This window comes from Kitasatospora sp. GAS1066B (genome assembly GCF_041262605.1).
Classification (GTDB): Bacteria; Actinomycetota; Actinomycetes; order Streptomycetales; family Streptomycetaceae; genus Kitasatospora.
Window position 1 is genome coordinate 57,672 of record NZ_JBGCCO010000022.1, and the last position, 106,422, is coordinate 164,093.

The 106,422-nt window shown below is 72.6% G+C and carries 93 protein-coding genes, 2 tRNA genes, 1 other RNA gene and 2 pseudogenes (1 of these 98 cut by a window edge); 29 read left to right on the forward strand and 69 right to left on the reverse strand.

Translation table 11 applies throughout. The features are described from left to right. On the forward strand, nt 1-345 hold the 3' portion of the coding sequence (locus tag ABH937_RS24090) for a hypothetical protein (RefSeq protein ID WP_370219437.1). 111 nt of this gene lie to the left of the window's left edge; only the last 345 of its 456 coding nucleotides appear in the window; its start codon lies off the left edge, out of view; it ends in the stop codon at nt 343-345. Between the two features lie 91 nt (nt 346-436). Here ABH937_RS24090 and ABH937_RS24095 read toward each other — a convergent pair whose 3' ends face one another. Beyond that, nucleotides 437-739, reverse strand: a complete 303-nt coding sequence (locus ABH937_RS24095) for a co-chaperone GroES (RefSeq protein ID WP_280693577.1) — start codon at nt 737-739, stop codon at nt 437-439. Between the two features lie 352 nt (nt 740-1,091). Beyond that, on the reverse strand, nt 1,092-1,463 hold the full coding sequence (locus ABH937_RS24100) for a DUF3618 domain-containing protein (RefSeq protein ID WP_370146816.1): 372 nt from the start codon (nt 1,461-1,463) through the stop codon (nt 1,092-1,094). Between the two features lie 123 nt (nt 1,464-1,586). On the opposite strand from ABH937_RS24100, the gene bcp reads away from it, so the two are divergent. Next, a complete protein-coding gene (bcp, locus tag ABH937_RS24105; protein WP_280693554.1) occupies nt 1,587-2,060 on the forward strand; it encodes a thioredoxin-dependent thiol peroxidase in 474 nt (157 codons plus the stop codon). Nucleotides 2,061-2,130: 70 nt separating this feature from the next. Here bcp and ABH937_RS24110 read toward each other — a convergent pair whose 3' ends face one another. The 3 genes from ABH937_RS24110 to ABH937_RS24120 are packed head-to-tail and all read right to left on the reverse strand — an operon-like array spanning nt 2,131 to nt 5,819. After that, on the reverse strand, nt 2,131-3,168 hold the full coding sequence (locus tag ABH937_RS24110) for an ABC transporter permease (protein ID WP_280693553.1): 1,038 nt from the start codon (nt 3,166-3,168) through the stop codon (nt 2,131-2,133). Continuing rightward, nucleotides 3,165-4,724: a sugar ABC transporter ATP-binding protein gene (locus ABH937_RS24115; RefSeq protein ID WP_370219438.1), complete on the reverse strand. Its 1,560-nt coding sequence runs from the start codon at nt 4,722-4,724 to the stop codon at nt 3,165-3,167. Before ABH937_RS24115 ends, ABH937_RS24110 begins: the two co-directional genes overlap by 4 nt. Nucleotides 4,725-4,766: 42 nt before the next feature. Continuing rightward, nucleotides 4,767-5,819, reverse strand: coding sequence for a substrate-binding domain-containing protein (locus ABH937_RS24120; RefSeq protein ID WP_280693551.1), 1,053 nt, complete (start codon nt 5,817-5,819; stop codon nt 4,767-4,769). A gap of 364 nt (nt 5,820-6,183) precedes the next feature. On the opposite strand from ABH937_RS24120, the gene ABH937_RS24125 reads away from it, so the two are divergent. After that, a tRNA-Leu gene (locus ABH937_RS24125) sits at nt 6,184-6,267 on the forward strand. Between the two features lie 54 nt (nt 6,268-6,321). Here ABH937_RS24125 and rdgB read toward each other — a convergent pair. The 4 genes from rdgB to ABH937_RS24145 form a co-directional block, all read right to left on the reverse strand. After that, the gene (rdgB, locus tag ABH937_RS24130) at nt 6,322-6,933 is read right to left on the reverse strand and encodes an RdgB/HAM1 family non-canonical purine NTP pyrophosphatase (protein ID WP_280693550.1); all 612 of its coding nucleotides are present in this window, start codon (nt 6,931-6,933) and stop codon (nt 6,322-6,324) included. Nucleotides 6,934-6,965: 32 nt separating this feature from the next. Beyond that, the gene (locus ABH937_RS24135) at nt 6,966-7,355 is read right to left on the reverse strand and encodes a hypothetical protein (RefSeq protein WP_280693549.1); all 390 of its coding nucleotides are present in this window, start codon (nt 7,353-7,355) and stop codon (nt 6,966-6,968) included. 83 nt (nt 7,356-7,438) lie between these two features. After that, nucleotides 7,439-8,164 carry a ribonuclease PH gene (gene rph, locus ABH937_RS24140; RefSeq protein ID WP_280693548.1) on the reverse strand — a complete coding sequence of 242 codons (726 nt, stop codon included), beginning with the start codon at nt 8,162-8,164 and terminating at the stop codon, nt 7,439-7,441. Nucleotides 8,165-8,296: 132 nt separating this feature from the next. Continuing rightward, nucleotides 8,297-9,022: a glucose PTS transporter subunit EIIB gene (locus ABH937_RS24145; protein ID WP_370219439.1), complete on the reverse strand. Its 726-nt coding sequence runs from the start codon at nt 9,020-9,022 to the stop codon at nt 8,297-8,299. Between the two features lie 12 nt (nt 9,023-9,034). Between ABH937_RS24145 and ABH937_RS24150 the strand changes: the two genes are divergently transcribed. Both ABH937_RS24150 and ABH937_RS24155 read left to right on the forward strand, forming a co-directional pair. After that, nucleotides 9,035-10,285 carry a PTS transporter subunit EIIC gene (locus ABH937_RS24150; protein ID WP_370219440.1) on the forward strand — a complete coding sequence of 417 codons (1,251 nt, stop codon included), beginning with the start codon at nt 9,035-9,037 and terminating at the stop codon, nt 10,283-10,285. A 204-nt stretch (nt 10,286-10,489) separates the two neighbouring features. After that, nucleotides 10,490-11,747, forward strand: a pseudogene (locus ABH937_RS24155) (PTS transporter subunit EIIC). A 66-nt stretch (nt 11,748-11,813) separates the two neighbouring features. On the opposite strand, the gene ABH937_RS24160 reads toward ABH937_RS24155, so the two are convergent. After that, on the reverse strand, nt 11,814-12,560 hold the full coding sequence (locus ABH937_RS24160; RefSeq protein WP_280693544.1) for an MBL fold metallo-hydrolase: 747 nt from the start codon (nt 12,558-12,560) through the stop codon (nt 11,814-11,816). A gap of 253 nt (nt 12,561-12,813) precedes the next feature. After that, nucleotides 12,814-13,014 (reverse strand): MerR family transcriptional regulator, encoded by a 201-nt coding sequence (locus ABH937_RS24165; protein ID WP_280693543.1) that lies wholly within the window; start codon nt 13,012-13,014, stop codon nt 12,814-12,816. A gap of 168 nt (nt 13,015-13,182) precedes the next feature. Between ABH937_RS24165 and ABH937_RS24170 the strand changes: the two genes are divergently transcribed. Then, complete coding sequence (locus ABH937_RS24170) at nt 13,183-13,665, forward strand: type II toxin-antitoxin system PemK/MazF family toxin (protein WP_370219441.1); 483 nt, start codon at nt 13,183-13,185, stop codon at nt 13,663-13,665. A 58-nt stretch (nt 13,666-13,723) separates the two neighbouring features. Here the strand turns inward: ABH937_RS24170 and ABH937_RS24175 are convergent, their stop codons facing one another. The 6 genes from ABH937_RS24175 to clpS form a co-directional block, all read right to left on the reverse strand. Continuing rightward, nucleotides 13,724-14,692 carry a cysteine synthase gene (locus tag ABH937_RS24175; protein WP_280693541.1) on the reverse strand — a complete coding sequence of 323 codons (969 nt, stop codon included), beginning with the start codon at nt 14,690-14,692 and terminating at the stop codon, nt 13,724-13,726. After that, the gene (locus ABH937_RS24180) at nt 14,692-14,970 is read right to left on the reverse strand and encodes a MoaD/ThiS family protein (RefSeq protein ID WP_280693540.1); all 279 of its coding nucleotides are present in this window, start codon (nt 14,968-14,970) and stop codon (nt 14,692-14,694) included. Before ABH937_RS24180 ends, ABH937_RS24175 begins: the two co-directional genes overlap by 1 nt. Nucleotides 14,971-15,101: 131 nt before the next feature. Continuing rightward, nucleotides 15,102-15,206 carry a putative leader peptide gene (locus ABH937_RS24185; RefSeq protein WP_348533704.1) on the reverse strand — a complete coding sequence of 35 codons (105 nt, stop codon included), beginning with the start codon at nt 15,204-15,206 and terminating at the stop codon, nt 15,102-15,104. Between the two features lie 127 nt (nt 15,207-15,333). Beyond that, on the reverse strand, nt 15,334-15,765 hold the full coding sequence (locus tag ABH937_RS24190) for a Mov34/MPN/PAD-1 family protein (protein ID WP_370219442.1): 432 nt from the start codon (nt 15,763-15,765) through the stop codon (nt 15,334-15,336). 108 nt (nt 15,766-15,873) lie between these two features. After that, entirely contained in the window at nt 15,874-16,458 is a 585-nt protein-coding gene (locus ABH937_RS24195; protein ID WP_280693538.1) for a DUF2017 domain-containing protein, read from the reverse strand. 78 nt (nt 16,459-16,536) lie between these two features. Then, nucleotides 16,537-16,830, reverse strand: a complete 294-nt coding sequence (gene clpS, locus ABH937_RS24200; protein WP_280693537.1) for an ATP-dependent Clp protease adapter ClpS — start codon at nt 16,828-16,830, stop codon at nt 16,537-16,539. Between the two features lie 220 nt (nt 16,831-17,050). Between clpS and ABH937_RS24205 the strand changes: the two genes are divergently transcribed. Both ABH937_RS24205 and ABH937_RS24210 read left to right on the forward strand, forming a co-directional pair. Then, entirely contained in the window at nt 17,051-18,406 is a 1,356-nt protein-coding gene (locus ABH937_RS24205; protein ID WP_370219443.1) for a nicotinate phosphoribosyltransferase, read from the forward strand. A gap of 198 nt (nt 18,407-18,604) precedes the next feature. Beyond that, nucleotides 18,605-19,192 carry an isochorismatase family protein gene (locus ABH937_RS24210; RefSeq protein ID WP_370219444.1) on the forward strand — a complete coding sequence of 196 codons (588 nt, stop codon included), beginning with the start codon at nt 18,605-18,607 and terminating at the stop codon, nt 19,190-19,192. A gap of 55 nt (nt 19,193-19,247) precedes the next feature. Here the strand turns inward: ABH937_RS24210 and ABH937_RS24215 are convergent, their stop codons facing one another. Then, the gene (locus ABH937_RS24215; RefSeq protein WP_370219445.1) at nt 19,248-20,372 is read right to left on the reverse strand and encodes a hypothetical protein; all 1,125 of its coding nucleotides are present in this window, start codon (nt 20,370-20,372) and stop codon (nt 19,248-19,250) included. A 320-nt stretch (nt 20,373-20,692) separates the two neighbouring features. Between ABH937_RS24215 and ABH937_RS24220 the strand changes: the two genes are divergently transcribed. Both ABH937_RS24220 and ABH937_RS24225 read left to right on the forward strand, forming a co-directional pair. Further along, a complete protein-coding gene (locus ABH937_RS24220) occupies nt 20,693-21,232 on the forward strand; it encodes a hypothetical protein (protein ID WP_370219446.1) in 540 nt (179 codons plus the stop codon). Between the two features lie 81 nt (nt 21,233-21,313). Continuing rightward, nucleotides 21,314-21,616, forward strand: a complete 303-nt coding sequence (locus ABH937_RS24225; RefSeq protein ID WP_280693532.1) for a hypothetical protein — start codon at nt 21,314-21,316, stop codon at nt 21,614-21,616. Here the strand turns inward: ABH937_RS24225 and ABH937_RS24230 are convergent. From ABH937_RS24230 to ABH937_RS24265, 8 genes are all read right to left on the reverse strand, one after another. Further along, nucleotides 21,586-21,864 carry a helix-turn-helix domain-containing protein gene (locus tag ABH937_RS24230; RefSeq protein ID WP_280693531.1) on the reverse strand — a complete coding sequence of 93 codons (279 nt, stop codon included), beginning with the start codon at nt 21,862-21,864 and terminating at the stop codon, nt 21,586-21,588. The genes ABH937_RS24225 and ABH937_RS24230 overlap by 31 nt on opposite strands. A gap of 37 nt (nt 21,865-21,901) precedes the next feature. After that, nucleotides 21,902-22,315 (reverse strand): glyoxalase, encoded by a 414-nt coding sequence (locus ABH937_RS24235; RefSeq protein WP_280693530.1) that lies wholly within the window; start codon nt 22,313-22,315, stop codon nt 21,902-21,904. 61 nt (nt 22,316-22,376) lie between these two features. Further along, nucleotides 22,377-23,615, reverse strand: a complete 1,239-nt coding sequence (gene mycP, locus ABH937_RS24240; RefSeq protein WP_370219447.1) for a type VII secretion-associated serine protease mycosin — start codon at nt 23,613-23,615, stop codon at nt 22,377-22,379. Between the two features lie 71 nt (nt 23,616-23,686). Then, entirely contained in the window at nt 23,687-25,213 is a 1,527-nt protein-coding gene (locus tag ABH937_RS24245) for a PPE domain-containing protein (protein WP_370219449.1), read from the reverse strand. 34 nt (nt 25,214-25,247) lie between these two features. Continuing rightward, nucleotides 25,248-25,916, reverse strand: a complete 669-nt coding sequence (locus ABH937_RS24250) for a hypothetical protein (RefSeq protein ID WP_370219450.1) — start codon at nt 25,914-25,916, stop codon at nt 25,248-25,250. A gap of 134 nt (nt 25,917-26,050) precedes the next feature. Further along, nucleotides 26,051-26,755, reverse strand: coding sequence for an endonuclease V (locus ABH937_RS24255; protein WP_370219451.1), 705 nt, complete (start codon nt 26,753-26,755; stop codon nt 26,051-26,053). Between the two features lie 95 nt (nt 26,756-26,850). Further along, entirely contained in the window at nt 26,851-27,531 is a 681-nt protein-coding gene (locus ABH937_RS24260; protein WP_370219452.1) for an RDD family protein, read from the reverse strand. A gap of 94 nt (nt 27,532-27,625) precedes the next feature. Further along, complete coding sequence (locus tag ABH937_RS24265) at nt 27,626-28,120, reverse strand: RDD family protein (protein WP_280693524.1); 495 nt, start codon at nt 28,118-28,120, stop codon at nt 27,626-27,628. Between the two features lie 364 nt (nt 28,121-28,484). Between ABH937_RS24265 and ABH937_RS24270 the strand changes: the two genes are divergently transcribed. Next, entirely contained in the window at nt 28,485-28,769 is a 285-nt protein-coding gene (locus ABH937_RS24270; protein WP_280693523.1) for a hypothetical protein, read from the forward strand. Here the strand turns inward: ABH937_RS24270 and ABH937_RS24275 are convergent. Continuing rightward, nucleotides 28,760-28,861, reverse strand: a pseudogene (locus ABH937_RS24275) (DUF2510 domain-containing protein); the annotation flags it as partial. The gene ABH937_RS24270 and the pseudogene ABH937_RS24275 overlap by 10 nt on opposite strands. A gap of 339 nt (nt 28,862-29,200) precedes the next feature. On the opposite strand from ABH937_RS24275, the gene ABH937_RS24280 reads away from it, so the two are divergent. Beyond that, nucleotides 29,201-29,617, forward strand: a complete 417-nt coding sequence (locus tag ABH937_RS24280) for an SsgA family sporulation/cell division regulator (protein ID WP_280693522.1) — start codon at nt 29,201-29,203, stop codon at nt 29,615-29,617. A 39-nt stretch (nt 29,618-29,656) separates the two neighbouring features. Here ABH937_RS24280 and ABH937_RS24285 read toward each other — a convergent pair whose 3' ends face one another. The 4 genes from ABH937_RS24285 to ABH937_RS24300 form a co-directional block, all read right to left on the reverse strand. Next, entirely contained in the window at nt 29,657-31,066 is a 1,410-nt protein-coding gene (locus tag ABH937_RS24285; protein WP_280693521.1) for a glycosyltransferase 87 family protein, read from the reverse strand. A 174-nt stretch (nt 31,067-31,240) separates the two neighbouring features. Continuing rightward, nucleotides 31,241-32,845, reverse strand: a complete 1,605-nt coding sequence (locus tag ABH937_RS24290) for a cellulose binding domain-containing protein (RefSeq protein WP_370219453.1) — start codon at nt 32,843-32,845, stop codon at nt 31,241-31,243. 161 nt (nt 32,846-33,006) lie between these two features. Continuing rightward, nucleotides 33,007-34,449, reverse strand: a complete 1,443-nt coding sequence (locus tag ABH937_RS24295; RefSeq protein ID WP_370219476.1) for a sensor histidine kinase — start codon at nt 34,447-34,449, stop codon at nt 33,007-33,009. Between the two features lie 59 nt (nt 34,450-34,508). After that, nucleotides 34,509-35,231, reverse strand: coding sequence for a response regulator transcription factor (locus tag ABH937_RS24300; RefSeq protein ID WP_280693519.1), 723 nt, complete (start codon nt 35,229-35,231; stop codon nt 34,509-34,511). Between the two features lie 138 nt (nt 35,232-35,369). Here ABH937_RS24300 and ABH937_RS24305 point away from each other — a divergent pair, with 138 nt between their 5' ends. Beyond that, nucleotides 35,370-35,924: a hypothetical protein gene (locus ABH937_RS24305; RefSeq protein WP_280693518.1), complete on the forward strand. Its 555-nt coding sequence runs from the start codon at nt 35,370-35,372 to the stop codon at nt 35,922-35,924. Between the two features lie 81 nt (nt 35,925-36,005). Here the strand turns inward: ABH937_RS24305 and hppD are convergent, their stop codons facing one another. Beyond that, entirely contained in the window at nt 36,006-37,154 is a 1,149-nt protein-coding gene (gene hppD / locus ABH937_RS24310; protein ID WP_280693517.1) for a 4-hydroxyphenylpyruvate dioxygenase, read from the reverse strand. Nucleotides 37,155-37,391: 237 nt separating this feature from the next. On the opposite strand from hppD, the gene ABH937_RS24315 reads away from it, so the two are divergent. Then, nucleotides 37,392-37,886, forward strand: coding sequence for an Lrp/AsnC family transcriptional regulator (locus tag ABH937_RS24315; RefSeq protein WP_280693516.1), 495 nt, complete (start codon nt 37,392-37,394; stop codon nt 37,884-37,886). Nucleotides 37,887-37,919: 33 nt separating this feature from the next. Here the strand turns inward: ABH937_RS24315 and ABH937_RS24320 are convergent, their stop codons facing one another. The 5 genes from ABH937_RS24320 to ABH937_RS24340 all read right to left on the reverse strand — a co-directional run bounded on the left by ABH937_RS24320 (nt 37,920) and on the right by ABH937_RS24340 (nt 42,463). Then, on the reverse strand, nt 37,920-38,741 hold the full coding sequence (locus ABH937_RS24320; RefSeq protein ID WP_370219454.1) for a S16 family serine protease: 822 nt from the start codon (nt 38,739-38,741) through the stop codon (nt 37,920-37,922). A gap of 73 nt (nt 38,742-38,814) precedes the next feature. Then, the gene (locus ABH937_RS24325) at nt 38,815-39,465 is read right to left on the reverse strand and encodes an IclR family transcriptional regulator (protein ID WP_035848807.1); all 651 of its coding nucleotides are present in this window, start codon (nt 39,463-39,465) and stop codon (nt 38,815-38,817) included. Nucleotides 39,466-39,897: 432 nt separating this feature from the next. Further along, a complete protein-coding gene (locus ABH937_RS24330) occupies nt 39,898-41,727 on the reverse strand; it encodes a DEAD/DEAH box helicase (RefSeq protein ID WP_370219455.1) in 1,830 nt (609 codons plus the stop codon). Nucleotides 41,728-41,876: 149 nt separating this feature from the next. Beyond that, entirely contained in the window at nt 41,877-42,266 is a 390-nt protein-coding gene (locus ABH937_RS24335; protein WP_280693514.1) for a type II toxin-antitoxin system death-on-curing family toxin, read from the reverse strand. Next, nucleotides 42,263-42,463, reverse strand: coding sequence for a CopG family transcriptional regulator (locus ABH937_RS24340; protein WP_280693513.1), 201 nt, complete (start codon nt 42,461-42,463; stop codon nt 42,263-42,265). The genes ABH937_RS24335 and ABH937_RS24340 overlap by 4 nt, the downstream gene beginning before the upstream one ends. A gap of 157 nt (nt 42,464-42,620) precedes the next feature. Here ABH937_RS24340 and ABH937_RS24345 point away from each other — a divergent pair, with 157 nt between their 5' ends. Continuing rightward, on the forward strand, nt 42,621-43,052 hold the full coding sequence (locus tag ABH937_RS24345) for an SsgA family sporulation/cell division regulator (protein ID WP_280693512.1): 432 nt from the start codon (nt 42,621-42,623) through the stop codon (nt 43,050-43,052). A gap of 13 nt (nt 43,053-43,065) precedes the next feature. On the opposite strand, the gene ABH937_RS24350 is transcribed toward ABH937_RS24345, so the two are convergent. Continuing rightward, the gene (locus tag ABH937_RS24350; RefSeq protein ID WP_370219456.1) at nt 43,066-43,704 is read right to left on the reverse strand and encodes a class F sortase; all 639 of its coding nucleotides are present in this window, start codon (nt 43,702-43,704) and stop codon (nt 43,066-43,068) included. A gap of 26 nt (nt 43,705-43,730) precedes the next feature. Further along, entirely contained in the window at nt 43,731-46,346 is a 2,616-nt protein-coding gene (locus ABH937_RS24355; protein ID WP_370219457.1) for a phosphatidylglycerol lysyltransferase domain-containing protein, read from the reverse strand. Between the two features lie 314 nt (nt 46,347-46,660). Here ABH937_RS24355 and ABH937_RS24360 point away from each other — a divergent pair, with 314 nt between their 5' ends. Next, the gene (locus ABH937_RS24360; RefSeq protein ID WP_370219458.1) at nt 46,661-47,923 is read left to right on the forward strand and encodes a hypothetical protein; all 1,263 of its coding nucleotides are present in this window, start codon (nt 46,661-46,663) and stop codon (nt 47,921-47,923) included. Between the two features lie 184 nt (nt 47,924-48,107). After that, nucleotides 48,108-48,737, forward strand: coding sequence for a hypothetical protein (locus ABH937_RS24365; protein WP_280693508.1), 630 nt, complete (start codon nt 48,108-48,110; stop codon nt 48,735-48,737). 117 nt (nt 48,738-48,854) lie between these two features. Here the strand turns inward: ABH937_RS24365 and ABH937_RS24370 are convergent, their stop codons facing one another. Further along, on the reverse strand, nt 48,855-50,288 hold the full coding sequence (locus ABH937_RS24370; protein ID WP_370219459.1) for an MFS transporter: 1,434 nt from the start codon (nt 50,286-50,288) through the stop codon (nt 48,855-48,857). Nucleotides 50,289-50,568: 280 nt separating this feature from the next. On the opposite strand from ABH937_RS24370, the gene ABH937_RS24375 reads away from it, so the two are divergent. Continuing rightward, nucleotides 50,569-50,640 (forward strand) — tRNA-Cys (locus ABH937_RS24375). Between the two features lie 133 nt (nt 50,641-50,773). On the opposite strand, the gene ABH937_RS24380 is transcribed toward ABH937_RS24375, so the two are convergent. The 6 genes from ABH937_RS24380 to ABH937_RS24405 all read right to left on the reverse strand — a co-directional run bounded on the left by ABH937_RS24380 (nt 50,774) and on the right by ABH937_RS24405 (nt 58,276). Beyond that, entirely contained in the window at nt 50,774-53,092 is a 2,319-nt protein-coding gene (locus ABH937_RS24380; RefSeq protein WP_370219460.1) for a xanthine dehydrogenase family protein molybdopterin-binding subunit, read from the reverse strand. Next, nucleotides 53,089-54,327 (reverse strand): 2Fe-2S iron-sulfur cluster-binding protein, encoded by a 1,239-nt coding sequence (locus tag ABH937_RS24385; RefSeq protein ID WP_370146821.1) that lies wholly within the window; start codon nt 54,325-54,327, stop codon nt 53,089-53,091. The genes ABH937_RS24380 and ABH937_RS24385 overlap by 4 nt, the downstream gene beginning before the upstream one ends. Nucleotides 54,328-54,347: 20 nt before the next feature. Next, on the reverse strand, nt 54,348-55,244 hold the full coding sequence (locus tag ABH937_RS24390) for an FAD binding domain-containing protein (RefSeq protein WP_280693573.1): 897 nt from the start codon (nt 55,242-55,244) through the stop codon (nt 54,348-54,350). Nucleotides 55,245-55,608: 364 nt separating this feature from the next. Next, nucleotides 55,609-57,225 carry a beta-N-acetylhexosaminidase gene (locus ABH937_RS24395; RefSeq protein WP_280693505.1) on the reverse strand — a complete coding sequence of 539 codons (1,617 nt, stop codon included), beginning with the start codon at nt 57,223-57,225 and terminating at the stop codon, nt 55,609-55,611. 68 nt (nt 57,226-57,293) lie between these two features. Further along, nucleotides 57,294-57,575, reverse strand: coding sequence for a DUF3039 domain-containing protein (locus tag ABH937_RS24400; RefSeq protein ID WP_280693504.1), 282 nt, complete (start codon nt 57,573-57,575; stop codon nt 57,294-57,296). Between the two features lie 122 nt (nt 57,576-57,697). Then, the gene (locus tag ABH937_RS24405; RefSeq protein WP_280693503.1) at nt 57,698-58,276 is read right to left on the reverse strand and encodes a YqgE/AlgH family protein; all 579 of its coding nucleotides are present in this window, start codon (nt 58,274-58,276) and stop codon (nt 57,698-57,700) included. Between the two features lie 249 nt (nt 58,277-58,525). Between ABH937_RS24405 and murA the strand changes: the two genes are divergently transcribed. Then, a complete protein-coding gene (gene murA / locus ABH937_RS24410) occupies nt 58,526-59,872 on the forward strand; it encodes a UDP-N-acetylglucosamine 1-carboxyvinyltransferase (RefSeq protein WP_280693502.1) in 1,347 nt (448 codons plus the stop codon). 164 nt (nt 59,873-60,036) lie between these two features. Here murA and ABH937_RS24415 read toward each other — a convergent pair whose 3' ends face one another. From ABH937_RS24415 to ftsE, 9 genes are all read right to left on the reverse strand, one after another. Beyond that, on the reverse strand, nt 60,037-60,318 hold the full coding sequence (locus ABH937_RS24415; protein ID WP_035848732.1) for an HU family DNA-binding protein: 282 nt from the start codon (nt 60,316-60,318) through the stop codon (nt 60,037-60,039). Nucleotides 60,319-60,832: 514 nt separating this feature from the next. Beyond that, complete coding sequence (locus ABH937_RS24420) at nt 60,833-62,308, reverse strand: NAD-dependent malic enzyme (protein WP_280693501.1); 1,476 nt, start codon at nt 62,306-62,308, stop codon at nt 60,833-60,835. A 405-nt stretch (nt 62,309-62,713) separates the two neighbouring features. Further along, entirely contained in the window at nt 62,714-65,056 is a 2,343-nt protein-coding gene (locus ABH937_RS24425; protein ID WP_370146823.1) for a UvrD-helicase domain-containing protein, read from the reverse strand. Nucleotides 65,057-65,269: 213 nt separating this feature from the next. Continuing rightward, nucleotides 65,270-65,639: a transfer-messenger RNA gene (gene ssrA / locus ABH937_RS24430) on the reverse strand. A gap of 105 nt (nt 65,640-65,744) precedes the next feature. Continuing rightward, nucleotides 65,745-67,094, reverse strand: coding sequence for an alpha/beta hydrolase (locus tag ABH937_RS24435; RefSeq protein ID WP_370219461.1), 1,350 nt, complete (start codon nt 67,092-67,094; stop codon nt 65,745-65,747). 91 nt (nt 67,095-67,185) lie between these two features. Then, the gene (smpB, locus tag ABH937_RS24440; protein ID WP_280693499.1) at nt 67,186-67,662 is read right to left on the reverse strand and encodes an SsrA-binding protein SmpB; all 477 of its coding nucleotides are present in this window, start codon (nt 67,660-67,662) and stop codon (nt 67,186-67,188) included. Between the two features lie 45 nt (nt 67,663-67,707). After that, nucleotides 67,708-68,868, reverse strand: coding sequence for a S41 family peptidase (locus ABH937_RS24445; RefSeq protein ID WP_280693498.1), 1,161 nt, complete (start codon nt 68,866-68,868; stop codon nt 67,708-67,710). A 98-nt stretch (nt 68,869-68,966) separates the two neighbouring features. Beyond that, complete coding sequence (gene ftsX / locus ABH937_RS24450) at nt 68,967-69,878, reverse strand: permease-like cell division protein FtsX (RefSeq protein WP_280693497.1); 912 nt, start codon at nt 69,876-69,878, stop codon at nt 68,967-68,969. A gap of 59 nt (nt 69,879-69,937) precedes the next feature. Further along, nucleotides 69,938-70,627, reverse strand: coding sequence for a cell division ATP-binding protein FtsE (gene ftsE / locus ABH937_RS24455; protein ID WP_145905956.1), 690 nt, complete (start codon nt 70,625-70,627; stop codon nt 69,938-69,940). A gap of 503 nt (nt 70,628-71,130) precedes the next feature. Here ftsE and ABH937_RS24460 point away from each other — a divergent pair. Further along, nucleotides 71,131-71,325 (forward strand): hypothetical protein, encoded by a 195-nt coding sequence (locus tag ABH937_RS24460; RefSeq protein WP_280693496.1) that lies wholly within the window; start codon nt 71,131-71,133, stop codon nt 71,323-71,325. Nucleotides 71,326-71,394: 69 nt separating this feature from the next. On the opposite strand, the gene prfB is transcribed toward ABH937_RS24460, so the two are convergent. The 3 genes from prfB to ABH937_RS24475 form a co-directional block, all read right to left on the reverse strand. Beyond that, a complete protein-coding gene (prfB, locus tag ABH937_RS24465) occupies nt 71,395-72,507 on the reverse strand; it encodes a peptide chain release factor 2 (protein ID WP_370219462.1) in 1,113 nt (370 codons plus the stop codon). A 9-nt stretch (nt 72,508-72,516) separates the two neighbouring features. Beyond that, nucleotides 72,517-73,821 (reverse strand): serine/threonine-protein kinase, encoded by a 1,305-nt coding sequence (locus tag ABH937_RS24470; protein ID WP_370219463.1) that lies wholly within the window; start codon nt 73,819-73,821, stop codon nt 72,517-72,519. 169 nt (nt 73,822-73,990) lie between these two features. Then, a complete protein-coding gene (locus ABH937_RS24475; RefSeq protein WP_370219464.1) occupies nt 73,991-75,868 on the reverse strand; it encodes a serine/threonine-protein kinase in 1,878 nt (625 codons plus the stop codon). A 328-nt stretch (nt 75,869-76,196) separates the two neighbouring features. On the opposite strand from ABH937_RS24475, the gene ABH937_RS24480 reads away from it, so the two are divergent. Next, a complete protein-coding gene (locus ABH937_RS24480; RefSeq protein ID WP_370219466.1) occupies nt 76,197-78,953 on the forward strand; it encodes an FtsK/SpoIIIE domain-containing protein in 2,757 nt (918 codons plus the stop codon). A 100-nt stretch (nt 78,954-79,053) separates the two neighbouring features. Here the strand turns inward: ABH937_RS24480 and ABH937_RS24485 are convergent, their stop codons facing one another. The 4 genes from ABH937_RS24485 to ABH937_RS24500 form a co-directional block, all read right to left on the reverse strand. After that, nucleotides 79,054-84,000: an NAD-glutamate dehydrogenase gene (locus ABH937_RS24485; RefSeq protein WP_280693491.1), complete on the reverse strand. Its 4,947-nt coding sequence runs from the start codon at nt 83,998-84,000 to the stop codon at nt 79,054-79,056. Between the two features lie 299 nt (nt 84,001-84,299). Beyond that, nucleotides 84,300-85,925, reverse strand: coding sequence for an L-glutamate gamma-semialdehyde dehydrogenase (gene pruA, locus ABH937_RS24490; protein WP_370219477.1), 1,626 nt, complete (start codon nt 85,923-85,925; stop codon nt 84,300-84,302). 89 nt (nt 85,926-86,014) lie between these two features. Beyond that, nucleotides 86,015-86,671, reverse strand: coding sequence for an HAD family hydrolase (locus tag ABH937_RS24495; RefSeq protein ID WP_280693490.1), 657 nt, complete (start codon nt 86,669-86,671; stop codon nt 86,015-86,017). Nucleotides 86,672-86,739: 68 nt separating this feature from the next. After that, complete coding sequence (locus ABH937_RS24500; RefSeq protein WP_280693489.1) at nt 86,740-87,249, reverse strand: hypothetical protein; 510 nt, start codon at nt 87,247-87,249, stop codon at nt 86,740-86,742. 268 nt (nt 87,250-87,517) lie between these two features. Here ABH937_RS24500 and ABH937_RS24505 point away from each other — a divergent pair, with 268 nt between their 5' ends. Continuing rightward, nucleotides 87,518-88,048, forward strand: a complete 531-nt coding sequence (locus ABH937_RS24505) for an Rv3235 family protein (RefSeq protein ID WP_370219467.1) — start codon at nt 87,518-87,520, stop codon at nt 88,046-88,048. Between the two features lie 84 nt (nt 88,049-88,132). On the opposite strand, the gene secA is transcribed toward ABH937_RS24505, so the two are convergent. Further along, nucleotides 88,133-90,895 carry a preprotein translocase subunit SecA gene (secA, locus tag ABH937_RS24510; RefSeq protein WP_280693487.1) on the reverse strand — a complete coding sequence of 921 codons (2,763 nt, stop codon included), beginning with the start codon at nt 90,893-90,895 and terminating at the stop codon, nt 88,133-88,135. Between the two features lie 255 nt (nt 90,896-91,150). Between secA and ABH937_RS24515 the strand changes: the two genes are divergently transcribed. Next, nucleotides 91,151-92,353, forward strand: coding sequence for a winged helix-turn-helix domain-containing protein (locus tag ABH937_RS24515; RefSeq protein ID WP_370219468.1), 1,203 nt, complete (start codon nt 91,151-91,153; stop codon nt 92,351-92,353). A 19-nt stretch (nt 92,354-92,372) separates the two neighbouring features. Here the strand turns inward: ABH937_RS24515 and ABH937_RS24520 are convergent, their stop codons facing one another. After that, nucleotides 92,373-93,050: a response regulator transcription factor gene (locus ABH937_RS24520; protein WP_280693570.1), complete on the reverse strand. Its 678-nt coding sequence runs from the start codon at nt 93,048-93,050 to the stop codon at nt 92,373-92,375. A 218-nt stretch (nt 93,051-93,268) separates the two neighbouring features. Beyond that, nucleotides 93,269-93,961, reverse strand: a complete 693-nt coding sequence (gene hpf, locus ABH937_RS24525) for a ribosome hibernation-promoting factor, HPF/YfiA family (RefSeq protein ID WP_280693485.1) — start codon at nt 93,959-93,961, stop codon at nt 93,269-93,271. A 356-nt stretch (nt 93,962-94,317) separates the two neighbouring features. On the opposite strand from hpf, the gene ABH937_RS24530 reads away from it, so the two are divergent. Next, nucleotides 94,318-95,118: a ComF family protein gene (locus tag ABH937_RS24530; protein WP_370219469.1), complete on the forward strand. Its 801-nt coding sequence runs from the start codon at nt 94,318-94,320 to the stop codon at nt 95,116-95,118. Nucleotides 95,119-95,130: 12 nt separating this feature from the next. Here ABH937_RS24530 and ABH937_RS24535 read toward each other — a convergent pair whose 3' ends face one another. From ABH937_RS24535 to mtrA, 3 genes are all read right to left on the reverse strand, one after another. Beyond that, entirely contained in the window at nt 95,131-97,053 is a 1,923-nt protein-coding gene (locus ABH937_RS24535) for an LpqB family beta-propeller domain-containing protein (protein ID WP_370219470.1), read from the reverse strand. Then, nucleotides 97,034-99,025, reverse strand: a complete 1,992-nt coding sequence (gene mtrB, locus ABH937_RS24540) for an MtrAB system histidine kinase MtrB (protein ID WP_280693569.1) — start codon at nt 99,023-99,025, stop codon at nt 97,034-97,036. The genes ABH937_RS24535 and mtrB overlap by 20 nt, the downstream gene beginning before the upstream one ends. A 97-nt stretch (nt 99,026-99,122) precedes the next feature. After that, complete coding sequence (gene mtrA, locus ABH937_RS24545) at nt 99,123-99,800, reverse strand: MtrAB system response regulator MtrA (RefSeq protein WP_280693482.1); 678 nt, start codon at nt 99,798-99,800, stop codon at nt 99,123-99,125. A gap of 239 nt (nt 99,801-100,039) precedes the next feature. On the opposite strand from mtrA, the gene ABH937_RS24550 reads away from it, so the two are divergent. From ABH937_RS24550 to ABH937_RS24570, 5 genes are read left to right on the forward strand one after another with little or no spacing between them, the layout of a single operon-like run. Continuing rightward, complete coding sequence (locus ABH937_RS24550; RefSeq protein WP_370219471.1) at nt 100,040-101,353, forward strand: hypothetical protein; 1,314 nt, start codon at nt 100,040-100,042, stop codon at nt 101,351-101,353. Nucleotides 101,354-101,357: 4 nt separating this feature from the next. Further along, nucleotides 101,358-102,029, forward strand: coding sequence for a DUF4129 domain-containing protein (locus ABH937_RS24555; RefSeq protein WP_370219472.1), 672 nt, complete (start codon nt 101,358-101,360; stop codon nt 102,027-102,029). Further along, entirely contained in the window at nt 102,026-103,249 is a 1,224-nt protein-coding gene (locus tag ABH937_RS24560) for a DUF4350 domain-containing protein (protein WP_370219473.1), read from the forward strand. Before ABH937_RS24555 ends, ABH937_RS24560 begins: the two co-directional genes overlap by 4 nt. Beyond that, nucleotides 103,246-104,244: an AAA family ATPase gene (locus tag ABH937_RS24565; RefSeq protein ID WP_370219474.1), complete on the forward strand. Its 999-nt coding sequence runs from the start codon at nt 103,246-103,248 to the stop codon at nt 104,242-104,244. Before ABH937_RS24560 ends, ABH937_RS24565 begins: the two co-directional genes overlap by 4 nt. 29 nt (nt 104,245-104,273) lie before the next feature. Further along, nucleotides 104,274-105,584 carry a DUF58 domain-containing protein gene (locus tag ABH937_RS24570; RefSeq protein WP_370219475.1) on the forward strand — a complete coding sequence of 437 codons (1,311 nt, stop codon included), beginning with the start codon at nt 104,274-104,276 and terminating at the stop codon, nt 105,582-105,584. 13 nt (nt 105,585-105,597) lie between these two features. Here the strand turns inward: ABH937_RS24570 and ABH937_RS24575 are convergent, their stop codons facing one another. Then, nucleotides 105,598-106,293 (reverse strand): transposase, encoded by a 696-nt coding sequence (locus tag ABH937_RS24575; RefSeq protein ID WP_280693477.1) that lies wholly within the window; start codon nt 106,291-106,293, stop codon nt 105,598-105,600. Nucleotides 106,294-106,422 lie beyond the last annotated feature (129 nt).

Sequence of the window (106,422 nt, forward strand, 5' to 3'; positions counted from 1 at the left end):
CTCGGCAGCGACGGCGTCGTCGGCAGACTTGGCGTCGTCGGCAACGACGGCGTGGTCGGCAGGCTCGGCGTCGTCGGCAGAGTCGGCGACGTCGGCAGAGTCGGCGTCGTCGGCAAGGTCGGTGACGGCGCGGTCACCGCCGGCCGCAGCGGCAACGCCGACACCGGCATCACCCGCGACGCGTCCGGGTCACGGAGCGGGACGGCCGCGGCCGCCGCGGTCACCGAGGTGAGGCTGATCGCCGCGGTCAACGCGGCAGCCGTCCATATGGCACGCATGAGGGTCTCTTCCTGTTCGATGGTTAACGGGCGAAACGTTCCGTCATCGCCTCGCTCCAAACAGTGAGCCGACCGTGCCGCCCCGGCCACCGCACCTACGCCGAACGACTGAGGGCCCGCCTCCACCGGAGACGGGCCCTCACACAACGTCAGAAAACCTACAGATAGAGCCCGGTCGACCCATCCGAATCGGTCAGCCGCTCGGCGGCCACCGCGTGCAGGTCGCGCTCGCGCAGCAGCACGTACGTCGCACCACGCACCTCGACCTCGAGCTTGTCCTCCGGGTCGTACAGCACCCGGTCCCCCGGCTCCACCGACCGCACGCTCTGCCCCACCGCGACCGCCTCGGCCCAGGTGCACCTTCTGCTCAGCTCGGCGGTCGCGGGGATCAGGATTCCGCCGGTCGAGCGGCGCTCACCCTCACCGCCCTCGGGACGCACCAGCACCCGGTCGTGCAGCATCCGGATGGGCAGCTTCTCGCCCAGCCGGTCGTGTCGGCCGTGTTCGGGCAGCCCGGCGGGCGCCGGCTGCTCGGGCTGCTTGCTCTGCTCGTCGTTCACACTCACGCCCAGACCGTACCTGTCGCGGGCCCGCGCCGTGGCGCCAGCCCGCGATCCATCCGATCTCCGCCCGGCCCGATCAGTGGGCCCGATCAGTCCTTCTTGCGCTTAGAGGGTCCGCCGGTAGGGGGCCGGATCAAGGAGCGGCGTCCGGGCCGAGTCTGGGCGGTGCCGACGAAGGAGTCCATGCGGAGCATCGGCGACTGAGGAGAAGCCGTCCAGGCGACAGCCCGGGCGTCGCGACGCCGGCCCCCTACTGGCGGACCCTCTTACGAGCCGAGGCGAGCAGCAGCACCACCCCGCCGCCGACCAGCACCGCGGGCACGATCCGCTCCTTGCGCGGCTGACCCTTCTCGTCCACGAACTGCGCCTTCAGCTGCTCCACGCCACGGCTGGCGCCGACGTAGAGCCGGCCCAGTCGCTGCTCCACCGAAGCCAGCGCCTTCGCCCGCACCTGCGCGGCCACCGTGGACGGGTGCACCCGCATCGCCAGCTCGTCCAGCGTGTCGGCCAGCTGGTCACGGGTCCGCGCGATGTTCGCCTCGATCTCGGCGGTGGTCCGCCCGGCGTCATCCCGCGCGGCGTCCTTCGTCTTCCCCTTGCCCACCCGGGCCACCTCACTCACCTCGCGTCACGGTCTGCTGCCGTTCAGTCTGTCAGTTCGGCTGCCGAGCCGCGCAGTCCCACCCACCATCAGAGGTAGGTTTGCGATGGCACGACCGCCAGTCCAGCACGAGGAGCTCCCACCGTGACCGAGCGTCTCCAGGCCGGGGACACCGCCCCCGCCTTCTCCCTGCCCGACGCCGACGGCAAGCAGGTGTCCCTGGCGGACCACCTGGGCCGCAAGGTGATCGTCTACTTCTACCCGGCCGCGATGACCCCCGGCTGCACCACCCAGGCCTGCGACTTCACCGACAACCTGGAGGTCTTCGCGGGCGCCGGGTACGACGTGATCGGCATCTCGCCGGACAAGCCGGAGAAGCTCGGCAAGTTCCGCGAGACCGAGGACCTCAGGGTCACCCTGCTCTCCGACGAGGACCGGGCCGTGCTGGAGGCCTACGGCGCCTACGGCGAGAAGAGCCTGTACGGCAAGACCGTGGTCGGCGTGATCCGCTCCACCGTGATCGTCGACGAGCAGGGCAAGGTCGAGCGGGCCCTGTACAACGTCAAGGCCACCGGCCACGTCGCCAAGCTGCTGCGCGACCTCAAGGTCGAGGCGTAGACCCCGAGCACGGCGGCCCCGGCTCCCCCCACACAGGGGGCCGGGGCCGCCGCCTTTTCGCGACGCCGGGTCAGGCGGGCAGCCCCACTGCCCGTTCGCCGCTGCGCCGCTGCTGGATCACCACAGCGACGACCAGCAGCGCACCCTGCGCCACGTTCTGCCAGAACGAGTTGATCCCCTGGACGGTCAACCCGTTCTCCAGCGCACCGAGCAGCGCCACCGCGAGCAGCGTGCCGCCGATGCCGCCCTTGCCGCCGCGCAGGGCGCAGCCGCCCAGGGCCGCGGCGGTGATCGACTGCAGCTCCAGGCCCTCGCTGCCGGAGACCGGCTGGCCGGAGCCGGTGCGCGCGGTCAGCAGGATGCCGGCCACCGCCGCGACCACGCCCAGCAGGCCGTACACCGCGATCAGGTACTTGTTGATGTTGATACCGGCCAGCCGGGCGGCGGTGTCGTTGCCGCCGATGGCGTAGATGTTGCGGCCGATGTCGGTGTACTTGAGCATCACGTGCACTGCCAGCGCCACCACGATCAGCAGCCAGACCATCACCGGCAGCCCGGCGATCTTGCCCCGGCTGAGGAAGATGAAGATGCTGTCGTTGAGCACGTAGCCCTGCGCCGAGCCGTTGGAGATCAGCTGCGCGACACCCTTGTAGGCCGCCAGGCCCGCCAGGGTGGCGATGGTGGCGTTGACCCGGCCGTAGACGATGATCAGGCCGTTCAGCCCGCCGATCACCACGCCCACGCCGATCGCCGCCGCCATGCCCAGCAGCGCGTTCGAGCCGGTGGAGGTGAAGGCCATCGCGCTGACCACCGAGGCCAGGCCGGCCTGCGAGCCGACCGAGATGTCCAGGCCGCCGCAGATGATCACGACGGTCTGCACCACGGCCAGCAGACCGCTGATGGTCACCGCCTCGGCGATCACCTGGATGTTGTCCCAGCTCAGGTAGTTGCCGTTGAGCGAGCCGAACAGCACCAGCAGGAACACCAGGCCACCGGCCAGGCTCAGGTTCTGCCCGCCGATCGAGGCCAGCAGGCCGACGACCCCGCCGCGCTTGGCCGGCGGCACGCTCCCGGTCGGCGTGCTCTCGGAAACGGTCGTGGTGGTCATGCGGTCCTTCCTTCGTCGCTCGCAGCAGCCGCCAGGTCAGGGCCTGACGCCAGGTCATCGGCCATCGCCAGGGCGAGAATCCGCTCCTCGGTGGCCTCGGCCCGGTCCAACTCGCCGGTGATCCGGCCGTTCTGCATCACCACCACCCGGTCCGCCAGCCCGAGCACCTCGGGCAGCTCGGAGGAGATCACCAGCAGCGCGACCCCCTCCTTGGCCAGGTCGGCGATGATCTGGTAGATCTCCGCCTTCGCACCCACGTCGATGCCGCGGGTCGGCTCGTCCAGGATCAGCACCTTGGGCTTGCGGGCCAGCCAGCGGGCCAGCACCACCTTCTGCTGGTTGCCGCCGGACAGCTTGCGCACCTCGTGCTCGATCGAAGGAGCCCGCACCCGCAGCCGGTCCGCGTACTGCTGGGCCAGCTCGCGCTCGGCCGTGCGCCTGACGAACCGCCAGCGCCGCAACCGCTCCAGCACCACCAACGAGGTGTTGTCCCGGATCGTGCGCTGCAGGAACAGCGCCTGGGCCTTGCGCTCCTCCGGTGCCAGGCCGAGCCCGGCCCGGATCACCGCACCCGGGTGGCCCGAGCGCAGTTCCTGACCGTCCAGGTGGACCGTGCCCGAGCGCACCGGCAGGTCGCCGGCCAGCGCCAGCGCCAGCTCGGAGCGGCCCGCGCCGATCAGCCCGGCCAGGCCCACCACCTCGCCCGCCCGCACGGTCAGGCTGATGTCCGTCACGTCGTCGGTGGTCAAGTGCTGGACGTCCAGCACCACCTGGTCGGTCGCGACGTTCTGCCGGACGAACATCGCCGAGAGGTCGCGGCCCACCATCAGCCGCACCAGCTCGCCCTCGGAAGCCTGCGCCGCGTCCAGCACGCCGGCCAGCGTGCCGTCGCGCAGCACCGCGATCCGGTCGGCCAGCTGGAAGATCTCCTTCATCCGGTGCGAGACGTAGATCACCGCCACGCCCGCGTCGCGCAGCCGGCGGATCAGCCCGAAGAGCGCCTCCACCTCCTGCTCGGAGAGCGAGCTGGTCGGCTCGTCGAAGGCGATCACCTTCGCCTCACCGGTCAGCGCCCGCAGGATCTCCACCAGCTGACGCTGCGCCGGGGTCAGTTCGGACCCCAGCAGGTCGGGGTCGAGCACCCGGGAGAAGCCCAGCCGGTCCAGATCGGCTTCGATCCGGCGGCGCAGCTCGGCCCGGTCCAGCCGGCGCCCCGCCTTGCGGGGCAGCGCGCCGGCGTAGACGTTCTCGGCGACCGAGACGTGCGGGATGATCTCCGGCTCCTGCGGGATGATCCGGATGCCGACCGCCCGGGCTCTGGCCGGCGAGTGCAGCTCCACCTCGGCGCCGTCCAGCAGCACCGAACCCTCGGTGGGCTGGTGATCGCCGGTCAGGATCTTCAGCAGGGTGGACTTGCCGGCCCCGTTCTCCCCCATCAGGGCGGTGACCTGGCCGGCCGGGAAGTCCAGGGTCACCCCGCCCAGCGCCCGGACCTCGCCGAAGCGCTTGCCGAGCTCGCGGACACCGGCGCCCGCGTTCGTCGTCTTGGTCGTCAAGGTGCTACCTCAGGTTCCTCACAGTGCCGGGGTGCGTGGTGCTCAGCTGCACTGGACGCCGGAGGACTGCCAGTTGGAGGCGTCCACCATGGCGGTCGGCGCGAAGGCCTCCTGCGGGAAGTCCTTGCCGTTCTTGAGCTTGTCGTACATGGTCTGCACCGCGAGCGCGCCCACGTCGGAGCCGTTGATGAAGAGCGCGGCCTTCATCCCGCTCGGCTTGCCGCTGCCCCAGTCCTTGCAGGCCAGGTAGGCACCGAGACCGACGCCGATCACGTTGTCGGGCGTGATGTTGGCGTTCTGCATGGCGGTGATGCCACCCTGCACGTTCTCGTCGTTGCAGCCCCAGATGATCCAGTGCTTGACGCCGGGGTTGGCGGTCAGCGTCGCGGCCACCTTGTCCTGCGCACCGGTGGGCGTGTTGTCGGTGGAGACCTCGATGTCCTGGATGCTCGCACCGGCGCCCGTGTCGAAGGCGGCCTTGGCAGCCTTGACCCGGTCACCGCAGACCGTCACGTCCTGCTGCCAGGCGGAGATGATCCGGGTGTCGGCCGGCGCCCAGCCGGTCTTCTTGAACTCCTCGGCCGCGCGCTGGCCGACCTGCTGGCCCATCTGCTGGCCGCTGAAGCCGATCCGCGGCAGCAGGTCCTTCGGGTTGCAGTTGGCCGGCGCCGGGCCGGTGGCGCAGACCTGGTCGTCCGAGGTCAGCAGCGCCACCTTGGCATCCTTGGCCGTCTGCACGACCTGCGGCCCGACCGCCGGGTCCGGCGGCACGATGATGATGCCGTTGCTCTTCTGCGCGATGGCCGACTGCACGTCACTGACCGTCTGGTTGGCGTCGTTGCCCAGGTTGACCACGTTCAGCTTCACACCCAGCTGCGCGGCCTTCGCCTTGGCACCGGCCGCCTCACCGATGAAGTACTGCTGATCGCCCTGCTTCTGCAGGTACGTGATCGAGATCTGCCCGCTGACCGGAGCGGCGTTGCCGCCGGCGGAGCTGGAACTCGACTGGCCGGTCGAACAGGCCGTCAGGCCCAGGGTGACGATCAAGCCGACGGTGGCGGCGGCTGCGCGACGGCGGTGGCGCACGGTGGTCATGGGTGGAGGGCTCCTTTGGATCACAATCGATCAGAACCGAACAGGTTCCAACGTGACGTGCCATATGACATCCCCTCTGACCACGTGCGTCAAGGGGTTTCGCACAGATACGCACAGGTCGCAACGGAACTGTTGTCAGATCGTGTGAAGAGTGGCAGAGCGTGACGGTAGCCCGTGCGGCTCGGCGGAGGAAGAGGGCCGATGATGAGGGGGGTTCGCTGACAGCCCGTAACCCCAGGGCGTCCAGCAGTCGGACAACCGGCCCGACGATCCGCGGCCGCAACGGGAGTGGTGGATCAACGTACGCCGCACCAAGCGAATTGACGGTGCCCCCGCCATCGCAAAGGCTCTAGACTGAGTGCATGCGGCCGTGGCGGAACAGGCAGTCGCGCTGGCTTTAGGTGCCAGTGAGGGAAACCTCGTGAGGGTTCGATTCCCTCCGGCCGCACTAGCCTTGCAATCGAAGGCCCGTCAGAGAACTGACGGGCCTTCAGCTTTTCCGCTACCCCACCAACTCCCGCACCAGCGGCACCAGCGCGCGGAACGCCTCGCCGCGGTGGCTGATCGCATTCTTCTCCTCGGCCGTCAACTCAGCGCAGGTCCGGGTCTCGCCCAGGGGCTGCAGGATCGGGTCGTAGCCGAACCCGCCATCCCCCGCGGGCTCGTGGCGCAGGGTGCCGAGCAGGCGGCCCTCGACCACGCGCTCGGTGCCGTCCGGCAGGGCCAGGGCGGCCGCGCAGGCGAAGTGGGCGGTGCGGTGAGGGGCGGCGATGTCGGAGAGTTGGGCCAGCAGGAGTTCGAGGTTGGCCCGGTCGTCGCCGTGCTTGCCGGCCCAGCGGGCGGAGAAGATGCCGGGGGCGCCGCCCAGCACGTCGACGCAGAGGCCCGAGTCGTCGGCGACGGCCGGCAGGCCGGTGGCCTGGGCCAGGGCATGTGCCTTCAGCAGGGCGTTCTCGGCGAAGGTGACGCCGGTCTCGCGGACGTCGGGGATCTCGGGGTAGGCGTCGGCGCCGACCAGGTCGACGTCGAGGCCGGCGGCGCCGAGGATGGCGTGCAGTTCACCGACCTTGTGCTGGTTGCGGGTGGCGAGGACGAGGCGTCGAGGGGTGCTCATGACGCCTCAGTATTCCCTCTCGAGCACCTCCGTCAGCCGGTGCACACCTTGGTCAGGTTGCCGGCCGCGTCGCCCAGCGGGCCGAGGTCCGGGACCTGCTTGGCGTCCATCGCCTGTTGGGCCTTGTCGGCCTGCGTCCGCATGTCGGTGACGGCCTTGGAGACATCGGTGTTGCCGGCGTTCTTGCCGAGCTTGTCGAGGTCGGTCTTGAGCTTGGACATCGCCCGCCCGGCGGCGGCCGGGTCGTTGGTGGAGTTGTTGTAGGCGCTGCCGAGCTGGCTGAGGTCGGTGCCGACCGAGACCGCCGTGTTGCCGCAGTCGATCGCCTTCTGGGTGGCCGAGCAACTGACCGCGCTGAGCGGGAGGACGGCGATCAGCGCGGCCACGGCCAGGCCGGCGGGGCGGGTGAGGCTGGGCGGCATCGCGGTCCTCCGATGCGGTGAGCTGTTGCGGGAACGGTACGGTCTGCACCGCTTCGCTGTACAGCCCACCGCGGCCCGGCGGTTCAGCCTTCCAGTGCCTTGCGCTGGATCTCGTCCAGCTCGGCGCAGCCCAGGGTGCCCAGGTCCAGCAGCTGGTTGAGCAGGTCGCGGTCGAACGGGGCGCCCTCGGCGGTGCCCTGGACCTCGACGAAGCGCCCGTCGGAGGTGCAGACGATGTTCATGTCGGTCTCGGCGCGGACGTCCTCCTCGTACCGGAGGTCGAGCATCGGGACGCCGTCGATGATGCCGACGCTCACCGCGCTGACGCCGCCGGTGATCGGCTGGCCCTTGGCGCGCAGCAGCTTCTTCTCGCGGGCCCAGGAGACGGCGTCGACCAGCGCGACGTAGGCGCCGGTGATGGCCGCGGTGCGGGTGCCGCCGTCGGCCTGCAGGACGTCGCAGTCGAGCACGATGGTGTTCTCGGCCAGCGCGCGGTGGTCGATCACGGCGCGCAGCGAGCGGCCGATCAGGCGGCTGATCTCGTGGGTGCGGCCGCCGATCTTGCCGCGGACGGACTCGCGGTCGCCGCGGGTGTTGGTGGCGCGCGGCAGCATGGCGTACTCGGCGGTGACCCAGCCCTCGCCGCTGCCCTTGCGCCAGCGCGGGACGCCCTCGGTGACACTGGCGGTGCAGAGCACCTTGGTGTCGCCGTAGGAGACGAGGACGGAGCCTTCGGCGTGCTTGCTCCAGCCGCGTTCGATGGTGATCGGGCGGAGCTGGTCTGGGGTGCGGCCGTCGATGCGTGACATAGCGCCTGAGCGTAGTCGGTTCCGGCATACCGGACGTACCCGTCGCGGGACGCCGGTGGGCACGCCGACGGCCCGCCACCGTTCGCCGGTGACAGGCCGTCGGGCGGGCCTCGGGCGGGCCTCAGGTGAGACTCACATCATGTCTTCGATCTCGGCGGCGATCGGGTCGGCGTCGGTGCCGATCACGACCTGGATCGCGGTGCCCATCTTGACGACGCCGTGGGCGCCGGCGGCCTTCAGGGCGGCTTCGTCGATGAGGGAGGGGTCGATGACCTCGGTCCGCAGGCGGGTGATGCAGCCTTCGACCTCTTCGATGTTGGCGATACCGCCCAGACCGGCGACGATCTTCTCAGCCTTGGTGGCCATTGTCTTTCTCCCTCTGTCTCGGCGTTCCGGCTGCCTTGCCGGAGGCCGTCCTGCGGTGTGCCGTGCGAAGTGGCCGGGGTGACGGGGGCTCAGGCCCGCCGTGTGCTCCGGCGCGACCAGGATCACCCGGTTCAGGGTGTTCCGCCACGCTGGCGCACGTTCGGCCCAGCACCGCGCGCGTACCGTGGATCTTCCTCCAGGACGACCAGGATGACGACGGGCGGGGCTCGGGTCCACAGTGGTGGCGCCACACCGCAACTGGTCTACACCAATGTGGGTGTACTTCCCAAACGCGCGGGGCCAGGTCTGCGTTCCCCGACCGACCCCGCCGGGCGCCGAGGCTTCTTCCTGTCCGGAAGATGACCAAATACCCTGGTTCGGCGACGCCTTTCCGGCCCCCGTCCGCGTCGTGTCAGGCTGGGCTGATCCCCGAACTGGCGTAGACCAATAGCGTCTGCTCTGGCCGTCCGGGCAACGCCGCCCGCCGTCCACCGAAGGAAGCCCATGAGTACGACGACCGCTCCCGCGGCCGCCCCGCCTGCCAGGAAGCCCGGCGCCGGACTGCTGCAGGGTCTGCAGAAGATCGGCCGCAGCCTGCAGCTTCCGGTGGCCGTGCTGCCCGCCGCCGGCATCCTGCTGCGGCTCGGTCAGGACGACGTCTTCGGCAAGGACGGCCTGGGCTGGAACAAGGTGGCCGCCGTCTTCGCCACGGCGGGCGATGCGGTCTTCGGCAACCTGGCGCTGCTCTTCTGCGTCGGCGTGGCGATCGGCTTCGCCAAGAAGGCGGACGGCTCGACCGCGCTGGCGGCGCTGGTCGGCTACCTGGTCTTCCACAACGTGCTGACCGTCTTCCCGGTGGCCGGCAGCGTCACCGCCGCCCTGCCGGCCGGCAAGCCGCAGGACCCGGGGGTCTTCGGCGGCATCGTGGTGGGCCTGCTGAGCGCGCTGATCTGGCAGAAGTACCACCGCACCAAGCTGGTCGACTGGCTCGGCTTCTTCAACGGCCGGCGGCTGGTGCCGATCATCATGGCCTTCGTCGGCACCCTGCTCGGCATCGCCTTCGGCCTGGCCTGGGCGCCGATCGGCAGCGGGCTGACCCACGCGAGCGACTGGCTGACGGGCCTCGGCTCGGCCGGTGCGGGCATCTACGGCGTGGCCAACCGGCTGCTGATCCCGATCGGCATGCACCAGTTCCTGAACACCTTCTTCCAGCAGCAGGTCGGCAGCTTCACCGACGCGACCGGCAAGGTGTGGAGCGGTGACATCCCGCGCTTCTTCCACGGCGACCCGACGGCCGGCCAGTTCATGTCCGGCTTCTTCCCGATCATGATGTTCGGCCTGCCCGCCGCCGCCATCGCGATCGCGCACTGCGCCCGGCCCGAGCGGCGCAAGGCCGTCCTGGGGATGATGATCTCGGTCGCGCTGACCAGCTTCATCACCGGGGTGACCGAGCCGATCGAGTTCTCCTTCATGTTCATCGCCCCGGTGCTGTACGGGATCCACGCACTGCTCACCGGCCTGTCGATGGCGGTCACCTGGGGGCTGGGGGTGCACGACGGCTTCGGCTTCTCGGCCGGCCTGATCGACTACCTGCTGAACTGGCACCTGGCCACCAAGCCGTGGCTGATCGTTCCGATCGGGCTGGTCTTCGCGGCGCTGTACTACTCGCTCTTCCGCTTCGCGATCATCCGGTTCGACCTGCCGACCCCGGGGCGCGAACCGGAGGACGAGATCGAGGATGTCACCAAGGCGTGACCGCGGGTGAGCACAGCAGAAGATCGTTAATCCTCAACAAGGTTTCGATTTCATAGCGCTTCCCACCTGCGAGGCTGCCGGACCTTCCGGCTCTCCTCGTGGCGTGCTAGAAAACTGGTCTACACCACTAGTGGTGTAGACCAGTTCGCGTATCGGCCCCGGCCGCACCCCGCCCGGTACGCCCTGCCGTGAGGAACCACCCCCATGAGTACGACTGCGCAGGCACCGGCGCCCGCCGCACCCTCGCCCCTCAAGCAGTTCGGGCAGAACGCTCTGCAGAGCCTGCAGAAGATCGGCCGCAGCCTCCAGCTGCCGATCGCGGTCCTGCCGGCCGCCGGAATCCTGCTGCGGGCTGGGGCAGCCGGACGTCCAGGAGAAGCTGCACCTGCCGGCCAAGCTGGTCGCCACCTTCGCCGCGGCCGGGAACGCGGTGTTCAGCAACATGCCGCTGCTCTTCTGCGTCGGCATCGCCATCGGCCTGGCCAAGAAGGCGGACGGCTCCACCGCACTGGCCGCGCTGGTCGGCTACCTGGTCTTCCACAACGTGCTGACCGTCTTCCCGATGGCCGGCACAGTCACCGCCGCCAACCCGGCCGGCACCCCGCAGAACCCCGGTGTGCTCGGCGGTGTGGTCATCGGTCTGCTCAGTGCGACCCTGTGGCAGCGCTACCACCGCACCAAGCTGCCCGACTGGCTCGGCTTCTTCAACGGCCGCCGCCTGGTGCCGCTCATCATGGCCTTCGTCGGCACCTTCCTCGGCATCGCCTTCGGCCTGGCCTGGGGCCCGGTCGGCGACGCCTTGAACAGCTTCAGCAACTGGGCGATCGGCCTGGGCGCGGTCGGCTCCGGCGTCTTCGGCCTGATCAACCGCGCGCTGCTCCCGGTCGGCATGCACCAGTTCGCCAACACCTTCTTCTGGCAGCAGGCGGGCACCTTCCACGACGCCACCGGCAAGCTGGTCCAGGGTGACCTCAACCGCTTCTTCGCCGGCGACCCGACCGCCGGGCAGTTCATGTCCGGCTTCTTCCCGGTGATGATGTTCGGCCTGCCGGCCGCCGCGCTGGCGATCGCGCACTGCGCCCGCCCGGAGCGCCGCAAGGCCGTCCTCGGAATGATGATGTCGCTGGCCCTGACCTCCTTCATGACCGGCATCACCGAGCCGATCGAGTTCTCCTTCCTCTTCATCGCCCCGGTCCTCTACGGCATCCACGCGGTGCTCACCGCGCTGTCGATGATGATCACTTGGGCGCTGGGCGTGCACGACGGCTTCACCTTCTCGGCCGGTGCGATCGACTACGTCTTCAACTGGCACTTCGCCACCAAGCCCTGGCTGATCATCCCGATCGGCCTGGTCTTCGCGGTGATCTACTACGTGGTCTTCCGCTTCGCGATCACGAAGTTCGACCTCAAGACTCCCGGTCGCGAGACCGACGAGGAGCTCGAGGACGTCACCAAGGCGTGACCGCCGCCTGACGCAGCGAAGAGGGGGCACCGGCCGCAGCCGGTGCCCCCTCTTCGTGATGTCAGGTCAGATCTCGTACACCGCACCGGCCTTGGCCAGCTCCACCGGCCCCTGGTAGGCCTTCTCGGCGTCCCGCAGGTTGCGCTGCGGGTCGGTCCACGGCGGGATGTGGGTGAGCACCAGGCGGCGGGCTCCGGCAGCGGTGGCGTGCTCGCCGGCCTCGCGGCCGTTGAGGTGGATCGAACGGTAGGTCTCCCGGCCGTCGGTGTAGGCGGCCTCGCAGAGGAAGAGGTCGGCGTCCCTGGCCAGTTCGACCAGTGCCGGGCTCTCGCCGGTGTCGCCGGAGTAGACCAGCGAGCGGCCGTCGTGCTCGATCCGGAAGGCGTAGGCCTCGACCGGGTGGTTGACCTGGACGGCGGTGACGGTCAGCGGGCCGAGCTCGAATCGGCCGGGGGTGAGGGTGTGGAAGTCGAAGACCTCGGTCATCCCCGGGCGCTCGGGCATGTCGTAGGCGCGGGCCAGCCTGCCCGGCGTGTCCAGCGGGCCGTAGACCGGCAGCGGGTCGGGGCAGCCCTCCTGGCGGTAGTTGCGGGCCACCCAGTAGGCGCACAGGTCGATGCAGTGGTCGGCGTGCAGGTGGCTGAGCGCGACCGCGTCCACGTCGTAGAGGCCGACGTGGTTCTGCAGCGCGCCGAGCGCGCCGTTGCCGAGGTCGACCACCAGGTGGTAGCCGTCGGCCTCGACCAGGTAGCTGGAGCAGGGCGAGTCGGGCGACGGGAAGCTCCCCGAGCACCCCACCACAGTCAGTTTCATCCCGAGCCCCTCCGCCGGATCCAGGTCCCCCCGCACGCCGATGACCGCCGGGTCACACCGGCGGGTAACTGCAGCGGTCGCGTGTCGAGGGTAAGGGCGGAGCGGCACTTTGCCCCCGTCCCCGTGCCGGGCTGTGGCTGGAATCACCAGAACGGGGCGGCGCGGGGACGCCGGCGCGCGCTCGGTTCACGCGCGGGCCGGCGGGGGTGCGCGCGAGCGACTGGGCTGCCCACCAAGAGGCCCTGTGACCGGGTCAGCGGTGGCCGGGGCGGCGGCGCGCCCAGGCGCGGATGGTGTCGGCGTACCAGCGGGGGTGGCCGCTCTGATCGACGAAGTCGGGATCGGGGAGCAGGCCGTGGCGGCGATAGTTGCGGACGGTGTCGGTCTGCACTCCGATGTGGTGGGCGATCTCGGCGTAGGACCACACTTCGCCGCGACTGTGCTGACTGCTCATCTGGCGCCACCTCCGGGTGTGCCGTGGGCTGATCTCGGGCTTGCGTGGATCAGCCTTTCGGCCACGGTGCGGCACAGGGCCGCACGGCTGGCTCCGTAGTCATTCCGTGACAGAGCGGAAGCAGTGAACGGATAAATCCTCAACTGTCACAGCCGGTACGGTCAGCACATGAATCGCTCGCTTGCCGTACTGGCCGTAGTGGCTGCCCTGGTACTGCTGGCCCTGATCGCCTTCGCCATCACCCGGCTGCGCGATCGGCGCCCGACCGACCCCGCCACCCCCGCCCCGCGCACCACGCCGGCGCCGCGCCGGACGGCCGCCGGCCGCCCGGCGCCCCGGGAGATCTGGTGGGCCGAGGTCCCCTTCGAGGACGGCCCCGGCGCCAAGGACCGCCCCTGCCTGGTCCTGCGGGTGCACGGCGGCACCGCCACCGTCGCGAAGATCACCAGCAAGCACCACGTCGAGCTGTCCGGTCTGGTCGAGCTGCCGGCCGTCGCAGTCGGCGACCGGCAGGGGCGGACCAGTTGGCTGGAGACCGGGGAGCGGCGAGAGGTGGCACTGAGCGCCTTCCGTCGCCGGGTCGGTCCGCTGGACGCGCCGACCTGGGGGCGGGTGCTGCGGGCCATGGAACAGCACGACGGCCGGCGCTGACCCCCGCGATCGGGGGCCGGCGCCAACCGTCGGTGTCGGTGTCGGTGCCGGTCTGGCCCTAGGCCCAGAGCTGGCCGTGCAGCAGCTCGACCGCTTCCTCGGTGCTGGCGGCGGTGTAGATGCCGGTGGAGAGGTACTTCCAGCCGCCGTCCGGCACCACGAAGACGATGTCCGCGCGCTCGCCGGCCTCGGCCGCGCGGCGGCCGACGCCGAGGGCCGCGTGCAGGATCGCGCCGGTCGAGACACCGGCGAAGATGCCCTCCTCGGCGAGGAGTTCACGGGTGCGGCGGACCGAGTCGGCCGAACCGACGCTGAACCGGGTGCTGAGCACGGTGGCGTCGTACAGCTCGGGCACGAAGCCCTCGTCCAGGTTGCGCAGCCCGTAGACCACGTCGTCGTAGCGCGGCTCGGCGGCGACGATCTGCACGCCGGGCACCTTCTCGCGCAGGTAGCGGCCGACGCCCATCAGGGTGCCGGTGGTGCCCAGGCCCGCGACGAAGTGGGTGACGGTGGGCAGGTCGGCCAGGATCTCCGGGCCGGTGGTGGCGTAGTGCGCGCCCGCGTTGTCGGGGTTGCCGTACTGATAGAGCATCACCCAGTCGGGGTGCTCGGCGGCCAGCTCCTTGGCCACCCGGACCGCCGTGTTGGAGCCGCCTGCGGCGGGTGAGGAGATGATCTCCGCGCCCCACATCCGGAGCAGCTCGCGCCGCTCCTCGCTGGTGTTCTCCGGCATCACGCAGACGATCCGGTAGCCCTTGAGCTTGGCCGCCATCGCCAGCGAGATGCCGGTGTTCCCGCTGGTCGGCTCCAGCACGGTGCACCCGGGGGTGAGCCGACCGTCCGCCTCGGCCCGCTCGATCATGTGCAACGCCGGGCGGTCCTTGATCGACCCGGTCGGGTTGCGGTCCTCCAGCTTCGCCCAGAGCGTGACCAGGCCCTGCCCGTTGCCGGGCACGGCCGCGGAGAGCCGGGGCAACCGCACCAGCGGGGTGTTGCCGACGGCTTCGAGCGGGCTGTCGTAACGCATTAGTTGGAGCCGCCAGCGACGGCCGGGAGGATGGTGACGCTGTCGCCGTCCTTGACGTCGGTGGTGATGCCGGCCAGGAAGCGGACGTCCTCGTCGTTCAGGTAGACGTTGACGAAGCGGCGCAGCTCGCCCTTGTCCAGCAGTCGGTCGGCGATGCCCGGGTGACGGACGTCGAGGTCGGCGATGAGCTCCTGGAGGTTGTCCCCGGCGCCCTCGACGGCCTTGGCGCCGTCGGTGTAGGTACGGAGGATGGTCGGGATGCGGACCTCGATGGCCATGGCTGCGCTCCTGGCAGGTGGTGGTGGGGCCGCGGGCGCGCGGCTGGGGCGGTACTTGCTTCGTGGCTTGCTTCGTCAGGTACGAAGGGGCGTGGTGCGCGACTCGCCGACCGGGGCCGGGCGAGCAGGGCTCAGGCGTCGGGACAGATCGCCGCGGCGTGCCGGCACAGGTCGATGTGCAGGCGCGCCACGAGGCGGGTGCCCGGGGCCTGGATGCTCACATCGACGGAACGCATGGACTCATCGTATAGATTCCCGTCCCGGTTCCTCCATGCCCGTCTCGCAGGTCGGATGCTTTCGTGTCGCCCTGTGAGACCGGCCAGGAAGCCGGCCCGACCCGGCGCCCGCCCGGCGGCCGGCCGGTCAGCCGGCGGGGACGTCGACGACCTCGACGTCTTCCTCCGTGATCACGCCATCCACGATGCGGAACGAGCGGAACTGGAACGGGTCCTCGGCGCCGGCGCCCTCGGCGGTGGAGACCAGCACGTAGTGGGCGTTCGGCTCGGAGGCGTAGCTGACGTCGGTGCGCGAGGGGTAGGCCTCGGTGGCGGTGTGCGAGTGGTAGACGATCACCGGCTCCTCGTCCCGGTCGTCCATCTCGCGGTAGAGCTTGAACAGGTCCGCCGAGTCGAACTCGTAGAAGGTGGGCGAGCGGGCCGCGTTGAGCATCGGGATGAAGCGCTCCGGGCGGCCGCTGCCGGCCGGGCCGGCGACGACGCCGCAGGCCTCGTCCGGATGGTCGGCGCGGGCGTGGGCGACGATCGCGTCGTGCAGCTCTCGGGTGATGGTCAGCATGCGGCCAGGATAGGGCCCGTCCCGGCGCCGCCCGGGTCACTGTCCGAGCTCTGGGCGCCGCGCTGGACAGGCACCCCGGCCGTGCCGAGCGCGGCCCGCGGCCCGGGCTCAGCCCGTCATCGCCTCCAGCAGCGACTCCTGCATCGCACCCAGCCAGAGGTAGGCCATCACCAGCGGCTTGCGCTCGTCGGTGTCCGGCAGGTCGTACAGGCCCTGCTCGTCCTCCTCGGACACCTCCAGCCGCACGCCCAGGGTCAGCCGCAGGTCGTTGAGCGCGCCCAGCCAGCGCGGGCACTCGTCGGCACCGGGGCGCACCACCCCGCCGCCACCGCCCAGGGTGTCCAGCGAGCGGATCACCAGCAGCGCGTCCTCGCGCTTGCGGGTGCGCATGTCCGGCTCGGTGTACCGGCGGAACTCACCGGCGGCCGCCTTGGTCTGCGGGTCCGCCGCCTGCCCGGGCTCGCCGTAGGCGTCGGGGAAGAGCCGGGCGACCGCGGGGTCGCTGGGCGCCTCGGTGGGCCCCTCGGCGAAGAGCGCGGCGAACGGGTCGGTCTCCGCGCCCGGTGCGGCGCCCGGGCCGGGGCCGATCAGCTCCAGCATCTGCACTTCGAGGGAGCGGAGGATGGCGGCCTCCACGTCCTCCAGTGCGATCGCCACGCTGCCGTCGCCGGTCCGCTCGAACAACCCAGCCATCGTCAGGTAACCGTCCGGTTCTCGTAGGTGTCGAATGGTCAGCCGGACTCTGCCGCCGGCTGACGGATGATCAGTGGATCAGTCGTGCTGGAGGGTGGCCCAGAGGCCGTACCCGTGCATCGCCTGGACGTCGCGCTCCATCTCCTCGCGGGTGCCGCTGGAGACGACCGCGCGGCCGCGGGTGTGCACGTCCATCATCAGCTTGCGCGCCTTCTCCTTCGGGTAGCCGAAGTAGGCCTGGAAGACATAGAGGACATAGCTCATCAGGTTGACCGGATCGTTGTGCACGATGGTCACCCAGGGAGTGTCCGGCTCCGCCACCGGGAGGCTTTCGGCCTCGGTGCGTTCGATCTCGGCCGGCGCGACACTCACGACTGGCTCTCCTCACAGCGATGGCTCGACGAGGGCCGGGAGCGGCCCACGGGGGAACACCGGCCGCAGGCCGGCAAGGCTCCCCTGACCTCCCATGCTGCCATCCGGGGGACCTCGGAGCGATTCCGACCCGGCCGCCACGCGACAGCTCCGGTCCGGCACGAGACCCGCTGCGGCGGAAATCGTCAAACTGACGCTAAGTGGTAGTAGCATCATCTTCATGGACGCCCAGGCAATCGTGGCGGCGCAGCCCGCCATGCTCACCTCGCCGGCAGCCGGCTCGACCGCGCTGCTCACCGACCGCTACGAGCTGACCATGCTGCAGGCCGCGCTGCGCAGCGGCGCCGCGCACCGCCGCTCGGTCTTCGAGGTCTTCACCCGCCGGCTGCCCGACGGCCGCCGCTACGGCGTGCTGGCCGGCACCGGCCGGGTGCTGGACGCGGTGGAGAACTTCCGCTTCAGCACGGCCCAGTTGGACTGGCTGGCCGACCAGCGGGTGGTTGACGAGCCGACCCTGCGGTGGCTGGCCGACTACCGCTTCCAGGGCGACATCCACGGCTACCCGGAGGGCGAGGTCTACTTCCCGGGCTCGCCGCTGCTCACCGTGGAGGGCAGCTTCGCCGAGGGCGTGATCCTGGAGACGGTGATCCTCTCCATCCTCAACCACGACTCGGCGATCGCCGCCGCAGCCTCCCGGATGACGGCCGCCGCAGGGGAGCGGCCGTGCATCGAGATGGGGGCCCGGCGGGCCCACGAGAGCGCCGCCGTCGCGGCCGCCCGCGCCGCCTACATCGCGGGCTTCGCCGCCACCTCCGACCTGGAGGCCGGCTTCACCCACGGCATCCCGACCACCGGCACCGCCGCGCACGCCTTCACCCTGCTGCACGACAGCGAACGGGACGCCTTCACCGCCCAGCTCGCCTCGATGGGCACCGGCACCACACTGCTGGTGGACACCTTCGACCTGGCCGAGGCGGTGCGCACCGCCATCGAGGTGGCCGGGCCCGAACTCGGCGCGGTGCGGATCGACTCCGGCGACCTGACCCTGCTCGCCCACCGGGTCCGCCGCCAGCTGGACGAGCTGGGCGCCCGGAAGACCCGGATCATCGTCACCTCCGATCTCGACGAGTACGCGATCGCCGCGCTCGCCGCCGCCCCGGTGGACGGCTACGGGGTCGGCACCAGCCTGGTCACCGGCAGCGGGCAGCCGACCTGCGCGATGGTCTACAAGCTGGTCGCCCGGGCCGGCTCGGCCGATCCCGACGCGCCGCTGGTCCCGGTGGCCAAGCGCTCGGCGGGCGCCAAGTCGAGCGTGGGCGGGCGCAAGTGGGCGGCTCGGCGGCCCGACGCGGACGGCGTGGCCGAGGCCGAGGTGGTGGGCACCGGGCCGCTGCCGGAGCAGCTCGCGCCGTACGCGCTGCACGTCCCGCTGGTGCGCGGGGGCGAGGTGGTCGGGCGCGAGCCGCTGACCGCCGCGCGGGAGCGGCACCTGCGGGCGCGGGCCGCGCTGCCGCTGTCGGCCACCCAGCTGTCCAAGGGCGAGCCGGTGCTGGGCACCGAGCTGCAGCTGGTCTGAGCTGCTGCCGGGCCAGCAGCTGGTCTGAGCTGCTGCCGGGCCGTGGACCTGTCTGCCGCGCCCGCGCGCGTTCGGGGGCACGGATCCCCGGCGGCAACCCTTCCGCCCTTCACCGCCACTCCCTAGAGTGGCCACACTCCACTCCCCCACCCCCACCGACCCCAAACCCCCCACCGACCGCCAGCGAGGAAGCCAGCCATGCAACGGGCCCTGATCGTCATCGATGTGCAGAACGACTTCTGCGAGGGCGGCAGCCTCCCGGTCGCCGGCGGCGCTGAGGTGGCGGCCGCGATCACCGAACTGATCGCCACCGCCCGGGACGAGTACAGCCACATCCTGGCCACCCGTGACCACCACCACGACCCGGGGGCGCACTTCTCCGCCGACCCCGACTTCGTGGACAGCTGGCCGCCGCACTGCGTGGCCGGGACCGAAGGGGTCGGCTTCCACCCCAACTTCGCGCCCTCGGTGACCTCGGGCGCGATCGAGGCGGTCTTCGACAAGGGCGCGTACGCGGCCGCGTACAGCGGCTTCGAGGGATTCGACGAGAACGGCAGCACGCTCGCGCAGTGGCTGCGCGCGTGGTCCGTCGAGGCGGTGGACCTGGTCGGCATCGCCACCGACCACTGTGTCCGGGCCACGGCGCTGGACGCCGTGCGGGAGGGGTTCGCCACCCGGGTGCTGCTCGACCTGACGGCGGGGGTGGCGCCGGCGACCACGGCCGCCGCGCTCGACCAGTTGCGCGAGGCCGGGGTGGAGCTGATCGGGGCACCGGTCCTGGACTGAGCACCGGCCGCGACCTGGCTGGGCTGGCTGGGCTGGCTGGGCTGGCTGGGCTGCCCTAGCCTTCCGTCAGCATCAGCTCCACCACGTCCGCGCCGCCGGCCAGGAAGGCCTGCCGCAGCTCCTCGGCCACCGCCGCGGGCTCGGCGGCCAGCCGGCCGCCGGTCAGGTAGACCACCCGCACCCCCAGGTACTCCATCCGGTGCTGGCCGGACCGCATCCAGGCCTGCTCGCCCTCGCTGACGCAGCGCAGCTCGGAGTCCACCTCGACCGCCACCCCGGCCTGCGGCCAGTAGAGGTCGGGCACCGCGACGAACGTGCCGCCGCGCATCCGCAGTTCGGGCCCGACCAGCGGCGCCGGCAGCAGCTCGGCGGCGGCCAGCTCGATGACCCCGCCGATCGCCGACTCCCGCTCGGCTGCGAGCAGTTCGTCCAGCGCGGCGCGGATCCGCGGCAGCTCGAGGAGCTTCGCCTCGCGCAGTTCGGCGATCAACTCGGCGGTGGTGCAGGCCGGGTGCCCGCCCGGGGCGACAGCGACCGCCTCGCGCAACAGCGAGCGCAGCGTGCGCGGGCCGATCAACGCCCGCTCCGCGGCCGGCTCGAGCTCCGCGTCGTCGTCCGAGGCCGCACCGTTCTCCGTGTCGCCGTTCGCGCTGGCGCCGTTCACGCTGTCGCCGTTCGCGGTGTCACCGAGCCACTCGCGCAGCGCGTCCGCCACCGCCCTGGCCACCGGTGCGCAGGCCAGTCCGTGCACCTCGCTGGCCACCAACTCGCGGGCCGTGCGCTGGATCCGCACCTCGCCCACGTCCCGCAACCGGCGCTGCCTGGGCACCAGCACCTGCACCCCGGTGACGGCCGGCAGCCGGGGCACCGCGCTGAAGCCGTAGAGCGCGAGCGCGGCCGCACCGGTGATCAGCGCGCCTTCTCGACTGCCCGCCTCACGGCCGTTCTGCGCCGCGTACAGCAACGCCGCCCACATCCGCTGTTCGGGCGTCGGGGTCCCGGTCTGCAGCAGGTAGACCCGGGGCAGCAGGCGCTGCCAGGGACCGCCGCGCCGGCAGTGCTCGCTGACCACACGGGACGGAACTCCCCGGGCGCGCAGCTGACTTGCGGTGATCACGTTCTGCTGACGCCGGGCCAGCTCTTCCAGCGAAGGGACCGAGGAGGGGATCTGGTAGCTCATGCGACAACCCTCCCCTGTCACCCGGTCGCCGCATTCCTAACCTGACGCACCGTTACATAACCGTCGTCAAATCGGGACAGCCCCGCACTAAAGTCGCCATACCCTCACTCAAACGGAGTAATTGGACGCAAAGCGCTTGCGGAATATGTCGGCTGCTGATTGGTCGCAGCCCGGCGGTGGTTCGCGCGGTGGTTCGCCATGACATCCGTCATGCGGAAGGGATGACCGGATCCGCTGGTCCGGGCCCTGGTCCGACCGGCAGAATCGTGATCACCGGCGGGCGAACCACGCGAGGCCGGACGACTCCGGGGGATCAGACCATGTTCAAGACCGCGTTCAGGACCACGTTCAGGACCGCCACCGAGCCTGATGTCACCGATGCGTCTGCTGTCGAGGCGGCCGCCGCCGGGAAGCCGAAGGGGCTCGCCGCCGTCACGGAGCCGGTCGGCGAGCTGCGGTTGCCGGTCTGGTTCTTCGGCTTCGAGGCCGTCTTCGCCAGCGCCTTCGACCTGTTCAAGGCCTTCCCCGTGGTGCTGCCGCTGCTCGGCGTGCTGGTGGTCGCCAACATCGCCCTCTCGCTGACGCTGATGCGCAAGCGCCTGCGGCTGGCCAGGGCCCTGTGGCGCGGCAAGGAGACCCGCAAGGTGGCCATCGGCCTGGTGGCCCTGCGGATCGGCAGCCACTTCGCGCTCAACGCCATCGGCGTCACGGTCACCTCGACCGCCGCGCACGTGGCCTACGCCGTCGTGCTGGGCGCCATCACCGTCGGCCTGCTCGCCTTCACCCAGGAGACCGCCCTGCGCGCCCTGGAGCGGTCCCGGGCCGCCGACGCGGTGTCCGTTCCCGCAGCGGCGGTGTGAGCCGCGCGGTGTGACCCGGGCCACGCGCCCCGGATGCTCCCTCGGAACAAGTGCTCCGGAGGCATTGCCTACCATCAGGGCATGCCATATGACGAGACATCAGGTCTGAGCGCGGCACAGCTGCGCCTGGGCCGGCTACCCGGATACGTCCGGCAGCCCGACCCCGCCCGCCGGGCCGGCGAGCGGGGTTCGACGTACAAGAAGGGCTGGGAGGTACGTTTCACGGCCCGCAGCGAGGCGGAGATAGCGGAGATCCGCGAGCTGCTCATCGCAGCCGGGTTCGCGCCCGCCCGTCCGTTCTTCAAAGGCCAACAGCTGATCCAGCCGGTGTACGGCATGGCGGTGGTGCGGACCTACCTGGAGGCCCGCGAACTGGTCGCCTGAGCGAGCCCCTCCCCGTCGCACCGCGCCGCCGCACTCTCCGGGCGCTGGTCGGCACCCGTGGCACGAGCCCGGGCGGCGTCCAGCTGGTCCAGATCCTCCCCGGCCCACGCGCAGGCGGCATCCATCGGACCGAACAGCGAGTGGCCCAGCGGGGTCGACTCGTACTCCACGCGGGGCGGGTTCTCCTCGAACTCGGTCCGGGTCAGCAGCCCGTCCCGCTCCAGCGCGCGCAGTGTCTGCGCCAGCACCTCGGCAACCCGCGAACACACCCACCGCCGCTGGCCGCTACTCCGACTCCCGCTGCCGGTCCGGCTGAGCTTCAGGGTGCGGCTCCATGAACTCGAGCCGGTTGCCGAACTTGTCGAAGGCGTAGAACCGGTCGTGACCGGGGAACTCCCCGTCCCACTGCACCGGATGGCCGTGCGCCTCCAGCCGCGCCGCCAGCGCGGGCAGCCCGTTCACCAGGATCCCCGGGTGCGCCTTGCGGGCCGGCGCGAAGTCCTGCTCCACCCCCAGGTGAACCTCCAACCCGCCACCCCGGAACCAGCAGCCGCCCCGGGCCGCCAGCGCCGCCGGCTTGGCCAACTCGGTCATCCCGAGCACCTCGCCCCAGAACTCCCGGCAGAGCGCCTCACTGCCTGCGGGGATGGCGAGTTGGACGTGGTGCAGGCCGGCGAAGAAACCATCAGATACGGTCATGCGCCGACCCTATCTGCGGGTATACGGATTGTCAGGAGTCCGGCCCGCCTCGGTACCGCCGTCAGTTCCGGGGGTCTTGGGGGTACTGAGGGGGCTGGTACTGCTGCTGGGGCGGGTGCGGGTAGGCGGCGGGGCCCGCAGGGGCTGCGGCGGGCCGACGACTGCCGCGGCGCACCAGGAAGGTGACGCCGAGCACGATCAGCACGAGCACCCCGCCGCCGGCCCCATAGAGCCAGACCGGCGTCCCGCTGCCACCGCTGCCCGTACCGGCCGCCGGCGGTGCCGGCACCGGAGAGGAGGTGTCCGGTGCGCCCCGGGACTCGACGCGGGTGAGCAGCGGATTGTCCTTCGGCCCGTTGTCCACGGCCGGGTTGGCGGCGAGGGACTTGGAGGGCGAGGCGATGCCGTAGCCGTAGTGGTCGTTGGGCACCTTGCTGTGATCGGGGGGCGCGGCGGCGCTGGTGATCATGCGTCGGATCACCTGGCCGGCGGTGAGGGAGGGGTACTTGGAGCGGACCAGGGCGGCGATGGCGGAGACGTAGGCGGTGGCGTCGGAGGTGCCGGTCGCAAAACGGTAGTCGGTGCTCGACTTGTTGCCCGAGCTGTAGATGCCGACACCGGGTGCTGCAAGGGTCACCTCGGGGCCGTAGTTGGAGTGGTCCCACACGTTGCCCTGGCGATCGATCGCACCGACCGCGACCACACCGGGGAAAGCTGCGGGATAGGACACCACTGAACCCAAGTTGCCGGTTCCGGCGACCAGGACGACATCGTGCGCGACCGCGTAGGCTACAGCGGCTCGATCATCTGGGCTGGTGCGCATCGCCGCGGCGAACGACATGTTGACAACCTTCGCCCCATGATCGACTGCATAGCGGAGCGCATCTGAGAACTTGAAGTCCGGGCCCCCTTGCATGTCCCCAGAATCTTGAAGACCTACCCGTACTGGCAAGATCTTCGCCTTCGGTGCCAGGCCCATGACCCCGGCCTGGTCTCCATGGCCATGACCAGCAATGATGCTGGCCATCCCGGTGCCGTGCCCATCGTTGTCAACCCGGCCGTCGGTTTGAGCACCCGAGAAGTCCGCGCCTGGCAAGACCTGGCCCGTCAGATCCTGTTGATCGGAATACACCCCTGTGTCGATCACAGCGACCGTCACACCATCACCCTGGCTGATCGGCCACACATCCGTCGCAGCCTTGTACGCCTGCAACGCCCACTGCTGATCACGGATGTTGTCCGCGAGGGCCGGCCCAGCAGCCAACCCCCACACCAGCGCCCCCGCGGCGAGGACGGCCATCCCCCGCACCGGCCGACGACTCGCCACTGTCGGTCACCCCATTCCTCAGAACCGTCACTCCGGACAGTGACTCATTCCACCACGTCGGGATTGGCGGCCTCATCCGCCATCCAGGTCTCCTCGTCCTCCACGAGATACTCGGCCCGCTTGCCCTCACGACGCTTCTTGCGGCGGGCCTGCTGCGTCCCGCCCGGCAGGAGCCCGGTACCGCGCTCCGTCTCCTCCGCACCAGGCTCAGCGGGCACCCGCCCCCGCGCACCGAGCCCGGTACCACCCTCGGTGAAGGACTCGCGGGGACCACTCGCGGCCCGACCACCGACCATCTCGTCCTCACCGATCACACCGCCACTGCCCTCGCGGGCCGCGCGACCACGCGCGAAGCCGCCCGCACGAGCGCCTGACGGCCTCTCACCCACGGCCCCGCCCACCATGCCGCCGCGGGCGAAACCACCCGCCCGGCCAGCGGCAGACTCTCCCGCCCCCTCACCAGCGGAGACGGATTCGCTCGCTCCCGCGCTCGCCCGCTGTCCCATCTCAGCTTCACCAGGCGCGATGCCGGCAGACGCCGGTGGACCCATCGCGAAGGACCGCCCAGGCGTACCGCCGAATCCCATCGACAGAGAGCTGCTGTTGGCGGCGCCGCCACCGACAGGACTGCCCGGGATCCCTGTCGAGCCGGCCAGCGGTGCCTTGCCTCCGATCACGCCAGTACTGTCCAGCCCCGTGCCACCGCCCACGGTTTGCGGCTGCGCGGGAGGAGTTGACGGCCCAGCGGTCGGGCTCACGCTCTGCGAACTCGCCGGCGCATCCGCACCGACGGCAACCGACTTCAGAGGCTTGGGCGCCGGGTTCGCAAGGCCGCCCTTGATTCCCGAGTCGCTGGGAGCAACTGCCTCAACCGTCCGGGCGCGAGGCGCTGCGACCGCTGGAGCCGTACGGCCGTCCGTTACCCGAGAGACCACCTGTGTGTTCTCAGGCGCGGTGACATAGCCACCGACCGCACCGAGGCCAGCGCCCATGACGAAGGCGGTCAGGGCCGCTGATGGAGTGGGATCAGGCGGCGGCACGTCCTGCTCATCGATTGCCATGGCTGGCGGCTTCAACACCGGCGTCGCCGTCCGGTACTTGTTGGCCAGCGTCTGCATCACCGCGACCGCTTCGGCCTTCTTCTGGTCCTTGATCGGCGTCTGCGTGCTGTCGTCCTGGATCCCCACCGCGTTCTGCGCCGTGTCGGAGATCGCGTTGCCGACCTGCGACCAGAACCCGGGCTCCTCGGGCATGTCGTGCTTGGCCTGGTCGATCGCCTCGGACATCATCTGCAGCGTGTTGGCCGCGTCGTTCGCGTACGAGGCGGTGTTGTTGACGCTGTTGGCCAGCTTGGTCATCTTGTCGTAGAAGGCGTTGCTGCTGGTGCCCTGCCAGCTGTCGGTGGCGCTGTTCGAAGCGGTGTCCAGCGCGGTGCGGATCTGCTTGAGGGTCTCCGACGCCCGGCGCCAGGGGTCGCTGGCGGCCATCACGTCGCCGGAGTTCAGCCCTTGGACCATCTTCCGCAGGGCGGAGTGGCTGTACGTGTTGAAGTCGGTGATGTCCGAGCTCATGACCTCAAGCCTCCAGTCCCCTGAACGATCGTCCTCACCATGTGGGCTGCTCCACCGTTCCGTCGGTCCCGTCGTCCTGCTGCGTGGTCGCCGTCCCGGGCCGCGAGGGGCTTCCGGGGACGTCCGCGCCCGGCACCACCGGCATCCCGCCGGCCGGGAGCACCACGGACTGGTCCACCGGCTGATCGGGCTGACCCGCTGTCCTGCTCTTCGGCGCCCCCGGGCCACCGGGCCCGGCGGCCGCCTTGCGCCCCGTCACGGCGCCGGCGGTGACACCGGCGGCCGCAGCACCGTAGGTGGCGACCGACGAGGAGGACGCCGGTGTGCCGATCGACCAGCCGTCCGAGGAGACCTGGAGGCTGCGAGCGGTCTCGTGCTCCTGGTTCTCGTAGTTGCTGGCGGTCAGGTCGGCCTTGTGCTGGGCGTCGTCGATCGCCCCGTGGAGCATGCTGAGCACGTCACGCAGGCCGTCGCGCATCAGGTCGTACTGGTTGTGCAGGGCCGTCGCCTCGGCGAAGTCGCCGAACGAGGTGCCGCCCACGCCGGTTCTGGCGTGCGTGGTGGGCCCGTCGGCGCTCTGCTGGAACTCGGCCAGCAGGCCGCGCACCTGGCCGGCGAACGCCCGCAGGCTGTCCACCTCGACCTGGTAGCCCGACCCCGCTCCGCTCGATGTCCCGGCCCCGCTGCTCCCGTTGTCGGCCACGGTTCGCGCCTCCCCGTCGTGTTCCCGTCAGCCCTGACCGGGCCCAGCTTCCCAAGTATTGAACTCAACTCCAACCCCCCTGTCCAACCCCGGGCTCGCCATCAGTCGCCCACCCACCATCCCCGGACGGCCCGTCAGGAGGCCGCCAGCGTCCGGCGGCAGAGCGAATCGGCGTGCCGGGTGGTCTCCGGCAGCCGGTAACGGGGTGTCAGTGCGAGGACACAGGAGACCGCTTCGGTCAGCCCGATCCGGTGACCCACCGACACGAAGACCGGCTTCACCCCCGCGCGGGTGCGCAGCGCGCGGCCGACCTCCTCGCCGGTCTCCTGGTCGAGCAGCGGGGCCCAGGAACCGCGCTCGGGGGCCGGGTCCCGGTGGGTGAAGCTGAACGGGGTCTTGGCGACGCCCAGGGTGCGCAGGCCGGTCAGCACGCCGAGGTGGCTGGCCAGGCCGAGGCGGCGCGGATGGGCCAGACCGTAGCCGTCGCAGACCACCAGGTCGGGCCGGCGTCGAAGGCCGGCCAGGGCGTCGATCACGGCGGGGAGTTCGCGGAAGGCGAGCAGGCCGGGCAGGTAGGGGAAGGCGACCGGGCCGACGGCGGTGGACTCCTCGACCACCTCCAGGGTGGCCAGGTCGAGCAGCACGGCCGCGGCGGCGACGGTGTTCCGCTCGTCGTCGTACGCGACGTCCACGCCGGCGACCAGTGCGCCCGGGGCGGGGGCCGGGCCGTGCGGCTGGACCAGCGGGCGCAGGCGTTGCTGTTCGGCGAGCGCCGCCGCCTCGGTACGCGGCCAACTCGCCAGCTCGACGGGCACGATCGCGCTCTGCGGCACGCTCACACATTCCCCCTGGGTCGGTACGGTCGTCGCGGCCCACGCTATCGAGCCACCCGGCCCGCGCGCCGAGCCCCCCGCCCCGCGCCCCGCGGCGCCGCTCAGTTCGTCGAGACCACCACGGTCTTCGCCGCCTTGTCGTGCACGCACTGGCGGTACGGCTTGTCGAAGACTCCGAACATGCCGTCGACAATCCACCAGAGCCCGCAGCAGATCACCGCGGGCAGGGTGTAGACAGCCGCGCGGGTCCAGGCGGCCGAACTGGTGGGGCTGCTGCCGTCGGACAGCATCGCGGCCCGGACCTTCATCGCCTTCTTGCCGAGGGTCTGGCCGTCGCGCGAGATCATCACGCCGTCGTAGACGAAGTAGAGGACGTAGTACACCCAGACGCCGTCGGTCCAGCCGTTCCGGTTGGTGAAGCCGGTGAACGGCAGGACCACCACGAACGCGAGCACCTGGATCAGCAGATAGTCGATCAGCCGGGCCAGGATCCGGTGCGGCCAGGTGCCGAGCGGTGGCATACCGGCGATCGGGGCGGGCCCGCCGACCGGGGCGCCGGACGGCGAACCGCCGTACGGACCGCCGCCCCCGTAGGGACCATCACCCCCGTACGGGCCACCGCCGCCGTACCCACCGCCGCCCCCGTACGGGCTGCCGTCGTACGGGGAGCCGTTGGCGGGTGGCGGGCTGTCCTGGGGCGGGTCCGACTTCGGCGGCTGCTTGTCGAAGGAGGGCTTGCCGCCCCCTTCCGGCTCAGGGCTCGAAGGGTCGTAGCTGCTCATACGGAGAGTAGAACACCGCAAATCGTGGCTTCTATGGATATTGGACCCGTTTTGCCGCCCTTCTGACGGACCGTACGGCCCCTGGGGAGCGGTCTCAGGCCTTGACCACCCGGGTGCGCGCCGCCCGGTCCGCCCAGCCGCGCCGCCGCTGACGGTCGGTCAGCGGCGCCAGTGGGCCCAGCACCGTCAGCACGGTCAGCTGCCCGACCAGGCAGCGGACCAGCGCGCGGCCGAACCCGGGCGGCCGACCGGCGCGCCCCGCCCCCGTGCTGCCCACCACCCGCACGCCGGCCAGCCGCTTGCCCAGGGTGCGGCCGGTCCGGGCGGTGGGCAGCACCTCGTAGAGCAGGCCGACCAGCAGCAGGACGCCGAGCAGCAGCGCCACCCTCCCGAGGACGGTGCCGTCGAGCAGCCAGACCTGCACCTCGCGGCCCGTCAGGTGACTGGCCGTCCGGGCCTGGTCGAGCTTCTGCTGCAGGTACGCCGTGGTGTCGACGGCCAGCGGGACGCCGACCGCGGCCACCACCGCGCCGACCACCGCGAGATCCACCAGCCGGGCCACCAGCCGCCGCCCGAGGCCGGCGGTCACCAGCGCGGGAACCGGCCTGGACGCACGGGGCACCCGCGCCGGCACGGGAGCGGAAGGCCTGGAAGGCCCGGAAGGCCCAGAAGACGTGGCAGAGGCTGCGGATCTGGAAGTCGACGGAGCCGACTTCCGCGTCCGCACGGGTACGGGCGCAGGCGGCGCGACAGCACGCACCGGAAGCACCTCTGCCGCAGGCACGGGAGCAGGCGGAGGCAGAGGCGCAGGAACGGGCGCGGGAACAGGAACGAGAGGCGCAGCGGCCGCCACCGGCTCCTCCTCCGCCACCCCCCACGACACCCAGCGCGGCGCTGTCCCGGTCTCCATCAGCCCTCGCTGCTCCTGCGGGTTCGCCTGCCAGCCGTTCCCCGTGACCGCCGCATCGGCAGGCTCCTCCCCCACCGCCGGCGCCGTGCTGAAGACGGCACCCGCCAGGGTCTCGTCCAGGAACACCGGCCCGGTCTCGACCAGCGGCTCCAACTCCGGTTCCGGGCAGGCCGCCTGCCGCACCGGCTCCGGCATCGCCGGTGGCGGGATGTACCGCGCGTTGGGGCGCACGGCGGGGCGGGCCGCGAACGCCGGGGCGGCCAGCACCTCGCCGTCGGCGGGGGCTGGGCGGCTGGTCCCGGGCACCCAGGCACCGCCGTTCCAGTAGCGGACGAAGCCCGGCACCGAGGGGTCCGGGTAGTAACCGGGCGCGGGGACCACGGCGGTGTCCACGCTGACGCCCAACGGCTGGTCCGACATGCAGATCTACTCTCCTGTGGGCCTCCGGCGGGGCGCACGCCACGTCGCCGGACAGTCACCAAGGGTAGTACTTCCGCAATCGCTCCGACGGAAGTTGCCGATTCCCGGGACAGCCGGAACCCGGACCCGGTTGGCTGATCCCTGTGCTCTGCCCGCACGACCTCCCGCACGACCCTGGCGTGCGCTCGCGCCCTCGCGCCCCGTCTCGCCGCCGCGCTCCGTGACGCCGCCCACACCCGCGAAAGTGTGCGAGGAACCCGTGTAAGAACCGTGCGGCCACCCGCTCTCTCCAGGTGTCCGGACCCACCGGGGCCCGGCACGACCGAGAGGATCAGCGGCATGGACAGCAGCCCGAGCGTGGTGGAGCACGAACTGGAGCTCAACCTGGTGCTCTCCCCCGAGCGCAGCGTCCCCGTCCCGGCCCGCCTGTCGTACGGCAGCCACGACCCGTACGCGGTGCACATCACCTTCCACCTGGACACCGGCACGCCGGTGACCTGGGTGTTCGCCCGTGAACTGCTGGTGGAGGGGACCTTCCGCCCGTGCGGCCACGGCGACGTGCGGATCTGGCCCACCCGGGCCGGGCGGCAGAGCGTGCTCTGTCTCGCGCTCACCTCGCCGGGCGGCGACGCGCTGCTGGAGGCCCCGCTGGCGGCGGTGGCCGCCTGGCTGGAGCGGGCGCACCGGCTGGTGCCGCCGGGCAGCGAGCTGAGCGTGCTCGACCTGGACAGCTCGCTCGCCGAGTTGCTGGCCTGAGCGCGTGCGGACCGCGCGGAGCGGGGCCGTCGGGTGCTGTCAGCGCACCGCGGGGGTGCGCTGCTGCCCGGCGGTGACGACGTCGTCCGCACCGGCGGGACGCTGTTCGGGCACGCGCAGCGGCACCAGCGGCTGGCCGGCCGCCTGCCGCCGCGAGCGCACCCGCAGCGCGGCGACCACCAGGAAGCAGAGCCCGATCCACGGGTACATCCCGGCCGGCACCTGCTTGAACAGGTTCATCTGCAGGTTGGTGATGCCCTTGTGCGGCACCAGCCACATCGAGAAGGAGCAGAAGCCGGCCACCGTCAGCCAGAAGATCACCCGCCAGCGCCGGCGGCGCACCGCCGCGGGACGCGACCGCTCATGGTCCGCCTCGGCGGCAAGCAGCACCAGCATCGGCAGGCACCAGATCCAGTGGTGGGTCCAGCTGATCGGCGAGATCAGCAGTGCGGTGACGGCGGCGCAGCAGACACCCCAGGCCTCGGCGCGCGGCAGCCAGCGGTCACTGCGGTAGGCCCAGACGGCGATGGCCAGACCCACGACGGCGATCAGCGCGGCGGCCGCGGTGGCGGGCAGGCCCGGATTGGCGTGGTGCAGGAAGCGGGCGGCGACGCCGCGCAGCGACTGGTTGTCGACGATCTCGGTCTTGCCGACCCGGGAGGAGTCGTAGAGGTACTTGGTCCAGAAACCCCAGGTGGCGCTCGGCAGCACGGCGGCGCCGATCAGGAAGGTGGCCAGGAAGGTGAATCCGGCCACGAACGCGGCCCGCACCCGCCCGGTGAGCAGCAGGTAGACCGCGAAGAGCCCTGGGGTGAGCTTCATCCCGGCGGCGATGCCGATGCCGATGCCCTTCCACTTGCGGTGGTCGGGCGTGGTCAGGTCCCAGAGCACCAGGCAGATCAGGATCAGGTTGATCTGGCCGTAGCGCAGCGTGGTGAAGACCGGCTCCAGCCACACCCCGAGCCCGGCGACCAGCACCACCCCCACCGGCCGCAGCTCCCGCTTGGGCCACCCCACCAGCCGGAACGCCAGCAGCGCGGCCAGCGCCAGCAGCCCGAGGTTGCCCGCCGTGACCGCCACCCGCAGCAGGGGCACCGGCAGGAAGGCGGTCAGCACGAAGAGCATCGCGGCGAACGGCGGATAGGTCGCCGGCAGGTTCCACTTGGTGACCCGGATCGCGTACAGGTCGTGCCCGTGGGCCACGGCGGACCCCTCGGCCCGGTAGACGATCATGTCGACCATCGACGTGCCGATGAAGTGACGGACCACCGCGTAGGCGAGCAGCGAGACGAACGCCGTGATCACGGCCTTGCGCATCCGCTCGCGCGGCGCCTCCCGGACCGCGCGTATCGGCGCGTCCACCCAGCGGCGCCAGGCCGGGGCATCGGAGGGGAGCGAGCCGGGCCCGGCCTGCGCCGCCACCCGCTTGTCCTGCTGCACCGCTGTCACTGCCCGCTCCATCCGCCGGTCGGTCGGTCGACCAGTCATCGACAATAACGGACGGGCCTCAGCATGCCCCGGTTCGAACGAGCCCGCCCCTCACCGCCCACCCGCCGGCAACGCAGCAGCCGTCCGGTCGCTCTGCGCGCAGAGCGACCGGACGGCTGGGACGCACCGCCGAACTCAGCCGGTGTAGGCCCCCAGCGCCTTCGCGAAGTCCAGCGGCTGCTGCGCCACGCTGCTGCAGGTCGCGTCGGCGTAGGTCTTCGCACCGCCCGCACAGGGCTGGTCGCGGGTGGCGGACCACATCGCCAGCCAGGCCAGGTGCTTGCTGCTCGCGAAGGCGGCCAGCTGCTGGGCGTCGGCGACCGTGAACACCTCGGAGGAGACGTCGTTGACGCCGATCATCGGGGTGACCGCGACCTTGGCCCAGGCCTGCGCATCGGTCAGCCCCAGCACGCTCTTGACCTGGGCCTGGGTGGCGGTGGCCGCGTCGATGGCGTACTTGCCCATCTGGCCGTTCGGGTTGGGGGCCACGCCGTCGCCGAAGTCCATCGCCATGATGTTGACGGCGCCGATCTTCACGCCGCTGCTCTGGGCGCCGGTGACCAGGTTGATGCCGTCCTGGGTCAGGCCGGTGGGCAGCGCGGGCAGGGTGAAGGAGACGTCCAGGCTCTTGCCCTTGGCGGCGGCGGTCTGCTGGAGCTGGGCGATCGCCTGGTCGCGGCGGGTGTTGGCGGCGGAGTCGGCGAGTGCGCCGCCCTCCACGTCGAAGTCGATCCTGGTCAGGCCGTAGGCGTCGACGGCCTGCTGGTAGGCGGCGGCCAGGTCGCTCGCCGAGGAGCAGGCGGTGGCCAGCTCGCTGCCGTTGGCGCCGCCGAAGGAGACTCGGACGTCACCGCCGATCGCCCGCAGCGCGCCGATCTGTGCGGCCACCGGGTCGGCGGCGAGGTCGCTGACGCCGCCCCACTTGGGGACGCAGCCGCCGCCCGACACGATGAACGCCAGGTTGAAGTTCTTCACGCCACTGGCCTTGGCGTTGGCCACCAGGTCGTAGGGCGGGTAGAGCGAGGTGTCGACGTACGGGGCGAAGCCCGCGCCGGCCCCCGCCGGGACGCCGGTCGGTGCCGGGGTGGGCGTCGAGGGGATCGAGGTGGGCGTCGGCTTGGGGGTCGGTGTGGGCGTGGGCGCGGCGCTGCTGGCCGGCGCGGTCGGCCGCGCGCTGCTCGGCGCCGCCGTCGGACTCCCGCTGGGCGCCGCGCCTGACGGCGTGTCCGACGGCGCGCCGGAGGGCGTCCCGGTCGGCCGGCCCGAGGGCACCGGGGTCGGGCCGTCGCCCACCTTGCACGAGGCGTTGTCGATCAGGCAGTTCCCCGGCTCGGCCTGGGCCGCGCCGGCACCGTCGACCACGAAGCCCACGTCGACGCTCTGCCCGGCCGCCAGATGGCTGTTCCACGCCGCCGGCTTGACGGTGACGTGCTGCCCGGCGGCGCTGAAGGTCGCGTTCCACAGCGAGTCGATCTTGGCGCCGGCCGGCAGGTCGAAGCTGAGCGTCCAGTCGGCCATCGCGCCACCGGCCGGGTTGCTGATCAGGTACTGGCCGGTGTAGCCGCTGTCCCAGACGCTGGTGCGGCTGTAGACCGCGCCGAGCGAGGCCGCGCTGGCGCTGGAGGCCATGACCGCCACGCCGCCGGCCACCACGGCCGCGGCCACGACGCTCGCCCCGATCACGGTGCCCTTGCGACCGCGGCGCCGGTGGGCGGCGCGGCGGGTGGTCTGGTTCGTCATGGGACTCCTCGACTGCTGGACGGAGGAAGCGGAGCGGATGGGGTGCCGGGAGCCCTCACTCCCGGCGCCGCCGACGCTAGCGCGCCGCCATGGCCTCAAATCGCCTGCTCAGACAGGGGTATCCGTCCCTTAGGGGCCTGTTAAGAAAGAGGCCGGGCCCGCTACCTGTTTCCGTGCCCGCCCCGCCCGCCCCGCCGTCCCCGCCCGAGGCGCCGCGGCGACGCGCCGGCCCCGCTCGCGCCGTCCGCGCCCAGCCGCAGCCGGATCTCCGCGCCGCCCAGCACCGCCGAGCGACCCAGCGCCAGGTCCCCGCCGGTCGCCTCGGCCAGTTTGCGGACGATGTCGAGGCCGATCCCGGTGGACCCCTCGCCGCCGTGCCCCTCACCGCGGCGCAGGGCCGCTGACGGATCGTCGATGCCCGGTCCGGCGTCGCCCACCAGCACGATCACGGCGCGCTCGGTCGCCAGCACGTCCACCGAGAAGGCGGTGCCGACGGCGGTGTGCCGGAAGACGTTTCCGAGCAGCGCGTCGACGGCGGCGGCCAGGTCGCCGGGCGGCACCGGCACGGGGGCGGGGGTGTCGGCGCCGTGCAGGTGCCAGCGCCGTCCCTCGTCCTCGGCCAGCGCGGACCAGAAGCCGACCCGCTCGCGGATCACCTCGGCGGCGTCGCAGCCGACCGTGACGACGGGCGGCTCGCCGGGGGTGCGGCGGGCCGAGCGGATGATCTGGTCGACCTCGCGCTCCAGTTGGGCCACCGCGTGCCGGGTGGCGTCGGCGGCGTCGCCCTCGCCCAGCGAGGCGGTGTTCAGGCGCAGCACGGTGAGCGGGGTGCGCAGCCGGTGCGACAGGTCGGCGGCCAACTCCCGCTCGGCGGCCAGCAGGTGCACCACCCGGTCGGCCATCGCGTTGAACGCGGCGGCGGCCTCGCGCAGTTCGGCGGGGCTGCCGTCGGCCTGCGGGCCTTCGACCGGGATCCGCACGGCGAGGTCGCCGGCACCGAGCGCGCGGGCGGCACCGGCCAGCCGGCGGGCCGCGCCGACCAGCCGGGCGCCCATCCGGTCGGCGGTCAGCACGGCGATCGCGACCAGGCCGAGGGCGACCAGCGAGAGCACCAGCCACGCGGTGTCGACGCCGCGGGTGAGATCGGCGTCGGCGACGTAGACCTCGACCACCGCGACCCGGGCGGGGGCCACCGCGACGGGCTGCAGCCGGGCGTAGCCACCGGGCACCTGGACGGTGAGCACCCGGCCCTGGGCGGCGAGCGCGATCTCGTCCGGTGTGGCCCGGGCGGTGCCGATGACCTGGCCCTGACCGGTCGTCGGATCAGCCGCCTGCCCGGTGCCCTGCCCCGGCACGGCGGCGGCCGGCAGGTGGACGGCGATCCGCCCCTGGGCGCCCGCGTCGGTGCTGGCCACCGCGCGGGCCAGGGCGTCCTGGTCGGTGGTGATCGCCAGCGCGGGGCCGAGGGCGGCGGCCTGCCGGTCGGCGGCGGTGAACGCGTGGTCCCGGGCGGTCTTCTGCACCACCAGGCCGAGCGGGATCAGGAAGGCCAGCGCGACCATCGTGGTGCCGGCCACCGCGGCCCGGACCAGCACCCAGCGCAGCGACCGCCCGTACCTGCCGGACGCCGACCGACCCGCCCCGGACCGGTCGCCGCCCGGTGTCACGGCCGCTGCTCCGACACGTGCGCCGGCGCGGGCGCGCCCGAGGGCGCCTCCAGGCGTACCCCGACCCCGCGCACGGTGTGCAGGTAGCGCGGGTCGGCGGCGGTCTCGCCGAGCTTGCGGCGCAGCCAGGACAGGTGCACGTCGATCGTCTGGTCGCCGCCGTAGGTCTGCCGCCACACCTCGGCCAGGATCTCCCGGCGCGGCACCACCACGCCGGGCCGGGCCGCCAGGAAGGCCAGCAGGTCGAATTCGCGACGGGTCAGGTCCAGCGCCCGCCCGTCCAGCACCGCCTCGCGCCGCTGCACGTCGATCGCCAGGCCGCCGACCCGCAGCACCGGGGCGACCGGGGCCAGCCCGCCGCCGAGCCGGCGCAGCACGGCGGCCATCCGCGCGGTCAGGTGCTCACCGGAGAAGGGCTTGACCAGGTAGTCGTCGGCGCCGTCGTTGAGCAGCCGGACGATCTCCGCCTCGTCGTCACGGGCGGTGGAGATGATCACCGGGACGTTGGTCAGGCCCCGGATCATCTTGAGTGCCTCGCTGCCGTCCAGGTCGGGCAGGCCGAGGTCGAGGATCACCAGGTCGCAGCCGACCTGGGCGACCTCGCGCAGCGCCTCCAATGCGGTGCCGACGCTGCGCACCGCGTGCCCGGACTCGGACAGGTGCCGGATCAGGGCCGAACGGACGAACGGGTCGTCCTCGACCACCAGGACTGTTGCCATGGGCCAGCACGCTAATGCATCTCATCATTTCGCAAGCACCCTGCTCAATCCCGGCTGGCCGATCCCGGCTGGCCGAACCCGCACACCGCCGTCGCCCGCTGACCGGGCCCGCGACGGCGTACGGCAGGATGGCGGGCGATGCGAAGCGGACTGGTTCACACGGGCGCCTGGGCGCTGGCCACCACGGCGGGGGTGGTGCTGTCCTGGCTGGGTGTCAGCAGCGTGCTCGCCGAGTCCGCCTTCGATCCGCCGCGTGCCCTGCCGCTGCCGGTCAGCTCGGCCGCCCTGCCGGCCAGCACCTTGGGCAGCCCGCCGACCCAGCCCGCGAACGCCGACCCGAGCCCGACACCGAACCAGCCGACCCAGGCCGCCGCCCCCGGCGCCACGCAGTCCGCACCGGCGAGCCCACCGGCCCGCCCGGCGGCACCCGTCGCCGCCTCGACCGGCCCCGCCGCACCGGCCGACGACACCGGCTCGGTGCACAGCTACCTGGTCCCCGGCGGCCGGGTGGCGCTGGACATGCAACCGGACAGCGCCGAACTGGTCTCCGCCACCCCGGACCCCGGCTGGCAGATGCAGATGTGGAACGGCGACCAGTGGCTGCGGATCGACTTCTCCCGGGGCGGCGCCACCAACTCGGTCTTCGTCACCTGGAACGGACACCCACCGGACGTCCAGACGGTGGTCCGCTGAGCTGGGGCAACCCGTGACCGGGACGCGACGCGGCCCCGGATCGGACGGGATCCGGGGCCACGGGTCGCGAGCGGCTACCGACTACAGGTTGCCGCGCCGCTCCTGCTCACGCTCGATCGCCTCGAAGAGCGCCTTGAAGTTGCCCTTCCCGAAGCCCATCGAGCCGTGCCGCTCGATCATCTCGAAGAAGACCGTCGGCCGGTCCTGCACCGGCTTGGTGAAGATCTGCAGCAGGTAGCCGTCCTCGTCGCGGTCGGCCAGGATCTTCAGCTCGCGCAGCTGCTCGAGCGGCACCCGGGTGTCGCCCACCCACTCGCCGAGCGTGTCGTAGTAGCTGTCGGGGGTGTCCAGGAACTCCACGCCGGCCGCCCGCATCTGGCGCACGGTGTGCACGATGTCGTTGGTGGCCAGCGCGATGTGCTGCACGCCGGGGCCGCCGTAGAACTCCAGGTACTCGTCGATCTGCGACTTCTTCTTGGCGACGGCCGGCTCGTTGAGCGGGAACTTCACCTTGCGGGTGCCGTCGGCGACCACCTTGGACATCAGCGCGGAGTACTCGGTGGCGATGTCGTCGCCGACGAACTCCTTCATGTTGGTGAAGCCCATCACCCGGTTGTAGAACGCGACCCACTCGTTCATCTTGCCGAGCTCGACGTTGCCCACGCAGTGGTCGATGGCCTGGAAGTTGCGCTTCTTGGGCGCCTCGACGATCGGCTCGCGGGCGACGTAGCCGGGCAGGTAGGGGCCGGCGTAGCCGGAGCGGTCGACCAGGGTGTGCCGGGTCTGCCCGTAGGTGGCGATCGCGGCCAGCACCACGGTGCCGTGCTCGTCGCGCAGCTCGTGCGGCTCGGTCAGCCCGGTGGCACCGTGCTCGGTGGCGTAGGCGTAGGCGGCGTAGACGTCCGGCACCTCGATGGCCAGGTCCACCACGCCGTCGCCGTGCTCGGCCACGTGCTGCTCGAGGAACTTGCCGTGCTCGGTGGCGGCCTTCACCACGGAGGTGAGGACGAACCGCGCGCCGCCCGACTCCAGCACGTAGCTGGCGGTCTCCCGGCTGCCGGTCTCCGGGCCGCGGTAGGCCACGCAGCGCATCCCGAAGGCGGAGGAGTAGTAGTGCGCGGCCTGCTTGGCGTTGCCGACGGCGAACTCGACGGCGTCCATCCCCCGCACCGGGAAGGGGTCGACCTGACCCGCGTGCGTGGGGACGGACTCAGCGGCGATATCGGTCATGACGGCCTCCCTGTAGGGCGTTGGACCTCGACGCGCCCCGAGGGTGTGGGGCGGGGGAACCCCGCGGCGCGGTGTGGGGCCCTGCCCACGGGGTTGTGCTGGGAGCGTGGCCCCGATCACAGCATTAAGCAACTGTTCCCATTTGCCCTGGTCAAGCTGTGGCATTCGGCGGGACAATTCCGACGTCCGCTGTACAGACTGCCCACCGCCGTGCGGCCTGTCCTCGAAGGTGACCCTGTGCTGAACTCCCCGATCGACGCGCTGGACGGCCGGCTGATCGCCCTGCTGGCCGAAGAACCCCGGATCGGGGTGCTGGAGTGCTCGCGCCGCCTCCAGGTGGCCCGCGGCACGGTGCAGGCACGGCTGGACCGGCTGCGCACCCGTGGCGTGATCGGCGGCTTCGGGCCCGAGGTGGAACCGGCGGCGCTGGGCTATCCGGTGACGGCCTTCGCCACCCTGGAGATCTCCCAGGGGCAGGGCGCGGACGTCCGGGCCCACCTGGCCGGCGTCCCCGAGGTGCTGGAACTGCACACGATCACCGGGCAGGGCGACATGCTCTGCCGGATCGTGGCGCGCTCCAACGCCGATCTGCAGCGGGTGATCGACCGGGTGGTGGGATTCGACGGCATCGTCCGGGCCTCGACCGCCATCGCGCTGGAGAACCCGGTGCCCTACCGGGTGCTGCCGCTGGTGGCGCAGGCCGCGGCCCAGGGCGCGGCCGAGCTGCCGTAGCGGGGTCGAAGGGCCTGGATCACCGGGTTGGGCTCAGCAGCTGGGCAGCGCGCCGCCGCTGTTCAGCGCCTGGAGCGCGGACAGCGAGTCCGCCAGCGTGTTCACCGGGATCAGCCGCAGCCCCGGCGGGGTGTTCACCTTCGCGTCCGAGCACTCGCCGCGCGGCAGCAGGAAGACCGTCGCCCCGGCCTGGACCGCGCCCCAGGTCTTCAGCGCCACGCCGCCGACCGGGCCGATGGTGCCGTCGTCGGCGATGGTGCCGGTCCCCGCGATGTTGCGCCCGCCGGTCAGGTCGCCGCCCTTGCCGTCGCCCTTGAGCTTGTCGATGATCGCCAGGCTCAGCATCTGCCCGCCGCTGGGGCCGCCGATCTGGCCGAGGTCGACCTTCACCTTGACCTGGTCCGGCGAGAGGTGCAGGTAGTCCAGGGCGGCCACGGTGGCGCTGTCCTGCGCCTGCGTCATCTCCTGGGCGGCCGCGCTCGGGTTGCTGGGCGGGTAGACGGCGTCCCGGGGCAGGATCGCCACCTTGGGCTCGGCCCAGCCCTCGACCGCCTGCACCAGGCTGATCGACTCGCTCGGCCCGGTGGCGGTGATCGTGGTGACCCGCAGCGAGCCGCTGGTCTGGCGCACCGGCGCACCGGTGATGGTGATCACCTGCTGGCCGTCGAAGCTGTCCAGGGCGTCGGCGGTCTCGCCGGGCGTGGTCTTGGTGTACGGCAGCGGCGCCAGCGCGGCGACCGCCAGGAAGGCGGCCACCACCACGGCACAGAGCAGCACGGCCCGGCGCTTGGGGGTCAGCAGCCGGGTCGCGAGCGGTGGGGTCGGGTCAGTGGTGACGGCAGGCACGTAGTGCATCCAAACACACCGACGGCCCCGCGCTCTCCGCCCGGTCGCGCCGCGCGTCAACACAGCGCGTCAAGGCAGGGCGTCAACGCAGCGCGTCGGCCACCTCGGTGGCGGCCTCCACCACCCGGGGGCCGACCCGCTCGGGCACCAGGCCGTTGAGCATCACCACACCGACACTGCCCTCGATGCCGCTCAACCCGACCAGCGCGGCGGCCGCCCCGCTGGCACCGGACTGCTCCTCCGCCCGGGTGATCACGAAGCCCTGCTCGGGCCGGCGTTGACCGGGGAACTTGCGGGCCTCCAGGATCGCCTTGCCGGCCGCGCTCTCGTCCAGCGGGTGCCGCAGGCCGGTCCGATAGGCGACGTGGAAGTCGGTCCAGCTGGGCTCGACCACGGCCACGGCGAGCGCCTCGGTGCCGTCCACCAGAGTCAGGTGGGCGGTCGCGCCGAGGTCCTCGGCCAGGCTGCGCAGCGCGGGCAACGCGGCCTCGCGCAGCAGCGGATGCACCCGGTGGGCCAGGCGCAGCACGCCCAGGCCCACCCGCGCGCGGCCGCCTATGTCACGTCTGACCAGCCCGTGCTGCTCCAGGGTGGCCAGCAGGCGGTAGACGACGGTGCGGTTGACGGCGAGCCGGGCGGCCAGCTCGGTCACGGTGAGCCCGCGCTCGGAGTCGGCGAGCAGTTTGAGGACCCGCACTCCGCGGTCGAGGGTCTGGGAGGTCTCGGCGGTCACGACACGCTTTCCTTTCCGCGGCGATGGGCGACTCCGGCACCGGGCCGGGCCGCTCTGGTGGTGTCGCGCGCAGGTGTGGTGGATACGCGGCCGGGCCGACCGCGTCGTCATCGTCGTGGTGGCCCTGCGCGCTCCGGTCGGAGGTCGTGCCTACGAGAGAGCGTGGGGGGAAAGGTAGTAACTGATTCGCCGGGACGGAAGTGGTTGTCCAAAATTCGGTCATGATCGTTTTCTGCGATCCGGACCAATCCGGGCAACTGGTGATATTTCCCGGGCGCTTCGCGGGCGGAGGGGCGCCCCGGGTCCGGACTCCGGACAGCGGGGGCCCTCAGCCGCCCTTCAGCCAATTCCCAGCGAGCTGTTAACCGAGCCGTTGCGCCGAACCGCCCACCGGGCCCCGACCGGGCACCGGTCGGGTCGCGGCGAAACGGTTCAGCGGGCCCACTCCTTGACCATGGCGATCCGCGCCTTCAGCTGGTTGGCCGTCGCCTGCGCGGTGAGCGGACCGCCGCACTGCCGGCGCAGCTCGTTGTGGATGGTGCCGTGCGGCTGGTTGGTCCGGTGGTGCCAGGCGGCGACCAGCCCGTTCAGCTCCTTGCGCAGGTCGCGCAGTTCCTGATGGGTGATCACCGGGCGCTGCTCGGCCGGGAGTTCGATCAGGTCGGCCTCCTCGGCCGGCTTGGCCTTGGAGCGCTGGATCTGCCGGGTCTGGCGCTTCTGCAGCAGCAGGTGCACCTGGTCCGGCTCCAGCAGGCCCGGGATGCCGAGGTACTCCTCCTCCTCCTCGCTGCCCGGGTGCGCCTGCATGCCGAATTCCATGGCGTTGTAGAGCACCCGGTCGAAGACCGCGTCCGAACCGAGTGCCTCGTAGGAGAGTTCCTCGCCGCCGGCCCCGTCCGGCCCGTCGTTGGCCCGCTCGGCCTCAGCGAGCAGCCGGTCCTCCTCGTCGAAGAGGCCCTCACCCTCCTTCTTCGGGCGATCCAGCACGTGGTCGCGCTGCAGCTCCATCTCGTTGGCGAAGCCGAGCAGCATCGGGACCGAGGGCAGGAAGACCGAGGCGGTCTCGCCGCGCTTGCGGGCCCGCACGAAGCGGCCGACCGCCTGGGCGAAGAAGAGCGGGGTGGAGATCGAGGTGGCGTAGACGCCGACCGCCAGGCGCGGCACGTCGACGCCCTCGGAGACCATCCGGACCGCGACCATCCAGCGCTCGTCGCTCGCCGAGAAGTCGGAGATCCGCTGGGAGGCCTCGGTCTCGTCGGAGAGCACCAGGGTGGCCTTGCGCCCGGTGATCTCGCGGATCATCTTGGCGTAGGCGCGGGCCGCGTTCTGGTCGGTGGCGATCACCAGCCCGCCGGCGTCCGGGATCGCCTTGCGCACCTCGGTCAGCCGCTTGTCGGCGGCCCGCAGCACGTTCGGGATCCACTCGCCCTGCGGGGCCAGCGCCGTGCGCCAGGCCTGGGCGATCAGGTCCTTGGTCATCGGCTCGCCGAGCCGGGCCTCCAGCTCGTCACCCGACTTGGTGCGCCAGCGCATGTTGCCGCTGTACGAGAGGAAGATCACCGGGCGCACCACGTGGTCGGCCAGCGCGTGCCCGTACCCGTAGGTGTAGTCGGCCACCGACTTGCGCAGCCCGTCGGTGTCCGCCTCGTACTGGACGAACGGGATCGGGTTGGTGTCCGAACGGAACGGCGTCCCGGTCAGCGCGAGACGCCGGGCGGCCGGCTCGAACGCCTCGAAGCAGGCCTCGCCCCAGGACTTGGAGTCGCCGGCGTGATGGATCTCGTCCATGATCACCAGCGTCTTGCGGGCCTCGGTGCGGTTGCGGTGCAGCATCGGGTTGACGCCCACGCCCGCGTAGGTGACCACGATGCCGTGGTACTCCTTCGACAGCGGCCCCGAGGAGTACGCCGGATCGAGCTTGATGCCTATCCGCGCGGCGGCCTCGGCCCACTGCTTCTTCAGGTGCTCGGTCGGCGCGACCACGGTGATCTGCTGCACCAGGTGGTTGTGCAGCAGGTAGGAGGCCAGCGTGAGGGCGAAGGTGGTCTTACCGGCGCCGGGGGTCGCGACGGCCATGAAGTCCCGGGGCTGCTTCTCGATGTACCGGTCCAGCGCCCCCTGCTGCCAGGCCCGCAGCTTGCCGGCCGTCCCCCAGGGGGCACGGCCGGGAAACGCCGGCGACAGGTGGTGCGCTCCCGCCGCGGCGCCCGACGACCGGGCCGGCTGATGCGGCTCGGCGGCGTCGGAGAACAGCGGCGACATGTCGGAAGAAGCGGCAGTACTCACGGTCTCCGAGGGGGATCATCGCAGGTCAGGGCGGTGGAGCGGCCATGCCCTGCGGTCGGCAGGCGATCGGACAACCCGCCTAGCCTACCGGGCCGCGCGGGGCCCGCAGGCCCGACACGGAGGGATCAGGGACGCTCCTGGTGGAGCGCACGCAGCCCTTGGGAGATCGTCTTGACCTCCTCCAGCTCGCCCGTCGCGACGGCGATCACCAGGTCCTCGGCGGCATCGATGTCCGGCACCAGCTCGACTCCGTTGATCGCCAGGAAGGTGACGCAGGAGAGCCAGGCGGTGCGCTTGTTGCCGTCGAAGAGCGGATGGTTGATCGCAAGCGACTGCAGCAGGGCCGCCGCCTTGTCGAAGAGGTCCGGGTAGGCCTCCTCGCCGAACATCTCGGCGGACGGCCGGTGCGCCGCCGACTCCAGCAGACCGATGTCCCGCACGACGATCTGCATGTCGTCGCAGGCGGCCGCCGCGACCGCCAGGACGTCCTCGGCGGAGAGGTACAGGCAGCTCACTTGAGCCGCTCCATCAGCTCACGCCACTTCGCGGCCTGCTTGAGCGCGGTCTCGCGCACCAGGGCCTGCTGGGCGGTCCGGGCCAGGTAGTCGTCCACCGCCTTGACCACTATGGCGTTCATGCTGGTCCCCTCTTGCTCGGCTCGCTGCTTCAGGGCCTCTGCCTGGTCGTCCCGGAGACGAAGGTTCATTGCCATGCCTTCGAGACTACTCGCATGGGGCCAATCTGGTACCAGGATTCCAGCGGACCCATGTGACCCAGATCACCCGTTCGCCCCATCCGACCCGAGTAATCCCCCGCCCCCACCCCACTCTCTCCTCATGCAGCCCCGTCCCCACGCCGAGGAGCCCCCGATGCGCAGCGCCACCGTCGAGCACACCGTCCACGCCCGCCTGATCCTCTCCGGCCACTGCTCCACCGGCCTGGGCGCGGAACTGCGCTACCGGGCCGACGACCCGCTCGCGGTGCGGATGGCCTTCCCCAGCGAGTACTCGCTGGACGAGCGGCTCGACCCGCGGCCCGGGGCCGAGGTGGTCTGGGTGTTCGCCCGGCAGTTGCTGGCCACCGGGCTGAACCTGCCGACGGGCCTCGGGGACGTGCACATCCGGCCCTCCCGCGGGCCGTACACCATGGTCGAGCTGCGGGCCCCCGAGGGCATCGCGCTGCTCCGGTTCGAGGCCGGCGACCTGCGGCGGTTCCTGTCGGCCAGCTACCGGTGCGTGCCGGACGGCGCGGAGGCCCGCCACCTGGACGCGGACCGGGCGCTGGCCGAGCTGCTGCGGTGACCGCCGCGGTGTGTCACGCCACTCCCCGATGGCCCGTCAGGTGCGCGTACACCACGACGTTGCCCTGGTAGCCCCGCCCCTTGCTGAAGCCGCCGCCGCAGGTGATCAGCCGCAGCTGCGCGTCGGGGGCCCGGCCGTAGACCCGGTGGTCCGGGAAGGCGGACTTGTCGTAGACGTCGATGGCGTCGACCACGAACCAGGCGGTGCCGCCGTCGGCCCGGACCACGTCGATCCGCTCGCCGCGACGCAGGGCCCCCAGGCCGTAGAAGACCGCGGGTCCGGCGGCGGTGTCCACATGGCCGACCAGCAGTGCGGTGCCGCGCTGACCGGGCGTCACCCCGTCCTGGTACCAGCCGGCCAGGTTGCGCTCGTGGTCCGGCGGAGTGGCCAGATGGCCGGCGCCGTCCAGGCCGACCCCGGCCACCGGGGCGTTCAGCCCGATCGCCGGGATGCTGATCCGCACCGGCACCGAGCGGGCCATCGGGGTGCCGCTGAGCGCGGCCGGGTGGATCGCCCCGTCGGCGAGCGCCTGCGCGGGGGACGGGGCGGGCGGCAGCGTGCCGTGCGTGCCGTCCTGCACCAGCCAGGCCCCCACCACCACCGTCGCCCCCAGCGCCACCGCCCCCGACCAGGGACTCCTCCGCCCGCTCACGCCGGCTCCCGTTCGCTGATCGGCCATCACCTGCGCTCAGCCAATCCGGCGCCCCGCTCCCCCGCACCGGTTGCGCCGCCGGACGAGTGAGGTGCGCCGCCGCGCCGCCGCGAGCCCACGCCCAGCAACCTGGGCCGGACCAGGAAGCCCTCGGCCAACCCGTTGGCGACCGCGATGGTGGGCAGCTCGGAGGACTTCTCGTAAAGCACGAAGCGCGGCTCCCAGGCCGGCTGGTACTTGGCGTTGGCCCGGTACAGCGACTCCAGCTGCCACCAGCGGGAGAGGAAGCGCAGCACCGCCCGGTTGAGCCGCAGCACCGGCCCGGCGCCCAGTTTGGCGCCCTGCTCGAAGACGTAGCGGAACATCGCGAAGTTCAGCGAGACCCGGGTCACCGGCAGCCGACCGGCCGCGCCGCCCAGCAGCAGCTCGGTGACCAGGAACTCGACCAGCCCGTTCTCCGACTCCCGGTCCCGGCGCATCAGGTCGAGCGAGAGGCCGTGCGCACCCCAGGGCACGAAGCTGAGCAGCGCGCAGGTGCGGTCGTTCTCGTCCCGGCACTCGGCCAGCACGCACTCGCCGTCGGCCGGATCGCCGAGCCGGCCCAGCGCCATCGAGAAGCCGCGCTCGGTGCGCCCGTGCCGCCAGGCATCGGCCAGGTGCACCAGCTCGGCGAGTTCCGCCTCGGGGATCTCGCGGTGCCGGCGGATCACCGCGCGGTAGCCGGCCTTGCGGACCCGGTTGTGGGTCTGGCGCAGGGTTCGCATGCTGCGGCCCTCCAGGCTGAAGTCGGCCACCTCGACGATCGCCTCGTCACCGAACTCCAGCGCCTTGAGGCCGACCCGCCGGTAGATCGTGCCGGCCTGCTCGCCGGCACCGGTGACGGCCGGCACCCAGGCGTTCACCCGGGCCAGCTCCCGCCAGCCCTCGATCGCCTGCGGCCAGGCCTCCGGGTCGCCGATCGGGTCGCCGGAGGCCAGCGCCACGCCGTTGACCACCCGGTAGAGCACGGCGGCCTTGCCGGACGGCGACCAGCAGACCGACTTGTCGCGGCGCAGCGCGAAGTAGCCGAGCGAGTCGCGCGCGCCGTGCGCCTCCAGCAGCGCGCGCAGCCGCCGCTCGTCGTCCGGCTCCAGGTGCACCCGCCCTTGCGGGGAGCGGAAGAAGACCCGCAGCACCAGCAGGAAGAGCGCGGCCCCGAGCACGTTGATGGTCAGGTCGGCCCAGCGGTCGACGGCGACCCGCGAGGTCACCTGGCCGAAGCCGGAGACGGTGAACAGGCGCACCAGCGCGTACCCGAAGGAGTCGCCCCAGCCCGCCTCGGGCTCGGTGCCGACCCGCACCAGCAGCGCGCCCAGCGCGGTGACCAGCGCGCCGCCGATCAGCAGCACGGACAGGCCCAGCGGCAGGTTGCCGCGCGCGCCCCTGGCGTGGAAGGCCCGCCTGCTCGCCAGCAGCGCGGCCAGCAGCAGCACGGTGAGCGCGGCCGAGACCCAGTTGAACGGGTGCGCCCGGTCCTCCGCCTGGATCGCCAGGGCCAGCCCGAAGGCCACCGTGTAGAGCGCGACCACCGCGGTGGCCACGATCCAGGCCGCCCGCTTGCGGCGGCGCAGCATCACGGCCAGCAGCGCGGCGAAGAGCGCGGCGGTGAAGCCGGCGGTGACCAGCACCGGGGTGAAGAGGTCGCCGGTGTTGGCTCGGTGCACCCGCTCCCGGAACGGGGCGATCAGCCCGGCCGACAGGTTGATCAGGGCGGCGATCCGCAGGTACCACTCGGCGAAGACGGCGCAGCGGCGGCGCCACGGGGGCAGCGGCCGCGCGCGGGCCGGCTCGGGCGCGGCGGCGGCCGGACCGGGGCGCGGTGCGGCAGCGGGCACCGGCTCCACCACCGGTTCGGCGGCCGGCGCCTGGTCCGGGGTGCCGGCCAGCAGGTTGTAGGCGCCCACCTTGAACGCCGTCACCCGACGGTGCACCCGCGCTTCGCGCCGCTCGGCCCTGGCCATCCGCTTGGGCCGGCTGCGGTAGCGCCAGCGGGCCCACGGGCTGCCGGGCCGGGCCAGCCGGATCGCGCCGACCACCGCCAGCACCGGCAGCATGACGCCGATCAGCCCGGTCCACAGCTTGCCCTTGAGCAGGCTGACCACCACCAGGACCAGCAGGACCGCGGCCCCGGCCGCCTGCCCGACCGAGGGCTTGCCGGTGAACCCGCCGAGCGGCAGCTGGCCGAGCAGCAGCAGCGCGATCACGGAGATGGCCAGGATCACCGCGTCCACCGACTTGCGGCCCTGCTCGCTCCAGTAGACGTCCTCCAGGTGCAGCACCAGGGCGAACTCGTCCAGCACCAGCCCGCAGCCCGCCCCGAAGGTGAAGCCCAGCGCGTCGCGCAGCCCGCCCTGGGCGCCGTGGTAGGTGAAGCCGCCGATCCCGGCGACCAGCATCATGGCCTGCCCGAAGACCACGTGGTGGATGTGCAGGCCGCCCGGGGCCACGTTGCCCGGCCACCAGGGGGTGCCGCGCCGGATCATCCGGGTGCTGAACCGGATGAGGAGGAAGGCCGCGATCAGGCCGACCAACAGCAGGAAGAGCGGCTCCCGTCCGGGTTCGACGATGCGGGAGTGGTAGGCGTCCTGCACCGAGTCCCACATGGCCCCGTTCTCCTCCCGCCGCGCTCCCCGTGGCCCGCGTCCAATCTGATGATCTTTCGGGGCCCGGCGCACCTCGACACGCCGCTCCGCTCCGTCCGACAGGCGTTGCGCCGCCGCCATCCCGCTGGCGCGGAGAGTACCGTGCCATCCTGGTGGACAAATCGCCCATAACGGCATTTCAGCGGACTCTTCGCCACAATTCATACACCGCCTCGCCGTTGGGCCCTCGCCGCCGCGACCCGCGCGGCAGCCCGCACCGCCCACCGGCGCAGACCGGGTCTGCTCCGACCGAACCGCTCGAACTGGAGTGATGTATGGACGCGCTGTCCCGCCGGACCCTGCTCACCGCCGGTGCCGCCACCGCCGCGACGGTGGCGGCCGGCTGTGCCCGCCCCGGTACCACCGGCAAGGCCGACGCTGCGGGGGCCGCGCCGGTCCCGAGCACCGGGGCCTCGCCCTCCGCCGCCGCCCCGAGCACCCCGGCCAAGCCCCCCGCCACGGTGATCGGCGACGGTTCCACCTCCGACACCGGCCCGCAGCCCGGGCAGCCGCAGCCGGTCCCGCTCGAACTGGGCGAAAGACCGCCGCAGTTCGTGGTCTTCTCGTGGGACGGCGCGGGCGAGCTGGACGACCGGCTGTTCTCCCGGTTCCGGCAGCTGGCCAAGGACCACCAGGCCTCGATGACCTTCTTCCTGAGCGGGATCTACACCCTGCCGGAGTCCAAGAAGGAGCTCTACCACCCGCCGCAGCACCACGTCGGCGCCTCCGACATCGGCTACCTGAGCGACCAGCACATCCACGACACGCTGACCCAGATCAGCGCCGCCTGGCTGGACGGCCACGAGATCGGCACCCACTTCAACGGCCACTTCTGCGGCCCGACCGGCGGCGGCAAGTGGTCCCCCGACGACTGGGACAGCGAGATCGAGCAGGCGATGTCCTTCGTCATGAACTGGCGGACCAACACCGGCTTCACCGACCTGCCCGCACTGCCCTTCGACTACCGCAAGGAGCTGATCGGCGGCCGCACCCCCTGCCTGGAGGGCCAGCGCGGCCTGCTGCCGACGGCGGCGGCCCGCGGCTGGAAGTACGACACCAGCGGGCCCGGCGGGCTGCAGATCTGGCCGCAGAAGATCCAGGGCGGCGCACTGTGGGACATGCCGCTGCAGTCCATCCCGTTCCCCGGGCACACCTTCCAGGTGCTCTCGATGGACTACAACATCATGTACAACCAGTCCGGCGACAACACCAAGGGCAACCCGGCGATGCGCGCCGCCTGGCAGAAGCAGGCCCGGGACTCCTACCTGGCGGGCTTCGAGCGCGCCTACAGCACCAACCGCGCGCCGATGTACATCGGCAACCACTTCGAGCAGTGGAACGGCGGCATCTACATGAACGCGGTGGAGGAGGTGCTGCGGACCATCGCGGACCGGCCCGAGGTGCGGCTGGTCTCCTTCCGCCAGCTGGTGCAGTGGCTGGAGGCGCAGGACCCGGTGGTGCTGCGCAAGCTGCAGTCGCTGGCGGTCGGCGAGGCGCCGGCCGGCGGCTGGTCGAGTTTCCTCGGCGCGACCCGCTGACCCCCCGTTCGGCGCTACCCCGGGTGAGCCTGCATCACCCCAGGTAGCCGCCGGTTTTCGGCCCCCCGCACCGACTTGGTGCGGATGCGCACCATCGGCCGGAATCGTCCCCTGGATCCCAGGACACGGTTTCTCCTACTCCCCTGCGGGGCCAGCCCCGCGGCCGCGTCCTCGGAGATGCACCATGCGCGCTCGTCACTTCGCCGCCACCGGGCTGCTGGCCCTGGCCCTCGGTCTCAGCGGCGCCGGCCCGGCCGCCGCCAACCCGGTCATCATCGAACCGGACCCGGTCTCCCCCGGCGGCCAGTTCGCGGTCTTCGACGGAGGCAACTGCGACAGTGCGGGCGGCCAGGCGGTCTTCCGCTCGCACGAGCAGGGTGCCGCGGAGGGTCAGGACATCCCGAGCGTCAAGCTCGGCTCGCTGCGCGGTCTGATGGGCGCCATGGCACAGGTGCCGGACCACGCCAGGCCCGGCGTCTACGACGTCACGATCCAGTGCACGACGGTCAGCAAGAGCCAGGTGACCAGCACCCTGACCGTGCACGACAGCGGCCACGCCGACCACCAGCCGCAGCCCGACCAGCAGACCCAGCCGGACCACCAGCCGCCCGCCCACGCCGAGCAGCCCGGCGGGCCCGCCGGTCCGGGCGGCGCGGGCGGTCCGGGCGGCCCCGGCCCGCAGGGCCCCACGCACGCGGGCCTCGGCGGCAGCACCGGCCCGAACGTCCCCGAGATGGTGGCCGGCGCCACCCTGCTGGCCACCGCGGTCGCCGCCAGCTACCACCAGCTGCGGCGCCGGCGCTCCGACTCCTGACGGACCGTCACCCGGGAGCCGACCCGACAGGGCCGACCTCGCGCAGGACCAGCACCAGCCGCCACCGGCGCGGCGCTGCTCCCCGTGGGTCGGCCCTCTCGCCGTCCGGAGCCCCGGTCAGCCGCGCGGACGCACCCGCCCGGCCAGTGCCGCGCCGACCAGCGCGACGGCCGTCATGGTCAGGAAGATCGCGGCGAGCCCGGCCCGCGCTCCGCCGCCCGCGCCGGCCGCGTCCGCGGCCGCCACCGCGCCGCCGCCGAGCGCGGTGAAGAGCACCCCGGCCAGGCCGACCAGCAGCACGTTGCCGAGCGCGTCGGACATCTGCAGCGAGGCCGAGTTGGTGCCGGCCGCCTCGGGCGGGGAGAGCTTCATCATCAGCACGCTGATGCTGGCGATCGACAGGCCCATGCCGATCCCGCCGAACGCCCAGGCCACGGCGGCGGTCCAGGTGGGCACGGCCGGGATCAGGACGAGGGCGGCGCCGGCTATCGCCAGGGCGGTCAGCAGGAAGCCGAGCCTGATCAGCCGCTCCCGGTGGCGCTCGGCGCCCGGGCGGCCCTGCAGCCAGGAGCCGAGCGCCCAGGAGAGTCCGCCGCTGGTCAGGGTCAGCCCGGCCAGGGTCGGCGAGAGGTGCCGCTGGGTCACCATCATCAGCGGGATGAACGCCTCGGCGGCGAAGAAGGCCCCGGCCGCCACCCCGCGCAGCAGGATCAGCGTCGGCAGCCCCCGGGCGGCCCGCAAGGTGCCGTCCGGCAGCAGCCGCAGTACGGCCGGCACCAGCAGACCCGCGCCTGCCACCGCCGGCAGCAGCCCCAGCAGGTCGAGACGCTCCCCCGCGTACTGCAGCAGTCCGGCGCCGAGCGCGGCCATCGCGGCCAGCCCGATCCGCCGCCGGTTCCACGCGCCACCCGCCGCCGCGGGCCGGCCCCGCTCGGCCCGCCGCAGCGCCGGCCCCATCACCGCCAATGGCAGCACCACCAGGACCGGCACGGCCAGGAACACCCAGCGCCACCCCAGGTGCTGGGTCACCGCCCCCGACACCAGCGGACCCACGATCGAGGGCAGCACCCAGGCCGCCGAGAACGCCGCGAAGACGGCCGGCCGCAACCGCTCGGGAAACGCCCGCCCGACCACCACGTAGAGCGCGACGATCACCAGCCCGCCGCCCAGCCCCTGGATCGCCCGCCCGCCGACGAAGAGCCACATGCTCCCCGCCGTCCCCGCCACGACCAGGCCGCCCGCGAAAACCCCGATCCCCGCGAACAGCGGCAGCACCGGACCGCGCCGGTCGCACCACTGACCGGAGAGCACCATCGCGAAGAGCGTGCTGGTGAAGTAGCCGGAGAAGGCGAACGCGTACAGCCCCAGCCCGTGCAGCTCGCGGGCCGCCACCGGCATCGCGGTGTTGACCGCCGTCGCCTCGAAGGCGAGCAGCAGCACCACCGAGACGATCCCCAGCGTGAGCGCCCGGTAGCGGGCGCCGAGCACGCCTTCGGTGCCGTCGTCGGCCGCCGCGGCCAGGGTCGTCGAGGTCTGCTCGGCTGTGGTCATGCCTGCCATGGTAAGTGCCGAATAACCAGTTGACTCCTGACCTGCGGTCCCGTCCGAGCTCCGCCGCCGGTCGTAGGACTTCCCGCGAGACTTCATCCGCCCGTCACAATCGGCTATTGACGGGCCATCAACCGGCCGACAGACTGAATGACGAAAGCACGACGGAAATGACCGACAACCGGGAGGAGCCCGCGATGACCAGCCCCGCCACGCACACCGCCCGCTCCTGTTGTCGACCCTGCCAGGTGTGAGCCGAGGGGCCGTCAGCGGCCCGTCGCCCGGCCATGTGCCCGAGTGGCTCAGGGAACCGTCTGCAAAGCGGTGTACACGGGTTCGAATCCCGTCATGGCCTCCCCGCACGATTGCACAGCTGGAAACGGCCGGTCCGCGATGATTCGCCGACCGGCCGTTTCCGTTTTTCGCATTCCTGGGATTCCCGGGTATTCCCGGTGGAACGGCCGGAATACCCGCCGCCCCCGGTCCGGTCAGACCGGCAGGACCACCACCGCGTCCTCCGGCAGGATCGGCAGGCGGCCGATCGGGAGGTTGGTGGCGGCCCGCACGGCGGCGGCCACGGCGGCCGGGGCGACCACCGCGGGGGCGGCGCTGACCGCCTTGGCCCCGAAGGTGGCCACCACGTCGCGCTCCTCGAGCAGGGTGGCGATCCGGACCTCGGGGGTGTCGAGGGCGGTGGGCAGGCGGTAGCCGGTGAACGAGGGGTTGGCCAGCAGGCCGCCGGTGCTGCGCAGGTCCTCCAGCAGCGCCAGGCCCACGCCCTGGGCGACCCCCGCCTCGATCCGGTCCTCGATCTGTCCCGGGTTCAGCGCGCGGCCCACGTCCTGGGCCACGGTCACGTCGACCACCCGGACCGCGCCGAGCTCGATGTCCACGTCCACCACCGCACGCATCGCGCAGAAGGCGATCGAGACGAAGGCGTCGCCCTGACCGGCCTCGTCCAGCGGCTCGGTGGGGTGCGGACGGCACTGGGCGGTGGCCCAGAGCTCCTTGCCCTCCAGCGCCTCGGTGACCGGCATGCCGAGCACCCCGTCGTACGAGGTGATCTTGCCTTCGGCGATCGAGAGCAGCTCCACCGACATGCCGAAGTCGGCGGCGATCGGCGCGAGCAGCTGGTGACGGACCATCAGCGCGGCCTTCTCCACCGCGCCGCCCGACACCCAGGTGTGCCGGCCGCGGGCCGAGGGGCCGGCGATCGACTGGTCGCTGTCCACCGGGGCGACGTAGACCTCGGTCACCCCGAGCACCGACTGGACGATCTGGCGGGCCAGCGTGGCGAAGCCCTGCCCGGCGTCCACGGCCGCGCAGATCACCGTCGCGTGGTCGCCGCTGACCCGGACGGTGGCCGTGGAGACCTCGTCCGTGCCCTCGGCACCGAGCATGTGCGCCATGCCCACCGCGTAGCCGATGCCGCGGCGCACCGCCGCCGGGTCACCCGCGCCGCCGGGGCCACCGGGCAACAGCCACTCGGTGTCGGGCGCGTCCAGCGGGAGGGCGGGCAGCGGCACCTCGGCCACCGCATCGAGCAGCGCGGCCACCGGGGCCGGGCAGGTGATGGCCTGTCCGGTGGGCAGCGCGTCGCCGGTGGCCAGCACGTTGCGGCGGCGGATCTCCAACGGGTCCAGGCCCAGCCGGGCGGCCAGCAGGTCGAGCTGCGACTCGGTCGCGAAGCAGGACTGCAGCGTGCCCTCGCCGCGCATCCGCCCGGCGGGCGGGTTGTTGGTGCGCACCGCCCAGGCGTCCACGAAGACGTTCGGGCAGACGTACGGCCCGACCGAGAAGGCGGTGGCGGCGGCCAGCACCTCGGCCGACACGTCGGCGTAGGCGCCGCCGTCCAGCAGGATCTGCGCCTCGACCTTGACCAGCTTGCCCTGCGCGTCGGCGTGGTGGCGGTACCTCAGCAGCGCCGGGTGCCGGGCCGCGTGGCCCTGGAAGGACTCCTCGCGGGTCAGCGTCATCTTCACCGGGCGGCCGGTGCGCAGCGCCAACAGCGCCAGGGTGGCCTGGAAGGAGCGGTCCTCGCGGTCGGCGGTGGCGCCGGGCACACCGGTGACCACCAGGCGCACCCGGTCCGTCTCCAGGCCCAGGCAGGCGGCGGTGCGCTCGCGGTCGCCGTGCGGGTCGGTGGAGGACAGGTGCAGCTCGACGCCGCCGTCCGGGCGCGGCACGGCCAGGCCCGCCTCGGCCCCGATCGGCGCCGGGTCCTGACGGCCCACCTGGTAGAGGCCCTCGACCACCACCTCGCCGACCGCCTCCGGGTCGCCGGTGCGCAGCGGCAGGTGGCGCAGCAGGTTGCCGTCGGGGTGCAGGGCGGGGCCGTGGAAGGCCTGCTCGGGGTCGGTGAGCGCGTCGAGCAGCTGGTACTCGACCACGATCGCGGCGGCGGCCAGCCGGGCGGTGTCGGGGTGGTCGGCGGCCACGGCGGCCACCGGCTCGCCCTGGTGGCGGACCACCTCGGCGGCCAGCACCGGGCGGTCGCTGGGCACGGTGGGCGCGGGCAGGTCGGCCGCGGTCAGCACGGCGTGCACGCCGGGGACGGTCAGCGCGGCCGAGGTGTCGATCGAGACGATCCGGGCGTGCGGGTGCGGCGAGCGCAGCACGGCGCCCCAGAGCAGCCCCTCGGCCCACAGGTCGGCGGCGTACGGGTAGATGCCGAGCGCCTTGGGCAGCGCGTCGGTGCGCAGCGGCGAGCTGCCCAGGCCGAACGGGCGCTCGGCCGGCTCGGCGGTGGGGGCGGTGCCGGTGCCGGTCGGGTCGGCGGTGGCGGTCGAATCGGTGGGCGCGGTCATGCGTGGTCGTCCTCGGGGAGGCGGAGGCCGTGCGCGGGGGTACCCGCCTCGGGCATGCCGGGGGCGGTCTCGTAGACCGTGCCGTCGAACGGGGTGGCCGGGGCCGGGATGCCGTGCGCCGGGGTGCCCTGGTAGGCGACACCGTCGTAGGCCGTGCCCGGGTAGGGCGCGGCGGCGTACGGGCCGGCGGCGTAGGGCGGCGCGGCCGGGTAGTCGGTGCCGTGGGCGGGCGTGGCGTCGTACGGGACGCCGTGCGCGGGCGTCGGCTCGTACGGCGTGCCGTGGGCCGGGGTGCCCTCGTACGGCGCGCCGGGGGCGGCGGTGCCGTGCGCCGGGGTGGGCTCGTAGTTCACGCCCCCGTCGTACACCGTGCCGGGGCCGTAGGCGGTCGGGTCGTAGCCGGCGTAGCCCTGGGCGGGCATCGCCCCGAGGCCGGTGCCGGCGGCGGTCGGCTGTTCACCGGAGTGCCCAGAGGGGTACTCCGCAGTCGCGGGCATCGGGTCGGCGCTGATCCAGCCGCTGTCGGCGCCGAACAGCGGCACCTCGCCGGCGGTCGCGGTCCCGGCCCAGGCGTCCTGGTAGACCGGCGGGTCGAGCGGCTCGGCGGCCCGACCGGGCTCGGCCCGGTCGCCGGCATCCGCTCCGGCGGCGGGAGCCGCCGGCTGCGGCTGCTCCGACTGCGCGTCGGCCCCCGCCTGCTCGGCCTCCAGCAGCGCCGCCCCGCGCGCGTCGGCGACCGTCTGCACGGCGGCCAGCACGCTGCGGTAGCCGGTGCACCGGCAGAGGTTGCCGCAGAGCGCCTGGCGGGCCTCCACCTCGCTCGGCCGGTGGTTGCGCTGCAGCAGGTCGTGCACCGCCATCGCCATCCCGGGCGTGCAGTAGCCGCACTGCACGGCGCCCGACTCGGCGAGCGCCTGCTGGACGTCGCTGGCCGCCCCGCCGGCCGACAGGCCCTCCACGGTGCTGATCTCGCTGTCCGCCGCGAGCGCCGCCGGCACCAGGCAGCCGGCCACCAGCTGGCCGTCCACCTGCACCGAGCAGGCCCCGCACTCGCCCTGCTCGCAGCCGTTCTTGGCACCGGCCAGGCCGAGCCGCTCGCGCAGCACGTAGAGCAGGCTCTCCCCGATCCAGGCATCGGTGACGGGCCGTTCGAAGCCGTTCACCCGCAGCGTGTAGGACGTGGTGGGACGTCCGTCGCCCAGGTGGACGGGATGGTTCGTCGGTTCGTGCGCCATGTCGGCGGTCACCTCGGCCGTCACTTCAGTGCCCTTCCCAGTGCCCGGCGGGCCAGCACGGCCACGGTACGCCGTAGCCGGACGGCGGCCGCCGTCGGCCCCTCGGCCAGCAGCGCCGACGACGCGTCAGCTCCGTAGGCGTCGGGCACGCACGCGGCCGCGACGTACTCGCCGAAGGCGGCGGCCGCGGCCGGGTCGATCGCCTGCGCGCCCTCCTCGCCCCGGGCGTCCCAGTCGACGCAGCCGGCCACCCAGGCCTCGGCCTCCAGCGGCCGCAGCGGCACCGGCGCCACCGCGCCGACCGCGCAGCGCACCGCGCGCCGGGCCGGGTCGAGCACCAGCGCCACCGAGGCGACCGCGCGGGACGGGCCACTGCGCCCGGTCGCCTTGAGGAAGACCTGCGGGGCGTGCAGCAGCGGAACCCGGACCCAGCTGAGCAGTTCGCCCGGGCGCATCGGGTCGACGCCGGTGAGCAGGTGGCTGACCGGGACCTCGCGGGTGCCGCTGTCACCGGCCCGCGGGGCCCGGGCCAGGGTGGCCACGGCCTCCAGCGCGGCCAGCACCGGCAGGGTGTCTCCGGTCGCGGCGGCGGTGGCGATGTTGCCGCCCAGCGTGCCGACGTTGCGGGTCTGCGGGGGGCCCGCGGTGCGGGCGGCGTCGGCCAGCGCCGGGATCAGCGCGGCGAAGTCGGGGCGGTCCATCCGGGCCAGCGTGAGGCCCGCGCCGAGCACGGCGGTGCCGCCGTCCTCGTAGCGCCAGCCGCGTAGTTCGGTGATCCGGCCCAGGCCCACCAGCGCACCGGGGCGCAGCCGTCCGGCGTTGACGGCCTCCATCAGGTCGGTCCCGCCGGCCACCGGGACGGCGGCGGGACTGGCGCCCAGAGCCTCGACGGCCTCGTCGAGGGAGGTCGGCAGCATGATCGTCCGGTTCACCAGGATCCCACCGTGCTCCAGATTCTTGGGTGGTTCTCGGGCCTACTCCCGAGCCTGCGCTCGGGGCCCGCGCTCAGCCGCGTCGGCCGACGCCGGGCCGGCCCGTTCCTCCCGCACCACGGGTCTGCGGTGCCGCCCGTAGCGTACGGGTCCGGGCTGCCGAACAGAAGCAGCCCACCGGGTCGGGCAACTCTGGCACATCGAGCACCGTGATCGCCCTCGGGGTCCCGGACGATCCGGTCGCTTTTCGGGCAGATCCCCCACAAAAGAGACCGGATGTTCACCTGGTTTTGACGCCGCACGCCAGGCAAAGGTTCCCGGATGATCACATTGTTCGACTGACGACTCGTCAGCGCTGCGGCGGCGGTCCCGGCAGCGGGCGACCGGCCACCCCCGGGCGCCGCTGCCACGGGTGCGGGCCGGCCGGCGGGCGATAGGCGACGCCGAGCGCGTCGAGCCGCGCGTAGTGGGTGCGCATCCGCCGCTCGAAGTCGGCCAGGTCGCGGGCGGCCGGATCGCGCGGCAGCGGCGACCAGGCGACCTCGGCGAAGGCGGCGAGCCGGGGGAAGGCCCGGTAGTCGAGGTCGCGGGCGTCGTCGGCGAACTCGCTCCACAGGTTGGCCTGGGTGCCGATCACCTGACGGGCGCTCACCTCATCCAGTGACGCGGGCACCGGCTCGAAGCGGTAGACGTCGGCCAGCGAACGCTTGAAGCCGATCGGGATCGGCTCGTCGGGCCCGCCGTCCTGCCGGTGGTCGAGGTAGACGTGCTGCTCCGGGCACATCACCACCGGATGCCCCGCCCGCGCGGCGGCGACCCCACCCGCATAGCCCCGCCAGGACGCAACCGCAGCGTGCTCGGCCAGCCCGCCCTCCAGGATCTCGTCCCAGCCGATCAGCCGGCGGCCGCGGGCGGTCAGCCAGCCGTCGAAGTGGCCGATGACCCAGCTCTGCAGCTCGTGCTCGTCGGCCAGGCCCAGCTCCTTGATCCGCGCCTGCGCCGCCGGGCTGGTCCGCCACTGCTCCTTGGGGCACTCGTCGCCGCCCAGGTGCACGTACTTCGACGGGAAGACCTCCAGCAGCTCCTCCAGCACCCCCTCGAAGAAGGCCAGCGTGGCGTCCGAGGCGTTCAGCACGTTGGGACTGACCCCCCAGTCCGTCCACACCCCGAGCTCGCCGGTGTCCAGCACATCGGTGTTGCCCAGCTCGGGGTGGGCCGCGATCGCCGCCTGGGTGTGGCCGGGCAGGTCGATCTCGGGCACCACGGTGATCCCGCGGTCGGCCGCGTAGGCGACCAGCTCGCGCAGGTCGTCCTGGGTGTAGTAGCCGCCGTGCGGCCGGTCGTCGCGCCGGCCACCGGTGCGGTAGCCCACCATCGAGCGCTCGCGCCAGCCGCCGACCTCTGTGAGCCGGGGGTAGCGCCTGACCTCGAAGCGCCAGCCCTGGTCGTCGGTGAGGTGCAGGTGCAGCACGTTGAGCTTGTGCGCGGCCAGCAGGTCCACGTACCGCAGCAGGCCGGCGAGCGGCAGGAAGTGCCGGGCGACGTCGAGCAGCACCCCGCGCCAGCCGAACCGGGGCGCGTCGGTGATCTCGCAGCCGGGCAGCCGCCAGCCGGTGCGGCGCAGCGGGGCCCGCCGGTAGGCCTCGGGTCCGAGCAACTGGCGCAGCGTCTGGGCGCCCCAGTGCGCACCGGCCGGACCGCCCGCGGTGATCCGGGCGCGCTCGCCGTCGACCGTGAGCCGGTACCCCTCGGGTGCCAGCGCCGGGTCGAGGCGCAGCCCGATCACCGGGTCGGCGGCCGGCGGCAGCGCCAGGCCGGTGGCCGCGCCGAGCGTCGAGCGCAGCCAGCGCTCGGCGTCCTCGGTCCCGGCCGCACCGGCCAGCGTGCTCGCGGGGCCCAGCGGCAGGCCCGGGGCGTCCTCGGTGGCGGCGCGGCGGATGGCGATCGGCGCGGGGATCAGGTCCATGCGGCCCATCCTGCCCCGGCGCCCCCGATTGGCATAGACCACTGCACAGGCCTGCAGCGGCCCCGGGCCTACTTCTTCTTGTTCTTGTCGTCCCCGCCGGCCGGCTCGATGCCGTCGAAGATCTCCTTGCACATCGGACAGACCGGGTACTTCTTCGGGTCGCGCCCGGGCACCCAGACCTTGCCGCAGAGCGCGACCACCGGGGAGCCGGAGAGCGCGCTCTCCATGATCTTGTCCTTCTGGACGTAGTGCGCGAAGCGCTCGTGGTCGCCGTCGCCGTTGGACACCTGCGGGACGGGCTCGACCAGGGTGCCGGTGCCGAGGCCGCGCTCGGGCTCAAGAGTGCTCATAGGCGCCAAGTCTATGGGGGCCTCGCCCGAAACGGGCCCCACCCCGCACGGACCCCACCACGTCGACGCCGACGACCCGCTCGACGCCGCGGCCCGGCGGGCCCCGGCCGGACCGCCGGAGGTCAGTTGAGCGTGGGGTCCTCCGGGTAGGTGGCGAGCATCGCCAGGGCGCCGCGCTGGCGGCGCAGCACCGCGCGCCAGAGCTGCTCGGGGTCCGGGCAGGAGATGTCGCCCGGCTCGGCGTCCACCAGGTACCAGGCGCCCTCGGCGATCTCGGCCTCCAGCTGGCCGGGCGTCCAGCCCGAGTAGCCGGCGAAGACCCGCAGGCCGCCCAGCTCGCCGGCCAGCACCTGCGGCGGTGCCTCCAGGTCGACCAGCCCGATCGCGCCGTGCACCCGGCGCCAGCCGAGCGGGTCCTGGGGCCCGGGTTCGCCCGGCACCACGGCCACCGCGAGCGCCGAGTCCAGGCCCACCGGGCCGCCCTGGAAGACCACGCGGGGAGCACCGGTGAGCTCGGCCCAGCTGTCCAGGACGTCCCCGACCTCGACCGAGGTCGGCCGGTTGAGGACGACGCCGAGCGCGCCTTGCACGTCGTGGTCCAGCAGCAGCACCACCGACCGGGCGAAGTTCGGATCGGTGAGCACCGGAGTCGCCACGAGCAGCCGGCCGGTGTGTGAGAGGGCCGCGGTCATGCCACACATGATCCCGCAGCGGGCGGCGAAACCTCCACAGCGCCGCGCCTCACCCGCTCGGCGGACAGCTCGACGGGCTTCCACCCTAAGAGAGCATGATCACGACGAGAACGACAGGGAACCGTTCAAGCGGCTACTACCATCTACCAAAGGTGGCGCCCGTGCGGCCCCAGCCGTACGTCCGCCGGTCCTACCTCTCTGCCCCCAGTCGCGGCGCGCCCCCGTTGCCGCGGCTGCGAACCCCGGATTGCGAGAACGATGACCGACGACGTCCTGCTGGTGCACGGCGGAAACCCGCTGGAAGGCGAGATCCGTGTCCGCGGCGCCAAGAACCTGGTGCCCAAGGCGATGGTGGCCGCCCTGCTCGGTCAGGGCCCCAGCAGACTGCGCAACGTTCCGGACATCCGCGACGTCAAGGTGGTCCGCGGCCTGCTCCAGCTGCACGGCGTCACGGTGCGCAGCGGCGAGGAGGAGGGGGAGCTGATCCTGGACCCCTCGCACGTGGAGAGCGCCAACGTCGCCGACATCGACGCGCACGCCGGCTCCTCGCGGATCCCGATCCTGTTCTGCGGCCCGCTGCTGCACCGCCTCGGCCACGCCTTCATCCCCGGCCTGGGCGGCTGCGACATCGGCGGCCGCCCGGTCGACTTCCACTTCGAGGTGCTGCGCCAGTTCGGCGCCAGCATCGAGAAGCACCCGCAGGGCACCTACCTGGTGGCCGCGCAGCGCCTGCGCGGCACCAAGATCGAGCTGCCCTACCCCTCGGTCGGCGCCACCGAGCAGGTGCTGCTCACCGCCGTGCTCGCCGAGGGCGACACCGAGCTGCGCAACGCGGCCATCGAGCCGGAGATCGTCGACCTGATCTGCGTACTGCAGAAGATGGGCGCGATCATCTCGATGGGCACCGACCGGACCATCCTGATCACCGGGGTGGACGAGCTCGGCGGCTACAACCACCGGGCGCTGCCGGACCGCCTGGAGGCGGCCTCGTGGGCCTGCGCGGCGCTGGCCACCAAGGGGAACATCTACGTCCACGGCGCCCGCCAGCTGGAGATGATGACCTTCCTCAACACCTTCCGGAAGGTCGGCGGCGCCTTCGCGGTGGACGACGAGGGCATCCGCTTCTGGCACCCGGGCGGCGAGCTGAACGCGATCGCCCTGGAGACCGACGTGCACCCCGGTTTCCAGACCGACTGGCAGCAGCCGCTGGTGGTCGCGCTGACCCAGGCGGCCGGCCTGTCGATCGTGCACGAGACGGTCTACGAGTCGCGGCTCGGCTTCACCTCCGCGCTCAACCAGATGGGCGCGCACATCCAGCTCTACCGCGAGTGCCTGGGCGGCACGCCGTGCCGCTTCGGGCAGCGCAACTTCCTGCACTCCGCGGTGGTCTCCGGGCCGTCCAAGCTGCTCGGCGGCGAGCTGGTGATCCCCGACCTGCGCGGTGGCTTCTCGTACCTGATCGCGGCGCTGGCCGCCGAGGGGACCTCGACCGTGCACGGGATCTCGCTGATCAACCGCGGTTACGAGAACTTCCTGGCCAAGCTGCGTGACCTCGGGGCCCACGTGGAGATGCCCAGCGAGCAGGAGCTGCTCGCGGCGGTCTGACACCGCCGGCGGTCCGCTGGAGCCGCCGCAGGACGTTCAAGGGGCCGCCCCGCCAGGGGTGGCCCCTTCGCGTGGCGGACGCCCCGCCAGGCGACGGGGCCGCCCCGGAAAACGACGGAGCGGGGGCGGTCCGGCGAACCGGACCGCCCCCGCTCCACGAAGGATCAGGCGCCCTTGGCGGCTTCCTTGAGCTTGGAGCCGGCGCTCACCTTGGCGCTGTAGCCGGCCGCGATCTGGATCGGCTCGCCGGTCTGCGGGTTGCGAGCGGTCCGGGCGGCACGGTGGGTGCGCTCGAAGGTCAGAAAACCGGGGATGGTGACCTTCTCGTCACCCTTGGCCACGACCTCGCCCACGACCTCGGCGAAAGCCGCCAGAACGGCGTCGGCGTCCTTACGGGTCACCTCGGCGCGGTCGGCCAGAGCGGCCACCAGCTCACTGCGGTTCATGTGTACTCCTGTGGTCTGTTCGTTGCGGTGTGCGGGGGCCCATCGGTCGTCCCTCCGGAGGCACCCGGCTGGGCCGCTGGTCCGCACACAGTGCTCGTTCAGGCGGCTGGTGGTAGGGGCCCGGCTCGTGTCCCGGGCCGCGCACCGTGTCAGTCCTGCCACGTGCCTGCCTGGGAACGAATCCTGCCCTTACCGGCCCTGAGAAAGCTAATCGGGCCTCGACCGTCCACCCCGAACGGCGCCCTCCCCACGCAGCTGTGACGCTCCGTCGGCGCCGGCGGACCGACGCGGGCGGCGGTCGGGAACGACTCGCCGAGTGGTTGGGGGACGTTCCGTACTTGTCGGACACGCCTGCCCCGTGCAGGGCTACCGTACGCCCTGACGGGGGCAAGCCCAAACACGCCCTTCCCCTTGTGTCGCAAGGGTTCGGACCGGGTCGGCACCGAGAGGGGCGGTATTCGGCCAGCTGATCGACCGGATACCGCCCCAGGACCCCTCCGTTGACCGGAGTTGATCAGAGTTTGACGACCGGGAAAGCCGCGGTGTCGAGGGTCCCGACGATGCCCGGGGTGGGCCGGGAAGGGGCCCGCTCGGCCGTATCGGCGGCGGCCAGCGCGGCCTCCCGCACGGCGGCGGCGACCGTCTTGGCCACGTCCGGGTGGAAGACGCTGGGGATGATGTAGTTCGCGTTCAGCTGGTCGTCGAGCACGGTGGCGGCCAGCGCCCGGGCCGCGGCGATCATCATCTCGGTGTTCACCGTGCGGCTCTGCGCGTCCAGCAGGCCGCGGAAGACACCCGGGAAGACCAACACGTTGTTGATCTGATTGGGGAAGTCGCTGCGCCCGGTGGCGACCACGGCGGCGGTCTGCCGGGCCACCGCCGGGTCGACCTCCGGGTCCGGGTTGGCCAGCGCGAAGACGATCGCGTTGTCGGCCATCGAGGCGATGTCGTCGCCGTCCAGCACGTTCGGGGCGGAGACGCCGATGAAGACGTCGGCGCCGGCCACCGCCTCCTTCAGGCTGCCGGTGCGGCCCGAACGGTTGGTGTGCTCGGCGATCCAGCGCAGCGAGTCGTTGAGGTCCGCCCGGCCGCCGTGCACCACGCCGTGCACGTCCGCCACGGTGGCGTGCGCGACGCCGGCGGCCAGCAGCAGCTTCAGGATCGCGGTACCGGCCGCGCCGGCCCCGGACATCACCACCCGGATGTCGCCGATCTCCTTGCCGACCACCCGCAGCGCGTTGGTCAGCGCGGCCAGCACCACGATCGCGGTGCCGTGCTGGTCGTCGTGGAAGACCGGGATGTCCAGCGCCTCGCGCAGCCGGGCCTCGATCTCGAAGCAGCGCGGCGCGGAGATGTCCTCCAGGTTGATGCCGGCGAAGCCCGGGGCGATCGCCTTGACGATGGCCACGATCTCGTCGGCGTCCTGGGTGTCCAGGCAGATCGGCCAGGCGTCGATGCCGGCGAAGCGCTTGAACAGGGCCGCCTTGCCCTCCATCACGGGCAGCGCGGCCTGCGGGCCGATGTTGCCCAGGCCCAGCACCGCAGAGCCGTCGGTGACCACCGCGACGCTGTTGCGCTTGATGGTCAGGCGGCGGGCGTCCTCGGGGTTCTCGGCGATCGCCATGCAGACCCGGGCCACGCCGGGGGTGTAGATCATGCTGAGGTCGTCACGGTTGCGGATCGGCAGCTTCGAGGACATCTCGATCTTGCCGCCGAGGTGCATCAGGAAGGTGCGGTCCGAGACCTTGCCGATCGTCACGCCCTCGATGGCCCGCAGCTTCTCGACGATCTCCTCGCCGTGCGCCACCGAGGCGGCGGCCACCGTCACGTCGATCCGCAGCGCCTCCAGGCCCGAGGCCGTGACGTCGAGACCGGTCACCGACCCGCCGGAGGACTCCACGGCGGTGGTGATGTTGCTGACCGCGTTGCCGCTGGCCGGGACCTCCAGCCGCACCGTGATCGAGTTGGAGACACTGGGCACCGTCGCCATCGACGTCCTTCTTCCGTCCACTGAGAGGTGAGAGCTGGCCAGGCCGTCTTCAACAGCTGTCGGCTACTTCAACAGTTTGTTGATGCTGCGCCTCGCGCATCTTAGGCCTCGATCGTCGCACCTACCAGGGGCTTGTCAGAAATATCGGCCGTTGATTGCGGGGAACCGACAACAAGACATCCGGTGAACCTGATCCGGGACCGAAAATCCGCCGCATGACCTTGCCTGGCGGGGCCCATGGGTTACATTGGACGAGACACCGGCTCGATCCAAGCCCCCGGGCCCAACCTTAGTCGCTTCGAGCGACCACTTGCCGCGAGGCGAGCATGGCGGGTCGGTGTCACCAACGTAGGACTGTGGCCCCCACCTCCGGTGGGGGCCACAGTCGTTGACGGCGCCTCAGCGCTACCGCAGCAGCGCGGGGACGCCCGCGCCGTCGGGCAGGTCGTCGGGCCCGGAGAGCACCGTCAGGCGCTGAGTGGCCCGGGTCAACGCGACGTAGAGGACCCGCAGCCCGGCCTCGGACTCGCCAGCAATGCCGGTCGGGTCGGCGACCACCGTCGCGTCGTACTCCAGGCCCTTGGCCTCCAGGCTGCCCAGCGCGACCACCCGCTCGCCCAGGTCCGCGATCCAGCCGGCCGCCTCGGCCCGGCGTTCCATCGGGACAACCACCGCGACCGTGCCGTCCACCTCGCCCAGCAGGCGCCGCAGTTCGGCGCGGGCGGCGGCGCCGAACGCGGCCGGCTCGGCGGCGGTGACGGCCGCGAAGCGCGGCTGGACGCCGGTGGAGCGCACCGCGCTGGGCGAGGGGGTGCCCGGGGCGGCCAGCGCCAGCACCTTCGCCGCGACCTCGGCGATCTCGGCGGGGTTGCGGTAGTTGACGGTCAGCGTGTGACGGCGGCGCGGCTTGCCGGCCAGCACCTCGTCGAGCGCCGCCTGGGCCTCCGCCGGGAACGGCCAGGAGCTCTGCGCCGGATCGCCCACGATGGTCCAGGTCGCCGAGCGGGAGCGGCGGCCGATCATCCGCCACTGCATCGGCGTCAGGTCCTGGGCCTCGTCCACGATCACGTGCGCGTACTCGGTGCGCTCCACCGGGGTGCGGTCGCGCTGGCGGGAGCTGCGGTCGGCGAAGGTGGTCACCTCGTCGAGGCCGGTGAGCAGGTCCACCGCGTCCACCTCGCGCGCCCTGGGCCTGGCCGGCTCACCGAGCAGCAGGTGCAGTTCGTCGATCAGCGCCACGTCGTGCGCCGACAGCTGCCCATCGCCGCGCTCGCCCAGCTGCCGCCAGGAGGCGGCCAGCAGGCGGGCCTCCTCGGGGCTGACGACGTTCCGGGCGATCCGGTTGATGTGCCTGGCCTGCCGCAGCGTGGCCAGGACCTGACGCGGGGTCAGGGTCGGCCACCAGGCGTCCAGGAAGTCGAGGAACGGCGCCTCGTCCGAGACGTACTCGTCGAAGGACTCCTTCTCCTCCTGGCGCTGCTCGCGGGAGAAGTGGTCGGTGGGCTTGGGCAGGTGCTTGGTGGCCTCGACCCAGAGCGCGTCCAGCAGCAGCCTGCGGGCCCGGGGGCGCAGCAGGTTGAGCGGGGTGCCGCCGCTGCCGACCACGTTGCCGCGCACCGCGCGCAGCCGTCCGGCGTCCAGCCGCAGCACCTCGCCGCGCGCCACCACCTTCAGCTCGGTGGGCGCGGTCAGCTCCAGCGCGGCCCGCGCGGTGCGGCGCAGCAGCTGCACCATCCGGGCCGAGCCCTTGATCCGCGCCGTCTCGGGCGTGTCGTAGCGCTCGGCCTCGATGCCGTCCACCAGGCTGCCGACCGCGCGGATCGCCACCTGGCCCTCCTCGCCGAGCGAGGGCAGCACGCCCTCGGTGTAGGAGACCAGCAGCGGGGTCGGGCTGACCACCAGGATCCCGCCGGCGTAGCGGCGGCGGTCCTGGTAGAGCAGGAAGGCCGCGCGGTGCAGCGCGACGGCGGTCTTGCCGGTGCCGGGACCGCCGGTGACCAGGGTGGCGCCGGCGGCGGGCGCCCGGATCACCTCGTCCTGCTCCTTCTGGATCGAGGAGACGATGTCACGCATGGTGTGGCTGCGGGCCCGGCCGAGCGAGGCCATCAGCGCGCCGTCGCCGATCACGGCCAGCTCCCGGCCGTCCAGCACCGGGGTCAGGTCCGGGCGCAGCAGGTCGTCCTCGACCCCGATCACCTTGCGGCCCTTGGAGCGGATCACCCGGCGGCGCAGCACCCGGCCCGGCTCCAGCGGGGTGGCCCGGTAGAAGGGAGCGGCGGCCGGGGCCCGCCAGTCGATCACCAGCGGGCCGTACTCGGCGTCCAGCACGCCGAGCCGGCCGATGTGCAGGGTCTGCGCGACCTTCTCGTCGCTCGGATCCAGCGGGGTGAAGGAGGGGATGCCGTGCTCTTCGGGGGCGTCCGCCTGCTGCAGGTCGATCCGGCCGAACAGGAAGTCCTCGAACTCGTTGTTCAACCGGGTGAGGTGGGCGCCGGCCCGGTAGACCTGCGCGTCCCGCTCGGCGAGCGCGCCGGGCGTGCCGACCTGGACCCGCTTGGCGGCGTCCTCCAGGACGTACTCGGCCTCGGCGAGCTTCTCCTCCAGCCGCCGGTAGACGGTGTCGAGATGCCGTTGCTCGCCCGCGATCTCACGCTCGCGCAGCCCCTCGGCCGTGGCCGTGGGGCTGTCTGCTGATGCCGTGCCGGCCTCGGTGGTTGCGGCCGCGTGCTGCCTGCCGTGCGCGCCCAAGGAGTCCCCTTGTCGTACGTCTGCTGGTGGGAGATAAGTCGCCGCCCAAAGTCGGCGGACGGACGATCCTACTCCCGGAGTCGCCGCGCGGGCACTCAGGGGCGAAGCGGCCCCGCCCGAAGCAGCACGACCGAAGCAGCACGACCGGACCCGACGCCGGGAAACACGAAGGCCGCCCTCCGAGGACGGAAGGCGGCCCGCATGCACATGGGATGGTGGAGATGCCGGGAATCGAACCCGGGTCCAGTGGAGTGGATTCAGGACTTCTCCGAGCGCAGTCCGCTGTGCTTTTCTCGGCCCTGGCAGTCACACGGACAAGCCGCCAACAGGCCCAGCTGCTGTTTGTTGTCCCGCCCACCCGCGCAGCCCGGGTGGACAGTTGAGTTCCCTAGATTATGCCAGGGTCCGGGTCGGGAACTCCCCGGTCTGACACCCTACTGTCGCTACTTAGGCAGCGAGAGCGAGGGAATCGCGCTTGACATTGGCGATTATTTTTTTGCGGCAGATGGTTAACGAGATCATTGCCGCGTTCCTCGGCTCGCTTCTCCTGTTTCGACGTCCCCTGTCGAAACCGATCATCCCCATGTGTTTTTAAGAAGGTGCAGCTTGAGAAAAAGCTCCGGCTGGGTGACCCCACCCGGTGTTGCTTGGACCATGGTACGCGCCCCGCCAGGGGCGGTCCAGCCGATTAGGCCGTGGCGGGAACCGGCTCGGTGGCCGGCGCGGGGGTGGCGGTCGGGGCGGCGGGCTTCGGCAGCGGCTTGACCGGCGTCGCCTTGGCCTGGTGCGGCCCGGGGGTGCCGAGCTGCTGGGCCAGCCAGGGCAGCGCGTCGGCGAACGCCTGGGCACCGAACTGCCAGACGTGCTTGCCGGGCTGGACGTCCAACTGGCACTTGATGCCGTCCTTGCGGGCGGCGGCGGCCAGCTGCTTCCCCTGCGTGATGTGGTTGGCCTCCTGGTCGCCGCTCTCGAACCAGCCGGAGGTGTCGCGGTACTTGGCGTGCCCCGCCAGCACGGTCAGCGGGTCGTGCGCCGCCCAGGCCGCCGAATCGCCGCCGTAGAGCTTGTCGATGGTCTGCTGCTTGTCCCCGGTGTTCGGCCCGAGGTCACCGGAGATGTCCTCGAAGTGCGAGAAGACCTGGGGGTGTTCGACCGTCAGGTCGATCGCGCAGGTACCGCCCATCGACCAGCCCACCACGCCCCACTTGCGCGGATCGCCGGAGGTGCCGAAAGTCTTCTCGACGTACGGCGGAATGTCCTTCACCAGATGGTCCTCGGCTTTCCCGTTCGGACCGTCCACGCACTCGGTGTCGACCTTGAACCCGCCGGTCGCGTCCGCGAAGACCAGCACCGGCGCGTAGCCGCCGTGCTGCGCGGCATAGGCGTCCGCGGTCTGCACCGCGTCGCCGGCCCGCACCCAGTTGTCGGGCGCCGCGTACTCCCCGCCGATCATCTCCAGCACCGGCAGCTTGGGCCGGGCCTTGCTGCGGAACCAGGCCGGCGGCAGGTAGACCAGCTCCTGGCGGTGGGCGAAACCGCTGGCGGTGTCGGGTATGTCCACCTGGACGATCCGGCCGGTGTCGGTCTTGCCGGTCAGCGAGCCGAGTTGGTCGAGCGTCACCTGTTGCGGCAGTGGGGCGCCGGTCAGCTCGCCGAGCGCGTCGTCCAGGGTCGGGAAGTAACCGGTGGACGCGTTCAGCACGTTGGCGCCGGCCAGCAGGGCGAGCAGCGCGGCCAGCGGCGCCAGCGAGCGCCGCCACCAGCGCGCCGAGCGCCAGCCGGCCACCAGCACCGCGAGCGCCACCACCGCCGCGCCCAGCCAGAGCCAGAGCGCGAACGGCAGCGGGTCGGTGACCCCGCCGACGGTGACCGCGAGCAGCCCGGCCAGCGCGGTCAGCGCGATCGCGGCACCGATCGCGATCGGCGCCCGGCGCAGCCGCCAACGGCGGTCCCGCCACCCGACCGCGGCCAGCAGCGCGACACCGGCCGCGAGCTGGACGGTCCACGGGAACCAGCCATCCAACAGGGAGACGTTCATGCTCGGATCGTACTGATCGAATCTTCGGCATCAGGCCGTTGACCAGGTGGGATCACCCGGTTGGGACGAACCTGCTACAGGACGACCACAATCAGCCCATCCGACGACGGGCGGCGGCCACCGCGCGCGCGGTCTCCCGGGTGTCCTGCTGCTCGCGCAGCGTCTGCCGCTTGTCGTAGAGCTTCTTGCCGACCGCCAGGGCCAGCTCCAGCTTGACCCGGCCGTCCTTGAAGTACAGGGAGAGCGGCACCAGGGTGTGCCCGGTCTCCTTGGTCTTCGCCTCCAGCTTGCGGATCTCCATCTTGTGCAGCAGCAGCTTGCGCTTGCGCCGCGCCGAGTGGTTGGTCCAAGTCCCCTGGGTGTACTCGGGGATGAAGACGTTGTCGATCCACACCTCGCCGGCCTGGGTGTAGGCGTAGCCGTCGACCAGGTTGGCCCGGCCCTCGCGCAGCGACTTGACCTCGGTGCCGGTCAGCACCATCCCGCACTCGTAGGTGTCGAGGATCGTGTACTCGTGTCGCGCCTTCTTGTTCTGCGCGATCAGCTTCTGTCCCTTTTCCTTTGCCATAGCACCGGACATTCTCGCACCTCGGCGGCCCGCCCGGCAGCCGCTTTATGGTCGAGCGCCCGCCCCGCCCAGCCCGCTGAGCACCCGCAGGGCCAGCGCGTCGGCGGTGGCCGGGTCGGCGGCGGGCACGTCGGGGAGCAGGCCGACGCCGTCCGGGGAGCGGCCGGCGGGGGTGAAGTAGCGGCCCACGGTGCGCTCCAGGACCGATCCGTCGGCCAGCCGGCTGGGCTGCTGCACGGTGCCCTTGCCGAAGGTCCGGCTGCCCACCAGCACCGCCCGGCAGCGGTCCTGCAGCGCGCCGGCCAGCAGTTCGGCCGCGCTCATCGTGCCGCCGTCCACCAGCACCACCAGCGGGGTGCGCGGATCGCCGCCGGGGGCCGCGGCCAACTGCCGCGACTGGTCGCCGACCTGGTAGGAGGCGACCGGGCCGCCGTCCAGGAAGACCGAGGCGGTGGCGACCGCCTCCGCCACCAGGCCACCGGAGTTGCCGCGCAGGTCGAGCACCACGCCGTGCTCGGGCGCGCGCCGCGCGGCCGCGGCGATCTCGGCGCCGACGCCGGTGGTGAAGGCCCGCGCGGTGATCCACAGCACCCCGGGCGCCGGATGGTCCACCGCGACGTCCTGGGCGGCGAGCACGGTCCGACGCAGGGTCACCTCGCGCGCGGCGACGCCGGCCCGCCGCAGGGTCAGCCGCACCGGCGAGCCGGGCTCCGCCGGCCGCCCGCCCGCGCCCTGGCCGTCGGGGCGACCGCGCAGCCTGGCCACCACCTCGGTCACCGGCAGCCGGTCCACCGGGGCGCCGTCCACCGCGATCAGCCGGTCACCCACCGCGATTCCGGCCGCGGCGGCCGGCGAGCCCGGGGGCACGGCGCTGACCAGCGTCGAGCCGTCGTCGGCCCGGTCCACGAAGACCCCGACGCCCAGGTACTCGCCGTCCAGGCCCTGGGCGAACTCGGCGTAGTCCTGCGGGCTGTAGTACGCGGCCCAGCGGTCGCCGCCGTCCGCCACCAGCCGCTGCGCCTGCTCCGGGGAGAGCGTCGCGACCTCGGGGCCGCCAACTCTGGCGTCCGCCGAGGCGGCCCGACGCGGCGGCGCGGCGGGCGGCCCGCCACCCCAGGCGCCCAGGACCGCGCCGCCGAGCAGCACCGTGCCGAACACCAGGCTGAGGGTGGCGCCATGGCGCGCCTGCCGCGCGGTTGCGGTCATGGGAACGGAGTGTAGGCGCCCGATGCGCTCCGTGGCCGCAGAACGGCCGAATCTCACCGGGCGTGACGAAATCCTGCGGACCGGACGACCGCTGGGAGTTAGACCTTCAGGTACTTGCGCAGCGTCAGGAAGGCCGCCACCGCCGCCATCGCCATACCGGCCACGATCAGCAGCGGGATCACCTGCAGCACCGAGGAGAGCCCGATGAACTGGATGAACTGCACCTTCTTGGCCAGCCAGGCGTGCACGCCGTAGTTGCCGAGCAGCAACAGCCCGGAGGCCAGCACCGCGCCCAGCAAGGCGGCGAACGCCGCCTCGGCGATGAACGGCATCTGCACGTAGAAGTTGGAGGCACCGACCAGTCTCATGATCCCGGTCTCCCGCCTTCGGCTGAACGCCGAGACGCGGACCGTGTTCACGATCAGCAGCAGCGCCACCGAGAGCATCAACACCATGATCACGAAGGCCGCGGTCTGCAGGCCGTTGAGCAACCCGAAGAGGTTGTCCAGGATCTGCCGTTCGTCCTCCACCGAGCGCACCCCTGGATGCCCGGCGAAGGCGCTCTGGATCACGTCGTAACGGGTCGGATCGCTCAGCTTCACCCGCCAGGAGGACGGGATCGCGTCGGCACCGAGGACGGAGACCAGGGCGTTGTCCGGGTTCATGTCCTTCCAGTGCGTGTAGGCCTCCGCCTGGCTCTCGAAGGTGGAGTTCTGCACCAGCGGCTTCATCTTGTCAAGGCCGGCCTTGACGTCGTCGATCTGGTCCTGGGTGGCCGCACCGTTCGCACACTGCGGGGCGTTCTTGGCGTCCGCCTTGGTGCAGAAGTAGATGCTGACCTCGACCTTGTCGTACCAGTACCCCTTCATCGAGTTGACCTGGTCACGGACCAGCAGACTGGCCCCGGCCAGGGCGAGCGAGAGCGCGACGCTGACCACCACCGCGATGGTCATGGTCAGGTTGCGGCGGAGACCGACACCGATCTCCGACAGGATGAACTGGGCGCGCATGAGCTTCTTCTACTCCAAGATCAAGGCTGATGGACCGGAGGCGGCGACGCGGTAGCCGGCTAGTGCTGGTACCCGTAGACACCGCGGGCCTGGTCGCGGACCAGCAACCCCTTGTCGAGCTCGATCACGCGCTTGCGCATCTGGTCGACGATGGCCTGGTCGTGGGTGGCCATCAGCACCGTGGTCCCGGTGCGGTTGATCCGGTCCAGCAACTTCATGATGCCGACCGAGTTCTGCGGGTCCAGGTTTCCGGTCGGCTCGTCCGCGATCAGCAGCATCGGACGGTTGACGAAGGCCCGGGCGATCGCCACGCGCTGCTGCTCACCACCGGAGAGCTCGCCGGGCATCCGGTCCTCCTTGCCGCCGAGACCGACCAGGTCGAGCACCTCGGGGACCACCTTGTTGATGGCACTCTTCGGCTTGCCGATGACCTCCAGCGCGAACGCCACGTTCTGCGCCACGGTCTTGTTCGGCAGCAGGCGGAAGTCCTGGAAGACGGTGCCCAGTTGACGCCGCATGTGCGGCACCTTCCAGTTGGACAGCTTGCCCAGGTCCTTGCCGAGCACGTGCACCTCGCCGGTGCTGGGGCGCTCCTCGCGCAGGCACAGCCGCAGGAAGGTGGACTTGCCCGAGCCGGAGGAACCGACCAGGAAGACGAACTCGCCCTTCTCGATCTCCAGCGAGACCTCCGACAGGGCGGGGCGGTTCTGCTTGGGATAGGTCTTGGAAACGTTGTCGAATCTGATCACGGCTGCATCACGGAGGCCATCCTAGGCGGAACAGCTGACGGCTCGAACAACTTCCGTGACCCGATCGTTACTTCAGGCCGGTAGCCGACGTCGGTCGCACTGTTCCTGGGTCGGACCCACCCCCGCGATCCGGTCGGGGAGGGCGGCGGGAGCGACCCTGGCCACTCCCCCGGCTTGGGACCATACGCGACCCGTCGGCGGCCGCGCAGGGCGGTCCGGCGAACGATCCTGACGGATTGTCCGCTCTTGGACTGGAATGCCCGGAAAATTGCGAGCCATTTCACAGCCGTTCCAGGGTTTCGCGCCACGAATGCCGGCCGTGCTGATCGACCGGGTGGCGGCCGCCCCGGGTTTTCCCGGCCAGGGAGCCGGACGCCGCGGAACCTGGCAGAGTAGAGGGCAAACCGCACTGCCGCGGTCCGCTCCGATCCCCCGCCCGGGGCAGGTACGGGAACCATTCGGCCGCCCGGTGCGTTGGCAGTAGCAGGCAAGGAGGAGATCGCATGACGTGCGACCATCTGGTGTGCGCCAACTGCGCCGGCCGCGTGAGCGAGGGCCGCTGCCCGGTCTGCCGCGCCGAGCGCGCCCGGCTACAACAGCAGCAGGGTCCTCTCGCCACGCTCTCCCCGGCCACTCTGATCGCCCTGCTGGCCGCGTTGCTGGCGGTGGCGATGATCTGCCGGCAGGCGCTGGCATAACCCACCGACACGGACGAAGGGGCCCCGGACACTGTCCGGGGCCCCTTCTCGGTTCGTCAGCGGCTGGTGCTACTGCTCCTGGTTCTCGCTCTGCTTGCGCCAGCGGATACCAGCCTCGATGAAGGCGTCGATATCGCCGTCCAGCACCGCCTGCGGGCTGCCCACCTCGTACTCGGTGCGCAGGTCCTTGACCATCTGGTACGGGTGCAGCACGTACGAGCGCATCTGGTTGCCCCAGGAGCTGCCGCCGTCCTTCAGCGAGTCCATCCGGGCCTTCTCCTCCTGGCGGCGGCGCTCCAGCAGCTTGGCCTGCAGCACGTTCATCGCCGAGGCCTTGTTCTGGATCTGCGAGCGCTCGTTCTGGCAGGAGACCACGATGCCGGTGGGCAGGTGGGTGATCCGCACCGCCGAGTCGGTGGTGTTGACGCCCTGGCCACCGGGGCCGGAGGCGCGGTAGACGTCGATCCGCAGCTCGCCCTCGTCGATGTCGACGTGGTCGCTCTGCTCGACGACCGGGAGCACCTCGACACCCGCGAAGGAGGTCTGCCGGCGGCCCTGGTTGTCGAACGGCGAGATCCGCACCAGGCGGTGGGTGCCCTGCTCCACCGAGAGCGTGCCGTAGGCGTACGGGGTCTTCACGCTGAAGGTCGCGGACTTGATGCCCGCCTCCTCCGCGTAGGAGGTGTCGTAGACCTCGGTCGGGTAGCCGTGCCGCTCGGCCCAGCGCAGGTACATCCGCATCAGCTGCTCGGCGAAGTCGGCGGCGTCCACGCCACCCGCCTCGGCCCGGATGTTGACCAGCGCCTCGCGGGCGTCGTACTCGCCGGAGAGCAGGGTGCGCACCTCCAGCTCCTCGACGGCCTTCTTGACCGAGGCCAGCTCGGTCTCGGCCTCGGCCCGGGTGTCCGCGTCGCCCTCGTCCTCGGCCAGCTCGAAGAGCACGGCCACGTCCTCGATCCGGCTGCGCAGGGTGGCGACCCGGCGCAGCTCGCCCTGCAGGAAGGAGAGCCGGCTGGTGACCTTCTGGGCGTTCACGACGTCGTCCCAGAGGGCGGGGGCGGCTGCCTCCTCCTCCAGACGTTCGACGTCGGCCCGGATCTTGTCCAGGTCGAGGACGGCCTCGATCGACCCCATGGTCGTTTCGAGGTTCTTGAGCTCTTCGGAAGGATCGACGGCTGCCACGCCTCCAGCCTAATGGTTGGCGCGGGGCCCTGGGACCGGCCGGTAGCCGTCGAGCCGCGCGACGGCGGCGCGCGGGGCCCGGCCGGCATGCCCGCCGGGGCCGTGGTCGTGGCCGCCGCCCCCGAAGGCGGCGAACGCCGCCACGGCGCCGGCCAGCAGCAGCACCACGGCGAGCAGCACCGCGAGCAGCCGGCGCCGGCGCACCAGAGCCGTCCGGCGCCCGCCCCGGTGGCCGGGCGCGGGGGTGGCCCGCTGGGCGCGCGACTCGGCGGCGTAGCCGGCCAGCTCCTGGGCGGAGGGGCGGCGCAGGCTGGTGTGGGTGTCCCGGGTGGAGTCCGGGGCCGGGGCGGCGACCAGCGGGACGGCGGGGCCGCGCCGGCGGCGGTGCGCGCCGGTGCCGGTGTCCGCCTCGGCGTAGACGGCCTCGGCCGGGGTCACCGGCTCCTCGGCGGGCTGCCGGTCCTGGGCGGGCAGCGCCAGCGGCGGCAGGCCGGCCAGCGCGGGCAGTTGCTCACGCAGGCGCTCGGCCAGCTCGGCGGCGCGCAGCCGGGAGGCGGGCGCCTTGGCCAGGCACTCGGAGATGATCCGCCACAGGCCGTCCGGCAGCCCGGGGATCGGCGGCACGCTCTCGGTGACGTGCCGGCGCAGCACCGCCCCGGTGTGGCCGCCGCCGAACGGCGTGAAGCCGGCCAGCAGCTCGTAGCAGACCGTGGCCAGCGCGTAGATGTCGACGGCGGCCCGCGGTTCCAGGCCCTCGATGATCTCGGGAGCCAGGTAGTCGGGGGTGCCGATGATCCGGGTCGCCCTGGTCCGGCGCGGGGCGTCGACCAGCCGGGCGATGCCGAAGTCGGTCAGCTTGGCGCGCGGCACCCCGCCGGGTCCGGGCGGCGCGGCGAGGTCGAGCATCACGTTCTCCGGCTTGACGTCCCGGTGCACGATGCCGGCCGCGTGCGCGGCGGCCAGGCCGTCGGCCACGTCGGCGATCACCGAGGCGGCGGCCTGCGGGGCGAGCACGCCCTCGCGCTCCAGCCGGGAGCGCAGGTCGGTGCCGTGCACCAGCTCCATCACCAGCGCGAGGTCCTCGCCGTCCACCACCATGTCGCGCACCCCGACTACCCGGGGGTGGTCCAGGCCGGTGAGCGCGGCCCGCTCCTGGATGAAGCGCCCGACCAGCACCTGGTCGGTGGCCAGATCCTCGCGCAGCAGCTTGACGGCCACCGGCCCGTCGGGGCCCTCGCCCAGCCACACGGTTCCGGCGGACCCCCGGCCGATCACCTGGTGCACGGTGTACCGGCTGCCGATCTTGCGTGCCAATGCTGCTCCGTAGGCGGCGGGGAGCGCTCCCGGGGCCGCCGCGGGGGCCCGGAAGCGCTCATGAGGTCGGTGCGTCACCGACCAACCTACGCGCCTCGGGGCCCTGTGCGGGACCTCCAGCCGGACAATGTCGACAAAGCGTCAACGCTGACCGCCTGGTGGCGGACCGTCAGTTCCCGGTGACGGAGTGCCAGGTGCTGCTGATCCAGCCGGTGGTGCTGTCCCACCACTGGTGCACGTTGTCCCAGTAGTGCGGCAGCGGGGTGAAGTTCCACAGCGCCACGGCCGCCACCGCCAGGATCAGCAGCACCATCAGGCAGCCCTTGAGGCAGCCGAGGCCCGGGATGTACATCCGGTTGCGGCTGCGCGGGCGCGGCTCGCGGCGCGGCCTGGACTCGCGCTCCGGCTCGGGCTCCCGGGTCGGCGGCTGCGGGCGGTGCGGCGCGGGCTCGGGGCGGCGGGCCGGCGCGGGGGCCGGCGGGGCCGGGCGCTGGGACGGCTCGCGGTAGGCCTGGTAGCCCTGCTCCGGGTACGGCCGATCGGACTCGGCGTAGCCCTGGTCGCGGTAGCCCTGGTCGCGGGAGCCGGGCCCGCCGGGCCGACCGCGCTGCGACTGGTACGGCGGCGGCGCGACCGGCGGGCGCTCGGCCCGGCCGTAGCCGGGGCGCGGCTCGCCCTGGCCGGGTCGGCCGCCCTGCTGGGGGTAGCCGTTCGGCGGCGGGTACCCACCCGGACGGGGCTGGCCGCCACCGGGCGGCGGGTAGCCGGGGCCCGGGTAGCCGGCACCGCCCTGGTAGGGCTGCGGGGCCCGCTGCGGCGGCTCGGCGAAGTCCTCGGCCGCGAAGACCTGGGTCTGCTGGTTGCGGTCCCGGGCGGCGCGCAGCTGGGTCTGCCACGGGTGCGCCGGCTCGGGCTGCTGCTGTTGCTGCGCCGCGGGCGCCGGTCCTGCCGGGCTCGGCGGGGCGGCGAACGGGCCACCGGGCGGGGTGGGCAGCAGCCGGGTCGGGTCGGCACCCGGCCCGCCGGGGCCGCCGCCGTTCGGCAGCACCTGGGTGGCGGCGGCCGGGTCGTAGTGGGCGGCCGCCAGGTCGGGCTGGGTCGCCCCGGTGCCCGGCACCTCGGCCGGCTGCGGCTCCGGCAGCAGCAGCACGGCCACCCCGAGCGCGGCGTCCACCGCGGCCGGTGAGGCGTGCACGCCGATCCCGGCGGCCACCACGCGCAGCGCGTGGGCCAGCGAGGTGGCGCTGGGGCGCTGCGCCGGGTCCTTGCGCAGGCAGCGCTCGACCACGGTCCAGAGCGGCTCGGGCATCCCGGGCGGGCGCGGCGGCTCCTGGGTCAGGTGGGCCTGGAGCACCTGGAGGGCGCCGTCGCCCTGGAACGGCGGACGGCCGGTGACCAGCTCGTAGAGCATGATCCCGGCGCCGTAGACGTCCACGGCCGAGGTCTGCGGACGGCCGCTGGCCGACTCGGGGGCGACATAGGCGGGGGTGCCGACGAACTCACTGGCGCGGGTGATGCCCGGGGAGTCGGCGAGCCGGGCGATGCCGAAGTCGGTGAGCATCGGGTGCAGCTGCTCGCCCTGGCGGCCGTCACCGGGGACGGTGGCGAGCAGCACGTTGGCGGGCTTGAGGTCGCGGTGCACCACGCCGTCGGCGTGGCTGACCGCGAGCGCGTCGGCGATCTGGGCCATCAGCAGCGCGGCCGCGATCGGACTGAGCGGGCCGTTGGCGCGCAGGTAGCGGTAGAGGTCGGGGCCGTCCACCAGGTCCATCACCAGGGCGAGCAGCTCACCCTCGACCACCAGGTCGCGGACCCGGACGATGTTGGGGTGGCTCAGCCGCAGCAGCACCGAGCGCTCGCGCAGGAAGCGCAGCACGATGTCCTGGTCGGCGGCCAGCTCCTCCTTGAGGACCTTGACCGCGACCTGCTGGCCCGGCACCAGGTCCGGCAGCCCGGCGTCCTCGCGCACCCGCCCCCGCCAGACGGTACCCATGGCACCGCGCCCGAGCGTCTCCTCGAGCAGATACTTGCTGCCTACCGGCCGCACCTGGTGCACTCCTTGCCCTACCGAGGCCCACTGTCGCCTGCGGGCGATAGTCCGTGTGTGCGGCAACTCTAACGGTGTCCGGCAAGCCCCAGCCGGATGAGCGCGCGCCGTGGTCGGCGAGCTGCCCGGGCCCGCCTTGACCTGATGGCCCGTCCGCTCCACCATGGCGATGATCACAAGATCGTCAAATCCGGTACGGTGCACGGGCTGTCAGTCCCGGGTGGCAGGATGACGCCTAGGGCCGCGCCCGGCAAGATCCGCCGGACAGGCCCCAGCGGCACTCCTGCGGTCCAACACTCATCACGAGCAGAGGGGAACCCCGGGCGAGATGCAGATCCGGCTGACGGTCCTCCGACCCCGTGCGGGCGCGGGCGTGCCCGCGCCCGCCACCGATGTCCAGGTCACCGCCCCCATCGGCACGGCGCTCGGATCGCTCGCGGTGGCGCTGGCCGGCGCGGTGGGCGTGCGGGGCGCGCGCAGCGCGACCCATGTGCATCTCTACGCCGGGTCCCAGCGGATCGACGAACGCACTCCGCTCGGCCACCCCCCGCTGCTGGACGGCGCGGTGCTCGCGCTCGGCGAACCCGACCCGGACGCGGACGCCCCGCTGGACGACGCCGGGGGCGCGGCCGCCGTCGAGCTGCGGGTGCTGGGCGGCCCGGACGCCGGCGGCGTGCACCGCCTGCATGGCCACCAGGTGCGGGTCGGCCGCTCCAGCGAGGCCGACGTCCCGCTCGACGACCCAGACGTCTCCCGGCTGCACCTCTCCCTGCACCTGGCCGCCGACGGCAGCGTCACGGTGCACGACCTCGGCTCCACCAACGGCACCGCGCTGGACGGCCGCCCGCTCACCGAGGAGCCCCGGGCGCTGCCCGAGGGCGCCCTGCTGCGCCTGGGCGAGTCCACCGTGACGCTGGCCACCGCCCCGGCCGCCGAGCAGGCCTGCCCCACCACGCCGGACGGCCTGGGCCACCTCCAGGTCAGCCGGCCCCGCCCGGTCCGCCCCAGCGCCCCCGCCGCCGAACGGCCCGAGGCACCCGCCCCCAGCGGCGCGGGCCGCACCCGCTCGCTGCTCGCCCGCCGGCTCGGCCGCTCTCCCGCGCCCGCCAGCGCCGTGCCGGCCGCGGCGCGTGATGCCGCCCAGCAGCACGCCAGGGTCCGTGATCGCCAGGCCGCCGGGCTGCGGGAGCGCTTCCCCGACCCGGCGGCGCTGCTGCTCAGCGCGCTCGGCCCCGGCCCGCGGCTCTGGGAGCGGATCCCGGCCCACCCGGACGCGCTCACCCTGCGCCTTGGCACCGCCGACCTGCCCGGCGGCCCCGGCACCGCCCCGGGCATGATGCTGCCGGCCGTCCCCGTCACCGTCGACCTGCGCACGGCCGGCAGCCTCGGCGTCGCCGGACCGCGCCGGCGGCTGCTCGGCCTGGCCCGGGCCCTGCTCGCCCAGCTGGCCGTGCTGCACCCGCCGAGCGGCCTGAGCCTGGTGGTGGTCAGCGCCGACCAGGAGCAGCCCGTCGAGCAGCGCACCGCCGACTGGGCCTGGTCGCTCTGGCTGCCGCAGCTGCGTCCGGGCCAGGGCCAGGACTGCCGGCTGCTGGTCGGTCTGGACGAGGCCCAGGCCCGCCAGCGCCTGACCGAGCTGGTCGAGCGCCCGGCCGACGAGGCCGCCCAGCAGCTCACCGTGCTGCTGGTGGACGGCGATCCGGGCTCCGAGCCGGCCCGGCAGGTGCTGGCCCGGCTGCTGCGCGAGGGCCCTGCGGTCGGCGTCTTCCCGCTCTGCCTGGCCGAGCGCCCCGAGCTGCTGCCGGCCGGCCTGGGCGCCACCGCCACAGTGACCGGCGAGGTCGCCACCCGGCTGACCGTGGCCATGGGCGACCAGCGCACCGAGGAGGTCGCGCTCGACGCCGTCTCCGCCGCCTGGGCCGAACGGCTGGCCCGGGCACTGGCGCCGCTGCGCGAGGCCGCGCCGGTCTCCCGGGGACCGCTGCCGGAGGCGCTACGGCTGCTCGACCTGCTGGAGCTGGACACCGTCACCCCCGCCAAGCTCTCCGCCCGCTGGGAGGGGCTGCCCAGCACGGCCGGCACCGCCACCGCGCTGCTCGGCACCACCCGGGACGACCTGTGCACCGTCGACCTGGCCGGCACCGAGCTGACCGACCCGCAGCACCTGCTGGTCGGCGGCGCCCGCGGGGCGGGCAAGAGCGAGCTGCTGCGCACCCTGGTCGCCTCGCTGGCGGTCGGCGAGCGCCCCGACCGGCTGCAGGTGCTGCTGATCGGCGGGCGCGACGGGGGGCTGGCCGGCTGCGCCGAGCTGCCGCACGTCACCGGCCAGCTGGATGCCGCCGCCGAGCCGCGGCAGGCGCTGCTGACCGCCGAGTCGCTGCACGAGGAGCTGGACCGGCGCGAGGAGCTGTTCCGCAACCGGTCCTTCCCCGCCTGGTTCGCCGAGCGGGCGCTCGCCGCCCGCCCGGCCGTGATCGGGCAGCCGCGCGGCGGTGAGCCGGTCGCCGCCCGCGCCGCCGTCGTCTCCGTGGCCGGCGCCGCGACCGCCGCCGGCAGCGCGACCGTGGTGACCGACCCGCCGCCCGCCCGCCTGATCGTCGTGGTGGACGACTACGACGCGCTGCTCGCCCCCACCTCCCCCGCCGGCCGGCCGCTGGCCCGCGCGCTGGCCGCCGTGGCGCAGCGCGGCGGGCGCCTGGGCGTGCATCTGGTGGCCGCCACCGGCCGGCCCGAGCTGAGCGCGGGCAGCGAGCTGGACGAGGCCGCGCTGTGGCGGATCGCGCTGCGCACCGACCACCAGGGCGACTCCGAACTGCTGGTCCATGTGGACGACGCGGCGGCGCTGCCCGAGCAGACCCCGGGTCGCGGCTACCTGCGCCGTCCCGACGGCGCGGTGCTGGCCTTCCAGACCGCCCGGGTCAGCGGCCGGATCCCGCGCACCGCGACGCTGCGCCCCACCGTGGTCGCGATCGACCCCGCCCAGCTGGGTGCGCCGCCGACCAGCCGCCCGGTGCGCGAGCTGGGCAACGGGCCGACCGACCTGGCGCTGCTGGCCAGCGCGCTGCAGCGGGCCGCCCAGGCATAGGGCCTCCCGCCAAGGAGGCACCGGCAGTGCTCGGAAGGCGACAAGCAGAACGGCGGGGCCGCACCCGAAGGCGCGGCCCCGCCGTTCTACGCTCCCCGCGTCAGCGCATCGAACCCGTGCGCAGCAGCGTGCGGATCACCCGCATGGCCACCGAGAGGCTGGACAGCGCGTAGGTGTCCGAACCCCTTATGTCGTCCAGCGTGGTCTGCGCCCGGCTGAGCAGCGTGCTGTTGAGCTCGGCCCAGGCCTTGAAGCGCTCCTCGCTGGTCGCGTTCTGCGGACCGCAGGCCAGCACGTCCTCGGTGAGCTGGGCGTGCGCCGCGAAGAGGTCCTCGCGGATGGAGGTGCGGGCCATCGAGGACCAGCGGTCGATCCGCGGCAGCTCGATGATCCGGTCCAGCAGGTGGCTGATCCGCAGGCGGTCGCCCAGGTCGTAGTAGAGGTCGGCGACCTCGGCCACGTCCTTGCCGGAGCGGTCCGCGACCTCGGTGATGTCCAGGGTCGGGAAGGCGGAAGAGAGCCCGGAGACCCGGGTGACCAGCGCCTCGGGGACCCCGGCCTCGAGCAGCTCGGCCTGGATCTTCTCGTACCACTCCAGGTCCTCGCCGCGCAGCGGCTTGGGCAGGCTGGTCCAGACCTGGTCCACCCGCTGCTGGAAGAACGCGATGGTGTCGGCGATGTCCAGCGGCTGGCGGCGGTTGTTGAGCATCCACCGGGTGGCCCGCTCGACCAGCCGGCGCGAGTGCAGGCGCATCCGGGTGGCGATCTCGGCCGGGATCCGGTTGTCCAGGCCCTCGACCTCGTCCCAGATCCGCTCCAGGCCGAAGACCGCGCGGGCCGCGGTGTGGCTGCGGGCGATCTCCTCGTAGGTCGCGCCGGTCTCCTCGCGCAGCCGGAAGGCGAAGGTGCAACCACCGCGGTTGATCGTGTCGTTGACGATCAGGGTGGTGATGATCTCCCGGCGCAGCGCGTGGTTGCCGATCGCGTCGGCGAACTTCTCGCGCAGCGCGGTCGGGAAGTAGAGGTGCAGCGTGTCGCGGAAGTACGGGTCGTCGGGCAGCCCGGTGGCGAGCAGCTCGTCGGCCAGGGTGATCTTGGTGTAGGCGAGCAGCACCGACAGCTCGGGCTGGGAGAGCCCGAAGCCGGTGGCCTGGCGGTCCTTCAGCTGCTTCTCGCTCGGCAGGAACTCCAGCGCGCGGTCCAGCTGGCCGTCCGCCTCCAGCCGGTTGAGCATCCGCGAGTGGACGTTGATCATGCTGTGCGCCTGCGCCACCGCGTTGGCCAGCACCACGTTCTGCGCGTAGTTGTTGCGCAGGACGAGCTTGCCGACCTCCTCGGTCATGTCGGCGAGCAGGGTGTTGCGCTGCTTGACCGTCATGTCGCCCTCGGCGACCACCTGGTTGAGCAGGATCTTGATGTTGACCTCGTGGTCCGAGGTGTCCACCCCGGCCGAGTTGTCGATCGCGTCGGTGTTGATCCAGCCACCGGTGCCGTTCGGGCCGCCGACCTGGGCGTACTCGATCCGGCCCAGCTGGGTGCAGCCGAGGTTGCCGCCCTCGCCGATCACCCGGGCGCGGATCTGGCTGCCGTTGACCCGGATCGCGTCGTTGGCCTTGTCGCCGACGTCCGCGTTGGTCTCCCGCTCGGCCTTGACGTAGGTGCCGATGCCGCCGTTCCAGAACAGGTCCACCGGGGCCTGCAGGATCGCCTTCATCAGCTCGGCCGGGGTGAGCTTGCCGGTCTCCAGGCCGAGCGCCTCGCGGACCTGCGGGGTCAGCTGGATCGACTTCGCGCTGCGCGGGAAGACGCCGCCGCCCGCCGAGATCAGCGACTTGTCGTAGTCGTCCCAGGAACTGCGCGGCAGGTCGAAGAGCCGGCGGCGCTCGGCGTAGGAGCTCGCCGCCTCCGGGTTCGGGTCCAGGAAGATGTGCCGGTGGTCGAAGGCGGCCACCAGGCGGATGTGCTCGCTGAGCAGCATGCCGTTGCCGAAGACGTCACCGGACATGTCGCCGATGCCGACCACGCTGAAGTCCTCGGACTGGGTGTCCACACCCAGCTCGCGGAAGTTGCGCTTGACCGACTCCCAGGCGCCGCGGGCGGTGATGCCCATGCCCTTGTGGTCGTAGCCGGCCGAGCCGCCGGAGGCGAAGGCGTCGCCGAGCCAGAAGCCGTACTCCTCGGCCACGCCGTTGGCGATGTCCGAGAAGGTCGCGGTGCCCTTGTCGGCGGCGACCACCAGGTAGGTGTCGTCCTCGTCGTGCCGGACCACGTCGACCGGGTGGACGACCTCGCCGCCCTTGAGGTTGTCGGTGATGTCCAGCAGCGCGGAGATGAAGGTCTTGTAGGACGAGATGCCCTCGGCCAGCCAGGCGTCGCGGTCCACCGCCGGGTCCGGCAGCTGCTTGGCGACGAAGCCGCCCTTGGCGCCGACCGGGACGATCACGGTGTTCTTCACCATCTGGGCCTTGACCAGGCCGAGGATCTCGGTCCGGAAGTCCTCGCGCCGGTCGGACCAGCGCAGGCCACCACGGGCGACCTTGCCGAAGCGCAGGTGCACGCCCTCGACCTGGGGCGAGTAGACCCAGATCTCGAAGGCCGGGCGGGGGGCCGGCAGGTCCGGGATGGCGTGCGGGTCGAACTTCATCGACACGTACGGGTGCCACTGGCCGTCCGCCGCGCGTTGGAAGAAGTTGGTCCGCAGGGTGGCCTTGATCAGGTGCAGGAAGGAGCGCAGGATGCGGTCCTCGTCCAGCGAGACGACCTCGTCCAGCGCGCCGTCCAGCTCCTCCAGGATGGCCTCGCCCAGCTCGCCCGCGCCCAGCTGGTGGCTGGGGCTCAGGCGGGACTCGAAGAGGTTCACCAGCAGGCGGGTGGTGTGCGCGTTGTTGCGGAGCGCGTCCTCCATGTAGTCCTGCGAGAAGGTGCTGCCGGCCTGGCGCAGGTACTTGGCGAGCGCGCGCAGCACGACCGCCTGACGCCAGTTCAGACCGGCGGTCAGGATCAGGCCGTTGAAGCCGTCGTTCTCGGCCAGCCCCTGCCAGGTGGCGGCGAAGGCCTCCTGGAAGCGCTCGCGGGCCTCGTCGGTCAACTCGCTGGCCTCGCGCAGCCGCAGGCCGAAGTCGTAGACCCAGGCGGTGGTGTGGTCCGAGCGGCGCAGCGCGTACGGGTGCTCGTCCAGCACCTCGACACCCAGGCGCTGCAGCACCGGGAGCACCTCGGTCAGCGAGATCGGGCCGCCGACCCGGTAGATCTTGAAGCGGCGCTCGTCCTCGCCCGCGCCGACCGGCTGGTAGAGGTTGAGCCGGAAGTCGCCCTCGGCGTGCAGCGACTCGATCTGCTTGAGGTCGGCCACGGCGGTGCGCGCGGTGAAGTCGGCGCGGTAGCCGTCGGGGAAGGCGTTGGCGTACTTGTGCGACAGCTCGGCGGCCTTCTCCTCGCCCAGCTCCAGCAGCAGCTGGTCGTTGAAGCCGTCCATCCAGAAGCGGGCGGCCTCGGCCAGCTTGGCCTCGATCCGCTCGATCTCGGCCTCGGTCAGCTCGCTCAGCTCGCTGCCCGGGGCGACCCGGACCACGAAGTGCAGGCGGGTCAGCACCGACTCGGTGGACCAGACCGTGTAGTCGATGGTCGCGCCGTTCAGCTCCTGCATCAGGATGTCCATCAGGCGCAGCCGGATGCGGGTGGTGTAGCGGTCGCGCGGCAGGTAGACCAGCGCGGAGAAGTACCGCCCGTACTCGTCCTGGCGCAGGTACAGCCGCAGCTTGCGGCGCTCCTGCAGGTACAGGACGCTGGTGGCGATCTGCTGGAGCTCCTCGGCGGCGGTCTGGAAGATCTCGTCGCGCGGGAAGGTCTCCAGGATCTGGAGCAGGTCGCGGCCGTCGTGGCTCTCGGCGGAGAAGCCGGAGGCGTTCACCACCTCCTGGACCTTGCGGCGCACCACCGGGATCCGGGTGACCGACTCGGTGTAGGCGGCCGAGGAGAAGAGGCCGAGGAAGCGGCGCTCACCGATCACGTTGCCGTCGGCGTCGAACTTCTTCACGCCGACGTAGTCCAGGTAGGACGGACGGTGCACGGTGGAGCGGGAGTTGGCCTTGGTCAGCACCAGCAGCTTCTTCTCGTGCGCCTTGGCCCGCACCGGGGCGGAGAGGCGGCCGAAGGACTCGCTGACCGGGTGGTGGTCGGTGTCGTGGCTGAGCGGGTCGGAGCGCAGGATGCCCAGGCCCGTGCCGGGGATGGCGCGCAGCACCTCCTCGCCCTCGTGCTCGACCAGGTCGTACTCGCGGTAGCCGAGGAACGTGAAGTGGTCGTCGGCCAGCCAGCGCATCAACTCCCAGGACTCGCCGACCTCCTGCTCCGGCAGGTGGGCCGGGGGCTGCTCGGCGAGCTCGTCGGCCAGGCGGAGCGCGGAGGTGCGCATCTTCGCCCAGTCCTCGACCACCTCGCGCACGTCGCCCAGCACCCGGCGCAGGTCGGACTCGATCTGCCGCAGGTCGGCGCGGTCGCTCTCCCGGTCGATCTCGACGTGCATCCAGGACTCGACGGTGGCGTCGGCCGGCCACTCGGCGCCGCCGGCCTGGCTGCGCGCGCAGGCGTCGATGTCGAGGATCTCCAGCAGCTTGCCGGTGATGTCACGGCGCACGACCAGCTGGGGGTGGATCACCAGGTGGATCGACCGGTTCTGCCGGGACAGCTCGTTGGTGACCGAGTCGACCAGGAACGGCATGTCGTCGGTGACCACCTCGACCACGGTGTGGCCGCTGGACCAGCCGTTCTCGTCGACGGTCGGGGTCGAGACCCGGACCTCGGCGGTGCCCTGGGGCCGCTTCAGCCCCAGCCGGTAGTGCGAGGCGGCCGCGCCGTAGACGTCGACCTGGTCACGGTCGATCAGGTCCTCGGGGGCGGTGTGGAGGTAGTAGTGGTTCAGGTACGCGGTCAGAGCGCCATTGCTCAGACCCTCTCCGGGCGCCGCTCCCCCTACCTGGCTGTGCTCCGCGGCCGCGGCCGCCTTGACGAGCAGTTCGGCCTTCGCCGCGTCCAGCTTGGTCTGCATGGCTGTTTGGCTCCTGTCGCGCGCCGTTGCGTGACTCGGTGGTGGTCAGGGTCACCGCCGGGCCGCTCCGCAATCCTCCCGCACGATCCTGGCCAGAGGCGCTCAAGGCACGCTTAAAGAACCCCTCGCCTGGGTACGACAGATTGTTCACCTGCGGGACGCGCCCCGACGACGCCAGCCAGCCTAACGGGCCGAAACGAAGGTGTCAGGGGACAGGGAGGCGCAAAGACGCAGGGAGAACCCCTGTTCCTGGACAGCTTGTCCAAGTCTGCTGAGGCTCTGCTGAGGGTCCCCCGAGGTCAGCTCATGTGCGGGTAGCCGACCGTGGTCGGCGGCAGGAAGGTTTCTTTGAGCGAGCGGCTGGAGACCCAGCGCCGCAGGTTCTGCGCGGCACCGGCCTTGTCGTTCGTCCCGGAGGCGCGGCCGCCGCCGAAGGGCTGCTGGCCGACCACCGCGCCGGTCGGCTTGTCGTTGACGTAGAAGTTGCCGGCCGCGAAGCGCAGCGCCTCGATGGCCTCGGCGATGGCCTGCCGGTCCTGCGCGATCACCGCGCCGGTCAGCCCGTACGGCGCGTCGCCGTCCACGCCGGCCAGCGCCTCGCGCCAGCGGCGGTCCTCGTAGAGCTGGACGGAGAGGATCGGGCCGAAGTACTCGGTGGAGAAGATCTCGTTGCGGCTCTCGTTGCTGACCAGCACGGTCGGGCGGACGAAGTAGCCGATCGCGTCGTCGTACTGGCCGCCCGCGACCAGCTCGACCCGCGGATCGCGCTGGGCCCGGTCGATCGCCTGCCGGTTCCTGGCGAAGGCCTTGGCGTCGATCAGCGCGCCCATGAAGTTGCTCAGGTCGGTGACGTCACCCACCGTCAAGGCGTCGATCCGGGCCAGCAGGTCGTCCTTGATCCGCTCCCAGAGGCTGCGCGGCAGGTAGGCGCGGGAGAGCGCCGAGCACTTCTGGCCCTGGTACTCGAAGGCGCCGCGGATCAGCGCGGTGGTCAGGATCTCCGGGTCGGCCGAGGGGTGCGCGATCAGGAAGTCCTTGCCGCCGGTCTCCCCGACGATCCGCGGATAGCCGCGGTAGCCGGCCAGGTTGGCGCCGATGGTCTGCCAGAGCGAGCGGAACGTCGCGCTCGAGCCGGTGAAGTGCAGGCCGGCCAGGTGCGGGCTGGCCAGTGCCACCTGGGAGAGCGCCTGGCCGTCCCCGGTGACCAGGTTGATCACCCCGGGCGGCAGCCCGGCCGCCTCCAGCAGCAGCATCAGCTGGTGGGCGGCGAACGTCTGGGTGGGCGCGGGCTTCCAGACCACGGTGTTGCCGAGCAGCGCCGGGGCGGTGGGCAGGTTGCCGGCGATGGCGGTGAAGTTGAACGGGGTGACGGCGTAGACGAAGCCCTCCAGTGGGCGGTGGTCGGTGCGGTTCCACACGCCGGGCGAGGACTCGGGCTGTTCGGCCAGCAGCTCGCGCGCGAAGTGCACGTTGAAGCGCCAGAAGTCGACCAGCTCGCAGGGCGCGTCGATCTCGGCCTGCTGGACGGTCTTGGACTGGCCGAGCATGGTGGCCGCCGCCAGGGTCTCCCGCCACGGACCGGCCAGCAGCTCGGCGGCGCGCAGGAAGACCGCCGCGCGGTCGTCGAAGGAGAGCCTGCGCCAGCCGGACCCCGCCGCCAGCGCGGCGTTCACCGCGAGCTCGGCGTCCTGGGTGGTGGCGTTGCCCAGCACGCCCAGTTTGGCCGCGTGGTGGTGCGGCTGGACCACGTCGATCCGCTCGCCGGAGCCGAACCGCCGCTCGCCGCCGATGGTCATCGGCAGCGGGATCGGCTCGGCGGTCAGCTCGTCCAGCCGCCGCAGCAGGCGGGCGCGCTCCGGGCTGCCGGGGCCGTAGCCGTGCACCGGCTCGTTGACCGGGACGGGCACCTTGGTGACGGCGTCGATCGGCATGGCGCGGCTCCGCTCTGCTCTGGTGGTGTCGATCGCCCCAGCTTGACCACAGCCGGGCGGCCGCCAGGGCGGCGACACACCGGTCAGCCGGTGATCCGCCGGGCCAGCTCCACGGCCTCCGCCAGGGTGTCCACCACCGGGACGCCGACCGGCTCCAGGCTCGCCCGGGCGTGCGAGCCGCCGGTGTAGAGCACGGCGTGCGCGCCGACCTGGTGGGCCGCCAGCGCGTCGTCGGCCGCGTCACCGATCACCACGGTGCGGGCCGGGTCCGCGGCGGGCCCGAGCGCCGCGAGGTGGCGGACCAGCGAGGCGGCCTTCTGGCCGTGCGAGGGGCCGGTGCGGCCGTCCACCCGCAGGAAGTGCCGCTGGATGCCGAAGGACTCCACCGCCGGGACCAGGCGCCGGTGCTCGTACATCGACAGCAGCGACTGGGTGTGGCCCTCGGCCGCCCAGGCGGCGAGCAACTCGGTGACGCCCTCGGTCAGCACGCAGTCGACGCTGAGCTCGCTGTAGCGCTGCTGGAAGGCGGCGTCCAGCCGCTCCCACTCGGCACCGCTCGGCTGGAAGCCCAGCGCCCGCTGGTAGAAGCGCGGGATCGGGATCTCGTACATCTCGCGGTACTGCTCGAGCGTCAGCGGCGCGCCGCCGACCACCTCGAACGCGGCATTGCTCGCCCCGACCACCGCCGCCATGTCGTGCAGCAGGGTTCCGTTCCAGTCCCAGACGATATGAGTTCGCACCCGGGCACGGTAGCGGCTGTCGCCGACAACGGGGTGTCGGACAGTGGACCTGGACGTTATCGATCGACTCAACCGATCAGGCCCGGGATCTCCTGGGTGGCGTACCAGAGCAGCTCGTGGTCCTCCGCGCCGTCCACGCTGAACTGCGCGTCGGCGTCCCCGGCATCGGCGGCGGTGACGGCGGCCGCGGCGGCGCTGACGTCCTCGACCACCTCCTCGTCGTCGGCGTCCGCGTGCACCGCGGCGGCCTTGGCCAGCTGGACGGGCGCGGCCAGCACGACCCGGCCGAGCGAGGCCTGGTCCTGGTACTCGTCGCCGGCGAACCGCTGGACGGCGGCGTCCGGCACGTCCAGCGCCACCACCACCCGGCGGCGCGGCGCCGCCGGGTCGACGGCCAGCAGCCGCAGCGAGGACTGGGCGGCCCGGACCAGTGCGGCGTACTCCAGCTCCTCCAGGTCGTCGCTGACGTACCACTCGCGCAGCGCGGGGGTGACCGCGTAGGCCGCGGACTGCTCCAGCGCGCCGCCTCGGTGCGCCTGGGCGAGGGCGGCCAGGGTGGTGGGCACGTAGACACGCATCGGGGCACGCTCGCTTCCTGGGGTGCTGCGGGACCTCCACAGAATACGGCCCGGACGATCACCGCGGTGTCCCCCTTCGAGCGCATCGTGGAACGCATCGCCGGGCGGGCCGGGCGGCGCGGTGGGCCCGGGGTGCCTGGCCGACGGGGTCGTCAAGCCGCCGTTCGGGCGACCCGGTGGCGGGGTCGGGCGGCCCTCGGAACCCGGTGACCCAGCACCGATAACAGAGGCAGACCCGTTCCGTGAACCTGATGTGGGGGCACCGCTCATGGCCGAGACCGCTATCCGCTCCACCGCCGGCACCACTGCCACCGCCACCGGGGCCGCCTGCGGCGCCGGGCCGATGATCCACCAGCTGACCGGGACCCGGCGCCCCGCGCCGCACCGGGTGCCCGGCCGGCGTCCCGCGCCCGCCCACCGGCCCGCCCCGCCGCGCCCGCCGCGCCACCCGCGCGGCGCCTGCGACGGCAGCGGCGACAGCAGCGGGCTGGCCGCCCGCTTCGCCCTGCGCCTGGTCGAGGTGCTGGCGGGGCTGCGCCCGGTCGGCCAGCTCGCCCGCCACACCACCCACGACGGCTACCGACAGCTGGCCCGGCTGGCCGGCGACGGGCCGCTGCGCCGGGCCGGCCAGGCGGCCCGTCCCAGGCTCGCCCGGGTTCACGAGTCCGCGCCCGGTCCCGGCGTGCTGGAGGTCTGCGTCCGGGTCGAGACGGGCGAGCGGCACCGGATGGTGGCGTTCCGGCTGGAGCGGCACTGGCGCACCGAGCAGTGGCAGTGCGCCGCGGTGGAGGCCAGGTGACAGCTCGCCGGACGAAGCGGCGGGGCGCCGCCCGGATGTTCCCGAGCGGCGCCCCGACCGACCTACCTCACCGACCGACCCGTGTCACTTGCGGCGGCGGCCCTTGGTGGCCTTGGCGGCCTTGCGGCGCTCGGCGCGGGTCAGACCGTCGCCCTCCACCTCGTCCGACACGCCGTCCTCGAAGTCGCCCTCGATCACGGTGTCGTCGCCGTCCACCATCGGCGCGGTGTAGTGCAGCCGCTGCGGCTTGGGCGCCTCCAGGCCCTTGGCCTTGATCTCCGGGCGCGCGGTCTTCTCCAGCGAGACCTCGGCTGCCTCCGCGGCGTCGAGCAGCGGGACCTCCTCGACCTGCTGCTCGACCTGGACCTCCAAGTTGAACAGGTAGCCGACGGACTCCTCCTTGATGCCCTCCATCATGGCGCCGAACATGTCGAAGCCCTCGCGCTGGTACTCGACCAGCGGGTCGCGCTGCGCCATCGCGCGCAGGCCGATGCCCTCCTGGAGGTAGTCCATCTCGTAGAGGTGCTCGCGCCAGCGCCGGTCCAGCACCGACAGCACGACCCGGCGCTCCAGCTCACGCATGACCTGCTCGCCGAGCTGGTCCTCACGGGAGCCGTACTGGGCCTGGATGTCCTCCTGGATCACCTTGGTCAGGAAGTCGGTGGTCAGCCCCGCGGCGCCGCCGGCCTCCTCCTCCAGGGTCTCCAGGTCGAGGGTGATCGGGTAGAGCTGCTTGAGCGCGGTCCAGAGCTTCTCCAGATCCCAGTCGTCCTCGAAGCCCTCACCGGTGGCGGCGGTGACGTACGCCTCCACGGTGTCGTCCATGAAGTGGCCGATCTGCTCCTGGAGGTCCTCGCCCTCCAGCACCCGGCGGCGCTCGCCGTAGATGACCTCGCGCTGGCGGTTGAGCACCTCGTCGTACTTGAGGACGTTCTTGCGGATCTCGAAGTTCTGCTGCTCGACCTGGGTCTGCGCGGAGGCGATCGCGCGGGTCACCATCTTGGACTCGATCGGCACGTCCTCGGGGACGTTGGCCATCGACAGCACGCGCTCGACCATGCCGGCCTTGAACAGGCGCATCAGGTCGTCGCCCAGCGAGAGGTAGAAGCGGGACTCGCCCGGGTCGCCCTGGCGGCCGGAGCGGCCGCGCAGCTGGTTGTCGATCCGGCGCGACTCGTGCCGCTCGGTGCCGAGCACGTACAGGCCGCCGATCCCCTGCACCTCCTCCTGCTCGGTCTTGACCGCCGTCTTGGCCTTCTCCAGCGCGGCCGGGAAGGCGTCCTCGTACTCGTCCGGGGTGTCCACCGGGTTCAGGCCGCGCTGGGCCAGCTCCGCGGTGGCCAGGTGGTCGGGGTTGCCGCCGAGCATGATGTCGGTGCCACGGCCGGCCATGTTGGTGGCCACGGTGACCGCGCCCTTGCGCCCGGCCTGCGCGACGATCTGCGCCTCGCGCTCGTGGTGCTTGGCGTTCAGCACCTCGTGCGGGATGCCGCGCTTGCGCAGCTCCTGGGAGAGGTACTCGGACTTCTCGACCGAGACGGTGCCGACCAGGACCGGCTGGCCCTTCTCGTGCTTCTCGGCGATGTCCTCGACCACGGCGGCGAACTTGGCCGGCTCCGACTTGTAGATCAGGTCGGGCTGGTCGATCCGCAGCGGGTTCTTGTTGGTCGGGATCGGGACCACGCCGAGCTTGTAGATCTGGTGGAACTCGGCCGCCTCGGTGGTGGCGGTACCGGTCATGCCGGAGAGCTTGTCGTACAGCCGGAAGAAGTTCTGCAGGGTGATGGTGGCCAGCGTCTGGTTCTCGTTCTGGACCTCCACCCCCTCCTTGGCCTCGATCGCCTGGTGCATGCCCTCGTTGTAGCGGCGGCCGGCCAGGATACGGCCGGTGTGCTCGTCAACGATCATGACTTCGCCGTTCATGACGACGTAGTCCTTGTCGTTCTTGTAGAGCTCCTTGGCCTTGATGGCGTTGTTCAGGAACCCGACGAGCGGGGTGTTCACCGACTCGTAGAGGTTGTCGATGCCGAGGTAGTCCTCGACCCGGCCGACACCCTCCTCCAGCACGCCGACGGTGCGCTTCTTCTCGTCGACCTCGTAGTCGCGGTCGCGCTTGAGGCGCAGCACCAGCTTGGCGAAGTCGGCGTACCACTTGGTCGCCTGGTCGGCCGGGCCGGAGATGATCAGCGGGGTGCGGGCCTCGTCGATCAGGATCGAGTCGACCTCGTCGACGATCGCGAAGTTGTGGCCGCGCTGCACCAACTCGTCCTGCGACCAGGCCATGTTGTCGCGCAGGTAGTCGAAGCCGAACTCGTTGTTGGTGCCGTACGTGATGTCCATCCCGTACTGGCGCTGCCGCTCGGCGGGCGGCATGTTGCCGAGGATCACGCCGACCTCGAGGCCGAGGAAGCGGTGCACCCGGCCCATCCACTCCGAGTCGCGCTCGGCGAGGTAGTCGTTGACCGTGATCAGGTGCACGCCCTTGCCGGTGAGCGCGTTGAGGTACGCGGGCAGCGTGCCGACCAGGGTCTTGCCCTCGCCGGTGCGCATCTCGGCGACGTAGCCCAGGTGCAGGGCCGCGCCTCCCATCAGCTGCACGTCGTAGTGGCGCTGGCCGAGCACGCGCTTCGCGGCCTCGCGGACCGTGGCGAAGGCCTCGGGGAGGATGTCGTCCAGGGTCTCGCCGTCGGCCAGCCGCTGCTTGTACTCGTCGGTCAGCGCACGCAGCTCGTCGTCCGTGAGGTTGACGAAGTCCTCTTCGATGGAGTTGACCTGGGCAGCAATCCGCTGCAGCTTGCGAAGGATCTTGCCCTCGCCGGCGCGCAGGATCTTGTCGAAGACGGACACTTGAGCGGGCTCCTCGCCTGGATTGGCACTGGACTGAGCAACAACTGCGCGGCGGGATCCACCCCACCGCACGGGCCATCGTATGCGAGGAGGCCAACTCGCCGGGAGGTGCGTCAGCACGCCATTCCGGTGTCACCCCTGGGGGCGGATCCCGCGATACGCGCCAGTAACGGGATAAATCGGGCATGAGAAAGTCGTTTTGGGCTTTCCTGCGGCGCCAGCAGCGTTGTCAGCGCCACCGCCTACGCTGCCCGCATGACCGCAGCGCCGCCGCCCAGCATGACCATCAGCGCCGACCAGGCCCGCCGGATCGCCCTGCGCGCCCAGGGGCTGCTCGGCGCGCCCGATCGCCGGGCCGGCGTGCGCGGGGTGCTGCGCCACCTGGGCGCCGTGCAGTTGGACACCATCTCGGTGCTGGCCCGCTCGCACGAGCTGGTTCCCTACGCCCGGCTCGGCGCGGTCGGCCGCCCGGCCGTCGAGCAGGCGCTGTGGGGGGCCGGGACCAGCTTCGAGTACTGGTCGCACGCGGCCTGCGTGCTGCCGATCGAGGAGTGGCCGCTGTTCGCCTTCCGCCGCCGCGCCTACCGCGACCGCGGCCACCTGTGGGGCCACCAGGTGAGCCCGCAGGCCTACCGGGGCGTGCTGGACCGGCTGCGCGCCGAGGGCTCGCTGACCAGCACCGAGCTGGGCGGCGCGAAGAAGACGGCCGAGTGGTGGGACTGGTCCGACACCAAGATCGCGGTCGAGCGGGCGCTGGCCTTCGGCGACGTGGTCTGCACCGAGCGCCGGAGCTGGAAGCGGGTCTACTCGCTGGCCGAACAGGCCGTGCCCGCCGAGCTCTACCAGCAGGAGCTGACCGACCGGGAGTGCCTGACCAGCCTGGTGCGCCAGGCCGGGCAGGCGCTCGGCGTGGCCACCCGGGCCGACCTGCTGGACTACCACCGGCTCAAATCCGCCCAACTCGACGCGGTGCTGGCCGAGTCCGGCCTGCAACCGGTCGCGGTGGCCGGCTGGGGCCCCGGCGGCGGCACCGCCACGGCGGCGGCCTGGGCCGACCCGGCGGCGCTGGCCCACGAGCCGCGCGGACGCCACCGCACCACGCTGCTCTCGCCGTTCGACTCGCTGATCTGGGACCGCGCCAGGACCGAGCGGATCTTCGACATGGCGCACCGCCTGGAGGCCTACACCCCCAAGCAGAAGCGGGTGCACGGGTACTTCGCGATGCCGCTGCTGGCCGGCGGCCGGCTGGTCGGCCGGGTCGACCCGGCCCGCGAGGGCACCGTCCTGGTGGCCCGGCAGGTCTCGCTCGACGCACCCCGCCAACTGCCCGCCCTGGCCGAGGCGCTGCGCGAGGCGGCGGCCTGGGTGGGCTGCACCGAGGTCCGCGTCGAGGAACTGACCGTCGGCGCGGCGGCTGCCGAGTCGCTGCGCCCCGCGTTCGACAAGCTGCTCGGGTGACCCGCCCGATTCGGGTGAGTCACCCTATTTCGAGGATCTTCTCCCGCATCGCGTAGACCACGGCCTCCATCCGGGAGTGCAGTTGCAGCTTCTCCAGGATGTTGCGGACGTGGTTCTTCACGGTGTTCTCGCTGATGAACAACTCCTTGGCGATCTCCCGGTTGTTCATCCCGGTCGCCACCAGCTTCAGCACCTCCAGCTCGCGGTCCGTCAGCCGTGGCGCGGGGACCAACTCCCGGTCGTCGGAGCGGCGCTGGATCATGGACTTGAACTCGGTCAGCAGCTTGGCCGCCATCGAGGGGCTGATCTGCGACTGGCCGTCGGCGACCGCGCGGATCGCGGTGGCCACCTCGTCGGTGGAGATCTCCTTGAGCAGGTAGCCGGTGGCCCCCGCCTTGATCGCCTCGTAGAGGTCGGCCTCCTCGTCGCTTATCGTCAGCATGATGATCTTGGTGCTGGGGGCCACTTCCTTGATCGCGGTGCAGGCCTCGATGCCGCTGCGGCGCGGCATCCGCACATCCATCAGGATGATGTCGGGCAGCAGGTCGGCAGCCTTCAGCACCGCCTCGGCGCCGTCCCCCGCCTCGCCGACCACCTTGATGTCCGGCTCCTCGGCCAGCACGATCTCCAGCCCCCGCCGGAACAGTGCGTGGTCGTCCACCACCAGGACCCGGATGGGCTCGCCGCCGCGTGGCATGTACGCAGGCTCCAGACCGTCGTCGCCGCCGCCTTCGAAACGGTCCGTCATCCGCCCTCCCCGTCACCGAACGCTGTGAGCCACATCATTCCACGCCCACGGCGGGCGGATTTAACCACCGATCGGCGGGGTCGCTCCAACGGGTGCGTCGGCACACGCGAACCGGCGGCCGGTACAGGACCGGCCGCCGGAGGTACGAAACGGGAATTGACGTCGGGTCAGCGGTCGGCCGCGGCGTTGATCGCGCCGCCGGCACCGCCGATCTCGCCGTCCGGCTCGAGGCCGTCCGCCTTCAGGTGGATGACGCCGTAGTCGTAGCCGCGGCGCCGGTACACCACGCTGGGCAGCCCGCTGTCCTTCTCCACGAAGAGGTAGAAGTCGTGGGCGACCAGCTCCATCGCGTGCAGCGCCTGGGCCAGCGTCATCGGGTGGGCGCTGTGCGTCTTCTCCCGGACCACCAGCGGTCCTTCGCCCTCGACCTCGAGCGAGGTGGCCACGGTCTTGCGCACCGGCGCCTCGTCCAGCTCCTCCATGGTCGCCGTGCCCGGCAGCGCCGCGATCCGCGCGGTCGCCTCGGCCACGCTCAGCGGCGTGGTGCGCGCCCCGTGGTGCACCCGGCGCCGGTCGGCGGACTTGCGCAGCTGTGCGTCGAGCTTCGCCGAGGCCAGATCGAGCGCCGCATAGGGGTCGGCGGCGGCGGCCTCGGCCCGGATCACCGGGCCACGGGTACGGACGGTGATCTCCACCCGGTCGGACCGGTCGGCCTGACGCGGGTTGTGTTCCTTGGACACCTCGACGTCAAGGCTGATCACCTTGCCGTCGAACTTCTGGACCTTCTCCAGCTTCTCGGCCACGTGCTCGCGGAACCTCTGGGGCACCTCGGTCTTGCGGCCCTTGACGACGATGTCCACGCAGAACTCCGATCCCTCGTGCTGTCACCGATCCGGACTACCGGACCGGGCTGAGACCCAGCCTGACCAGCCGAACTGCCGCCGGACCCACCGCCGGTCAACCGACCTGGCGAGCTGGGCCTTCACCCACTTCCTCCCCAGCGGAGGCGCTTGAAACCCCTTGGAGCCTCATGAGACACCCAGAAGGGGCTTTTCGCCTCCGCAACGGAGGGTAGGTGGCGCGGGTTCCGGCTGGACCGCTGTTCACCCCTGTCTACCCTCTATCGAGTGAAGTGAGGGTAAATATCTGGACAACTCCGCCCAGACGGCCCACCCTGGCCCCACCACACAGCGTCACCGAGTCACCGGGAGGGGTCGTGTCGGCGCTCCTGCTCGATCTGCTGCTACCCACCACGTGCGCCGGCTGCGGCGCGCCGGGCGGCCAGCTCTGCCCCGTCTGCCGCACGCTGCTCGCAGGGCTGCGCGGGCACCCGGCCGGGCCCGACCCGGCGCCGCCCGGCCTGCCGCCGCTCTACTCCTGTGCCGTCTACCGGGATCCGCTGCGCGGCCTGCTGATCGCGCACAAGGAGCGCGGCGCGCTGCCGCTGGTCGGCCCGCTCGGCACGGTGCTCGCCGAGGCCGTCCGGTCAGCGCTGGAAGCCACCCCGGCCAACGAGGCCGATCCGGCCGCGCCGACCGTGCGCGCCGCAGGGCGCCCGCTGCTGCTGGTGCCCGTGCCCTCCGCCCGCCGCGCGGTGCGGGCCCGCGGCCACGACGCGACCAGACGCCTGGCCCGCTGCGCCGCCCGCCGGCTCAGCCGGGCCGGGCTGCCCTGCCGGGTCGCCCCGGTGCTGCGCCAGCGCCGCCAGGTCGCCGACCAGGCCGGCCTCGGCGCCGAGCAGCGGCAGACCAACCTGCACCAGGCGCTGACCGTCCCGTACCTCCTCCAGCAGGCCCTGAGCGGCCGTCAGCTGATCCTGGTGGACGACCTGGTGACCACCGGCGCGAGCCTCGGCGAGGCGGCCCGGGCGCTGCGCGCGGTCGGCGCGCCGCCGCTGGCCGCCGCCACGGTGGCCGCCACCGCCCGCCGCGAGCCGTCGCCGGCGCACGAGTCGGCGTCCCACCCGGAACCGCGCGCGGTCCACCGGCGTGGCCGCCGGCTGCCCGGCCGCCCCTAGGGCCTCGCGCTCTCAGCCCGGGTAGGCGGGCAGCACGGCACCGCTGTGGTTGTACGACCGCCAGGTCGGCGGCGCGGAGCCGGCGAGCTGGTAGATGGTGTCCCCGTCCTTGGGGTCCTGCTCCTTGGAGTCGGCGAGCACCTGGTCGGCGCGGTCCTCGGAGGCGGCCACCACGGTCATCCCGTCCACCGCCTGCAGCGCCGTGTCGGTGGCGCTGCCCGAGCCGTCGGTCGGCACGTAGTGCAGTTGCTGCACTCCGCCGTTCTCCTTGCCGAGCGCCAGCAGCGTGTCCGGGTCCGCCCAGGAGACCGAGGTGACGTCGGAGAGCTGCGGCGCGATCGCCCTCAGGTCGATGATCGCGGCGGCCGACTGCACCCCGCTGACCCGCACCACCAGCCCGATCTGCAGACTGCGGGTCTTGGTCACGGGATCGAGGAGCAGCAGCGCCGCCCTGGTTCCGTCGGAGGAGATCCGGATGCTGTCCACCGTCAGGCCGGTCGGCAGGTCCACCGGGACGGCGACGCGGCTATTGTTGCCCCGGATCAGCCAGACCTGCGGGTTCGCCGGATCGCGGTCCACCACCCAGAGCCCGCCGAAGCCGTCCCAGCTGGGTGTGGAGAGTCCCTGACCGGGACTGGGCGCCTGGCTGGTGACCAGCGCGGCGCCGAGCTGCTTTGCGCTGTCGTCCAGCGGCGCCTCGTAGAGCCCCTTGCCGTCGGCGCTGACCACGGCGGCCTTCTGTCCGTCGCGGCGGACGGCGAACGGTCCCAGCTGCCCGCCGGCCGGGCGCAGCGTCACGGGCAGGTTGGCGCTCCCCAGCACGCCCGCCACCGCGGCGTTGCTGTCCAGTCGGATCAGCTGCCCGGTGGCCGCGTTGCGGCCGTACGGCACGCCGCCACCGTTGGCCGCCGAGGTCAGGCTGCCCGGCGCCCAGGAGAGCGTCTTGGCCTGGGCCGAGCCGAGGTAGCAGGTCCCGTGCTCACCGGTCAGCGTCACCTTGTCGATGGAACCGGGCCCGTTCAGGCTGACCAGCGTGAAGTAGAGCTGCGCGGCCAGCTGGCCGCACTGCGACTCGTTGGCCTGGAAATTCGCCCCGTTGACCTGGACCCGGACGGCGCCGGAGGTGTCGGTGCTGACGTTGCCGACCGAGTCGGTGCCGTCGAAGGCCGAGCGGACAGCCGGCTTGAGCCAGTCCGAGGGGCCCTCGGCGAGGGCCGCGGCCGCGGTGGAGGCCGGGTCTATTCGGCGCCGCACGAAGATCGGGTCGGGGACCAGCACCGACTGGTCGGCGCCCGGTGAACCGGGCGGCAGCGACGGGTCGGGGAGCGTGAAGAAGTACCGGTCCGCCTGCTGGTAGGCGTTGCGGAAGTTGGTCTGGTTGAGGATCAGCACCGGCGGCAGGTCGGTGATCCGCCACTGCGCCTTGGTGGCCGCGTCCTTGGGGTCCTTGCCGGTGTCCTTGGCCACGTTGATCAGGGTGAAGCTGGCCGAGTAGTGCGGCTCGGGCCTGGCCCGGTAGGTGCGCTTGGCGTCCAGCGTCGCGATCTGCTGCGACTGCAGGACCACCGTGGCGTGGTCGGGGTCCCCGTCCCCGCTCGACGCGTCGGGATTGGTGGCCGCGAGGATCACCGCGCCGGTGTCCGGCTGCCAGGTCTTGACCGCCTCGGGAGTCAGGTACTCCCGCGCGGTCTGGTAGTCGTGCTCGTCGGCGATCGAGGCGTCCAGGAAGTTCTGCAGCACCTGGCGCGGCGACTGCCCGTCCCGCGGCGGCACCGGGATCACCCGGACCTGAACGCCCTGGTCGGCGCCCGAAGGCGGGTCGACCGGTTCGGGCGAGCCGCTGTCCGGCATGGTGGCGCAGCCCGCCGTGACCAGCACGGTGAGCGCGACCAGGCCACTGCCCGCCCAGCGCCGACTAGTCCTGCTGCTCCCCACCCCGCGCCCCCTTAGCGCTCGTGCCGCCGGCGCCGCTCGCCGATCCGCCCCCCGGCTCACCCTCCTGCGGCCGCAGCCGCCCGGGCTCCACCACCACCTGGGCACCAGTGGCACCGTACCCGCCGCTCATCGCTCGCACGTCGGACGGGTCGGCGACCACCGGGGCCTGCGGCAGCCGTCGCGCCCCGAGCCCCGCTCCGCCGATGCTCAGCACCCCGCCGAGCCCGGGGCCGAGCCCGCCGCCCACACCGCCCGGCGTCTCCGGTATCACGGTCGGCTCGCCGCTGGCCGTCAGCGCGGTCGCCCCGGCCGGCAGCGCCCGCCGGTACGGGGCGCCCTGCGCGCGCAGCCCCCGGTTGTAGCGCGAGTCCTCGGGCTCCAGCCGGAACGGCGCCCGGCCGATCTCGCCGCCGCGGGTGCGCGGCAGGGTGAGCCGGAAGTGCGAGCCACCACCGGGCTCGCCCCAGGCCTGCAGCCAGCCGCCGTGCAGGTGGGCGTCCTCCACCGCGATCGACAGGCCCAGACCGGTACCGCCGGTGGTCCGCACCCGGGACGGGTCGGCCCGCCAGAAGCGGTGGAAGACCCGGGATGCCTCGCCGGGCTTGAGCCCGATGCCGTAGTCCCGCACGCCGACCGCGACCGCGCCGTCGCCCGAGCCGACCCGCACCACCACGTCCCGGCCCTCGCCGTGCTCCAGCGCGTTGACCACCAGGTTGCGCAGGATCCGCTCGATCCGGCGCGGGTCGACCTCGGCCACCACCGGCTCGTCGGCGCCGGCCAGCAGCACCTTGCTGCCCTTGAGCCGGGCCAGCGGGTCGGCCGCCTCGACCACTCGCTGCACGACGTCGCGCAGGTCCACCGGCTCGGCGTCCAGCACCGCGGCGCCCGCGTCGAAGCGGCTGATCTCCAGCAGGTCGGCGAGCAGCGACTCGAAGCGGTCCAGCTGGCCCTGCAGCAGCTCCGCCGAGCGGGCCGCCATCGGATCCAGGTCCTCGCGGCTGTCATAGATCAGGTCGGCGGCCATCCGCACCGTGGTCAGCGGGGTGCGCAGCTCGTGCGAGACGTCCGAGACGAACCGCCGCTGCACCCGGGAGAGCTCCTCCAGCTGCCGGATCTGGGTCTGCAGCGCGTCCGCCATCCGGTTGAAGGACTCGCCGAGCCGGGCGATGTCGTCGGTGCCGGTGACCTTCATCCGCTCTTCGAGGTGGCCGTCGGCCAGCCGCTCGGCGATCCCGGCGGCCATCCGCACCGGGGTGACCACCTGGCGCACCACCAGCCAGGCGGTGCAGCTGACCAGGACCACGATGAAGACGCCGGCGGTGGCCACCGTGCCGGTGACCAGGCTCAGCGTGTTGTCCTCCTGGGCGAAGGAGAACGCGAAGTACAGCTGGTAGTCCACGCTGTCCGGCCCGTGCAGCTGCCGGCCGATCACCAGGCCGGGCTCGGAGCGCGCCTGGGACCCGGTGCCGCGGTGGATCGTGGTGGTCTGCTCGTGCGGCACGCTCGGGTTCTGCGCGACCTGCGCCTCCAGCTCCTGCGAGATGCTGTTGTAGCTCACGTCGCCAGAAGCCCGGATCACGCTCGGCGGGGCACCGCCGTCGGAGGGCCGCAGGCCGATCACCGAGTAGACGCCCTGCCCGCCGCTGGCCAGGTTGGCGACCTGGTCGGAGATCCAGGTACCGGGCTCGCTCGGGCTCGGGTCGCCGGCACCAGCCTTGGCGCGCTGCTCGTTGAGCGCGTCGCTCTGCTGCTGCGCGGTGGTGAAGGCGCCACTGGCCTGGTTCTCGGCGGCGTGCTTCTTGGTGTCCAGCAGCCCGGTGCGGACCTGCGCCATCACCACGACGCCGAGCACCACCACCAGCGCGACCGAGAGCAGCATGGTCGCCGCCACCACGCGCAGCTGGATCGAACGCCGGTAGAGCGCCGAGGCCCGCAGGAACGGGCTGCGCAGCCGGCGGCCGAGCAGCCCCATCGGCGAGGCCGACCGCCGCGCGGCGGCGGCCTCCCCGTACTGCGCCTCCCCGTCGACGGCCTGGCCGGACGGGGAGGGGTGAATCTGGTAGGTCACGTCAGCTGGGTCCAGCCTTGTAACCGACACCGCGGACGGTGACCACGATCTCCGGGCGCTCCGGATCCTTCTCGATCTTCGAGCGCAGGCGCTGCACGTGCACGTTCACCAGCCGGGTGTCGGCCGCGTGCCGGTAGCCCCAGACCTGCTCGAGCAGCACCTCGCGGGTGAAGACCTGCCAGGGCTTGCGGGCCAGCGCGACCAGCAGGTCGAACTCCAGCGGGGTGAGCGGGATGCCCCGCCCGTCCCGCTTGACCGAGTGCCCGGCCACGTCGATCACCAGATCGCCGATGGTCAGCTGCTCGGGCGTGGGCTCCTCGACCCGGCGCAGCCGGGCCCGGACCCGGGCCACCAGCTCCTTGGGTTTGAACGGCTTGACCACGTAGTCGTCGGCGCCGGACTCCAGGCCCACCACGATGTCGACCGTGTCGGTCTTCGCGGTGAGCATCACGATCGGGACCCCGGACTCCGACCTGATCTGCCGGCAGACGTCGATCCCGTCCCGGCCGGGCAGCATCAGGTCGAGCAGCACCAGATCCGGCTTGGTCTCGCGGAACGCGGCGAGCGCCTTGTCCCCGTCCGCGACGAAATACGGCTCAAAACCCTCACCACGCAGCACAATGCCGAGCATCTCGGCGAGTGCGGTGTCGTCATCTACGACGAGGACGCGACCTTTCATGCGCCCATCCTCTCATTACCGGATTGTGACCTGCCGCACACCCGTGCCCATTGCCCGGTCGACACACCGGCATTACCGCCCATATCCACCCAAACTCCAAAGTTCTTCGGCCCGGCCGACTCCGTTGTCGATCAGCAACCAGGCACCCCTGGGGTGCCTGCCGCCACCATGGCACGATGGGCGGCACGAATTGCGCCGCACCACCATCCTGGGGCACCGCCCCGCGCCGAGGAGCAGTGATGACCGACACTCCGGGCTGGGTCTCCCCCAGCGCCTCCGGGACCGATCCCGAGGACGTCCGGCCGTCGGCCCCCGCTCCCGCTCCGGCCGTCCCCGGGCCGGCCGCGCCGAGCGACGCCGCGCCCGGCGACGCGGCACCGGCCGCCGCCGTACCCACGACATCCGCCGCGACACCCGCCACACCGAGCGCCCCCGCCGCGCCGCCGTACCCCGGCGCCTACGGCCAGGCGCCCGCCGCCCAGACGCCGCCGCCCGTCCAGGGCTGGGGCGGTGCCCAGCCCGGCTGGGGCCAGCAGCCCGGCTGGGGCGCGCAGGCGGGCTGGGGCCACCAACCCGGCGGCGGCGGTTGGAGCTTCCCGGCGCCCAGCCCGAAGCCCGGCGTGATCCCGCTACGCCCGCTGGGTGTCGGCGAGATCCTGGACGGCTCGATCTCCACCGTCCGCAAGCACTGGCGCACCGCCCTCGGCCTCTCGCTGGTGGTCGCGGTGCTCAGCCAGCTCGTCCTCGGCCTGGTCGACTGGTGGAGCCAGCACGACGCGCAGAGCACCACCACCCTGGTCGTCGCCGGCGTGGGCCTGCTGGTCAGCGCGGTGGCCGGGCTGGTGATGAGCGCGCTGCTGACCGTGGTGGTCAGCCGGGCCGTGCTGGGCCAAGCCGTCTCGATCGGCGACGCCTGGCGCTCCGCCCGTCCGCAGCTGTGGCGGCTGGCCGGGCTGAGCGTGCTGATCTTCCTGATCATCGCCGGCATCCTGGCGGTCGCTTCCCTACCGGCGATCGTGGTCGGCGTGGCCACCGGAAGCGGCACGGATGCCGCGCTGGTCCTGCTGCCGCTGATGCTGGCCGGGTTCGTCGTCGCGATCTGGACGTACTTCCGGCTCTGCCTGGCCGCCCCGGCCCTGATGCTGGAGAAGCAGGGCATCAAGGCCGCGCTCTCCCGCTCCCGCAAGCTGGTGCGCGGCTCCTGGTGGCGGATCTTCGGCGTCAGCCTGCTCAGCCTGGTGCTGACCAGCATCCTCGCCTCGATCGTCGCCATCCCGTTCCGCATCCTGGCCGGCCTGGTGAGCGGCTCGATGATCAGCGGGCTGGGCGGCGACCCGCTGCACCCGCAGTCGGCCGCCGCGCTGGTGGTGATCGGGATCGGCGGGGTGATCGGCTCGATGATCACCGCCCCGGTCCAGGCCGGGATCAACGTGCTGCTCTACGTCGACCAGCGGATCCGCCGCGAGGCCCTCGACCTCGAGCTGGCCCGGGCGGCCGGCCTGCCCGAGTACGGCGGCACCGGCTGGGCGCGCCAGGGCGGCGGGGCGGCCTGACCCGATGCCGACCTGGGGGGACTGGGTCACCGCCGTCGCCGACGGCGCGCCCGTGACCACACCGCGCGACCCGGCCCGCGAGGCCGCGCGCGAGGAACTGCTCAAGCCCGAGTACCACCGGCAGGACCCGAGCCTGCTGCAGCGGATCATCAGCTGGCTCTGGGACCGGCTGGACCAGTTGCTCGGGCAGCTCGGCAGTGCCGCCGGCAACGGGACCACCGGTCTGATCCTCTTCCTGGTGATCGCGGTGCTGGTCGGCGCCGCACTCTGGTGGCGGCTCGGCCGCCCCGGCCGGGCCGCCACCAGCGCCGCCGCCCTGTTCAGCGCCGCCGGGCCGCGCACCGCCGAGCAGCACCGCGCGGCGGCTCGCCGGCACGCCGCCGAAGGCGACTTCGCGGCAGCCGTCCGCGAGCAGATGCGCGCCCTGGTGCGAGCGCTGGAGGAGCGCGCCCTGCTCGACCCGCGCCCGGGACGGACCGCCGACGAGGCGGCCGCCGAAGCCGGCCGCCAACTGCCCCGGCACGCCGCCGCGCTGCGCGAGGCCGCCCGGCTCTTCGACGACATCGCCTTCGGCGAGCGCGCCGCCGACCTGCCCGCCTACCAGCAACTCGCCGAGCTGGACGATGCCCTGCGGCAGACCCGCCCCACCGCGCCGATCCCGGCGGGTGCCGCGTGACCACCACCGCCGCCCCCGCCGCCCCCGCCGCTGAGGCCGCGTCGCTGACCCCGACGCTCCGTCAACTCTGGCACCGCGCCCGCTGGTTCCTGGCCGCCGCGGCCGTGCTGCTGGTCGCCGGCCTGCTGATCGCCGGCCTCGGCGACAGCACCGCCTATCCCTCACTCGACCCGCGCTCCGCCGCTCCGGACGGCACCAAGGCCGTCGCCCAACTGCTGCGTGCCCAGGGCATCACGGTCGACACCACCGCCGACGCCGACCGGCTCGCCACGCCGGGCGGCGCCGACACCGTCGTGCTGCCGCTGCCCGACCTGCTGACGACCGATCAACTGCGTTCCCTGGCCGCCGCCGGCCACCGCCGCCTGGTGCTGATCTCGCCCGACAGCACCGCGCTCGACCTGCTGGCCCCCGGCCTGCACACCGCCGGCACCGCCGACCTGCCGCTGGCCGTCAGCTCCGCGAGCGCCGTCCCGCTGTGCGACCTGCCCGAGGCCCAGCGGGCCGGCAGCGCCGAACTCGGCGGCCGGCTCTACCAGGTCGACGCCGACTCCGGCGCCACCGGCTGCTACCCGCGCCAGGGCTACCCCGCGCTGGCCCGCACCAGCACCACCCAGGGCACCGAGGTGCTCGTGGTCGGCTCCGGGCGCTTCCTGACCAACCAGCGCCTGGCCAACGACGGCAACGCCGCACTCGCCCTCGGTCTGCTCGGCACCCAGCCCCACCTCACCTGGTACCTGCCCGACTACCAGGCGCTGCCCGCCGGCACCGCCGCGCCGCAGAAGTCGTTCACCGATCTGATCCCCGACGGCTGGCGCTGGGCCGCCCTGCAACTGGCCGTCGCCACCGTGCTGGCCGCCCTCTGGCGGGCCCGCCGGCTCGGCCCGGTGGTCAGCGAGCAGCTCCCGGTGGTGGTCCGCGCCGCCGAGACCACCGAGGGCCGGGCCCGGCTCTACCACCGCGCCAAGGCCCGCGACCGGGCCGCCGAGGCGCTGCGCCGCGCCGTCCGGCACCGGTTGGCGCCCGTCCTCGGCGTCCCGCTCGGCGGCGGCGACCCGGACCCCACCGCGCTGCTGGCCGCCTTGGGCGAGCGGCTGACCGGCCACCGCGACCCCGCCGGACCGCGCGACCTGCTCTACGGCCCACCGCCCAGCGACGACGCCGCGCTGCTGCGGCTCGCCGACGACCTCGATGCCCTGGAAAGGCAGGTACGACAGCCGTGACCGACCAGACCGCCCCCGCCCAGCTCGCCGAGCGGGCCGCCGCCGCGCCCGACCCCCGGCAGGCGCTCGGCGCCCTGCGCGCCGAGATCGGCAAGGCCGTGGTCGGCCAGGACGCCGCCGTCACCGGGCTGGTGGTCGCCCTGCTCTGCGGCGGCCACGTGCTGCTCGAAGGCGTCCCCGGCGTGGCCAAGACCCTGCTGGTCCGCGCCCTGTCCGCCGCGCTCAGCCTGGAGACCAAGCGGATCCAGTTCACCCCCGACCTGATGCCCGGCGACGTGACCGGCTCGCTGGTCTACGACGCGCGCACGGCCGAGTTCTCCTTCCAGCCGGGCCCGGTCTTCACCAACCTGCTGCTCGCCGACGAGATCAACCGCACCCCGCCGAAGACCCAGGCCGCGCTGCTGGAGGCGATGGAGGAGCGCCAGGTCACCGTCGACGGCGAGCCGCGCCCGCTGCCCGAGCCCTTCCTGGTCGCCGCGACCCAGAACCCGCTCGAGTACGAGGGCACCTACCCGCTGCCCGAGGCCCAGCTGGACCGCTTCCTGCTCAAGCTGGTGCTGCCGCTGCCCGACCGCGAGCAGGAGTTCCAGGTGCTCAGCCGGCACGCCGCCGGCTTCGACCCGCGCGACCTGCACGCGGCCGGGGTGCGCCCGGTGGCCGGACCCGCCGACCTGGCCGCCGCCCGCGCGGCGATCGCCGAGCTCACCGTCTCCCCCGAGGTGCTCGCCTACATCGTCGACCTCTGCCGGGCCACCCGGCAGTCGCCCTCGCTCTCGATGGGCGTCTCCCCGCGTGGCGCGACCGGACTGCTGAACGCCTCCCGGGCCTGGGCCTGGCTGGCCGGGCGCGACTACGTCACCCCCGACGACGTGAAGGCGCTGGCCCTGCCTACCCTGCGACACCGGGTGCAGCTGCGCGCCGAGGCGGAGATGGAGGGCGTCACCGCGGACACGGTGATCCAGGCCGTGCTCGCCCAGACGCCCGCTCCTCGCTGATCACCCGCACCTCTTCCTAGGAGTCCACCGTGGCCCTCACCGGCCGTACCGCCCTCCTCGCCGCCCTCGGCAGCCTGGTGGTCGGACTCCTGCTGCCCTCCTGGACCGGGATCGGCGTGGTCGGCGGCACCGTACTGCTCGGCGTGCTCGCCGACCTGCTGCTCGCGGCCCCGGTCCGCACCCTCCAGCTGGCCAGGACGGGCGACGGCGCGGTGCGCCTGGGCGAGCCGGCCACCGTCACGCTGACCGTCGGCAACCCGTCCGGGCGACCGCTGCGGGCCCGGCTGCGGGACGCCTGGCCGCCTTCGGTGTTCCGGCCCGGCACCGAGCTGACGGCCTCCCGCCGACGCCTGCTGGTCCCGCCGGGCGAGCGCCGCCGGGTCGACGTCTCGCTGCTGCCCACCCGCCGCGGCGACCACCGAGCGCACCGGGTGACGATCCGTTCGCTGGGTCCGCTCGGCCTGGCGGGCCGTCAGGGCTCGCACCTGGTCCCCTGGACGCTGCGCGCGCTGCCGCCCTTCACCAGCCGCAAGCACCTGCCGTCCCGCCTCGCCCGGCTGCACGAACTGGACGGCCGCACCTCGCTGTTGACCCGTGGTCAGGGCACCGAGTTCGACAGCCTGCGCGAGTACCTGCCGGGCGACGACGTACGCTCGATCGACTGGCGGGCCAGTGCCCGCCGCAACACCGTCGCCGTGCGCACCTGGCGCCCCGAACGCGACCGGCACATCCTGATCGTGCTCGACACCGGCCGTACGTCGGCCGGCCGGGTCGGCGACGCTCCTCGACTGGACGCGGCCCTGGACGCGGCACTGCTGCTCACCGCGCTGGCCACCAAGGCCGGCGACCGGGTCGACCTGCTCGCCCACGACGTGCGCCCGCGCGGCACGGTGCTGGGCCGCTCCGCCACCGAGGTGCTGCCCGCCGTCACCAACGCGATGGCGCTGCTGGAGCCGGCGCTGGTCGAGACCGACCTGCGGGCCCTCACCGCGGCGGCCCTGCGGCTCGCGCCGCACCGCTCCCTGATCGTCCTGCTCACCGGCCTGGACGCCGGCCCCGCCGAGGACGGCCTGCTGCCGCTGCTGCCCCAGCTCACCAAGCGCCACGAGGTGGTGATCGCGGCGGTGGCCGACCCGCTGCTGGCCGAGCTGGCGACGGGTCGCGGCACGCTGCCGGCCGTCTACGCCGCGGCGGCCGCCGAACAGACCCAGGCCGACCGCCACGCCATCGCCGAGCGGCTCACCCGGCTCGGCGCCACCGTCCTGGACGCCCCGCCCACGGCCCTGCCGCCGGCCCTCGCCGACACCTACCTGGCGCTGAAGGCGGCGGGGCGGCTGTAGCTGTGGAGCCCGCTCAGTCGTGCTGCGGCTTGACCCACACGTGTGCGGTGGCCGTCTCGGCGTCCGCGGTGCCCTCGTCCTCGGTGCCCTCATCGGAGCCCTCATCGACCGATGCGGGCACCTCGGCCACCGCCTTCATCCACTCGACGATCCCCTGGGACAGCGCGGCGGCGGACGACTTGTCGCCATGGAACGCCTCACGCGCCGCCTGGTAGGCGAACCAGCGCTCGACATGCGCGAGCCAGGCCTCCTCGGAGGGCGCGAAGTGCATCGTCACCCGCGGGTGGGCCCGCAGCCAGTTCACCACCGTGGGCGACTTGTGGGTGAAGTAGTTGTCGCAGATCAGGTGCAGCTCGCCGCTCTCCGGCAACTCCCGCTCCAGCTGCGACAGGAAGCGTCGGAACTCCACCCCGCGCCGCCGGCGGTGCAGCGTACCGAGCACCTTCTCCCGGGTGCTGTCGAGACTGGCCAGCAGCGCCTGCACGGTCGCCGGCAGCGGATCCCCGCTGCGCTCCCGAAGCTCCTCCCGAAGCTTGGGCCGCAGCATCGTGTCGGCGTCCACCCGGAGCACCAACACCCGCTCCGGCGGCGCCAGGTACATCGCGGCCACCTCGTGCGAGGTCTCCATCGCAAAAGGATCGGTCGACAAGCCGAACGGCTCGGGACGCGGTTGGGGTTCGGGGTGGGCCTTGGGGCCGGGACGTGCCATGCGTCGATCGTAACGGCCAATCGCACGCGTCATGAACGCAGAGAAGCCCCCTTCCCGAAGGAAGAGGGCTTCTCTAGAAGAATTGTTCGGCGGCGTCCTACTCTCCCACAGGGTCCCCCCTGCAGTACC

What these genes read in the sequence shown, in the direction of transcription:
- mycP (WP_370219447.1), bottom strand. Translation starts at nt 23,615, where the DNA reads ATGGCCGTCCTCGCCGCGGGGGCGCTGGTGTGGGGGTTGGCTGCTGGG.
- ABH937_RS24120 (WP_280693551.1), bottom strand. Translation starts at nt 5,819, where the DNA reads ATGACCACCGTGCGCCACCGCCGTCGCGCAGCCGCCGCCACCGTCGGC.
- ABH937_RS24355 (WP_370219457.1), bottom strand. Translation starts at nt 46,346, where the DNA reads ATGTGGGACTCGGTGCAGGACGCCTACCACTCCCGCATCGTCGAACCC.
- ABH937_RS24160 (WP_280693544.1), bottom strand. Translation starts at nt 12,560, where the DNA reads ATGAAACTGACTGTGGTGGGGTGCTCGGGGAGCTTCCCGTCGCCCGAC.
- ABH937_RS24280 (WP_280693522.1), top strand. Translation starts at nt 29,201, where the DNA reads ATGGACAGCAGCCCGAGCGTGGTGGAGCACGAACTGGAGCTCAACCTG.
- ABH937_RS24260 (WP_370219452.1), bottom strand. Translation starts at nt 27,531, where the DNA reads ATGAGCAGCTACGACCCTTCGAGCCCTGAGCCGGAAGGGGGCGGCAAG.
- ABH937_RS24180 (WP_280693540.1), bottom strand. Translation starts at nt 14,970, where the DNA reads ATGGCCATCGAGGTCCGCATCCCGACCATCCTCCGTACCTACACCGAC.
- ABH937_RS24500 (WP_280693489.1), bottom strand. Translation starts at nt 87,249, where the DNA reads ATGCGTGTCTACGTGCCCACCACCCTGGCCGCCCTCGCCCAGGCGCAC.
- ABH937_RS24300 (WP_280693519.1), bottom strand. Translation starts at nt 35,231, where the DNA reads ATGGCAACAGTCCTGGTGGTCGAGGACGACCCGTTCGTCCGTTCGGCC.
- ABH937_RS24485 (WP_280693491.1), bottom strand. Translation starts at nt 84,000, where the DNA reads ATGCAGACCAAGCTGGACGCGGCGAAGGCCGAACTGCTCGTCAAGGCG.
- ABH937_RS24385 (WP_370146821.1), bottom strand. Translation starts at nt 54,327, where the DNA reads ATGGCGCACGAACCGACGAACCATCCCGTCCACCTGGGCGACGGACGT.
- ABH937_RS24235 (WP_280693530.1), bottom strand. Translation starts at nt 22,315, where the DNA reads ATGACCGTATCTGATGGTTTCTTCGCCGGCCTGCACCACGTCCAACTC.
- ABH937_RS24210 (WP_370219444.1), top strand. Translation starts at nt 18,605, where the DNA reads ATGCAACGGGCCCTGATCGTCATCGATGTGCAGAACGACTTCTGCGAG.
- ABH937_RS24415 (WP_035848732.1), bottom strand. Translation starts at nt 60,318, where the DNA reads ATGAACCGCAGTGAGCTGGTGGCCGCTCTGGCCGACCGCGCCGAGGTG.
- ABH937_RS24370 (WP_370219459.1), bottom strand. Translation starts at nt 50,288, where the DNA reads ATGACCACAGCCGAGCAGACCTCGACGACCCTGGCCGCGGCGGCCGAC.
- smpB (WP_280693499.1), bottom strand. Translation starts at nt 67,662, where the DNA reads ATGGCAAAGGAAAAGGGACAGAAGCTGATCGCGCAGAACAAGAAGGCG.
- ABH937_RS24170 (WP_370219441.1), top strand. Translation starts at nt 13,183, where the DNA reads ATGAATCGCTCGCTTGCCGTACTGGCCGTAGTGGCTGCCCTGGTACTG.
- ABH937_RS24290 (WP_370219453.1), bottom strand. Translation starts at nt 32,845, where the DNA reads ATGACGAACCAGACCACCCGCCGCGCCGCCCACCGGCGCCGCGGTCGC.
- ABH937_RS24405 (WP_280693503.1), bottom strand. Translation starts at nt 58,276, where the DNA reads ATGTGTGGCATGACCGCGGCCCTCTCACACACCGGCCGGCTGCTCGTG.
- hppD (WP_280693517.1), bottom strand. Translation starts at nt 37,154, where the DNA reads ATGACCGATATCGCCGCTGAGTCCGTCCCCACGCACGCGGGTCAGGTC.
- ABH937_RS24195 (WP_280693538.1), bottom strand. Translation starts at nt 16,458, where the DNA reads ATGGCTGGGTTGTTCGAGCGGACCGGCGACGGCAGCGTGGCGATCGCA.
- ABH937_RS24095 (WP_280693577.1), bottom strand. Translation starts at nt 739, where the DNA reads ATGCTGCACGACCGGGTGCTGGTGCGTCCCGAGGGCGGTGAGGGTGAG.
- ABH937_RS24460 (WP_280693496.1), top strand. Translation starts at nt 71,131, where the DNA reads ATGACGTGCGACCATCTGGTGTGCGCCAACTGCGCCGGCCGCGTGAGC.
- ABH937_RS24220 (WP_370219446.1), top strand. Translation starts at nt 20,693, where the DNA reads ATGTTCAAGACCGCGTTCAGGACCACGTTCAGGACCGCCACCGAGCCT.
- rph (WP_280693548.1), bottom strand. Translation starts at nt 8,164, where the DNA reads ATGTCACGCATCGACGGCCGCACCCCAGACCAGCTCCGCCCGATCACC.
- ABH937_RS24320 (WP_370219454.1), bottom strand. Translation starts at nt 38,741, where the DNA reads ATGCACTACGTGCCTGCCGTCACCACTGACCCGACCCCACCGCTCGCG.
- ABH937_RS24515 (WP_370219468.1), top strand. Translation starts at nt 91,151, where the DNA reads ATGACCGCAGCGCCGCCGCCCAGCATGACCATCAGCGCCGACCAGGCC.
- ABH937_RS24135 (WP_280693549.1), bottom strand. Translation starts at nt 7,355, where the DNA reads ATGCCGCCCAGCCTCACCCGCCCCGCCGGCCTGGCCGTGGCCGCGCTG.
- ABH937_RS24215 (WP_370219445.1), bottom strand. Translation starts at nt 20,372, where the DNA reads ATGAGCTACCAGATCCCCTCCTCGGTCCCTTCGCTGGAAGAGCTGGCC.
- rdgB (WP_280693550.1), bottom strand. Translation starts at nt 6,933, where the DNA reads ATGAGCACCCCTCGACGCCTCGTCCTCGCCACCCGCAACCAGCACAAG.
- ABH937_RS24555 (WP_370219472.1), top strand. Translation starts at nt 101,358, where the DNA reads ATGCCGACCTGGGGGGACTGGGTCACCGCCGTCGCCGACGGCGCGCCC.
- ABH937_RS24175 (WP_280693541.1), bottom strand. Translation starts at nt 14,692, where the DNA reads ATGCGTTACGACAGCCCGCTCGAAGCCGTCGGCAACACCCCGCTGGTG.
- murA (WP_280693502.1), top strand. Translation starts at nt 58,526, where the DNA reads ATGACCGACGACGTCCTGCTGGTGCACGGCGGAAACCCGCTGGAAGGC.
- ABH937_RS24305 (WP_280693518.1), top strand. Translation starts at nt 35,370, where the DNA reads ATGCGAAGCGGACTGGTTCACACGGGCGCCTGGGCGCTGGCCACCACG.
- ABH937_RS24345 (WP_280693512.1), top strand. Translation starts at nt 42,621, where the DNA reads ATGCGCAGCGCCACCGTCGAGCACACCGTCCACGCCCGCCTGATCCTC.
- ABH937_RS24390 (WP_280693573.1), bottom strand. Translation starts at nt 55,244, where the DNA reads ATGCTGCCGACCTCCCTCGACGAGGCCGTCGAGGCTCTGGGCGCCAGT.
- ABH937_RS24395 (WP_280693505.1), bottom strand. Translation starts at nt 57,225, where the DNA reads ATGGACCTGATCCCCGCGCCGATCGCCATCCGCCGCGCCGCCACCGAG.
- ABH937_RS24420 (WP_280693501.1), bottom strand. Translation starts at nt 62,308, where the DNA reads ATGGCGACGGTGCCCAGTGTCTCCAACTCGATCACGGTGCGGCTGGAG.
- ABH937_RS24480 (WP_370219466.1), top strand. Translation starts at nt 76,197, where the DNA reads ATGCAGATCCGGCTGACGGTCCTCCGACCCCGTGCGGGCGCGGGCGTG.
- ABH937_RS24435 (WP_370219461.1), bottom strand. Translation starts at nt 67,094, where the DNA reads ATGAACGTCTCCCTGTTGGATGGCTGGTTCCCGTGGACCGTCCAGCTC.
- ABH937_RS24185 (WP_348533704.1), bottom strand. Translation starts at nt 15,206, where the DNA reads ATGCGTTCCGTCGATGTGAGCATCCAGGCCCCGGGCACCCGCCTCGTG.
- ABH937_RS24550 (WP_370219471.1), top strand. Translation starts at nt 100,040, where the DNA reads ATGACCGACACTCCGGGCTGGGTCTCCCCCAGCGCCTCCGGGACCGAT.
- ftsX (WP_280693497.1), bottom strand. Translation starts at nt 69,878, where the DNA reads ATGCGCGCCCAGTTCATCCTGTCGGAGATCGGTGTCGGTCTCCGCCGC.
- ABH937_RS24190 (WP_370219442.1), bottom strand. Translation starts at nt 15,765, where the DNA reads ATGCTGACCATCACCCGAGAGCTGCACGACGCGATCGTCGCCCACGCC.
- ABH937_RS24365 (WP_280693508.1), top strand. Translation starts at nt 48,108, where the DNA reads ATGCGCGCTCGTCACTTCGCCGCCACCGGGCTGCTGGCCCTGGCCCTC.
- ABH937_RS24110 (WP_280693553.1), bottom strand. Translation starts at nt 3,168, where the DNA reads ATGACCACCACGACCGTTTCCGAGAGCACGCCGACCGGGAGCGTGCCG.
- ABH937_RS24205 (WP_370219443.1), top strand. Translation starts at nt 17,051, where the DNA reads ATGGACGCCCAGGCAATCGTGGCGGCGCAGCCCGCCATGCTCACCTCG.
- ABH937_RS24225 (WP_280693532.1), top strand. Translation starts at nt 21,314, where the DNA reads ATGCCATATGACGAGACATCAGGTCTGAGCGCGGCACAGCTGCGCCTG.
- ABH937_RS24330 (WP_370219455.1), bottom strand. Translation starts at nt 41,727, where the DNA reads ATGTCGCCGCTGTTCTCCGACGCCGCCGAGCCGCATCAGCCGGCCCGG.
- ABH937_RS24165 (WP_280693543.1), bottom strand. Translation starts at nt 13,014, where the DNA reads ATGAGCAGTCAGCACAGTCGCGGCGAAGTGTGGTCCTACGCCGAGATC.
- mtrB (WP_280693569.1), bottom strand. Translation starts at nt 99,025, where the DNA reads ATGGGGCTGCTCGGCCGCCGGCTGCGCAGCCCGTTCCTGCGGGCCTCG.
- ABH937_RS24520 (WP_280693570.1), bottom strand. Translation starts at nt 93,050, where the DNA reads ATGCCACGCGGCGGCGAGCCCATCCGGGTCCTGGTGGTGGACGACCAC.
- ABH937_RS24400 (WP_280693504.1), bottom strand. Translation starts at nt 57,575, where the DNA reads ATGAGCACTCTTGAGCCCGAGCGCGGCCTCGGCACCGGCACCCTGGTC.
- ABH937_RS24340 (WP_280693513.1), bottom strand. Translation starts at nt 42,463, where the DNA reads ATGGCAATGAACCTTCGTCTCCGGGACGACCAGGCAGAGGCCCTGAAG.
- mtrA (WP_280693482.1), bottom strand. Translation starts at nt 99,800, where the DNA reads ATGAAAGGTCGCGTCCTCGTCGTAGATGACGACACCGCACTCGCCGAG.
- ABH937_RS24380 (WP_370219460.1), bottom strand. Translation starts at nt 53,092, where the DNA reads ATGACCGCGCCCACCGATTCGACCGCCACCGCCGACCCGACCGGCACC.
- ABH937_RS24505 (WP_370219467.1), top strand. Translation starts at nt 87,518, where the DNA reads ATGGCCGAGACCGCTATCCGCTCCACCGCCGGCACCACTGCCACCGCC.
- ABH937_RS24445 (WP_280693498.1), bottom strand. Translation starts at nt 68,868, where the DNA reads ATGACCGCAACCGCGCGGCAGGCGCGCCATGGCGCCACCCTCAGCCTG.
- ABH937_RS24575 (WP_280693477.1), bottom strand. Translation starts at nt 106,293, where the DNA reads ATGGCACGTCCCGGCCCCAAGGCCCACCCCGAACCCCAACCGCGTCCC.
- ABH937_RS24360 (WP_370219458.1), top strand. Translation starts at nt 46,661, where the DNA reads ATGGACGCGCTGTCCCGCCGGACCCTGCTCACCGCCGGTGCCGCCACC.
- ABH937_RS24150 (WP_370219440.1), top strand. Translation starts at nt 9,035, where the DNA reads ATGAGTACGACGACCGCTCCCGCGGCCGCCCCGCCTGCCAGGAAGCCC.
- ABH937_RS24245 (WP_370219449.1), bottom strand. Translation starts at nt 25,213, where the DNA reads ATGAGCTCGGACATCACCGACTTCAACACGTACAGCCACTCCGCCCTG.